The sequence below is a fragment of the Pseudoalteromonas thalassia genome (genome assembly GCF_049257215.1).
GTDB classification, from domain to species: domain Bacteria; phylum Pseudomonadota; class Gammaproteobacteria; order Enterobacterales; family Alteromonadaceae; genus Pseudoalteromonas; species Pseudoalteromonas lipolytica_C.
Genome location: NZ_JBMMUE010000017.1, coordinates 1 through 93,264, shown reverse-complemented (window position 1 = coordinate 93,264; position 93,264 = coordinate 1). Strand labels below are relative to the sequence as shown.

78 protein-coding genes, 1 tRNA gene and 2 pseudogenes are annotated in these 93,264 nt (G+C 38.0%); 71 read left to right on the top strand and 10 right to left on the bottom strand.

From position 1 onward, the window contains the following. Positions 1 to 211: 211 nt before the first annotated feature. Together AAEU31_RS17455 and AAEU31_RS17450 are read right to left on the bottom strand one after the other, a co-directional pair. Entirely contained in the window at positions 212 to 1,720 is a 1,509-nt protein-coding gene (locus tag AAEU31_RS17455; RefSeq protein WP_421967886.1) for a mannitol dehydrogenase family protein, read from the bottom strand. Between the two features lie 3 nt (positions 1,721 to 1,723). Continuing rightward, positions 1,724 to 3,448: a purine-cytosine permease family protein gene (locus tag AAEU31_RS17450; protein WP_421967885.1), complete on the bottom strand. Its 1,725-nt coding sequence runs from the start codon at positions 3,446 to 3,448 to the stop codon at positions 1,724 to 1,726. A gap of 499 nt (positions 3,449 to 3,947) precedes the next feature. Between AAEU31_RS17450 and AAEU31_RS17445 the strand changes: the two genes are divergently transcribed. From AAEU31_RS17445 to AAEU31_RS17425, 5 genes are all read left to right on the top strand, one after another. Beyond that, positions 3,948 to 5,303 carry a carbohydrate porin gene (locus AAEU31_RS17445; protein WP_421967884.1) on the top strand — a complete coding sequence of 452 codons (1,356 nt, stop codon included), beginning with the start codon at positions 3,948 to 3,950 and terminating at the stop codon, positions 5,301 to 5,303. A gap of 488 nt (positions 5,304 to 5,791) precedes the next feature. Beyond that, complete coding sequence (locus AAEU31_RS17440) at positions 5,792 to 6,748, top strand: sugar-binding transcriptional regulator (protein WP_421967883.1); 957 nt, start codon at positions 5,792 to 5,794, stop codon at positions 6,746 to 6,748. 115 nt (positions 6,749 to 6,863) lie between these two features. Next, on the top strand, positions 6,864 to 7,412 hold the full coding sequence (locus AAEU31_RS17435) for a hypothetical protein (protein ID WP_421967882.1): 549 nt from the start codon (positions 6,864 to 6,866) through the stop codon (positions 7,410 to 7,412). An 87-nt stretch (positions 7,413 to 7,499) separates the two neighbouring features. Then, positions 7,500 to 9,290 carry a GGDEF domain-containing protein gene (locus AAEU31_RS17430; protein ID WP_421967881.1) on the top strand — a complete coding sequence of 597 codons (1,791 nt, stop codon included), beginning with the start codon at positions 7,500 to 7,502 and terminating at the stop codon, positions 9,288 to 9,290. A gap of 82 nt (positions 9,291 to 9,372) precedes the next feature. After that, the gene (locus AAEU31_RS17425) at positions 9,373 to 10,203 is read left to right on the top strand and encodes a substrate-binding periplasmic protein (RefSeq protein ID WP_135923325.1); all 831 of its coding nucleotides are present in this window, start codon (positions 9,373 to 9,375) and stop codon (positions 10,201 to 10,203) included. A gap of 65 nt (positions 10,204 to 10,268) precedes the next feature. Here AAEU31_RS17425 and suhB read toward each other — a convergent pair whose 3' ends face one another. Continuing rightward, positions 10,269 to 11,072 carry an inositol-1-monophosphatase gene (gene suhB / locus AAEU31_RS17420; protein WP_135923326.1) on the bottom strand — a complete coding sequence of 268 codons (804 nt, stop codon included), beginning with the start codon at positions 11,070 to 11,072 and terminating at the stop codon, positions 10,269 to 10,271. 612 nt (positions 11,073 to 11,684) lie between these two features. On the opposite strand from suhB, the gene trmJ reads away from it, so the two are divergent. From trmJ to nagP, 11 genes are all read left to right on the top strand, one after another. Continuing rightward, the gene (gene trmJ, locus AAEU31_RS17415) at positions 11,685 to 12,407 is read left to right on the top strand and encodes a tRNA (cytosine(32)/uridine(32)-2'-O)-methyltransferase TrmJ (protein ID WP_135923327.1); all 723 of its coding nucleotides are present in this window, start codon (positions 11,685 to 11,687) and stop codon (positions 12,405 to 12,407) included. Positions 12,408 to 12,599: 192 nt separating this feature from the next. Further along, complete coding sequence (gene iscR, locus AAEU31_RS17410; RefSeq protein ID WP_063701779.1) at positions 12,600 to 13,091, top strand: Fe-S cluster assembly transcriptional regulator IscR; 492 nt, start codon at positions 12,600 to 12,602, stop codon at positions 13,089 to 13,091. 22 nt (positions 13,092 to 13,113) lie between these two features. After that, complete coding sequence (locus AAEU31_RS17405) at positions 13,114 to 14,331, top strand: IscS subfamily cysteine desulfurase (protein WP_135923328.1); 1,218 nt, start codon at positions 13,114 to 13,116, stop codon at positions 14,329 to 14,331. Between the two features lie 40 nt (positions 14,332 to 14,371). Continuing rightward, a complete protein-coding gene (iscU, locus tag AAEU31_RS17400) occupies positions 14,372 to 14,755 on the top strand; it encodes a Fe-S cluster assembly scaffold IscU (RefSeq protein ID WP_054552501.1) in 384 nt (127 codons plus the stop codon). Positions 14,756 to 14,766: 11 nt separating this feature from the next. Then, a complete protein-coding gene (iscA, locus tag AAEU31_RS17395; RefSeq protein ID WP_054552502.1) occupies positions 14,767 to 15,090 on the top strand; it encodes an iron-sulfur cluster assembly protein IscA in 324 nt (107 codons plus the stop codon). Positions 15,091 to 15,166: 76 nt separating this feature from the next. Next, on the top strand, positions 15,167 to 15,694 hold the full coding sequence (hscB, locus tag AAEU31_RS17390) for a co-chaperone HscB (RefSeq protein WP_135923329.1): 528 nt from the start codon (positions 15,167 to 15,169) through the stop codon (positions 15,692 to 15,694). Positions 15,695 to 15,740: 46 nt separating this feature from the next. Further along, positions 15,741 to 17,603 (top strand): Fe-S protein assembly chaperone HscA, encoded by a 1,863-nt coding sequence (gene hscA / locus AAEU31_RS17385; protein ID WP_421967880.1) that lies wholly within the window; start codon positions 15,741 to 15,743, stop codon positions 17,601 to 17,603. Between the two features lie 11 nt (positions 17,604 to 17,614). Continuing rightward, positions 17,615 to 17,953, top strand: coding sequence for an ISC system 2Fe-2S type ferredoxin (gene fdx / locus AAEU31_RS17380; RefSeq protein WP_135923331.1), 339 nt, complete (start codon positions 17,615 to 17,617; stop codon positions 17,951 to 17,953). A 189-nt stretch (positions 17,954 to 18,142) separates the two neighbouring features. Continuing rightward, the gene (locus tag AAEU31_RS17375) at positions 18,143 to 19,570 is read left to right on the top strand and encodes an NAD-dependent succinate-semialdehyde dehydrogenase (RefSeq protein WP_421967879.1); all 1,428 of its coding nucleotides are present in this window, start codon (positions 18,143 to 18,145) and stop codon (positions 19,568 to 19,570) included. Positions 19,571 to 20,347: 777 nt separating this feature from the next. After that, positions 20,348 to 22,996, top strand: a complete 2,649-nt coding sequence (locus AAEU31_RS17370; RefSeq protein WP_421967878.1) for a family 20 glycosylhydrolase — start codon at positions 20,348 to 20,350, stop codon at positions 22,994 to 22,996. Between the two features lie 1,014 nt (positions 22,997 to 24,010). Then, complete coding sequence (gene nagP, locus AAEU31_RS17365) at positions 24,011 to 25,294, top strand: N-acetylglucosamine MFS transporter NagP (RefSeq protein ID WP_295510238.1); 1,284 nt, start codon at positions 24,011 to 24,013, stop codon at positions 25,292 to 25,294. 809 nt (positions 25,295 to 26,103) lie between these two features. Here the strand turns inward: nagP and AAEU31_RS17360 are convergent. After that, positions 26,104 to 26,179 (bottom strand) — tRNA-His (locus tag AAEU31_RS17360). Between the two features lie 279 nt (positions 26,180 to 26,458). Here AAEU31_RS17360 and AAEU31_RS17355 point away from each other — a divergent pair. The 17 genes from AAEU31_RS17355 (at position 26,459) to AAEU31_RS17275 (ending at position 44,562) form a co-directional block, all read left to right on the top strand. After that, positions 26,459 to 27,277 (top strand): mechanosensitive ion channel family protein, encoded by an 819-nt coding sequence (locus AAEU31_RS17355; RefSeq protein ID WP_054563554.1) that lies wholly within the window; start codon positions 26,459 to 26,461, stop codon positions 27,275 to 27,277. Between the two features lie 35 nt (positions 27,278 to 27,312). After that, positions 27,313 to 28,092: a DUF481 domain-containing protein gene (locus AAEU31_RS17350; protein WP_421967877.1), complete on the top strand. Its 780-nt coding sequence runs from the start codon at positions 27,313 to 27,315 to the stop codon at positions 28,090 to 28,092. A 105-nt stretch (positions 28,093 to 28,197) separates the two neighbouring features. Next, entirely contained in the window at positions 28,198 to 30,879 is a 2,682-nt protein-coding gene (locus AAEU31_RS17345) for an SLBB domain-containing protein (RefSeq protein ID WP_421967876.1), read from the top strand. A 14-nt stretch (positions 30,880 to 30,893) separates the two neighbouring features. Further along, positions 30,894 to 31,928: a nitroreductase family protein gene (locus AAEU31_RS17340; RefSeq protein WP_421967875.1), complete on the top strand. Its 1,035-nt coding sequence runs from the start codon at positions 30,894 to 30,896 to the stop codon at positions 31,926 to 31,928. A gap of 75 nt (positions 31,929 to 32,003) precedes the next feature. Then, complete coding sequence (gspG, locus tag AAEU31_RS17335; RefSeq protein WP_135923337.1) at positions 32,004 to 32,399, top strand: type II secretion system major pseudopilin GspG; 396 nt, start codon at positions 32,004 to 32,006, stop codon at positions 32,397 to 32,399. After that, positions 32,399 to 34,054, top strand: a complete 1,656-nt coding sequence (locus AAEU31_RS17330; protein WP_135926223.1) for a GspE/PulE family protein — start codon at positions 32,399 to 32,401, stop codon at positions 34,052 to 34,054. Before gspG ends, AAEU31_RS17330 begins: the two co-directional genes overlap by 1 nt. After that, positions 34,054 to 35,253, top strand: a complete 1,200-nt coding sequence (locus AAEU31_RS17325) for a type II secretion system F family protein (RefSeq protein ID WP_135923338.1) — start codon at positions 34,054 to 34,056, stop codon at positions 35,251 to 35,253. Before AAEU31_RS17330 ends, AAEU31_RS17325 begins: the two co-directional genes overlap by 1 nt. Next, on the top strand, positions 35,237 to 35,638 hold the full coding sequence (locus AAEU31_RS17320; protein ID WP_135923339.1) for a type II secretion system protein: 402 nt from the start codon (positions 35,237 to 35,239) through the stop codon (positions 35,636 to 35,638). Before AAEU31_RS17325 ends, AAEU31_RS17320 begins: the two co-directional genes overlap by 17 nt. Continuing rightward, positions 35,631 to 36,038 carry a type II secretion system protein gene (locus AAEU31_RS17315; RefSeq protein ID WP_135923340.1) on the top strand — a complete coding sequence of 136 codons (408 nt, stop codon included), beginning with the start codon at positions 35,631 to 35,633 and terminating at the stop codon, positions 36,036 to 36,038. Before AAEU31_RS17320 ends, AAEU31_RS17315 begins: the two co-directional genes overlap by 8 nt. Continuing rightward, on the top strand, positions 36,032 to 36,736 hold the full coding sequence (locus tag AAEU31_RS17310; RefSeq protein WP_421967874.1) for a prepilin-type N-terminal cleavage/methylation domain-containing protein: 705 nt from the start codon (positions 36,032 to 36,034) through the stop codon (positions 36,734 to 36,736). The genes AAEU31_RS17315 and AAEU31_RS17310 overlap by 7 nt, the downstream gene beginning before the upstream one ends. Further along, complete coding sequence (locus AAEU31_RS17305; protein WP_421967873.1) at positions 36,736 to 37,635, top strand: type II secretion system minor pseudopilin; 900 nt, start codon at positions 36,736 to 36,738, stop codon at positions 37,633 to 37,635. The genes AAEU31_RS17310 and AAEU31_RS17305 overlap by 1 nt, the downstream gene beginning before the upstream one ends. Then, the gene (locus AAEU31_RS17300) at positions 37,622 to 38,728 is read left to right on the top strand and encodes a hypothetical protein (protein ID WP_135923343.1); all 1,107 of its coding nucleotides are present in this window, start codon (positions 37,622 to 37,624) and stop codon (positions 38,726 to 38,728) included. The genes AAEU31_RS17305 and AAEU31_RS17300 overlap by 14 nt, the downstream gene beginning before the upstream one ends. Further along, positions 38,718 to 39,281, top strand: coding sequence for a hypothetical protein (locus tag AAEU31_RS17295; protein WP_421967872.1), 564 nt, complete (start codon positions 38,718 to 38,720; stop codon positions 39,279 to 39,281). Before AAEU31_RS17300 ends, AAEU31_RS17295 begins: the two co-directional genes overlap by 11 nt. After that, entirely contained in the window at positions 39,278 to 39,745 is a 468-nt protein-coding gene (locus tag AAEU31_RS17290; RefSeq protein WP_135923345.1) for a hypothetical protein, read from the top strand. Before AAEU31_RS17295 ends, AAEU31_RS17290 begins: the two co-directional genes overlap by 4 nt. Next, the gene (locus tag AAEU31_RS17285; RefSeq protein WP_421967871.1) at positions 39,738 to 41,819 is read left to right on the top strand and encodes a secretin GspD/PilQ domain-containing protein; all 2,082 of its coding nucleotides are present in this window, start codon (positions 39,738 to 39,740) and stop codon (positions 41,817 to 41,819) included. The genes AAEU31_RS17290 and AAEU31_RS17285 overlap by 8 nt, the downstream gene beginning before the upstream one ends. Positions 41,820 to 42,293: 474 nt before the next feature. Next, positions 42,294 to 43,724, top strand: a complete 1,431-nt coding sequence (locus tag AAEU31_RS17280; protein ID WP_421967870.1) for a Slr4 family S-layer protein — start codon at positions 42,294 to 42,296, stop codon at positions 43,722 to 43,724. A gap of 253 nt (positions 43,725 to 43,977) precedes the next feature. Beyond that, positions 43,978 to 44,562 (top strand): hypothetical protein, encoded by a 585-nt coding sequence (locus tag AAEU31_RS17275; protein ID WP_421967869.1) that lies wholly within the window; start codon positions 43,978 to 43,980, stop codon positions 44,560 to 44,562. Positions 44,563 to 44,624: 62 nt separating this feature from the next. Here AAEU31_RS17275 and AAEU31_RS17270 read toward each other — a convergent pair whose 3' ends face one another. Both AAEU31_RS17270 and AAEU31_RS17265 read right to left on the bottom strand, forming a co-directional pair. Further along, positions 44,625 to 45,512, bottom strand: a complete 888-nt coding sequence (locus tag AAEU31_RS17270) for a hypothetical protein (protein WP_421967868.1) — start codon at positions 45,510 to 45,512, stop codon at positions 44,625 to 44,627. After that, a complete protein-coding gene (locus AAEU31_RS17265) occupies positions 45,484 to 46,815 on the bottom strand; it encodes a flippase (RefSeq protein WP_421967867.1) in 1,332 nt (443 codons plus the stop codon). The genes AAEU31_RS17270 and AAEU31_RS17265 overlap by 29 nt, the downstream gene beginning before the upstream one ends. A gap of 129 nt (positions 46,816 to 46,944) precedes the next feature. Here AAEU31_RS17265 and AAEU31_RS17260 point away from each other — a divergent pair, with 129 nt between their 5' ends. The 8 genes from AAEU31_RS17260 (at position 46,945) to wzx (ending at position 57,040) form a co-directional block, all read left to right on the top strand. Continuing rightward, positions 46,945 to 48,093, top strand: coding sequence for a polysaccharide pyruvyl transferase family protein (locus tag AAEU31_RS17260; protein WP_138558745.1), 1,149 nt, complete (start codon positions 46,945 to 46,947; stop codon positions 48,091 to 48,093). Positions 48,094 to 48,238: 145 nt separating this feature from the next. Next, positions 48,239 to 49,711: a hypothetical protein gene (locus AAEU31_RS17255; protein WP_421967866.1), complete on the top strand. Its 1,473-nt coding sequence runs from the start codon at positions 48,239 to 48,241 to the stop codon at positions 49,709 to 49,711. Between the two features lie 452 nt (positions 49,712 to 50,163). Next, complete coding sequence (gene wecA, locus AAEU31_RS17250) at positions 50,164 to 51,228, top strand: UDP-N-acetylglucosamine--undecaprenyl-phosphate N-acetylglucosaminephosphotransferase (RefSeq protein ID WP_253039898.1); 1,065 nt, start codon at positions 50,164 to 50,166, stop codon at positions 51,226 to 51,228. Positions 51,229 to 51,278: 50 nt separating this feature from the next. Further along, a complete protein-coding gene (locus AAEU31_RS17245) occupies positions 51,279 to 52,226 on the top strand; it encodes a Wzz/FepE/Etk N-terminal domain-containing protein (RefSeq protein ID WP_421967865.1) in 948 nt (315 codons plus the stop codon). A 3-nt stretch (positions 52,227 to 52,229) separates the two neighbouring features. Then, positions 52,230 to 53,495 (top strand): O-antigen ligase family protein, encoded by a 1,266-nt coding sequence (locus tag AAEU31_RS17240; protein WP_138558741.1) that lies wholly within the window; start codon positions 52,230 to 52,232, stop codon positions 53,493 to 53,495. Positions 53,496 to 53,638: 143 nt separating this feature from the next. Then, on the top strand, positions 53,639 to 54,778 hold the full coding sequence (locus AAEU31_RS17235; RefSeq protein ID WP_235383145.1) for a glycosyltransferase family 4 protein: 1,140 nt from the start codon (positions 53,639 to 53,641) through the stop codon (positions 54,776 to 54,778). A gap of 4 nt (positions 54,779 to 54,782) precedes the next feature. Beyond that, a complete protein-coding gene (locus AAEU31_RS17230) occupies positions 54,783 to 55,709 on the top strand; it encodes a glycosyltransferase family 2 protein (RefSeq protein WP_421967864.1) in 927 nt (308 codons plus the stop codon). Next, positions 55,709 to 57,040 (top strand): O-unit flippase-like protein, encoded by a 1,332-nt coding sequence (wzx, locus tag AAEU31_RS17225; RefSeq protein WP_421967863.1) that lies wholly within the window; start codon positions 55,709 to 55,711, stop codon positions 57,038 to 57,040. The genes AAEU31_RS17230 and wzx overlap by 1 nt, the downstream gene beginning before the upstream one ends. 29 nt (positions 57,041 to 57,069) lie before the next feature. Here the strand turns inward: wzx and pssE are convergent, their stop codons facing one another. The 4 genes from pssE to AAEU31_RS17205 all read right to left on the bottom strand — a co-directional run bounded on the left by pssE (position 57,070) and on the right by AAEU31_RS17205 (position 59,999). After that, positions 57,070 to 57,519 (bottom strand): PssE/Cps14G family polysaccharide biosynthesis glycosyltransferase, encoded by a 450-nt coding sequence (gene pssE, locus AAEU31_RS17220; protein ID WP_135923358.1) that lies wholly within the window; start codon positions 57,517 to 57,519, stop codon positions 57,070 to 57,072. Further along, positions 57,516 to 57,998, bottom strand: coding sequence for a PssD/Cps14F family polysaccharide biosynthesis glycosyltransferase (gene pssD / locus AAEU31_RS17215; protein WP_205994291.1), 483 nt, complete (start codon positions 57,996 to 57,998; stop codon positions 57,516 to 57,518). The genes pssE and pssD overlap by 4 nt, the downstream gene beginning before the upstream one ends. Before the next feature lie 76 nt (positions 57,999 to 58,074). Continuing rightward, on the bottom strand, positions 58,075 to 59,127 hold the full coding sequence (locus AAEU31_RS17210) for a glycosyltransferase family 4 protein (RefSeq protein ID WP_138558737.1): 1,053 nt from the start codon (positions 59,125 to 59,127) through the stop codon (positions 58,075 to 58,077). After that, positions 59,124 to 59,999, bottom strand: coding sequence for a glycosyltransferase (locus AAEU31_RS17205; RefSeq protein WP_276605827.1), 876 nt, complete (start codon positions 59,997 to 59,999; stop codon positions 59,124 to 59,126). Before AAEU31_RS17205 ends, AAEU31_RS17210 begins: the two co-directional genes overlap by 4 nt. A 240-nt stretch (positions 60,000 to 60,239) precedes the next feature. On the opposite strand from AAEU31_RS17205, the gene wecB reads away from it, so the two are divergent. From wecB to galU, 30 genes and pseudogenes are all read left to right on the top strand, one after another. Next, the gene (gene wecB / locus AAEU31_RS17200) at positions 60,240 to 61,355 is read left to right on the top strand and encodes a non-hydrolyzing UDP-N-acetylglucosamine 2-epimerase (RefSeq protein ID WP_421967862.1); all 1,116 of its coding nucleotides are present in this window, start codon (positions 60,240 to 60,242) and stop codon (positions 61,353 to 61,355) included. 501 nt (positions 61,356 to 61,856) lie between these two features. Beyond that, complete coding sequence (locus AAEU31_RS17195; protein WP_421967861.1) at positions 61,857 to 62,972, top strand: polysaccharide export protein; 1,116 nt, start codon at positions 61,857 to 61,859, stop codon at positions 62,970 to 62,972. Between the two features lie 8 nt (positions 62,973 to 62,980). Next, positions 62,981 to 63,415: a low molecular weight protein-tyrosine-phosphatase gene (locus AAEU31_RS17190; protein WP_421967860.1), complete on the top strand. Its 435-nt coding sequence runs from the start codon at positions 62,981 to 62,983 to the stop codon at positions 63,413 to 63,415. Positions 63,416 to 63,428: 13 nt separating this feature from the next. Beyond that, positions 63,429 to 65,672 (top strand): polysaccharide biosynthesis tyrosine autokinase, encoded by a 2,244-nt coding sequence (locus tag AAEU31_RS17185; RefSeq protein ID WP_421967859.1) that lies wholly within the window; start codon positions 63,429 to 63,431, stop codon positions 65,670 to 65,672. A gap of 191 nt (positions 65,673 to 65,863) precedes the next feature. Further along, complete coding sequence (gene rfbB, locus AAEU31_RS17180) at positions 65,864 to 66,949, top strand: dTDP-glucose 4,6-dehydratase (protein ID WP_421967858.1); 1,086 nt, start codon at positions 65,864 to 65,866, stop codon at positions 66,947 to 66,949. Positions 66,950 to 66,967: 18 nt separating this feature from the next. After that, positions 66,968 to 67,843 carry a glucose-1-phosphate thymidylyltransferase RfbA gene (rfbA, locus tag AAEU31_RS17175; protein ID WP_421967857.1) on the top strand — a complete coding sequence of 292 codons (876 nt, stop codon included), beginning with the start codon at positions 66,968 to 66,970 and terminating at the stop codon, positions 67,841 to 67,843. 2 nt (positions 67,844 to 67,845) lie between these two features. Further along, complete coding sequence (locus AAEU31_RS17170) at positions 67,846 to 68,958, top strand: DegT/DnrJ/EryC1/StrS aminotransferase family protein (RefSeq protein WP_421967856.1); 1,113 nt, start codon at positions 67,846 to 67,848, stop codon at positions 68,956 to 68,958. Beyond that, positions 68,955 to 69,881: a DapH/DapD/GlmU-related protein gene (locus AAEU31_RS17165; RefSeq protein ID WP_421967855.1), complete on the top strand. Its 927-nt coding sequence runs from the start codon at positions 68,955 to 68,957 to the stop codon at positions 69,879 to 69,881. The genes AAEU31_RS17170 and AAEU31_RS17165 overlap by 4 nt, the downstream gene beginning before the upstream one ends. Next, positions 69,878 to 70,423, top strand: a complete 546-nt coding sequence (locus tag AAEU31_RS17160) for a hypothetical protein (protein WP_421967854.1) — start codon at positions 69,878 to 69,880, stop codon at positions 70,421 to 70,423. Before AAEU31_RS17165 ends, AAEU31_RS17160 begins: the two co-directional genes overlap by 4 nt. Continuing rightward, entirely contained in the window at positions 70,420 to 71,346 is a 927-nt protein-coding gene (locus tag AAEU31_RS17155; RefSeq protein WP_421967853.1) for a ketoacyl-ACP synthase III, read from the top strand. The genes AAEU31_RS17160 and AAEU31_RS17155 overlap by 4 nt, the downstream gene beginning before the upstream one ends. Then, positions 71,340 to 71,564, top strand: coding sequence for a phosphopantetheine-binding protein (locus tag AAEU31_RS17150; protein WP_421967852.1), 225 nt, complete (start codon positions 71,340 to 71,342; stop codon positions 71,562 to 71,564). Before AAEU31_RS17155 ends, AAEU31_RS17150 begins: the two co-directional genes overlap by 7 nt. 10 nt (positions 71,565 to 71,574) lie before the next feature. Next, positions 71,575 to 72,324 carry a phosphoadenylyl-sulfate reductase gene (locus tag AAEU31_RS17145; protein WP_421967851.1) on the top strand — a complete coding sequence of 250 codons (750 nt, stop codon included), beginning with the start codon at positions 71,575 to 71,577 and terminating at the stop codon, positions 72,322 to 72,324. Continuing rightward, positions 72,324 to 73,778 carry a lipopolysaccharide biosynthesis protein gene (locus tag AAEU31_RS17140; RefSeq protein WP_421967850.1) on the top strand — a complete coding sequence of 485 codons (1,455 nt, stop codon included), beginning with the start codon at positions 72,324 to 72,326 and terminating at the stop codon, positions 73,776 to 73,778. Before AAEU31_RS17145 ends, AAEU31_RS17140 begins: the two co-directional genes overlap by 1 nt. An 87-nt stretch (positions 73,779 to 73,865) precedes the next feature. After that, positions 73,866 to 74,927: a glycosyltransferase gene (locus tag AAEU31_RS17135; protein WP_421967849.1), complete on the top strand. Its 1,062-nt coding sequence runs from the start codon at positions 73,866 to 73,868 to the stop codon at positions 74,925 to 74,927. A gap of 4 nt (positions 74,928 to 74,931) precedes the next feature. Continuing rightward, entirely contained in the window at positions 74,932 to 76,254 is a 1,323-nt protein-coding gene (locus AAEU31_RS17130) for an O-antigen polymerase (RefSeq protein ID WP_421967848.1), read from the top strand. Positions 76,255 to 76,302: 48 nt separating this feature from the next. Next, the gene (locus tag AAEU31_RS17125; protein WP_421967847.1) at positions 76,303 to 76,869 is read left to right on the top strand and encodes an acyltransferase; all 567 of its coding nucleotides are present in this window, start codon (positions 76,303 to 76,305) and stop codon (positions 76,867 to 76,869) included. Next, positions 76,866 to 78,005, top strand: coding sequence for a glycosyltransferase family 4 protein (locus AAEU31_RS17120; protein ID WP_421967846.1), 1,140 nt, complete (start codon positions 76,866 to 76,868; stop codon positions 78,003 to 78,005). Before AAEU31_RS17125 ends, AAEU31_RS17120 begins: the two co-directional genes overlap by 4 nt. After that, positions 78,005 to 79,144, top strand: coding sequence for a glycosyltransferase family 4 protein (locus AAEU31_RS17115; protein WP_421967845.1), 1,140 nt, complete (start codon positions 78,005 to 78,007; stop codon positions 79,142 to 79,144). The genes AAEU31_RS17120 and AAEU31_RS17115 overlap by 1 nt, the downstream gene beginning before the upstream one ends. After that, positions 79,144 to 80,070, top strand: coding sequence for a UDP-glucose 4-epimerase family protein (locus AAEU31_RS17110; protein ID WP_421967844.1), 927 nt, complete (start codon positions 79,144 to 79,146; stop codon positions 80,068 to 80,070). The genes AAEU31_RS17115 and AAEU31_RS17110 overlap by 1 nt, the downstream gene beginning before the upstream one ends. Before the next feature lie 15 nt (positions 80,071 to 80,085). Beyond that, a complete protein-coding gene (locus tag AAEU31_RS17105) occupies positions 80,086 to 80,640 on the top strand; it encodes a sugar transferase (RefSeq protein ID WP_421967843.1) in 555 nt (184 codons plus the stop codon). 105 nt (positions 80,641 to 80,745) lie between these two features. Beyond that, positions 80,746 to 81,651 (top strand): sulfate adenylyltransferase subunit CysD, encoded by a 906-nt coding sequence (gene cysD, locus AAEU31_RS17100; RefSeq protein WP_421967842.1) that lies wholly within the window; start codon positions 80,746 to 80,748, stop codon positions 81,649 to 81,651. Further along, on the top strand, positions 81,651 to 83,066 hold the full coding sequence (cysN, locus tag AAEU31_RS17095; RefSeq protein WP_421967841.1) for a sulfate adenylyltransferase subunit CysN: 1,416 nt from the start codon (positions 81,651 to 81,653) through the stop codon (positions 83,064 to 83,066). Before cysD ends, cysN begins: the two co-directional genes overlap by 1 nt. A 21-nt stretch (positions 83,067 to 83,087) precedes the next feature. Further along, entirely contained in the window at positions 83,088 to 84,815 is a 1,728-nt protein-coding gene (locus tag AAEU31_RS17090; RefSeq protein WP_421967840.1) for an SLC13 family permease, read from the top strand. A gap of 54 nt (positions 84,816 to 84,869) precedes the next feature. Then, a pseudogene (locus AAEU31_RS17085) lies at positions 84,870 to 85,218 on the top strand (four helix bundle protein). A 54-nt stretch (positions 85,219 to 85,272) separates the two neighbouring features. Then, the gene (gene cysC, locus AAEU31_RS17080; RefSeq protein ID WP_421967839.1) at positions 85,273 to 85,866 is read left to right on the top strand and encodes an adenylyl-sulfate kinase; all 594 of its coding nucleotides are present in this window, start codon (positions 85,273 to 85,275) and stop codon (positions 85,864 to 85,866) included. A 112-nt stretch (positions 85,867 to 85,978) separates the two neighbouring features. Continuing rightward, positions 85,979 to 86,881 (top strand): annotated as a pseudogene (locus AAEU31_RS17075) (DHH family phosphoesterase). 192 nt (positions 86,882 to 87,073) lie between these two features. After that, positions 87,074 to 89,038: a polysaccharide biosynthesis protein gene (locus AAEU31_RS17070; protein ID WP_421967838.1), complete on the top strand. Its 1,965-nt coding sequence runs from the start codon at positions 87,074 to 87,076 to the stop codon at positions 89,036 to 89,038. A gap of 130 nt (positions 89,039 to 89,168) precedes the next feature. Continuing rightward, positions 89,169 to 90,335, top strand: coding sequence for a nucleotide sugar dehydrogenase (locus AAEU31_RS17065; RefSeq protein ID WP_421967837.1), 1,167 nt, complete (start codon positions 89,169 to 89,171; stop codon positions 90,333 to 90,335). A gap of 167 nt (positions 90,336 to 90,502) precedes the next feature. Further along, a complete protein-coding gene (locus AAEU31_RS17060; protein WP_421967836.1) occupies positions 90,503 to 91,513 on the top strand; it encodes an NAD-dependent epimerase in 1,011 nt (336 codons plus the stop codon). A 520-nt stretch (positions 91,514 to 92,033) separates the two neighbouring features. Further along, entirely contained in the window at positions 92,034 to 92,942 is a 909-nt protein-coding gene (gene galU / locus AAEU31_RS17055; protein WP_421967835.1) for a UTP--glucose-1-phosphate uridylyltransferase GalU, read from the top strand. Positions 92,943 to 93,264: the final 322 nt, after the last annotated feature.

Sequence of the window (93,264 nt, the reverse complement as noted above, 5' to 3'; positions counted from 1 at the left end):
TTACCGCCGAAGAGCTTTCAGACAAAGCGAGTTCAGCTATTTTGAGCTTGAATGCTCGGTGATGTTTGGACATAAAAAGACCCCCAGTAATTGGAATGTCCAACTATTGGGGGTCACTTCAAATTTAGGGCGGTTTTTTGTTTTTATATACACTGGTAATGATATTTAATCATTCAAGTGACAAAACTAGTCACTAATTGCGTTTTATCGTCTAATTATAAACTTGCTTCGCCTGAGCCTGATCTAATAGTGATACTATAATGTGCTCAATAGCCACACCTGCATAGAGCTTACTAATGTAAGATTTATATTCATTACAAAATGACGTGTTTTCAACAAGTGCGCCAAAAATGCTCGGTTGCTCCAGAAAAGCGAGCGGGGAAATTCGCGATGCATGAGCTGCCTGTTGTAATGTTTCAGCCATATCATCGATGATCTCTAAAGGCTCTCCTTGTTGGGTTAAATGCGTATCACTATATAAACACCATCCAGCAATAACTAAACTCGCAATAGCAGTATTACCGTTGCTTTTGAGGTTTTCCATAATTGTTGGTACCAAAAAAGTAGATACTTTGGCTGAGCTTTGCGAGCAAATTCTTGTAAGGCTATCTTTGATATTTGGATTTGCAAAACGGGCAATTAGTGTTTTTTTATAGTCACTAAGGTCAATACCCGGTACGGCATCTAAAATAGGTGTGACCTCTTTATCCATAAACTCGGTTATAAGCTTAGTGAACAAAGGATCGCAGATTGCTTGTTCAATAGTTTGATAGCCGCGTAAAGAACCTAAAATGCCAAGCACTGAATGGCTAGCATTAAGTAGACGAATCTTCATCGTTTCGTAAGGTGTTACATCATCTACAATCTGGGCACCAACAAGTTCCCATGCTGGGCGTTGTTGACTAAACTTGTCTTCAATCACCCATTGATGAAATGGTTCACAAGTAACAGGCCATTTATCAATAATGCCCAAATTCTTAGCAAGTGCTAAGTCGCTTTGATCCGTTGCTGGAGTAATTCTATCTACCATGGCATTGGGGAAACAAACATGGCTTTCGACCCAATCGGCAAGTTCGTGATCGAATGCTCGAATATAAGTAACAAGCATTTTTCGAGTAATGTCGCCATTGTGTTGGATATTGTCGCATGACTGAATGGTAAATGGCGGCCTATCGGTTTTTCGTCGACGTGCTAATGCAGCAGCCAAATAACCAAAGATAAGCTTAGGTTTATCTGGGTTAGTTAAATCATGCTGAATATCAGGGTTAGTAAAGTCAAATTCACCGCTAGATGGATCGTAGTTATATCCTCCCTCGGTAATTGTTAATGATACAATATACGTTTCGTCAGCAGCCATTTTACTAATGACTGCTTCAGGGTCGTCAGGGGCCATTAGAAAATCCGTCATGCAGCCAATAACTTGCACTTGCGTATGTCCATCAGGGTGCTTCGTCAAAATTGAGTAAAGGTAGTCTTGTGATTCTAGATGTTGTTTTACTAAGCGGTCTGCTTCACGTAAACCAACACCACATATACCCCAGCGTAAATCATCACTACCGTTAATATAGTTATCAGTGTAGAAAGCTTGGTGTGAGCGATGAAATCCACCCACCCCTACGTGAACGATACCTGATTGCAATGCTTGGCGGTCATATTCTGGGACTGCCACTGTGGTCGGTAATGAGCTCAACGTAGATTGCTGTAGTGAAATTACGTCCATATCTTAGCTCCTTAAACTTGCTGGCTGAAAATGGTTTCTACGATGCATCGCCCAGTAAGCTGTAGCAAAATAGATAATTGTGCAGGCAAATCCAATGTTAAAAAATAATGTTCGGTTAGCCTCGTATGAACTGATATCAGGTGAAAAGAACATGGTTTTAGTAGCCAGTGCTATCGTTACACCTAAGCTTAACCACGCAAGTGTTGACAATAGTTTGGTAAATCCACGCTGATCAATGGCGAAATGAGGCTCTTTAGCTGCTTGCTCTGCATGAAATTCTTTTACACGTGTATCAAACGCAGCAAGTTCAGCTTCTTGTTCTGGGTATGAATCAGCAGCTCCGTATTTTTTAGCTAACTGGATATAAACGATGATGCTAAATATCCATGTTGGGATGAATAAGTAGTAAAAAGGCATAATGTCTATCGTATTCAACGTAAAGCCAAAGACGAGTCCCAGAGCCCATGATAAAACAGCCGCAGAGCTGTGCTGAAGCTGTTTGTAAGTTACCCAATAGCGAGTTAACCCAAGTTTTGGAAATAAGAAGTGCTCAGCAAATACAATAGCGCCCACAGGTACAACTAAGAGACCTGCATAGGTTAATAATGGCAATAGTTTGGTAAATACAAACGGAAAACATGCAATGATGACTGTAACTATACCTACTAAAAATGTGGTTCTAGTTCGAGATTGATTACTAAAAATAGCTTGAGCAGCAAGGCCTGCACGATATAAGTTGGCATTTGCAGTTGTCCATCCTGCGACAATAACGATTACTAACCCAGATAAGCCTAGTGCGTGAAATGCAACATCGCCCGGATCCAATTCAACAATAGACTTCTTCACTAAAACTGCAGTCCCCGCGCCCATAATACCTGCAGAGATCCAAGCTATATAGTGCCCAAATAACATGCCTGCAGAGGTACATAGCCCATAACTTTTTTTCTTTGCATAGCGCAGAAGAGCCATGTCTATTAAGCCAAAATGGGTAATTGTATTTGCAGCCCAAGAAAAGCCTATAACTTCGAGTAAACCAATTCCGGGTTCCCCATTGGCATCAAGACCCGTCCAAACAGAGATGCTGCCAATATGCATAAAGTCTCCCCAGCTAGAGACGACTGTTTGGCCAATAACAGCATTTGCAAGCTCTGGCATAAGCACTAATGGACCACTTATAAACATCACGAATAACCAAGGAGCGCAAATACCTGAAAAGCGTGATACGGCGTTAAAACCATACATGGCAACAAGTACAACAATGATCCCTACAGCCAGTACAACCATGACAAATAAAGAGTTAGTTGGATACCAGTTAAGTTGAGCCGGAATATTTAAAGCAAAGCGGACTGCGGTCGCAGAAACTGTAATCATGGCTGCAGAAATAACAGTAAATATAATTACATTCGCCCAGTTGTATAGCCGGGTCATCGAGTCACCAGCAATTTTTTGTAGGTAGGTATATAAACTTAAACGTGTTTCTACAGCTATGGGGGTTGTTATGAGCGTCCAACTCAATACAGCAAGAATATTACCGATCAGTAATCCAAGGAGGATATCTGTCATGGTTGCGCCAAGTGCGACAAATGTTGCACCAAATACAAACTCCGTTGCAGCTACGTGTTCACCTGCATATAGACCTAAAAAGTGCTTCCATCCTTTGAGTTTGTGTTGTGCAATCGGTAATTGTTCCTCTTCTAATCCTTTTAAATCGACCTGATTACTTTTCATAAGTACTTGTCCCTGTTAGTCATATGACGTGCTGCTCTTTAATGTTCTTTAAAGGGATTCTTTTTTATTAAAACTTCCTAAAAATATGAAAACCTCGACTCAAACAAGGTGTGTGTTATGGATCAACGCGTCTAATTCAACTGTAATAAATTACCTACTCCATGGTAAATAATTTGTTTGGGCATTGTTGTTGCCTTTGGGCATAATCCTACTGGTGTATTGTTTTGTCAATAATAAGTTAATGAGTAGATAAAGAGGGAGGTTCATCATTCATCATAACTCTAGTGATATTTAACTGACTTAATGTTGTTTTTTAGTGGTTTTATACTGTTATTTGTCACTTCGATGTTTGGCAAGCTCTTGCTGTTTTTATTGACAAATATTATATGTGTTGGGAATATGCTCAATCAGTGTTCGTTTGCTCTAAATAAAAGGTGCTAGTAACAATTTGGCGATGAGTTTAGAGCACTCGAGCGTAATTAAAATGGAGAACACATACATGGATAACAATCAATCGATTGCAGTAACACAGAAATCAAAAATGTTGTTTTTTCGTTGTTCAGTGAAAAAGCGACGTTTAATTCCTTCAATGTCAGCGATTTTGGTTTTAAGTTCTTTTACAAGTCATGGGGCTGAAACGTTTGATGCACAAAAACATATAACAGGTGACTGGAGCGGGGCACGATCTGAATTGTCGCAGCGAGGTATGGATTTTCGTTTAGGCTATTTCAATCAGGTTGCTCATAATTTGAAAGGCGGTCTTGATAATGAGGTGGCTTATGCTGACCAATTTTTTGTTGGTGGATATATTGATCTTGAAAAGCTTTTTGGTTGGTCTGGGGCTGAGTTTAAAGTAGAAATTACAAATCGAAATGGTGAGCTAATAAACAATAAGGCAGGTATTCCATCATTACTTCAATCACAGCAAATTTATGGTCGAGGAAATGTAACTCGTCTCACACAATTTTCATTAACTCAACAGCTGTTCGATGATCAGCTCAGTATTAAAATTGGTCGAATTTATCCAAGCGCTGATTTTTTTGCTATGAGCTGCGCTTTTCAACATTTAACATTTTGTAGTGGTGGTTCATCTAATTATTTGAGTAGTAGTTGGTATGGTGATCCATTGAGTACTTTAGGGGCGCAATTAACGTATAAGTTATCGGATAACTTATTATTTAAAATAGGTAGCTACGATGCAAACCCACAAGTAATGTCGTTGAACCAAGGGTTGAAGCTGCATACATCAGGTGGTATTGACGGCACCACCGTGGTGGGAGAGTTAGAATATAAAGTGAACTATGGGCATGGCTTGCAAGGGGATTACCGAGTTGGTGTCGTGCGTAGCAGCCTAGATAAAGCCAAGCTTGTAAATGAAGCTGGCTTTCCGGCCGGTTCGACTATTGATGCTGTTGCGATTGAAGATACGGATAACGCATTCTATTTTAACCTTGAACAGCAAATAACACGCAATCCATCAGGTGGTGGATTACGGGTATTTGCGAGTATGATTCATGCAGATAGTAGTATTAGCGCAGTGGGTGAAGTGATCGCGATAGGAGGGTTTATTACAGCGCCATATGCTAGTCGCCCTAATGACCGTATTGGATTAGCTATTGGGCGAAACAGCGTCAGTAAAGAGTTAACTGATGCACAGCATAAATATAATGTAAATCATATAAATAGTGATTTTAATGTGCGTAGTCATGAATACCCGATTGAGCTTAACTACAATTATGCAATTACGCCTGCGATTGAGTTGATGCCAAGTGTTCAATTCATTATTCATCCAAATGGTGATCGCGATGAAGAGAATGCCATCATTGCGGGTTTACAGCTGAGTTTTAACTTCTAATCTCTAGTTTTATATTGCGTGCCAATAGATGACTGTAAAAACCAATAGATGGCTGTAAAAAATAGTTAAGAAATATCCCGCTAGTTTTTTGCAAAACCAATAAAAAAACAGCACGATTCATAAGTGAACGTGCTGTTTTTTAAGTTTTACTCGCACTGTGTTTGTTGTTCAGTAAGGCTTTATTTAATCGTTGCTTGGTGGTTACTCTGTAAAAAATAGGGTAGAAATCATGTCTAATACTTCCTTGAACCCTGAATTTTGTTTTAGAGTAGTAATACTATTAAGTTTAAAACAGGCTATGTTATTAAAATTTATGGTATCTTTTAAATCAGTAGCCAGAACTCAATAATAGCTGGCGCATAGTTGGGTTTGATACCAATAAGCCTGATTCTGTATGTTAATCTGCAAAAATAGCAAAAACGAATAGATTGGTGCAGTGAATCATTTTACTGTTAATTTTTTCATTAATGGTCAAACAGGTATAAATAATGGCTTTGCCCCCTATTACTGAAAACCAAAAATTAGAGGAAGCAGCCAGAGCTGGTTGGCTTTATTATGTTGCAGGAAAAACACAAGACGAGATCGCTAAACAGCTCAATACATCTCGACAATCTGCGCAAAGATTAGTGGCAATGGCCGTATCAAAAGGGTTAATAAAAGTCCGACTTGAACACCCAATTAAACGTTGCATGGAACTGGCTGATTTACTTCAACAACGCTTCGGCTTACTCAAGTGTGAGGTGGTTCCGAGTGTGCCGGGTGATGCTGATTCTGTCGTGGGTCTTTCACAAGCCGGTGCGGCTGAAATTGAACGGTACGCAAAAAGCCGACAAGCTAAGACGATTGCTTTTGGGACCGGACGAGCCTTACGTGCTTGCACTAATGAACTTACAAATATGCAGTGCCCTCAGCACCGTATTGTCTCGTTGGTTGGAAACATAGCGCAGGATGGTTCTGCTAGTCGTTATGATGTTGCTATTCATGTTGCAGAGCGTTTAGGGGCAAGACATTTTCCTATGCCTGTTCCTGTTATTGCTAGTACGCAAGCAGATAAAGCTCAATGGCAACAGCTGACGCATGTAAAAAATGTTCATGAGCTCGCCCTACAAGCAGATGTATATTTTGTCGGGGTTGGTGACTTGGGGATAAACTCCCCTTTACATTTAGATGGGTTTATTACACAACATGAGCTTGCGGCACTTGAGGCTATGGGTGCCACAGGTGAAGTAATAAGTTGGATATTTGATAGTAATGGCAAACTCGTTCAATCTGATATAAACCAGTGTGTAACGAGCGTTGCTTTGTCTACTCGTCGAGATAAACATGTAATAGGAATTGCTGCAGGGCAGAACAAGGTTCCAGCTATTGCCGGGGCAATAGAGTCTGGTATGATCAATTCCCTCATTACAAATGAGTCTACTGCTGAAGCGTTATTGCATTTATAAATGCTATTAGCGAGAAGCCTTGCTTAGTTAGTTTGCGCTGCTTTTACTTGAAGGCATCTCATTCACTCACTTGCAAAGATAAATTAAATAACGAGGCGGTAATATACTGTTATTTATGAGAAAACTTATTAAAAAGCTAATGCTGAGCGCGTGTTCACTTTGTTTGCTTGTTGCATGTACAGAAGAGCCATCACCCCAGCAGCCTGAAAGCAGTAGCAATACAAGTGGTGATGTACGACAGCAATTAGATATGTATCAAAACCTAGCTTGGCATGTAGTCAGTTTATTACAAAGCCAATCTACGCCAACGCAGATAAGTGACTCAGTAACAACTTTAATCGGCTCATCAAAGCAGTTGTTTGTAAATCTTAAAGAGCAACTGCCTGAATGCGAAGAAAGTCTAAACGTTATGGCGCAAATTGCCATGATTAAACAGCAACATATAGAGATAGAAAATGGCGGGTCTCAAGAAGAGCTCCCCAAACTACCTGAATTCTCAGCGCCGAGTTGCTACCACGCACAAAAGCTATTACTTAATCCACTTGCGGTCTATACACTAACTCAACAAGCAGATTTAGCACAGAGTGATTACCAACACGCAAAGTTAAAAATGATTGATAGTTTTGCACGCATCAAGCAGATAGAAATGATTGCTGCTGAGTAGTCATTGCTAGTCATAGCCTTGCCATAAAATTGTCATACAAGGTTGCTAATTTAGTCGCCTATTTGTATTACTGATGCTAGGTGTAAGGTGAGCGCACAACTACAGCAGATCTTAGATAACAGTGCAATTGAAACCTTGTTTCAACCTATCTTTGATATTTCTAATCAACATATTTTGGGCTATGAGGCGTTAAGTCGTGGGCCTAAAGATTCTCAGTTAGAAATGCCCAGTGCATTGTTCAGCGAAGCCATTGCTTGTCATAAAATCTCTGAGTTAGAGTTACTTTGCCGCAGTAAAGCGATTGAGAACTTTGTTAAGCTTAACCTACAAGGTAAGTTATTCTTAAATGTAAGCCCTAAAACTTTACTCGATCCGTGTCATCCAAAAGGTGAAACTTTGCACCTTGTTGAGCAGTTCGGTTTAGCTGCTAATCGTGTAGTTATCGAGGTTACAGAGCAAGAAAAAGTCGATGATGGCTTTTTATTGTTAAAGACTATTGCACATTATCGTGAGCTAGGTTTTTCGATTGCAATTGATGATTTAGGCGCCGGCTATTCGGGCTTAAAACAATGGTCTGAGTTATGTCCTGAATTTGTAAAAATAGACCGCTATTTTATTGATCATTGCGACCAGAGTGTGGTTAAAAAAGAGTTTTTAAAGTCTATTATTGAGCTTGCTAAAGCAACCAATACGCAAGTAATAGCAGAAGGCATTGAGCGTGTAGAGGAGCTTCGCTTACTCGAAAGTTTAGGGGTACAGCATGCACAAGGCTTTTTGTTAGAAAGGCCAAGTTTACAGCCCAGTTACGAAATTAATATTCACTGCCTAAAGCATTTAGAATCATCAGATACTGAAAGTAATTTTGAACAGTCTATGGCGATTGGCTGGTTAGCAGTTGAACATGCAAGTATTGAATCAACAACCCGCTGTAAAGATGCTCATAAAATTTTTGAGCAAGATAAAACCTTAACGAGCCTTGCGGTACTAGAGCATAATATTCCTGTTGGTTTATTACACCGAGATCAACTTACCGAAGTATTTGCTGCCCCGTATGGGCATGCGCTTTATGATAAGCAACCCGTTACTTCTTTAATGGATAAACAGCCGTTAGTGGTAGACGAAAACGAGTTACTCGATACGGTGAGTCAGCAAATTACCGAATTTGAGTTTGATATTCGACGCCACATTGTGATCACCCGAAGTGGTGAATACTTAGGATTGGCACCCCTACGTAATATTTTAAAGCACATTACTGAAGAAAAAATCCGCCATGCACAACATGCCAACCCGCTTACAATGCTGCCGGGTAATGTCGCGATTAACGAAGCAATTGAGCTAAGGCTTCGCAATAATTATCCGTTCTCGCTAGCCTATGTTGATTTAAACCACTTTAAACAATTCAATGATCTGTACGGATACGCCAGTGGTGATAGCGTAATAAAGCTGCTAGCTGAGGTTATTGTTGAGGCGTGCAGCACGAGTAAAGGCTTTGTGGGGCACATTGGCGGGGATGATTTTATGGTCGTGTTTGATAAAAATGATGCAGAGCAAGTGTGCCATGACATCATTAATAAATTTGAGCACCAATCTCGCGCATTTTTTACGCCTGAGCATATTGAGCAAGGGGGTTATTGGGCAAGTAATCGAGAAGGTAAAAAGCAGTTTGTGCCTTTACTCACACTATCGATAGGGTTAGTTAAGCCAGATTTAGAGCTGTGTATTAATAGTCATCAGGTAGCTGCGCTGGCGACAGATGCAAAAAAAGAGGCTAAGCGTTATCAAAGTAGCCATTTATTTGTTTGCCAAAGAAGGCGACCAGCACCTGCTGTTGTGCGCCTTAGTTGTGCGAAAGATGACAGTGCATCTGTTGGACTATGAAGAAAATTTAAGTTTAGTAAGTTTTGCTTGTGTCTACATTTGAGTAGGTGTAGCTTAAAAAAAACACTATCAAAAAATAACAATGAAGCGACTATGTAGCGCAATTTTAGTATTGCTTAGCCTAGGATACAGCCTTACCACAGAAGCAAAAAATGTGGTGAATTTAGCGATTGAACAGCGCCCGCTCTACAAGCGTGATTATTATCTTCATGAATTACTGGCAGCGGCTTTACGTGCTGGTAATTACCAAGCAGAAATTAATGAGGTATTAGTACACCCTCATCAACAACGTACCTTACTGATGCTTGATGCAAAGCAAGCAGATATATTTTGGAGCATGACAAGCCCTGAGCGAGAACACCTTGCCATTGCAGTACCTGTGCCTTTGTTCAAGGGTTATATTGGTAAGCGAGCTCTACTAACGAAACGTGCATTTTTACCACTTTTCGAATCAGTAAAAACTAAACAAGACTTAGCGCCTTTAACAGCAATTCAAGGGCATGATTGGCCGGACACAAAAATTCTTGCGCAAAATGGCCTAACAGTCAGGCCGTTGGCAAATTATCAAGCGATGTTTAGTTTAGTGATCAGAGGACGAGTTGATTATTTTCCGCGTTCGTTCATTGAAGTGATCTCTGAACTAGAGCAAGTGAAAAGTGATGAGCTGGTTATAGTGCCAAACTTATATATCAGTTATCCAACAGCATTTTACTTTTTTGTTAGTAATCACAGGCCTGAACTAGCTGAAGTGTTAATGAAAGGACTGACAACGATGAAGAGCACGGGTGAGTTTGAACAGTTATTTGCTAGCTACTTCGCTGAAGACTTAGCTAAATTGCCGTTTAAAGAAAGTGAAGCCATAGAAATAAAACTCGATAACGATTATTTTCAGCCACAAAAAAAGGAGCCTTAGCTCCTTTTTAGATACCAATTCGCTTAATTAAGTAATATTGCGGCTTGGTATAATTACAACCGCTATTAGCGAAGTAGTGACTCAGTTAACACTGGGCGAATTTCACGAATGATCGCTTGAGTTAACTTAGGTGCACCACAAATGATGTTGCCGCTTTGGTTGTAGTTAATACCACCTGCGAAATCAACAACCATACCGCCCGCTTCTTTAACTAAAAGCTCGCCTGCTGCTGTGTCCCATGGCTTAAGGCCAATTTCAAAGAAACCATCAACACGACCTGCTGCAACATAAGCCATATCTAATGCCGCAGAACCTGCACGGCGGATATCAGCAGTGTGTACGAAAAGCGCTTTAAACGCTTCAGAGTATGCGTCTAAGTGGTGCTTTTGTTTGAATGGGAAACCAGTTGCAAGTACAGAACCTGCTAACTCGTTAGTTTTAGTTACGCGTAAACGTTTGCTGTTAAGCTGTGCGCCTTGACCACGTGATGCTGTGAATAATTCACCGCGAATTGGATCATAGATAACAGCTTGATCTAAACGACCTTTAACTTTAAGTGCAATAGATACTGCGAAATGAGGGATACCCTTGATGAAGTTAGTTGTGCCATCAAGTGGGTCAACAATCCATTGGTAATCTGCATCTTTACCTTTGTGCTCACCAAGCTCTTCACCAACGATACAATGATCAGGGTAAGATTTTAAAATAGTGTCACGAATTGCGGCTTCAGCTTCTTTGTCGATGTTAGTCACTAAGTCGTTAGTGCCTTTTTGTTGTACATCAACTTTTGATAAATCTTCACTTGCGCGAAGTAAAATTTTGCCTGCGTTACGCGCAGCGCGAACCGCAATGTTTAACATTGGATGCATAGCATTACCTTTGGGTTGTAAAAGAACGAATATATTTAAGCCGGCGTATTCTAGCGATTTCTAGCGTAAAGTAAACAATAAACTCGAATAAATCAGGTTGTTTTTTGTACAAGGTTGAAATGCAAGGGGATCCTATTGCACTACAAGCGGTAAGCTATCAGTTTGATGTTGAATGGTGTTGCGGGTTGAGCATTTTGTTTAAGGCCTACCTCGTAGGAAGTGCTTTAATGTCAAATATATTTGCGCAAAGAGAAGTGAACGAGAAGACAAAGAGGAAACCACAGATTTTTTTCTTCCTCTAAAGCGCAGCGTCTCTTATCCTCTTTGTGAACATTTGGTTTCTCTGTGTAGCGCGAAGCGCCTCTGTGTTCTCTGTGGTTCAAATATGTTTTTGTAAAATATGCACAAAGAGAAGTGACCGAGAAGACAAAGAGGAAACCACAGATTTTTTCTTTCTCTAAAGCGCAGCGTCTCTTATCCTCTTTGTGAGTCATAGGATTATTGCGCGATGTAAAATCGCGCCTTACCGCTTACCGTTCAAAGCATATCGCCTAGTGCTTGCAGCCATGTTATAATCCCCGCAATTTTTGACTTTCAGTAAGTAACAACGCAATGACACTTGATGATATTCGTATCGTATTAGTTAACACATCACATTCTGGTAATATTGGCTCAGCGGCACGTGCTATGAAAACGATGGGCTTATCAAATTTATATCTTGTTGATCCTGCTTGTGAAATTGATAGTCATGCCAGTGCGCTTGCAGCCGGTGCAACTGATGTTTTAGGTAAAACAGTGGTTGTAGATACGCTGGCAGATGCAATTGCCGATTGTAGTTTAACAATTGGTACCAGTGCACGCTCACGTACATTATCTTGGCCTATGGTTGAGCCGCGTGAATGTGGTGAAAAGTTAGTAGCTGAAGCTGAGCATGGGCCTGTTGCACTGGTATTTGGTCGTGAAAATAGTGGTTTAACGAACGAAGAACTACAACAATGTAATTACCACGTATGTATTCCTGCCAACCCTGAATATAGCTCGCTAAATCTAGCGATGGCGGTGCAAACATTGTGTTATGAAACACGTATGGCTTATTTAAATAAACAGCCAAAAGTACAAGAAGAAGACGAAGCAACCTATCCAAATGCGAAGCAAACTGAGCTGTTCTACGAGCACTTAGAGCAAACGCTAAACGACACGGGTTTTATTATCAAACAACACCCTGGCATGGTAATGACTAAATTACGTCGTTTATTTAACCGCGCGCGTCCAGAAGAAGCTGAGATGAACATCTTACGCGGTATTCTTACCTCCATTAATAAGTCTATAAAATAATCACAGGTTATAAGTATAATACTTGACTAAATTACTCAGGTAATTACAATATACCCAGTACTTGACTATTTTTGTCAAGTATTCGGTTTTATCAATGGCAAGTATCAATTTTTATCAAGTGATAATACTTGACTATTTTGGTCTGGTAATTAAAATTTGCACACCTTAGCGTGCAGTAACATCGGGGGCTCCATGAAGTTAACATCAAAAGGCAGATACGCAGTAACCGCCATGTTGGATGTTGCACTACATACAAATGTGGGTGCAGTGCCTCTTGCCGATATTTCTGAACGCCAAGAGATTTCGTTATCTTACCTTGAGCAATTATTCGCCCGTTTACGTAAAAATGGCCTTGTGACCTCTGTGCGTGGCCCGGGTGGCGGATATTTATTAGGTAGAGAAGCAAACGAAATTTCTGTCGGCGATGTGATTAATGCCGTTGATGAGTCTGTTGATGCAACACGTTGCCACAACGCAACGGGTGGCTGCCAAAGCGGCATGCGTTGTTTGACTCACACTTTATGGTCGGACTTAAGCGCACGTATCGAAGAGTTTTTAAATAGTATTACCCTTGCTGAATTGGTTGAAAAGTCAGATGTGAAAGAAGTCGCATCACGCCAAGATAACAGCATCAACACTGCAATTAAGCAACTGGAAAACATTCAAGTAAGCTGTCAACTGTAGCTTGACGAAAGCGGAGAGAGAAATGAAGTTACCGATTTATTTAGATTACGCAGCAACCACGCCTGTTGATGAACGTGTGGCAAAAGAAATGATGCAATGCCTGACTATGGACGGTAATTTTGGTAACCCTGCATCACGCTCACACCGTTTTGGTTGGCAAGCAGAAGAAGCGGTTGATCAAGCACGTACAGATATCGCTGATCTGATCAACGCTGACCCGCGTGAAATTGTTTTCACTTCAGGTGCTACAGAATCAAATAACCTAGCAATTAAAGGTGCTGCGCAGTTCTATAAAAAGAAAGGCAAGCACGTTATCACTGTTAAAACAGAGCACAAAGCAGTACTTGATACGTGTCGTGAACTAGAGCGTCAAGGTTTCGAAGTAACCTATATGGACGTTGAAGAAAACGGTTTACTTGACCTTAAAAAGCTTGAAGCTGCAATGCGTGACGACACAGTACTTGTGAGCGTAATGCACGTAAATAACGAGCTAGGTGTTATCCAAGATATCGCGACAATCGGCGAAATGTGCCGTGAGCGCAAAATTATGTTCCACGTAGATGCTGCACAAAGCGCAGGTAAAGTACTTATCGACGTGCAACAGTTAAAAGTAGATTTCATGTCGTTCTCAGGCCACAAAGTATATGGCCCGAAAGGTGTAGGCGCACTTTATGTTCGTCGTAAGCCACGTGCTCGCTTAGAAGCACAAATGCACGGTGGTGGTCATGAGCGTGGTATGCGTTCAGGCACATTGGCTACTCACCAGTTAGTTGGTATGGGCGCGGCATTTAGAATCGCTAAAGAAGATTTCGAAAAAGACCATGCACACATCAGCGCACTTCGTAAGCGTTTGGTTGATGGCATCATGGCTGATATGGAAGAAGTTTACTTCAATGGTGAACCAAGCCAGTCAGTTCCAGGTATTGTAAATATCAGCTTCAACTTTGTTGAAGGTGAGTCGTTATTAATGGCTGTTAAAGACATTGCTGTTTCATCAGGTTCAGCCTGTACCTCAGCAAGCTTAGAGCCTTCTTATGTACTACGTGCATTAGGCCGTAATGACGAGTTAGCACACAGCTCAATTCGTTTCAGCATTGGCCGCTTTACGACTGAAGAAGAGATTGATTACACCGTTGAACTAATCAAAAACTCGATCGGCCGTTTACGTGAGATGTCTCCTCTATGGGAAATGCATCAAGAAGGTATTGATTTAGATTCAGTTGAGTGGGCGCATCACTAATTAGTGATCGCCGCCGCTAGCAGGTAGTGAGGATAGTATTATGGCTTATAGTGATAAAGTAATCGATCATGTTGAAAATCCACGTAACGTGGGTGCTTTAGACAAAAATGATCCGTCGGTTGCAACAGGTATGGTGGGTGCACCAGCGTGTGGTGACGTAATGAAATTGCAAATCAAAGTATCACCAGAAGGTGTAATTGAAGATGCAAAATTCAAAACATATGGTTGTGGTAGCGCAATCGCTTCTTCTTCACTTGTAACTGAGTGGGTAAAAGGCAAAACATTAGACGAAGCTGCAACAATCAAAAATACTGATATCAGTGCTGAGCTTGAGTTACCGCCAGTGAAAATTCACTGTTCAATTTTAGCAGAAGACGCGATTCAAGCAGCAATTGCTGATTACAAAAGCAAACAAGCGAAGTAAGAGATAAATTCATGGCAGTGACATTGACAGATGCGGCAGCAAACCGCGTAGAATCATTTTTAGCAAATCGCGGCAAAGGCATTGGCCTACGCGTTGGCATTAAAACGACGGGCTGTTCAGGTCTTGCTTATGTTCTTGAATTTGTTGATGAGTTAGCTGACGGCGATGAAATTTTTGAAAGCCGTGGTGTGAAAGTGATCGTTGATGCCAAAAGCTTAGTCTACATTGATGGTACTGAGCTTGATTACACCAAAGAAGGTTTGAATGAAGGGTTTAAGTTTAATAACCCGAACCAAGCCGATGAGTGTGGTTGCGGCGAAAGCTTCACCGTTTAAGCTTAAAAAATTCTTTGCTTGAAGCCCTGCCTATGTAGGGCTTTGTTCTTTCCTGTTTACCGAGTTGGATTATGTAATGCGTTACTTTGAGTTATTTGCAATTCCAGTAGATTACAACATTGATTTAGCGACTATTAATAAACACTACCTTGAGCTACAACGCGCAGTTCATCCAGATCGCCACGCAAGCTCTAGCAGCCGTGATAAATTACTTGCTGTGCAAAATGCAGCAGAAATCAATGATGCATTACAAACCTTAAAACATCCGGTAAAACGCGCTGAGTACATGCTAAGCGAGTTAGGTGTTGATATTCGCGCCGAGCAACAAACATTGCAAGACCCGCTATTCTTAATGCAGCAAATGGAACTGCGTGAAGAATTAGAAGAACTTGAAAATGCCGCAGATCCTGATGCAGCAATTGCCCAGTTTGAAGCGCAAATTAAACAACTCGATAAGCAATACAGCAGCGAATTAGCCGAACAGCTCGCAAGTAATGATGAGCAACAATGGCAAGCTGCCGCTGATAATATTCGTAAATTAAAGTTTGTTTATAAGTTACGCGATGAACTAGAGCGTATTGAAGACAGTTTATTTGATGATTAATCGTTAGTTGTTTTAAAGCAGCTATTTAAGAGTTTAAAAGAGCATTATGGCATTATTGCAAATTGCTGAGCCGGGGCAGAGCGCGGCACCACATGAGCACAAATTAGCAGTCGGTATTGACCTTGGTACAACTAACTCGTTAGTTGCAACAGTGCAAAGCGGCGAAGCACGCACACTGACTGATTTAGCAGGTAATGCGATGCTACCATCGGTTGTACAATACCAAGCTGATAGCATAGTGGTCGGTGAACGAGCGGCAGCAGCTGCCACTCAAGACCCTGCTAACACCTTAATTTCGGTGAAACGTTTTTTAGGTAAAACTCAGGCCGAAATCGAAAAAAGCTATGGTCAACTACCGTATGAATTCTGTGAGCATGATGGCTCGTTAGCAATCAGCACGGTTGCAGGTGCAATTAGCCCTGTAACTGCATCGAGTGAAATTTTAAAAGCATTAAAACTGCGTGCAGAAGATAGCTTTGCAGGCCAAGACATTATGGGTGCAGTTATTACTGTACCAGCCTATTTTGATGATGCACAGCGTCAAAGCACCAAAGACGCTGCCGAGCTTGCTGGTATCAAGGTATTACGTTTATTAAACGAGCCAACGGCTGCGGCTGTTGCTTATGGCCTTGATTCAGGCCAAGAAGGCATTATCGCCGTATACGATTTAGGTGGCGGTACCTTCGATATTTCTATTTTACGTTTACACCAAGGCGTGTTCGAAGTAATGGCAACTGGCGGTGACTCAAGCCTTGGCGGTGATGATTTTGACTCGCTATTAGTTGATTACTTCAAAAAGCAAACAGGTGTGAGCGAGCTTTCTGCATCGGTATTGCGTTTATTCATCAATAAAGCAAAAGCGTGTAAAGAAGCACTAAGCCAATACCAAACTGTGAATGTAGGCTTAGAGTTTGATGGTCAAAGCCACAAAGTTGAAGTTACTCGCGAAACGTTTGATGAGTTAGCTCTTGGCCTTGTGAAGAAAACACTGCGTTCTTGTCGCCGTGCGGTTAAAGATGCGGGTATCGAAAACGAAGAAGTACTGCAAGTTGTAATGGTTGGCGGCTCGACTCGTATGCCAATTGTACGCTCTCAAGTTGCTGAATTTTTCGATAAAGAGCCACTGACTTCTATCGACCCAGATCGTGTAGTTGCACTCGGTGCGGCATTACAAGCAGACGTACTGGTTGGCAATAAGCCAGATTCAGACATGTTGCTACTAGACGTATTACCACTATCGCTAGGTCTTGAAACCATGGGTGGCTTGGTTGAGAAAATCATTCCACGTAACACCACGATCCCTGTTGCACGTGCACAAGAGTTCACCACTTTTAAAGATGGTCAAACGGCTATGTCACTGCATGTATTACAAGGTGAGCGTGAGCTGGTTGATGATTGTCGTTCGCTGGCTAAATTCAGCTTAAAAGGTATTCCGGCAATGGCAGCAGGTGCTGCGCACATCCGCGTAACCTTTAAAGTAGATGCTGATGGCCTATTAAGTGTATCGGCAATGGAAAAATCAACCGGTGTACAAGCTGAAATCCAAGTGAAACCATCATTTGGCTTATCGGATGATCAAGTTGCAAACATGCTCAAAGAATCAATGACTAACGCAAAAGACGATATGCAAGCGCGGATGCTTAAAGAGCAGCAAGTTGAAGCGTTACGTGTTGTAGAAGCGCTTGAAGCATCACTCGCAACCGACAGCGCATTACTTGATGAACAAGAATTAGGTGCGTTAAAAGCAGAAATTGCTAAACTTGTTGCCGTACGCGAAACTGCAACAACACCTGCAGAAATTAAAGCAGCGATTGAAGCTGTAGACAATGCAAGTAGCGAATTTGCTGCTCGCAGAATGGATGCATCAATCAAAAAAGCGCTGCAAGGGCAGTCAGTAGACGAAGTTTAACGAGGTAAGGTATGCCACAAATTATTTTTCTTCCCCATGCAGAATTATGCCCAGAAGGCGCAGCAATTGAAGCACCTGCAGGTGAAACAGTATTAGATGTTGCACTAAAAAACGGTATTAGCATTCCACATGCTTGTGAAAAGTCATGTGCGTGTACAACATGCCATTTAATCATCCGTGAAGGCTTTGATTCTTTAGATGAGAGCGATGAGCTTGAAGACGACATGCTAGATAAAGCATGGGGTCTAGAGCCTGAATCACGCCTAGGTTGCCAAGCAATCATTAAAGATGAAGATTTAGTGGTTGAAATTCCAAAGTATAATCTCAATATCGTTAATGAAGAGCATTAATTTTTAACGGCTTTGATTTCGTAAAAACCGCTGTAGTTGCTTAGTCTCTACAGCGGTTTTTTGTTTTTTAGAGCTTTAAATTGTAAGTCTTATGCCTTAAGTTGCTATTTTTACTCCCTGTAAAGCAGGTGCACGTTCAATTTACTTATCGCTTAAAGCTTGTGACTTAAAGCTGATTTTGGAGGTTCTATGTCTGATTTAGTTTTTTCTGATTCGTTTATCGACGGTGACTTTTATTCTACGAGCCAGCGTTTTAGTGTAGATAACCCTGCAACCGCAGAGGCGATTACTCAGGTCTCTAATATTGATGAAGCAGGGGTTGAACTGGCTATAAAAAGTGCTGACGAGGCATTTAGTAAGCTAAAGCAAACAACAGCAACCGAGCGCAGTGAAACGTTGCGCCGTTGGTACGACTTAGTCATTGAGCACAAGCAACAACTTGCTGAATTGATGACTAAAGAGCAAGGCAAGCCTTTAAAAGAATCCTTGGGGGAAGTTGAATACGGTGCAGGCTTTATTAAATGGTTTAGTGAGGAGGCAAAGCGCAGTTATGGCGACACAATACCTGCCACTGACAGCAAGCATCGTTTAACAACGATAAAGCAACCCATTGGTGTGGTGGCTGGTATTACACCTTGGAATTTCCCGATTGCTATGATCACTCGTAAAGTGGCACCTGCCTATGCAGCGGGTTGTAGTTTTGTGATTAAACCTTCGGAGCATACGCCATTATGTGCTATTGCCTTAGCCTACCTTGCAGATAAAGCAGGTTTTGTAAAAGGAGCGCTGAACGTAGTGGTCTCTGAAAACGCAAAAATGGTGGGTGAGATCATGACTGAATCTGAGCGTGTGCGTAAGTTCACATTCACAGGGTCAACCGGTGTAGGTAAGCAGTTACTATCGCAGTGCGCTTCAACAATTAAACAAACGTCTATGGAACTTGGCGGTAATGCTCCGTTTATTATTTTCGAAAATGCTGACTTAGATGAAGCGGTTGCTGGCTTAATGGGGGCTAAATTCAGAAACGCAGGGCAAACTTGTGTTGCCGCTAACCGAATTTTTGTTCAGCGCTCAGTGCTTGAAACGGTGCTTGAAAAACTCACTGACAAAGTAGCTGAGTTAAAGGTTGGCAATGGTCTTGATGACGGGGTAGATATTGGCCCATTAATTTACCCTAAAGCAAAAGAAAAAGTGCAAACACTTGTGCAAGATGCAGTTGATAAAGGGGCATCGTTAATCGGTGATAACAGCGAGCTTGAAGGTAGCTTCCAAGCGCCATTAATTTTAACTGATGTTACTCCAGAGATGGATATTTATCATGATGAAGTGTTTGGCCCAGTTGTGAGCATAATCACCTTTGATGACGAGCAAGAAGTACTTCAACTTGCTAACGACGTACCTTACGGTTTAGCCGCATATTTTTATAGTGAAAACATCAAGCAAGTTTATCGCGTAAGCGAAGCACTTGAATACGGCATGATAGGTATTAACGAAGGTCTCATCTCAAACCCAGTAGCGCCATTTGGCGGTGTTAAACAGTCAGGCTTAGGCCGAGAAGGCGGTCACCAAGGTCTAGATGAGTACCTAGAAGAGAAGTATCTTTGTATTAAAATTTAAGCTATCAGACTGATAACTAAGTCCTTGCGCGCGAAATAAATTTCACGCCTACATTAAAGAGAACTATTCGCACAAAGAGGATAAGAGGGCGCTGCGCTTTAGAGGAAGTAAACAATGATCTTTTGGTTTCCTCGTTCTTTTCTCATTCTCTCCTCTTTGTGCAATTACTTTCGCGCGAAATAAATTTCACGCCTACATTCAAGAGAACTAATCGCACAAAGAGGCTAAGAGGCGCTACGCTTTAGAGGAAGTAAAAAGATGATCTTTTGGTTTTCTCATTCAATTCTCTTTGTGCAAAATAAATTGAACCACAGAGGGCACAGAGGCGCTGCGCGCTACACAGAGAAAACCAAATTATCACAAAGAGATTATGAGACGCTTCGCTTAAGAGGTAATATTCTTTTGGTTTCCTCGTTCTTTTCTCATTCTCTCCTCTTTGTGCAATTACTTTCGCGCGAAATAAATTTCACGCCTACATTAAAGAGAACTAATCACACAAAGAGGCTAAGAGGCGCTACGCTTTAGAGGAAGTAAAAAAATGATCTTTTGGTTTCCTCATTCACTTCTCTTTGTGCAAAAACATTTAAACTTCAAACAACACAGTTCCCCTTCAAACTTGCCAGCTTACGTCCTAAAGCTATCAACTCCTCACCTTTATTTTCATAAAATGATAGCGCTGTCATTTTAGTTTTTATATGATAGGAACGAATTATTAACAAAAATGAAAAATAGTACGCAGAAATACCGTACACTCAGGGCATAAACGAGGAGAAAGTAATGGATTTTAAGAAGTCACTATTCGCGGTAATGCTAGCGACTGCGCCTTTAATGGCAAGTGCAGCATTAACTCAATCGCAAGTTGATCAGTTTGCGAAAGGTACCGAACTGCTGTTTTCGGTTGAAGATAACTTTCGTAATAAAGATGCGGGCTTTTTAGGAAAAATTACCCTTAATAATGGCTCTAATGTGGCGTTGCCTGCGGGCGAAAGTGACTGGCAGCTTTATATTCACTCAGTTCGTAAAATCTCAACTGAGCATGTCGCGGGCCTAAATATTGAACATGTTAATGGCGATTTACATCGCATCGTACCAACGAGCTCATTTAAAGGTTTAGCCGCAGGTGAAAGCTTGGAGCTGCCATTTGATGCACAAGTTTGGATTGTTGCTTACAGTGACTTTATGCCACGGGCATTTTTTGTTTCAGGTAAGAATAAACCTGCCGTATTTGCCAACACCGACACTGAAGACTTTAAACAGTTTGTTACGCCATTTACCCGCGAAAACCAGTTACGTCGTTACAATGAGCCAAAAGATTTATCTGTTTTAGCAACGGCAAAAGTACGCTACGAACGAAATAACGCTGATAAGGTGTCGGTTAGTAAAGACGATGCCTTAAAGCGTATTATTCCGAAGCCTCGTAAAGTTGAGTTTAATCGTGGTAGCGCAACACTTAATAATAATTGGCAAATCAGTTATCAAGGTCAGCTTAAACACGAAGTTATGGTGTTTATGCAAGACTTACAGGATGACTACGGCATTAGCCTTAAAGCACAGCCTGATCACATCAATATTGGCAAAGACAAAGTTATTCGCTTAAAAGTTGACCCTAAACTCAATAATGCAAAAGCTGAAAGCTATACCCTTGAGATTGACGATGAAGTTATTATCATCATAGGTAGCGATAACGCCGGTGTGTTTTATGCTATGCAAAGCTTATTAAACCTCATTCCTGCAAACAGCCAAGGCAGTGCCAGTTTACCGCAGTTGGAACTTGAAGACTCACCACGCTATGGCTGGCGTGGCATGCATTACGATAATGGCCGTAACTATCATGGCAAAGAGGCAATGTTCAAGTTAGTTGAGCAAATGGCTCGCTATAAAATGAATAAGCTACACTGGCACTTTTCAGAAGATGAAGGCTGGCGACTTGAGATCCCAGGCTTACCAGAGCTCACTGATGTTGGCGGTTATCGCTGCTTTGATTTAGAAGAGCGCGAGTGTTTATTAACTCAGCTTGGCACTGGGCCATTTAAATCGGGCTCAGGTAATGGTTATTTGAAACGTGATGAGTTTGTTGAGCTATTAAAATTTGCTAAAGACCGCCATATTCAAATTATCCCTGAAGTTGAAGGCCCTGGCCATGCGCGTGCCTCAATCAAAGCGATGGAAGCGCGTTATCACAATATGTTAGAGCAAGCTGAGCAATCGGCTAAAAACAATATTAAAACTCGCTCAGCAAACAAAGAGATTCAACACATAGATATGGGGCCAGCTACGCAATACTTGCTTACCGACCCTAAAGATACCTCTGTGTACATGACGGTACAAAACTACAAAGATAACTCAATGAATGTGTGTATGGACTCAACCTACGCATTTTTAGATAAAGTAACCTATGAACTTCAGCAGATGTATCGCGAAGCAGGTGTTCAGCTAAAGAACCTGCATATTGGTGGTGATGAAGTCGGTGCTGGTTCGTGGATAGGCTCGCCAATCTGTCAGGCGCTATTTGCCGATCCTAATAACGGTGTATCTGGCCCAGCTGATTTAAAACCTTACTTCACACAACGTGTTGCAACCTTACTTGAAAAGCGCGGTATTTCTCCGGGTATTTGGGAAGATGGCATCATGTATGACCGTGAAAACCCATTTAAACGAGATGAATTTCCTAATAAAACCTTTACCGTTAATACTTGGGATAACATTTGGGAATGGGGCGTTGCCGATAGAGCATACCGCCTAGCAAATGCTGGTTACCAAGTGGTGTTATCACACGGTACGCATTTGTACTTTGACCACCCATACGAAGCAAGCCCACAAGAGCGTGGTTATTACTGGGCTACTCGTTACACAGATACTAAAAAAGCCTTTAATTACATGCCTGATGACGTGTACGCCAATGCCGATTACACCCGCACTCGTGAGCCAATCGTTAATTTAGAAGCGTTGGTTGGTCGCCCGTTACCTAAACTTGAAAAGCCTGAGAATATTCTGGGTATGCAAGGTCAGGTATGGTCAGAAACAATCCGTACTGAAGATCAAGTATTAGCAATGATCTTCCCGCGTATTCTATCAGTAGCAGAGCGCGCATGGCATAAAGCCGATTGGGAAGGCGAAAACGTCGATAGTAAAAATCAAGCAAAAGACTGGGCTGAGTTCTCAAGTGCAGTCGGTTTAAAAGAGCTTGATAAGTTAGCTAAAGACGGCATCAACCTGCATTTACCAGTACCTGGCGGTGTGATTGAATATGGTAAATTATATGCCAACAGCGCGTTTGCTTATTTGACTATTGAGTACAGTCTAGATAACGGCCAAAGCTGGCAAACTTACGTTGAGCCAGTAAAGGTTGATAATAATGCAAAAGTTGCGTTACGCACCCGCTTGAACGCACAGCAAACCAGCCGCGTAACAGTTGTTGGTGAATAATGTTTTTTCGATAAGTAAATGTGACGCTTACAGAAAAACGTAGGCGTCATTTTTTGTTTTCCTCATTCTTTTCTAATTCACTTCTCTTTGTGGAAAAATTATTGAACCACAGAGTGCACATAGGCGCTGTGCGCTACACAGAGAAAACCAAATGATCACAAAGAGGATAAGAGAGCGCTGCGCTTAAGAGAAAGTAATGTTTAGGTTTACTCATTCTCTTCTCATTTACTTCTCTTTGTGCAAAAAATTATTGAACCAAAGAGTGCACAGAGGCGCTGCGCGCTACACAGAGAAAACCAAATGATTACAAAGAGGATGAGAGGGCGCTACGCTTAAGAGAAAGTAATGTTTTGGCTTTCTCATTCTCTTCTCATTCACTTCTCTTTGTGCAAAAAATTATTGAACCACTGATTGGACAGAGGCGCTGCGCGCTACACGGAGAAAACCAAATGATTACAAAGAGGATAAGAGGGCGCTGCGCTTAAGAGAAAGTAATGTTTTGGCTCTCTCATTCTCTTCTCATTCTCTTCTCATTCACTTCTCTTTGTGGAAAAAATTATTGAATCACAGAGTGCACAGAGGCGCTGCGCGCTACACCGAGAAAACCAAATGATCACAAAGAGGATAAGAGAGCGCTACGCTTAAGAGAAAGTAATGTTTTGGCTCTCTCATTCTCTTCTCATTCACTTCTCTTTGTGCAAAAAAATTATTGAACCACAGAGTGCACAGAGGCGCTGCGCGCTACACAAAGAAAACCAAATGCTCACAAAGAGGATAAGAGGGCGCTACGCTTAAGAGAAAGTAATGTTTTGGCTTTCTCATTATCTTCTCATTCACTTCTCTTTGTGAATAAACCTTCGAGCGAAATAAATTTCATGGGTACGGTATCTAAATAAGTATGTCAGCGCTGTCATTTTTGTTGCGATAGTGTTATAAATATTTAATATCTCTTTTATATAATCATCTGAATGAACAGTATTGCAGAATCGCTGTGTGCTGTGAGTGGGAAATGTTATGTCAGAAACGAATAAACAGAGCAGTATTGTGCCTATGGCGATTGTGGCCACGCTGTTTTTTATACTGGGTTTTGCTACGTGGTTAAATGGTTCATTGATGCCGTTTTTACAGCAAGTTTTGCAGCTTTCACCGTTTCAGGCATCGCTGATTATTTTCTCGTTTTATATCGCCGTGACTTTTACGGCTCTACCTTCAGCAATGATCATCAGAAAGGTAGGCTATAAAAACGGTATGGCGCTAGGTATGGCGACCATGATGGTGGCTGGTTTACTATTTATTCCTGCTGCAAAAACGCAGGTGTTTGCACTATTTTTATTTGCACAGCTTGTGATGGGAGCTGGGCAAACATTGCTACAAACAGCGGTTAATCCATACGTCGTAAGAATTGGCCCAGAAGAATCAGCTGCGGCTCGCGTCAGTATTATGGGTATATTAAATAAAACGGCCGGTGTTGTAGCACCAATCGTGTTTACCGCACTGATACTCAGTGATTTTAAAGGCTTTGTAGGTAAAGAGCTTAGCCAAACTGATATTGATGCTATGGCAAATGGTTTAATATTACCGTATTTAGGGATGGCAATTTTTATTGGTATACTCGGTTTTGCGGTTACTAAAATGCCATTGCCAGAGTTGATCGATGATTCTGATGAACAAAAACCGGGGCAAGTAAAAGAAGCGCTGAGCCATCCAAGTCTTGCATTAGGCATTGTGGCACTTTTTGTTTATGTGGCCGTTGAAGTAATTGCCGGTGATACGATTGGTAGCTTTGCGTTGTCATTAGGTGTTGAAAAATATAGTGTAATGACGTCATACACTATGGGTTGTATGGTGCTAGGTTACTTTTTAGGGGTGTTACTTATCCCACGCGTGTTATCACAGCAAGCAGCGTTGACTATTTCTGCTGTATTAGGTTGTGTGTTAACTCTAGCGATAGTTACTGGTAATAATGAAACTGTATTTATATCAACACTGTTTGGCTTAAAATCAGTACTGCCTGATACACTATTGCTCATTGCTGTGCTAGGCTTTGCTAACGCCATTGTATGGCCTGCAGTTTGGCCGCTAGCATTATCTGGTTTAGGTAAGCTAACTAGTGTAGGCTCAGGTCTACTTATAATGGGTATAGCTGGTGGCGCATTCGGCCCGTTATTTTGGGGTTTGGCAAGTGGCGGCGTAAAAAGCGCAGAAGCACAACAAATGGCTTATATTGTAATGTTGCCTTGTTATTTATTCATACTTTTCTATGCTGTTAAAGGTCACAAGATGAAAAGTTGGAAGTAATTATGGGTTTGAGGTTAGGTATAAAATGCACAGCCTTGAACTTTGAAAAGCATTTCTAGTAAATAGAAATAATCCCGTGTGTAATGCCACCGAAAGGTGGCATTTTTTTGACAGCCGCGCTACACAGAGAAACCAAATGTTCACAAAGAGAATAAGAGGGCGCTGCGCTTAGAGGAAGTAAATGAAAGTATTTCTTGGGTCTTCTCTTTTACTCACTTTTTTCTCTTTGTGAAAAAATAAATTGAGCCACAGAGGGCATAGAGGCGCTGCGCGCTTCACAGAGAAACCAAATGTTCACAAAGAGAATATGAGGCGTTTCGCTTAAGAGAAAGTACTGTTGTGGTTTCCTCATTCACTTCTCTTTGTGCAAAAGAAATATTGAACCACAGAGAACACAGAGGCGCTGCGCGCTGCACAGAGAAGAGCAAATGATCACAAAGAGATTATGAGACGCTTCGCTTAAGAGAAAGTAATATTGTGGTTTCCTCATTCACTTCTCTTTGTGCAAAAGAAATATTGAACCACAGAGAACACAGAGGCGCTGCGCGCTACACAGAGAAAACCAAATGTTCACAAAGAGGATAAGAGGGCACTTCGCTTAGAGGAAAACAAAAAAGCATTATTATTACTTCCTCATTTTCTTCTCATTCACTTCTCTTTGTGCAAAAGAAATATTGAACCACAAACAACCCCGAACAGCCAAAGCTGACGGCTTTTAGAATTGAAAACAGTCGGTGAAGATAAAACTAAATCTTTAGATTAAAATAGAAAATATTAATGAAATATAGGGATTTACAAAGGGGGAGAAGTGGGGCGACTGATGGGGCTTGAACCCACGACAACCGGAATCACAATCCGGGGCTCTACCAACTGAGCTACAGCCGCCACTGAGATACACCTCGTTTGGTGTGGCGCGCATATTACATAATTAAGTTTAGCTTGTGAAGCCCTAAATTGAAAAAAGTAGAAAAAACTTACTTACCTCAGAAAATTCAGAATTGTCACCTTGGTCAGCGGGCGTTCAGTTTTGCAGATTAGACTTGCGTTTTTTGTAATTAGGCAAATACTCATTTCTTAGTTTTGTGCGTAATTTAATGATTTTTTAACCAAAGATCATATATAATTTGTACAGCGTTATGCTAAAAATGAACTTCAGGAGAGAACATGGATACAATAATGAACTGGATCAACGAGAATTCAGGTTTAATCATACATTACGCCGTTCAGGCGGTTCTAGCGCTAATCATTTTCTTCATCGGTGGTCGCATCGCTAAATTCTGCGAAGGCTTAACCGAAAAAGCATTTGATAAAAAGAAAGTAGATAAAGCTGTAGGTTCATTTGTTGCTAGCATTGTCTATGCAATTGTATTTGCTGCAACAATCTTAATGGCACTATCTCAATTAGGTATTGAGACAACGTCATTCATTGCTATCTTAGGTGCGGCTGGTTTAGCAGTAGGTTTAGCATTGCAAGGTTCACTGTCTAACTTTGCATCAGGTGTTTTAATCATCTTACTTCGCCCATTCAAATCAGGTGACTATGTAGAAGCTGGCGGTAAAGCTGGCACAGTTAAGAAAATCGAAATTTTCTCTACAGAATTGCGTACACCTGATAACAAAGTAATTATCATGCCTAACTCATCAATTATGGGCAGCCCAATTACCAATTTCTCTCGTGAATCAACTCGTCGTATCGATTTAGTAATCGGTGTTGGTTACGATGCAGACTTAAAAGAAGCAAAAGCAGTTCTTAAATCAGTGTTAGATAAAGAAGAGCGCTTATTAAAAGACCCTGCATACACAGTAGCTGTATCTGAACTAGCAGATTCAAGCGTAAACTTTGTCGTTCGCCCATGGGTTAACTCAGCTGATTACTGGCCAACGTATTTCGATCTAATGGAAAACATTAAGATCGCATTAGATGATGCCAATATCACCATCCCATTCCCGCAAATGGATGTTCATTTGCATAAAGAAGACTAATAAGTCGAACTTAAAGTAGTAAAGGTTATTTTTTAATGAAATTAAAAGCTTTATCAATTCTAGTTGCAGCCTCAGCTGCAACTAGCGCATTCGCAGCAGATGAAACTAAAACTTGGGATGTAACCAGTGAGTTAGGTGCTATTGTAACAAGCGGTAACACTGAAACAACCACACTAAAAGGTGGTATCAAGGTTTTACATAACCTAGAAAACTGGAATAACGAGTACAAGTTAGACGGTCTTTATAAAGAAGATGAGATCGAAAACGACCAAGGTGGTAAAGAAACACAACGTACTAACGAAAAGTACTCAATCTCAGCGCAAGGTAACTACAAGTTAAACGAAAAGCACTCACATTTATTCATCTACGGCTCGCACGTATCTGATTACTTTGGTGCATACCGTAACGAGTCAGTTATCTCAGCGGGTTATGGTTTACGTTTAATCGACCGTTCTGACATGTGGCTTAATGCTGAAGTCGGTCCGGGTTATAAGTACTTCCAATACCCAGATGACAGCACTGAAGTTGATGACAACGGTAATTCGCGTGCTGGTGAGCGCGAAGGCGAAGTAATCGCACTAGGTAAAGTTGATTACAACTGGCAAATTTCAGACAGTGCACGTTTTACTCAGTTAGTATCAGTTGAATACGGTGATACCAACACCAAAACACGTTCAGAGTCTGCAATCCTTGCTAAAATCAACGGCTCACTGCAAATGAAAGTGGCATATAACATCACCCACAACTCAGATGTTGCCGATGACAAAGAAAACACAGATACAGAAACGTCATTGACGCTTGTGTATAGTTTCTAATTTTTAAGTTAATAATAAATGGGTAAACTTGTTTACCCATTTTTTTTGCTTATAAAATGATGTAGTATGCCGCGGCTATCTTTATTTTCTTAGAAGGGAAACTTTGTGAAGTTTTTTAGACTTGTAATCGCTCTTTTTATCTCGCTTATATTCATAACGGAGGCTCATTCAGTCACTCCAACTAAGCAACAAATAGAACAATTTAAAAAGCTACCTAAGTCGCAACAAGAAGCGCTCGCTAAGAAATATGGCTTAGATCTTAGTATGTTGGATTCAACAGGTCAAAACGCGAATCAGTTAGAAAATGAAAATACTGATACTGTTTTGTCTCGAGGGATGTTTGACGATAATAAAGATAACAAAGAAATTACAGAAGAAGATAAGTTTAAACCTGAAGAAGATAAGCTTAAACCATTCGGTTATGAACTTTTTTCTGGTGAACCAACCACGTTTGCACCGTCAGAAAGTGCTCTAGTGCCTGATTCTTATATTGTTGGTCCAGGTGATACTTTCTCAGTTAGCTTATTTGGTAAAGAATCTTCTACAGAAGAAGTTGTAATAGACCGTGAAGGCCGCTTAACAATTAATAAACTTAAGCCAGTCACAGTTAGTGGTATGCAATACAGTGATGTAGTTGAACTTATTAAAGCTAAAGTTAAACAAGAGGTTATTGGTACTGAAGCTTTTGTATCAATGGGCAAAACACGCTCAATCCGTATTATGGTTTTAGGTGAGGCATACAAGCCTGGTGCTTATACTGTTCCTTCATTAGCTTCAATTACCCATGCGTTATTCGTGAGTGGTGGTGTATCAGAGATTGGTTCTCTTCGAAATATACAACTAAAGCGTGCAGGAAAGACAGTAACAACTCTCGACTTATATAACCTGTTGATAAAAGGTGATAGTAGTAATGATGTCATTTTAAAGCCGGGTGATGTTGTGTTTATTCCACCTGTTGGTATGCAGGTGAGCGTTAAAGGTGAGGTACGTAGGCCCGCCATTTTTGAGCTTAAAAAAGATGAGTCTAGTCAAGATTTAATAGCTATGGCTGGCGGTTTTAATGCCGCTGCATATCCGCAGAAAACAGTTGTAGAGCGCTATACTGGTAATAGCTCGAGAACAGTTCTGCAACTTAACTTATCTAATAAAAATGCGTATAAACCAAATGATGGTGATGTAATTCGTGTTCCATCTTCTAGCCAAGAGCTTGATAACGCTGTGACCCTACTTGGTGCTGTTGCTCATCCTGGCAATTATGCTTGGCATGAAGGAAAAAAAGTGAGCCAACTATTTGGTTCACTTAAAACTGATTTATTGCCAATTGCTGATTATGACTATTCTTTAATTGTCCGAGAAATTAATCTTCGTGGTGATATAGAGGTACATCAATTTTCACTTCTAAAAGCGATAAGTGGAGAAGAAGACCTAGAATTAAAACCTCGAGATATTGTGGTTGTATTTAGCCGCTTCCAATCTTTAAAAAATGAAGAAAATGCGCTTACCGGTATGGCGTTGACTCAAGAGCAGTTAAAGCAACAAGAAAAAATTAAGCTTTGGGATGAGTACGAAGAGCGCAAATTCTATGAGTTTATTGATCTTGGTACAGCCTTGGATAAAGAGCTTGCAGAGTCTTTAGTTGAAGAAACTAAGCAGGAAGTGCTATCAATAACTGAGCTGTTGACTAACAAAGAAGAGTTGAAAGAAGATGAATACGCAGTATTTAGCCGTAAAAAGCTATTAAAGCCTATCCTTTCTAAGTTGAATCAGCAAGCTACAAAAGATGGTGGACTTCAAATTATTGGCGTGCGTGGCGAAGTATTCTATGAAGGAGTTTATCCTCGCCCTGTAAATGCTAATGTGGGTGATGCAATTATTGCGGCTGGCGGCTTAAAAGAGTCAGCGTATCTTCAAAATGCAGAAATTACGCGCTATAAAGAAAATTCTGTACTTGAGCACATCGGTGTTGATTTATCCAGCTTAAAAGATAAAAGCTCAATCAGTAAATATGAGTTAAAGAGCAAAGACACGATCAATATTTATCCAATTCCGAATTGGCAGCAAGATCGAAAAATCAACATTATTGGTGAGGTAAAGTTCCCTGGTGTGTACAGTATAGCTAAAGGTGAAACGCTATCTAGTGTTATTGAGCGTGCAGGGGGCTTCACTGAGTTTTCATTCCCTGAAGGTGCTATTTTTACTCGAGAATCTATTCGTTTACAACAGCAGCAGCAATTAAATAAAATATCTGAAGACTTGAGAAGAGATATTGCCTCTAAGAGTTTTAACAGCTCAATAACTGATGCTTCTTTATCATATCAAGATATGAATAGCTTACTTACAGATCTTGCTAAAGTTAAAGCCGTTGGCCGACTAGTTATTGACTTACCTTCGATCGTTAATGGAAAGCGCCGTTTAGAAGTAGAAGATAGTGATGTTTTATATGTTCCTTCTAAGCGTAATAGCATTAATGTTGTTGGTGAGGTTAATTTCTCAGGTTCTCATCTATTTCAAGATGAGCTATCACTTGATGATTATTTAAATCGAAGTGGTGGTCTTAAACAGCGCGCTGATGAAGAGCGTATTTATATCATCAAAGCAAGCGGTTTAATTGAAGTTCCTGATGCAGGCTCTTGGTTTGCAGTTAACAATGACTTCCAGCTGTCACCAGGCGACACAATTGTTGTTCCACTCGATACGGATTACATTGATAATTTGACCCTTTGGAGTTCTGCAACACAAATTATGTATCAAATGGGTGTAGCTGTTGCAGCAATAAGCTCACTGTAATTAGTTAGAATTTGATGAAAACAACGGTAATCAAATTATTAAAAAAGGTAATAGAGCAACTTCAAGCTGCTCTTTTACCTTTGTGTAGCAAATCTGCAATTCTTTCTGGACTGTATTTCACTTTCTTCTCACGAGATTTTTTCTATGAGCATCAAGCTATACTGAAAGCGCGTTTAGCGTATAAAAGACAGCAAGGCATGCATGGGAAATCAAGTGCATTATTGCGTAGAAATATACATCGCTTAGAGAAAGGCTTAATTATGCAGCCTAGGAGAAGTATTTATGCACTTGATTATATAAGTGAAACCATTGCTGCTTATCGTGTTGCGCTAAGTAACTCTGAGGTAGACCAATCAGAACTGCAGTGGGCGTCAGATGTAATAACGGAGTACTTTTCTGTAGTAGATAAAAATAACCCTGTTATTAATGAAAGCTTTTTAGCTTTTAACCAGCTATCAACTTTGTGTTCAACCTCGAAAAAACCATACTCTTACCATCAAAAAGCTCCTCACAAAGTAGAGTATGAGGATTTCTTAGCCTTAACAAAGTTTCGTACGTCGGTACGCTGGTTTCAATCAAAAAGCGTAGAAATAGAAAAAATAAAGAAAGCGATCGATGCTGCTTTACAAGCTCCAAGCGCATGTAATAGGCAGCCTTTTCAATTTTATTCTATTTCAAATCAGCCATTACTTAAAAAGCTAGCTAATCTCCCTGGAGGAACAGCTGGATTTGCAGACAACATTCCACATTTAATTGCGGTTGTGGGTGATTTATCTTATTACCCACTTTCACGCGACCGTCATGTAATATATATCGACAGTTCGCTTGCATCAATGCAGTTTATGTTAGCACTTGAAACTTTAGGGTTAAGCAGTTGTCCTATTAACTGGCCTGAATTAATTAATCAAGATAAGGCTGTCGCTAGTTTACTCAACTTACCACAATATAAGCGTGTTGTTATGTTCATTGCTGTAGGTTACCCATCCAATTCAGGAATGATACCTTATTCTGATAAAAAACAAGCTAAAGACATTCTAAAACATGTTTAAGACATATTAATTCGTTATATCGACAGCTTTTTTCCCGCTTGATATACTCGAAAAAGTTAAATTTAAGGAGTTCTCATGAAAAAAAATAAAGGTTTCAGTTTAATGGAACTAATGATAGTTCTTATCATACTTGGGCTGTTAGGTTCACTAGTCGCTCCTAAATTATTTTCAAAGGTAAGTTCATCTAAAGTTAAAACCGCGATTGCTCAAATGCAAATGTTTGAAACAGCAATTGATACATACCGTCTAGACATGGGGACTGTACCTCCATCTCTTCAAGCATTACGAAAAAGTGACTCAGCAAATTGGGATGGACCATATTTGCCAAAAGACATTCCTCTAGACCCGTGGGGTAAAGAGTACATCTATAAGGTGCCTGGTGAAAATGGCTCTCCTTACAGCATTATGAGTTATGGACTTGACGGCCAACCTGGTGGTGAAGGTGAAAACGAGGATGTAGTTCATAAATGATGGAGCTAAGCCAATTACTTGCTGAACAATTTAAAATATCTGCGGCTGACATAGATAAAGCTAAGTCATATCAAAGTCGCTATGATGGCAGGCTAGAACAAATTTTAGTTAATATGGGCTGCTTGACAGAAGAGGACTTAGCACCACTTTACAGCAAGTTATTAGGCTACCCTCTTTTTAATGCTGAAGATTATCCAAATTGGCAACTACCTGAAGACATCAATGTCGAAATACTTCGAGCGTTAAAAGAGCTTGATTGTGTTTTACTCGAGGCCAATGAGGTATGGACTATAGCATGTAAAGATCCATTATCTTTGTCACTTGCACAATTTATACAGCAACATAATGTTGATGTTATTATTTTGGTTGCAACAGAAGCTCAGCTTCAAACTTTCTTTTATGAAATTCAAAGTTCATCAGAGAATAGTGTTGAAGAAGATGAGTTAACAGGTGACGAGGAGGCAAGATTAAGAGAGTTAGCTTCAGAAGCTCCTACGGTTAACCTTTTAAACTCACTGATAACTAAAGCATTAGCTAGAGGTGCTTCTGATATGCATCTTGAGCCGCATCAAGGGCGATTTCGCGTTAGATATCGAATTGATGGGGTCTTACATGAGGTTGATAAGTTAGCTCCAAAAATGCAGCTTCCTATCACAACTCGACTTAAAATACTTTCTGGAATGGACATTGCTGAAAAGCGCCGACCTCAGGATGGAAAAATAGAACTACGTATAGCCAATCAAGAGCTTGATATTCGTGTTTCTGCTTTGCCATTGAACGATGGTGAAAGTATTGTTTTGCGTTTCCTGCTTAAAGACTCGATTCGTTATGATATGTCTGTTCTTGGGCTTTCCAATGATACACAAAGTCTAATTCAGCAAGACTTACGTAAAACAACAGGTGTAATCTTGTTAACTGGGCCTACAGGCTCAGGTAAAACAACAACACTTTATACATTCTTGAATGAGCTTAATCGTCCAGACGTAAAAATCATTACATTAGAAGACCCAGTTGAATATCAGTTAGAGGGTGTTAACCAAGTACAAGTTAATAACGATATCGGTTTTAACTTTGCCGCAGGTTTGCGCTCTATAGTACGACAAGATCCAGATATTATCATGGTGGGTGAGATACGTGATGCAGAAACAGCACGTATCGCTTTGCAGTCGGCACTAACTGGGCATTTAGTATTCAGTACTGTGCATACAAATGATGCTGCAAGTGCTTATACGCGTTTACTTGACTTAGGTGTCGAAGAATTTTTACTAAATGCGGCTTTAGTTTCTGTTGTCGCGCAACGTTTGGCTAGACGTTTATGCCAACACTGTGCTGAGCCCTTAGAAGATACTAGCGAATTGCTTTCTCAGTATCCATTAGAGCAGGTAGCTAAAAACGCAGCAATTAGTGAATTAAATATTAAACAGGCTGTAGGCTGTGAGCATTGCAATCATACTGGGTTCAAAGGCCGAATCGCTATAAATGAATATCTTCGTTGTGATGATGAAATTAAGCAATTACCTAAAAACGATCAATTTATATCTCGTGCGCAAGCCCATAATGCACAGCTAAAGCGACGTAATTTAATGCAAGATGGTTTGTATAAAGTAATTACTGGCGTAACCACCATTGATGAAGTTCTACGAGTAGCTGGCTAATGGAGTTTGAATATAAAGCGATTGATAATCAAGGCACGCGTCATCAAGGTGTTGTTAGTGCAACTAACCAAGCAGATGCACAAAAAAAGCTCTTAACAGAAGGGCTCAATGCATTATCGATTAAGCCCATTGATAATACAAAAAGTATTAGCAGTCTGTTCTCGCAAAAAGTAACCCTTGATCAACTCGAGTTTTTTACGAGTGAGCTAGCTCTACTTTTAGAAAGTGGAATTCGCGTAGATCGCGGAATTGATATTATTAAAAAAGCAAATGGTCATCCTGCATTGACACGTTTGTTAAGCCAAATTTCTGCATCTTTAAAAAAAGGTGCCTCGTTAAGCGAAGCGTTCTCACAGCATGAGCAGCTGTTTGGTCCTTTGTATATTAGCCTACTTAAAATAGGTGAAACGTCAGGAAATCTACCAGAAGTTTTACAGCGCTTATCAAACGACTTAAAGTTTCAAAAAGATTTACGTTCTCAAATAAGCACCGCATTAACTTATCCTAGCGTTATATTCTTTGTTTGTATCATGGCGGTTTATTTTGTGCTTACATTCATTGTCCCCAAAATGTCAGGTATTTTTACTGACCTTAGCCAAGCTCCCTGGTACACACAAATGATTATTAATGTCAGTAATTTTTTTGTGGATTATCAAGTGATTATTATCAGTGGGATTGTTGCGGCAATTACAGGTTTGACATATGGCTTAAAGCAACCTGAAGTGAAAAACTGGTTTTATGTCAAAGTATCGCATTTACCAGGTATCGGAAGTGTAATTTTAACGGCTGAGCGTATCCGTTTTTCCCAATCAATGGCAATGATGTTAGAAGCTGGTTTACAGCTAGATACAACACTGGAGCTGACAGCCAACACTTTAAAACATCCAGAATTAAAACGAGATGCCAAACTAGCACTTAAGCAGCTAAAAACCGGTAAACAGTTGAGTCATGTGTTAGAAAAAACACGCATATTTCCAGACTTTTTTCTATCGATAATCAAAGTTGGCGAAGAAACAGGGCGTTTACCAAGAGTTTTTTCAGAAGTTGCTCAGCGTAGTAAATCTGAATTGGAAGGAATTATTAAAAAGCTGACCACTATGCTAGAACCTATAATGCTTATTTTTATGGGTGGTTTTGTTGGTGGTATCGTAATCACTATGTTGATGAGTATGGTATCAATTAATGATGTCCCCTTTTAAAATCAAAGGATTCTCTCTCATTGAGCTAATGGTCGTTATGGCAATAATGGCTGTTTTAATGGGGTTGACGGGCGGTGTTATTGTTAAGAATGTTGCTCAACAGACTCGTTTAGTTGAGCTTGAAAAAACCCAAAATTACTTCAAAATGCTGAGTTATAAGGCATATTATGGCGGCTATCCTATAAAGGTTGATCTTGATGGCAGCATGTTCAAAATCAGTATTGCCGATCAAGTCACGAATCTTGAATTTGAAGAACTTGAGTTTGAAAAGTCAAGTTATACCATAAACACAAAATCAGCCATTATGCCGAACTCCTTCACTGTAAAGTGGAATGAAACTAGTCGTGAATTTCCAATAAATACAATGTTCAAGCCTTATGAATAAAAATAAAGGGTTTACGCTGCTTGAAGTATTAATCGCGGCGATTATTTTGTTTACAGCATTAGCTTTAGCGAGTGAAATTTTTAAAAGTGCTACATTATCAACTGATATTGCAGTTAAAAATGCCAAGTACTTCCAAATCACCCCTTCAGCTATCACTGCTATAAAATTCGATCTGCGAAGTAAAGTAAAAAATCGCGACATACCAGAAGCAGATGGTGAATTGGAGTTATTTGGTATTTATTACTCTTGGCAAGCAAATCGAGAAACTTTTAATAGCCCGCCGACAGATGAGTTATCTGATTTTTCAGAGCGAAACCGTTTCTCAATTTATAATGTAGATATACTTGCTAAAAGTGCAGGCCGAGAAAGAGAGTTCTCTTTTAAGGTTGCAACATGGTGAGAATACAAAGTAAACAAACTGGCTTTACATTAATCGAGCTTTTGTTAGCTACAAGTGTATTGATGCTAGTGTTATATGCAGGATATTTTGGCTATGGTTTGTACACTCAAAAATGGCAGACAAGAACCAACTACTTTTGGCAGCAAAGCCAACAAGCACTTGCATTCGATGCAATTACTCGAGTCTTTGAATCAGCAAGCACTTACGTTGTTGAATCGGATAAAAACGAGCCTGCGCAATATTTTTCAGGTGACAAAGAAAGAGTCATATTTATAAGCACTTCACCTTTATTTAACCATGAAGCTTCTGTCGTAGAATTTAAGATACTACAAAATGATGGAGTTTATTCACTCGTATATAATGAGGCTTCAATGAGAAGTAACTTACTGTTAAAACAATCTGATGTTATTGAGTGGGAACATCAAGTTACGTTGCTTGAGAACTTAAAAAGAATCTCATTTGTTTATTATGGGTGGTCTGGCTTAGATGAGGTTTCTAGAAACTACAAAGAAGATAATGTAAATAGTCAAACTAAGCCACAGCTTTATGCCAAACATGTTATGGAAGATATTCGTATATTACCAATTAGCTTAACACTCGAAATAGAAGGGCATGAGGGAGAGCGAAGTCATTTTCCTGTAGCTCTACCAGAAGAAGCTTTCTCTGTTCTGATCGATTACTTAAGGTTAGAAATATAATGCAGTTCCAAAGAGGTATTGCTCTGGTGCAGGTACTGATAATTACTCTTGTCCTAAGTACCCTTGGGTTATATATAATAAAATCCTCGAGAGAACAGGTCGCTACAACGTTCGAAATTAAGGAAGCGTTGTCTTTGCGTATAAAAATTGAAAATACCGAGGCTCGAGTTATTAATGCGCTATTAAGTCAGTTTCGGATTCAAAACGTAACAAATGAATCTGACATCGCCAAAAACTGGAATTTTTATAATAAACCTTTTGAAGTAGAGGGGGTTTCAGTCCAACTTCAAGACTTAAACGGCTTAATTAGCTTGAATGTTGCAGATTTACAGCTACTTAAAGATGTTCTGATGAAGTTAAATGTTTCGCCATCTGAGAGTGATATATTTATTGATTCGCTAGCTGATTGGAAAGATGAAAATGACCTTAAAAGATTGAATGGAGCTGAAAGGGCATATTATGAATCGCAAGATATGCCAGGTCCTAGGAATGGTTACTTGCAATCATTGGCTGAAGTTAGTCACATTAGAAATAGCGATATATTAACCCCTCAGCAATGGAGTGAGTATTTTACCGTTGAACATATCACAGGCTTTAACCCGGCAAACGCTCCGGAGCCAATTTTGCAGGCATTTATTAAAAATGATACAACGGTAGCTAATTTAGTTGGACTGCGCGATAATGCAAGATTAAATGGTAATACCTTTTACAGGGAATCAGGCATTGAGCCTGACGAGTTTATTAACTTTCTCCCTGGCGATAGTGTAAAAGTTACTCTAACAGCAAAAAAATCTAATCAACGAGTGTCAAAAAGCTTTACGGCGAAAATAAGAACGCGTTCTTTAACTCGCCCTATTGTTATTACTAATGTTATCTGGAATCAAAATGAAGTTGAGTGAGTTACTTCAAAACGTTAAAAATAAAAAATGGTTGCTCAATAGCATTGCTTACTACCACGAAAATTTATTTTTACTGGCAGCAAGTGAATTCAAGGTAACTGACAAAAGTAAAAAAGTAATCATAGTCTCTCGCCGTAATTATAACGAAAAATGGCAGACTTACCCTTCAGTAAGCTTAAAAGAGTTGAAAGACATTTTAAAGCTTCAAAAAGAGACTTCGAATAGCCTTATAATTGAAAGCTTTTCTAAAAATGAACAGCAAGAGGGCTACGATGTAAAGACGATTACTTTTTCAGAAAAGCTTACCGATGAGTTTTCTAAGCATATACTCATCCCCGAGACTGAATTAATTAATCACTACTATAAAGATCAAAAGGTTGTTATCGAAGCACAGACACCTGCCGGTAATCTATTTTATAGTAAAGTGGAAGGTAAAACGAAAAGTGCATACAAACAAGGTTTAGTATCATCATTAGAATCGTTCTGTTTAAGTATTGGCGTACATAGTGATGTAGCTAAGGTATCGCTTACACAGGACGATTATGCATCTTTGTTAAATGAAGCTATTTTGAATACACCTTTCTTAAGCCTTTATAAAACTGCTGCTTTTGATTTTAAATCGAGCGTAGATTACAAGCTCTTACATAGTCTTTATTATGGGCCGTTAATTTCTGCAGGGATATTCATTGCAGGAGTAAATGCCTTTTATATGTATAAAGCTAACTCTCTAGAAACAACACTATTAAGCTATCAAGGCGGGGTCTCTGAGCTTCTGGAGCAAAAGCAAAAAATTGATCTAGATAAACTATATGTTGAACAGGTATTACAAGAGTTTGAACTCTACCCTAATGTTCATAGCCATTGGGATATTGCATATAAAGCGATTTCAGAAGGAATGGACATACAGGAGTTTTCTGGTTCTAAATCGAATGTTACACTCAGGGGTTTTGCAGATTCAGCTTCAAGTATTCTTGCGGTCATAAGTGAATTGCCAATGGTTGAAAGTGCCCAATTTAGTGGTCCCGTCAGGAAATCAGGCAAGAGGGATTACTTTATCATGGAGCTAAAGGTAGTGGGTGAAAATGAAAAGTAACCTTTTAAAATATAAAAATTATCTTTTTGTCTTGTCGGCTTTGATTGTTGCAAATTTTGTATTGGATCCTATGTGGAAAAATATTGAAACGTTGCAGCAAAAAGTTTATTTGGATGAATCCAAAGTAGTTAAGGTTGAAAATTTAATAGCTAATAAAAAGCAAATAGAAAAACAAAGTGGTTTATTATCTATTAATAAGTTGAAGTTACAGCCGTATCTATTTACTGCAAGTACAGAGTCCGAGTTCAAATTAACAGCTCAAGGAAAAATAGAAAAACTGCTGCAAATCAATAATTGCAATGTTGAGCGAATAGGTTGGGCAGGCAAAAATAATATTGATGAGCAATTAGTACGCTGGACATTAGAGGCCCGATTTAGAGGTAATCCGGAATGTGTATTGAATGTATCTAGACAATTAGAAAGCTTAGAGCCAATGGTTAAAATTGCTGATTATTCTTATGCAGGTAAAGAAGTATCAGGGGATAAACAAAATTATATGGTTGTCGCCCTTACTTTGATAATGTGGCAAAACGCAAATGAGGTTGCATTATGAAGTGGCTCATAGCGTTTTTATCTGCTTTAACAGTTGTTGTTCTTTTAAATTCATTAGATATGCCTGAGGATGTGGCTTCTGGGAAAGGTAATGAACTAAAAGAAGTTGGTAAAATTAATTTACGTAATAAACAACCTGAATTAGAAGTAGAAAAACAGTGGTTAAAAAAAGAAATTGAAAAACCTAAAGTAGAAGAAAAGGTAAGTGCACCACAGGAGAAAAAAACAGCATTTCCTGTTTTAGAAATAGAAGGGCAGAAGTACCAACTACTGGGTATATTTAAGCAAAAAATGAAACCTTTTGTGTTATTGAAAAATACTGAAAATAACTTGGTTAAATTACAAGTTGGAGATGAGCTTACTAAAGGTATTTTCTTAGAGAAAGTTACCGCATCAGCGATAATCATCAAAAAAGGTAGCGACACAATTAAATTTAAACTTTTTGAACGTAGTGACAATGGCTAATAAACTTTACAATTTAACCCTTTCAACCTGCTTGGTGTTAGGGGCGACAAGCTGTGCATCGCTTGTAGATCCAAATTCAAGTGTTGAAACAGAAAAAGTAACTGTTTCAGAATCTTATCTTGATTTACCACAAGGTGAACAACGTGAAGAGGCTGTTGAATTAGAGCAAGCAGAGCAGGTAAACGGTAAAACTGAGCGATTGAATCGACTATCAGATTCAAGACAGGCAACAACATTAGAAATCGATTTATCAAAGTCTTTTTCTCAAAACCCTCAGTTTCAAGTGTCTGTGAATGCATTGCCACTTAATGACTTTATTCATTATGTATTCGGAGAATTGCTTGATACATCCTATATTTTAGAAGCGAGTGTAAAAAGCAACACTACGCCTGTCACTTTAGATTTAAAAGAACAGTTAAGCGCTAAAAAGTTATTTTTACTAGTTCAGCAAATTCTGTCACAGAACAATGTCAGTATTGTTAAAAATGACGGGATTTTTTATCTACATACTAATAATGCAAATACTAAAACTGACAAAGCATTTGGGTTTGGTCGCAATGAAGAAGCGGTACCAAATGTGTCGGGTCAGATAGTTCAACTTGTACCAATTCAGTATGGTATGCAACCTGGCTTACGTAACCTCATTAGTCAATTAGTTGATACTAATAATAGTTATGACGCGTCACAAGCTCTATTAACGATTGAAGGCAAAAGAGAGCAAGTACTCAGAGCGCTTTCGTTAATATCGCTGTTAGATAGCCCTGCAATATATAACAAAGCAACAGCCCTTATTGGGTTTGATTATTTGAGCTCAGAAACTTTCATCAAAAAAGTAACCGAAATACTCAAAGAAGAAGGAATTACAGTTGCCGATGGTGGCCCATATGCAGCGAGTGTGAAGTTTGTTCCTCTAGAGCACTTGGGTAAAGTGGTGGTTTTTGCTAGCAGTGATGAAATTATTGACCGCGTAGCGTTTTGGCGCAAAGAGCTTGATAAACCTGCTGCTGGTGCTGAACAAAGCTTTTACATCTATCATCCTAAATATGCGCGCGCCTCGGATTTAGGGGCAAGTTTAGCTCCTCTTGTTGGTGGTAGCCTTTCTGGTGGAAGTAATCGTTCAAAACAAACTACAAATGAACGAACTTCTTCAGCGAGTACGCGCAATACCGATTCTCAATCACAAAGTGGTAATGAAGTACAGACAGTTGAAGGCGACAACATGCGCCTAGTGGTTGATGAAAGAGCGAATGCACTGATTTTTTACTCTACAGGTCAATATTATCAAGAGCTGCAACCTATTATTAGACAGCTTGATATCATGCCTAAACAGGTCATGATGGAAGTCGTTATTGCTGAAGTTAAATTAACGGGTAGCTTCTCTAAAGGGGTTCAGTATGCAATTCAAAATGGACCATCTACAGGACGTAATGAAAATATTAGTTTCAATACTGAAGGAAAAGGCGGGTTTAGCTATTCAGTAGTTGGGCTTCCGGGTAATGTAAGTATTAACTTATCTCAGACAGATGGTTTGGTAAATGTATTATCTCGCCCTACATTATTGGTGCGTGATGGCGTTTCTGCCAATATTAACGTAGGTGACGATATACCTACCATAGGTAGTACTACAGATGACCCGCTTGACAGTACTGGAAGACAAACAACAACGATTGAATACCGCCAAACAGGTGTTAATTTAACAGTAACGCCAACAATCAATGCTCAAGGCACTGTGATAATGACTATTGATCAGAGTATTTCAAATGTATCTGATACAGATGGCTCAAGCAGCACCCCTGCATTTTTTGAGCGAACATTAAAAACAGAAGTTGTAGCTGGTAATGGGCAGACTGTGATGTTAGGTGGTTTGATCAGCGAAACTAAATCTAACGGGGCTTCATCAGTGCCATTCTTTGGTACTATCCCTGTGTTAGGGCACCTTTTTAGAACGGACAGTAGCTCAACGGATAAAACAGAATTAGTGATTTTAGTTACGCCAAAAATAGTACAAAATACCGAAGACTGGCAGCGTGTTAAAGAAAGCTTTATTAAAGGTCTAGAAAATCTTAAGTTTTAATGTTTTTTTTAACGAATAATTACTTGAAAAATGACCAGTTAAACGATAATTTAGCTATGTTCAGTGAAAGTTAACTTACGTATTTAAAAAAGCGGTAATAAAACTATAACTGTACGTGCTTTAACAGGCTTACTTAAAATTTCTTAAGTAACTTTTGTCATAAAAATGTTGGTATTGCATGTTACAATACTCAGAAGCTTAAAAACTGAGCCATCAGCATGCAAACGAACAAATTAAATTAAGAGGGTTGGCTAATAATAAATGCCTATTTTAGTTTCTATATTGTACTAAAATGTGTGAAAATACTTTACTTGTTCATAAAGTGTGCATGTAAGGTTAATTACTTGACAAGTTTATTGTTAACCCTTAAATTTAGCTTGATCTGGCAAAACTCCAGCCAGAACAATAAAAAATCTTGGTGTATTGCCTTCATTAACAATACATCAGTTTCATGAAACTAGGAGAATGGAAATAATGAAACTATTCAAAAAAGCGCTTTTAGCTACTGCTGTAGTAGGTGCAATGGGTGCACAAGCGGCAACTATCTCAAGCACGCCACTTAAACTTTCTGCTGAAGGTGTTGCTTTAAAAGTTACTCCAACAGCTGGTAAGCTTACTTTTGACATCGTTGTAGATAAAGATCACCCATCTTCATCAGTTATCACGCTTAAATTCGACAAAAATGTTGAGTTAGGCACGTTAACTGGCGGTGCAGTAACTCAAGGTGTTGGTTCAGGTACGGCTTATGCTGGCGATGTAGGTTTTGACTACGGTACTGGTAGCTTCACATTTGATGACGTTAAAGTTACAAATGGTGATGCTTCTAAAGGTGAACTAGATTCAATCTCTTTCAAAGTTAACCTTGGTAACCCACTTACAGCTAACTCTGCGTTCCGCGTTGTTTTAGGTAATCACCAATATGATGCAACTCCAGGCGCTGGCGTAAACAAAGTTATCGTTAAAGGTGCATCAACGCTTAGCTATGTTTCTAACAAAGCTGACAAGACTCAAATCGAAACAGGTACTGGTGTAATTGCAACTGAGCAAACTCAGTTCGGTTTCTCTGTTGACACTAAACTTGACGGTTTAATCAAGCGTGACCAACTTTCTCGTTTTGTAGGTGCTAACGGTACTGCAGTAGATACAGACACTGTTAAATACACATTTGAAAACGATGAGTCTTTAGGTCTTGCATTAACAGGTGTTGAAGCAAACATCCGTTTCAACGGTAACTTCAAAGGTGTTGTATCACCAATCGCTGCTGGTGATTTAGGTACTGACGCTGATTCAGTAGTAATGAGCACTGGTACTACTCCAGTTGCTATTGCTGTAAACGATGCATACGCTTACCAAGATGGTTCTGCAACTGCTGCAGGTGAGAAAGATAAGTATGTAAATACTATCACTTTCCAAAATCAAAGCACTACTGATATCCCAGTAACTGGTGATGTTGATGCTTCTGTAACAGTTACTAGCGTAACTAACGCAGGTGTTACACTACCTACTGGTGGTTACAGCGCGTTTTCTAAAGTAGCTGCTGGTGAGTGGGCTGTTGACGCAACTATCATCAATGTTCCTTACCTTCCGGTAAATGCTCCTAACACTGATACTTTCATCCACTTCGCTAACGAAACGGATAAAGAAGTAGATGTTATCGTTACTGCTATCGATAACAACGGTAAAGAGTACGGCCCAATGAACCTTGGTGCTAAACTAGCTGCTAACACTGTAACTAAGATCTCTGAGCCAGCAATGGATACTCTATTTGGTCTTAAAGGTGTTGCTACTAAACTAAGCGTTACTTTCAACATCGACGCAGATAAAGGCGACGTAAACGCTTACGCAGTTAGCCAAAACGACAAAGGTCGTACAGAAGTTTCTACTTCACAACAACGTGGTAACTAATATTAGTTAGTAAACTACTTTGTAAAAACCCGGCTTAGGCCGGGTTTTTTTATAATTAAATTTATATAAAGACAACGATTAAAAAATTATTAGGAACAAAAGTTGTAAAATTGTGTCCATTTAAGACACTTAAATTTTTCTAGGATCTAATTGAGCATTGCAGCAAACGGTGAAGGTAACTAAAATATCTTGAAGCTGTAATTTCAGTTGACAGAAAAGTTGTTGTCTTAAGTAAATTAAATAAAGGTAAAGCATGAAATTTAAAACAGTATTTTTAGCATCAAGCTTATTTTTTGCAGGGATCCACTCAAGCTTTTTACAAGCATCAACGCCATTAATTCAGTCACAGCAAGGAAGTGAAGCTTGTAACTTTGATATTAAGTTTTCATCAGAGCCAAAAGAAAAACAGCAAACATTAAATATCAGTACCGGTGTAGACTTAAACTTAAAACAGTTTGTTTCGATTAAACAAATTAAAGCTGCGAACATTGCGAGTAATGTAACCTGTCAGCAACTCGTAGGTCAAAAGTACACAGGTTCAAAAGAAGAATGGCAAGGCTTTGTGAAAAATGCCTTACAAGGCTTAATTAACTCAGGCTTTAAAGACTTACAATTTACTCGTGTGGGTCAGGATGATGCTGTCTACGAAGGTGACCTTGAAAATATGGAATATAGCTTCACTGGAACTATAAATAAGAATAAACAAATTATCCATAACTTAGCGGTGTTAGATAAAAGTAACAATCAGGTTGTTATTATTTCAGTGAGTGGAAATGAAAGAGTGGCGGATGAAATTAAAGAAGAGTACACCAATTTAGTTAAATCATTCAGCTTATAAAGTGAATCTTTTTATAGGTAGACGTGATAAAGCTAAGCGTCTACCTTAATTTTATACCTAATCTAACTGTAGATCTCTTTTGCTCGTAAGTAATTCTCTGTTTCAAAGCGACATAGATGTTTAATTCTTTGTTCAATATGTGGCTCATTTAAATAATTTTGAAGAGTGCTTTTTACTATTTGTTTATTGCTTTCTAAATGACTTTCAGTGGTGTTGTGGTTACCAATATGTATTGCTTTACCTGTAAGCGATTTAACTCCTTGGCTAAATTTATCTAGCTCATCAAGAAAACCGACCAAATTATAGCTTGCCAGGTTTGCAATAAATTCAGCTTGAATAGCTTTCGCATCTGCTTCATCTGAAGCAAATCGGCCTGTTACACACATGCTCGTTACATTAGCCATTTGCCACCCGCGTCGGTGAGATAATATAGCATCTACTTCTTGAGTAAGGTTATCAGTAGAAAGGTTGTTAGGCGACATGATAGGTAAAGAGTTAGTCAATTTATTATAAACATAGTTAGATTTAAAACGGCTTACAGGTTCACGTAATACGGTAAGAAAATGATATTGTTTTGCAAACTGATCCAACAATTGTTTGTTGGTGGTTACATGCCCACTTATGTATTGCCAGTTCTGCGCTAGGTGGTAAGCAAGTAAACCAGATAATTGCTTCGCATGGTGGTCGCTAAATTCACTAATACTATCTAGATCGTTTATTTCACGGTTCATGCCTGCTAGGCTCATCGCAATAGCACCCTCGCGGCTAAATCTTGGTTGGCCAGCTACAGCAAACTGTTCTCGAAGGGCTAAATCAATCGATATACCACCTGACTTAGGAATATGTATAAAGCAAATTGACTTTGACTGAGTATCGGAACTTTTTGCAATGCGTCTCAAAGTAAGGTCATAACCAAATTGGTTAATTAGTTTTTTTATAGTGCTTTTCATAATGTACTTTTAAATTTTGGGCTAACTTTATTAAGATAAAGGGTGAATTTAGCATCGATTGGTGAAGTATTTTGGCATAACTGCGGGTTTTGTTATTTATAAACAAAAAGCCATAGCTTGCTACCATATAAGAGATAAGTGTTGCCCAAGCAGCACCTATTCCATGGTATTTTGGAATTAAAACCAAATTGAGTAACACATTAATTACAGCGCCAGCAACATTTGACACCAAACTATATTTATAAAGTTTTTCTATAATGAGCCATTTGGAAAGAACAGCCCTCTGAAAAATAAAGACGCTAGCAAATATATGGATACTCAGAATAGCTGCACTAGCACGATATGATTCGCCATAAATTAGTGTTATTAATTGTTTGGAAAAGAACCAAAGAAAAATGCTCAATGTTAGTGCTATTAATGTAAGTACAACAATCAATTGTTGTAGAGTGACTTCGTAGGCATGGTAAGCCTTAAATCTCGTGTGACTTAACTGAGCTGTATATACGTTTGCAATTAATACAGGGAAAACATACCAAAACTCCGATAGTTTAGCGGCCGCAGCATAATAAGCGACAGCTTCTGTGTTAACCAACTGCGCGAGCATTATTTGATCGACTTTTAAATAAAGTGCAGCAGCAATTCCAGAAAATAGAAGCCATTGACCTTTTTTATATAGAGCGAGGTGAGCACTTAACCTTGCTTTTCGTTTTATTTCTTTGTGGTGCCCTTGAGAAATATAAATAAAGTAATAGCAACAGCCAATAAAAACACTTTCTAAACCTTGAAGAAGAACTAAGCCTTGCAGGCTGGCAGAGTTAAGTATAGCGACAAGTTTCGCGACATTGATGAAAGTAATTATGATTAAGCGGACTCGGACAAGTGTAGTAACTTGTTTTTTTGCAATATAAAAAAATTCTAGTACGTATAAAAAAGTAAAACCTTGCATAGCAACAAGAAGGATAATGAGCTTTGATTGCTCATTAGCGATATCTAAAAAGTGCAGGCAAATGAGAGTAGTCACTAAAACAGAAAAGCAAGCGCCGAGTAAGCGTATACGCAATGCTGATTTTATGTAGTAATGACTATTTTTGGGGTGCTTCACCACATACTTAGTAACAACATTATTTAAACCCATAATACAAAGAGGGCTAAAAAGACCTGCAAATGAAATAATATACGAAAAGTCGCCAAAAAAAGTAGGTCCTGCTATACGGGCTAGCAGTACACTATTAAAAAAGCTGAGTCCTAGTAAAACTACCTTTTCTAAGATCAAAAATAGCGAATTTTTAACGTTTGAACTCATCACACGCTTTCATCGTTAAGTTAAACGCGTATCTTATCGTAAAATATAGAAATTGCACAGAACGCTTGAATGCATATTCATTGATGTATATGCTAACTGACTTTTCTTTTATATGGCTGGAAACCAATAGTGTTGATAGAGATTAAAGGTGTTCAATTTGTCAATAAAGGGGCAGAATTAATGCTTGCCTCAATTATTTCTCAGCTTGCAAAAGAATTGCCTAGTGCTGATATTTGCCTAGCACATAATAAAAATTCGCCTTATAAAAATCGAGCTAGAGTTGGCGCTTATCAAAAGATTAACTTAAGAAAAAATATCATTGATCTAAATGGTGTTTTTTATTTTTTTCCTCGTTTTATTCTTAATTATTTTAAAAACCGTTTTGGTATTGTGACAGAAGCGGATGTTGATGTTGTATTAGATGCATCAGGATTTAGTTATGGTGACCAATGGTCTGATGTAATTATTAAGCAAGTCGCAAATGAAGTATCGAGATTTAAAAAAAAGCGTAAACATTACATATTCATGCCGCAATCATTAGGGCCCTTTACACGAAAGAGCAATAGGCTTAGCGCAAAAAAAGCTTTCAAAAATGCCAGCTTGGTATTTGCTAGAGAGGAGCCTTCTTATAAGCATGTAATGGACCTTGTTAGCGAGTCTAGCCACATAGCTCAAGCACCTGATTTTACAAATTTACTTATTCCAACTGAGCTGAGCGAATATACAAAATATAAAGATCATATAATTATCATTCCAAACTCGAAAATGCAGAGTAATAAAAATAAAGATGACTGGTGGCGTGAGCATTACGTAGAGACGCTGGCATTTTTAGTTAATAAAGCTCAAGAAGCTAACGAAAAAGTTATAATCGTCAATCATAGTGGTTTTGAAGATGCCATCCTGTGCGATGAAATTAATCAATTAATTGCTAAGCCATGCGAAGTGATTGAGCCTAAAGATGCAAAAGGAGTAAAATATTTAATATCAAATGGGAAGTTAGTAATTTCCTCAAGGTTTCATGGCTGTGTAAGCTCTTTATCGCAAGGAGTTCCATGTATTGCAACCGGTTGGAGTCATAAATATCAAGAGCTTTTTAATGAGTATGAAGTTTCGGATATGCTAATAGCCTCAGGCATTACAAATGAGCAGCTAAGTACTTTACTTAACATAACTTTAAAGCAATTAGAACAGAAAAAAAGTGGCCTAGAAAAGTACATTATTTCATATAAGCAAAAAAGTGAAAAAATGTGGTTGCAAGTATTTGATATTTTAAAGTAATTGCTTACTTACTACTTCAAGAGCTAGTTAAGTTGTCATATGGAAATTAGTCAATCTTGAGCATTTACTGTTAAATTAGATGCTATGCATTCTTTTTACCTGTTTGTGTAGCTTTGTTCCTTACTTAAATTTTTAGGATTAATAAATGAAAGGGTTTTATATAAATACTTGCCCTCCAAATATTCCACAAGTATTCCAAGAGTCACTATCTTCAAAACAAATAAGTGACCAATGTATTGCCGTATATAAGCAAGACTTTGAGTTATCAGCTAACAACTTAAATATGGTAGGTTGGTTTATATATGATGGAAAACTAAATAACATAGAAGATCTTTCAAATGATCTTGAAAAAGTTGGTTTTCAAGCTCTAGATAATATTGAATTTGGTGTGTATTCAGGTGTTTTCTATTCAAGTGACGAAAGCTACTTCTTTCAAGACAATTTTGGCTTAAATTTTCACTACTTACATATAAATGAAAGCGAAATTATTATCGCTCCAACAATAAAAGCAATTGAAGATAGTGCTCAGTTAAAAGTATCAACTTTACATGAGTCCTTTTTAAGTAAAAGAGGGCATTTGTTTGGGTCTTGCACTAAATATCAAAAAGTAACCTGCTTACCTCTTGGAGCTATCGTTGCATTAAGTAGTGGTGAGATTGTTAAACAAAAAAAAATATCAGAAATAATTAGAACAACTCAAAGTAGCCTTGAATGCATACCAAGCATGACAAGAAGTTTAATTGATAAAATACCAGAAGAAAGTAGAAGTTTGGCTTTATCAGGTGGTTTTGACTCACGGTTAATTCTTAGTCAAAGTAAAATGAAAAGTGGATACTGTTATGGTCCCGAGAGTAGTGCGGATAGACCAATTGCAAGGCAGTTTAAAGGTGATTTTGATAATTTTCATGAATTTGAATTTGATCTGAACCCAGCATCTGAAACAGAGGCTCAGGTTTTTTCAGATTTAGTGGAGTCACCAGAGCAGTATAATGACGCACAATTTATAAATGCATATCATACAGCATTCAAACTAACCAAAGAATCTGATTTCTTCTTTGATGGCTATCTAGGGGATGTATTTCAACGAGGGACTTATCTTTATTTCCCCGGAGTTTTAGGAGAGCTGTACCGCTTTTTTCCTTCGTTATATAAAATTTTACCATTCAATGCGAAGCAATTGCTTAAAAGACGTTACTCTAACTTGAACAAAGAAGAGTTTACAGCTTTATATGAAAGTTTTTGTTGCGAAACACAAGATCTTAATCTTTCAGATTATAACAAAGTAATTTTGTATGAGGCATTTTTCGCTAGGGGACGCAGGTATATATCAAGAGGTGCATTAAGTATAAATGGTTGTTTTAAAGAAGTAATACCAGTTTTTATGCATCCTTCACTTCAATCTATTTTTGCAGCACAGAACTATCATGATGCGGTTTCTTTTAAAAATATAAAAAAGATATGGAAAGAAGTTGACTTGAACTATAAAACAAAGAAATTTGAAAATGGATATAGTCTTAATACTCCCAGTTTTATGATGCCCAAGCTTGCCTTGTTATATCGTTTACTAATTCATTTTGTTCCAGGCTTCCAAAATTATTCAACTTCTAATAAAAAGTAACTTTAACTAAGTGCATAATGCACAAATTTGTTATTCCCAATTGTTACAATATTACAGTGCCGCTACATGTTTTAAGATAAGTGCTATTATACTAACTGTAGCGGCAGGTCAGGTTGTGTTTTGGCTCATTTTATTTAAAGAAAATGTTTAGCAACAATGAGTAGATAGGCAAATCGTTGAATGTTGAGCATTAATACTCTCCGTTTTAATTTGTTACAATAGCTGTTTGTAAACCAATTGTTATTGTAATCAAATGTAAGGAATTTGGTGGTAAATGTAATTTTTATGTTCATTATTTGATTTTTCTATATATATCAGTATGTTATTTTTTTTGAAGATATGCTTTTTATTCTTTTTTAATTTTTCTTTTTGTGCAAACCGCGTATAATCAACACGTTTTGGATCGTCGTTGGGCGTATTAAGTTTATTTATGTTTAATAAGGCTAATTTTTGTGATACTTGATATCTTAGGACTATTTTTGTGTTCATTCATGAGCCTTTTCGTTTTTAGAAAGTTTGCAATCTACATAAACTTAGTTGACCAGCCTAATGAAAGAAAACATCATACTGGTGCGGTTCCATTAGTTGGTGGACTTGCTATTTTCATTGTTGTATTCAGTTATTTAATTGTTTTTTCTGAAACAATCTCTTCATCAGCTTTATACCTATTCTGTGCCGGAACACTGTTAATTGTTGGTGTTCTTGATGATTTATTCGATATTAGCTTTCGAGTTCGACTTGTAATTCAAGTAGTCATTTCATGTTTAATGATGTTTGTTGGTGAGCTAACGTTGAATAATGCAGGACAGTTAATAGGTCCATTTGATTTAGAGTTTTCTTACTTCTGTTATCTTTTTACAGTTGTTGCGGTTGTAGGAGCAATAAATGCTTTTAATATGGTAGATGGCATTGACGGGCTTTTGGGGGCGTTGGCAACCGTTACTTTCACATCTTTGGCAATCCTATTTTATTTGAATAATCAAAAGTCTCTGGCTGTTTTTAGCACAGTGATTGTTGTTACAACAATTCCTTATATTTTAATGAATCTAGGCTTCCCTCTAGGGCAACGATTTAAAGTTTTTATGGGTGATGCAGGTAGTACCGTTATAGGTTTTACTGTTATTTGGCTTTTATTGGAAGGTTCTCAGCCAGAACAAAATTCAGCTTTTAGTGCTGTAACAGCATTGTGGCTTGCTGCTGTGCCAATTATCGATGCGGTATCTACTATTGCAAGACGAGTTAGAAAAGGACAGTCACCATTTCAACCTGATCGTGAGCACCTTCATCATATATTGCTAAGGTTGGGTTTTTCGAGTCGACAAGCGCTGTTTGTGATATGTACAGCTTCTGCTTTGTTAGCTGCGGTTGGTATTATTGCACATATATACCAAGTGCCTGATTATATAATGTTTTATTTATTCATAGCCTTAACGCTGGCATATTATTTTTGTATGTTAAGAATATGGCGCATCAGTGTTCACGTTAGAAAATTTATAAAAAAAATAAATAGTAAATAAAGTGGCACTTCACTTCATTAATAACCTTTTGAACTAAATGGAAGTAAATTTTGAGCTCAGTAAAACACGAAACGAATCAAAACGATGAAATTAAGCTTTCTCACCTTTTTGAGATCTTGTGGAACTACAAAATCTTTATCGTTTTGTTTACTCTGTTATGTTCAGTAGCCACTGTCTTTTACGCAATTAATAAACCTAATGTATATACTGCCAGAGGAATTTACATGCCTAAATCTGATGGCGGTGCGGGTGGTTTAGCAAAGTTAGCTGGTCAATTTGGTGGTTTAGCAAGCTTAGCAGGTGTTAACCTTGGCGGCAGTGGCGAAAGTAAAACGGATGTTGCGATAGAGCTATTATCCTCGCGTTACTTTTTGCAGTCTTTCATTGAAAAGCATGACTTAGTTGTGCCTTTGTTAGCAGTGACTAAGTGGGATGAACAGTCAGACAAGCTTGTTTATAATCATGAGCTCTATGACCCACAACAAAAAAAGTGGGTTAGAGAAGCACCTCCGGGAAAAAACGTAATTCCTACCTCATGGGAAGCATACGAATATCTTAAAAAAAGCATCAATGTAGAATATGAGTCAAAAAAGGGATTAGTGAAAATCTCTTTAGTTTATTATTCTCCTAAACTTGCTGCTGAATGGTTAGAGCTTTTAGTTAAAGATATGAACGAGTTTTGGAAGCAAAAAAAGCTAGATGAAACTAAGCGCCATATTGATTTACTAACGAGTAAGGCCGATAAAACTCAAGTGGCAGAAATCAAAGAGGTCTTTTTTACTTTGATTGCTGAACAAACGAAATCTAACTTATTAGCTCAAGCAACAGACGAATCTATGTTTGAGACTGTCGCAGAGGTTATTGTACCAGAAGAGAAATCTGCACCGAGTCGCGCATTATTATGCATTATAGGCTTTATTTTTAGTGGTTTTTTTGCCTGTGTTGTGTCACTTATTATGGGATTTTCGAAAAAGCGTCAGCAACAGCTAAACGGTTAGAAAATGAAGGATATAACACTCGGAAGCTATCATAACTTTTTGTCAGAACTGGCAGTTATGATGATGTCTTTTTATATTTTAGCTGATATGCTTTCTGGTTTTTCAATCATTTATCTTGGTGTAGATATTAAAGCATCATTAATTTATAAAATGCCTCTGCTAATTTTGATATTAGCTTTAATTGCCCGAAGTAATATTAACCTATTCAATTTATTGCTATTATTTATTCTTATCATGTTTGTCGGTCCATTCTTTCAGTTTCTGGACCATGCACGTGCAGATTTTTTTATAGCTGATTTCTCAACTGCGATAAAAATACTAATGCCAATCTGCATTTTCTTCTTATACCGAGAGTGGTACAAGAAGCAGCCCAAGTTTGCTATTGAAAGTACTCATAAAATTTTAACTTGCTGTTTTTTCATCCTAAGCATGAACTTCATGCTTGGGGTGCTTGGTTTTGGTAAAAGCACTTACGATTTTGGTAATGGGACTACCGCAGGTACAACAGGGGTGATAATGGCGGGTAATGAGCTAGGTGGGGCCTTTCTTGTAGCTTATACCTATATGCTTCATAGATTCTGGAATGAGCGAGGTATCTTTTGGTATGTATTGCTATCATTTTTTACAATCTTTTGTGGTGTTACTGTATCTACCAAAACCACAATTCTTGCAGCAATAATTATTGTATTTCTAGTGCCAATTGTTAATGAGCGAGAGAGGCTTTATCGCTTAACCCTATTAAAGTTAAAAATTTTTGCACCGATCATAATATTAATAATAGCAATTGTAATTATGATCATTGATCTTCTGCAAACTTTAGGACTATATGACCGCTTTATTTGGCTTTATAACAAGGGTGGCTTGCTTGGAATGTTACTGTCTGGTCGTGAAGTTATGGTTGCACAAAATTTTGAAATAGTTCAACAAAATAGCAACCTCTTTGAGCAGCTATTTGGTCAAGGTGAGGCTATTTCATTGAAACGAGTCGATGGTTCAGCTACGACTGAGGTTGATGGGGTAGATGTATTTATTTTCTTTGGCATATTTAGCTTCTTATTTGTATTAAGCTTTTATGTTTATACTTTTTACAAGGCTCATCAACAGACATTATCCAGGACTAATTATTTCGCTCCCTTTGTTTTTTTAGCAAGCTTCATTTTGTTAATTCTTTCGCAGCTAAGTGGGCATATTTGGGGCTCTGGAACGGTAGGAATTTTAATGGGAGTCATGCTTGGCTCTATTAATAACACTGAAAAGCAAAAGTTATGAAACCAAGTTTCTAATTTTATTTTCTTAAGGTGTTATAATTCATTTTTGCTATCACAACCATTAAAGTAACAGTGATGGATATGATTATTTTTGAAGTAGGTAACGTTACTTCAATTAGATATAAATAAGTTTAGGATTAAAAGATGAATCTAGTTGTTCTGACTGGGCGTTATCCATCAACAGATAGCCCTTACAGCCATATGTTTGTACATACTCGCTCAAAACAATATATTGCTCAAGGACACACCGTAACAGCGCTTGTGCCAAGTGAAAAAGAAGAAAAATACACAATAGATGGTGTAAATGTAATTCTTGGCCCTGTAAACAAGTTAATAAAATATCTTGCGAACGTTGATCGCGTCATGATTCACTTATTATTGCATCGCTTTTCAAAGGCAATTGATGCAAGTGTGCTTTATCGATACGTGCTTGATCATAAGCTACCTACTTTGTTCTTCATACATGGTGTTGAAGTGCAAACAATCTGGAATGATAGACGTGATGATATATCTTGGTTAGCTCCTAAGAGTATAGCTCGCTGGCTATATCGTGATTGTTATTTGATCAAAAAGATGCAAAAAACCTTAGCAGAATTTGTTGAGTCAGATATACCAGCAAAATTTATAACGCCTTCAGATTGGATGCTACAAGAAGCAATAAATAATACCGGAGTAGACTTACGCCAAAAGTCATTGGTTATAGCAAATGGTATTGATACTGAAAACTTCAAATTTACTGAGCGTTGGGCTGATAGAGAAAAGCTTCTTAGTATTAGACCTCTAAATTACCGAGGAAAATATGCAGTTGATTTAGTGTTAGAAACAGCACGTCGTATGCCTGGAAATATTCAAACCGCACTTTACGGCAAAGGCCCAGATGAGGATAAAATTAAGTCAGTAATTTCAGAGCAAAATTTATCAGACAGACTTACATTAAACTCTCGTTTTTTACAACCTGTAGAAATTCCATCTGTGCATCAACAGGCTGGTATATATTTAGGTGTTACTAGAATGGATGCCCAAGGGGTATCTATGTGTGAAGCTATGTCTTCAGGATTACCTACAGTATCTTTTTCTACTTGTGCTATCCCTGAGTTTATAGAGCACAATAAAACGGGCTTACTAGCCAAACCATATGATATGGATGAATATTGTTCTCTAGTTAATGAACTTATAGAAAATAGAGAACTATTTGAAAAAATTGCATGGAGTGCTCATCAGTCAATGGTTGCGATCGATATTCGCAAAACCTCAGAACAAGAGCTTAGCGCTAAGCTAGATTAATACCATGTCTTTAGATTTTTCAATTTGTACACCTGTATACAACAGAGCCCATCTATTACCAAGGTTATATGAGAGCCTAAAATCGAGCTGTTCAGAGGGAATTTCGTTTGAATGGCTCATTGTCGATGACGGCAGTATTGATGATATTCAAAGCTTCATAAAAGAAGTTGAGTCTGAGGGGCTTTTAGATTATCGATATATCAGAAAAGAAAACCAGGGGAAGCATTCATGTATGAATGTGTTCTTTAAAGAGGCCAAAGGTGAACTTACATTAATTCTTGACTCTGATGACTTGTTAGCTCCAAACGCGCTTAAAGAAGCTAATAAAATATGGAAACAGATCGGTAAACAAGAGAAGTTTGCTGGGATTGTAGGTTTGTGTATTGATTTAGCTACGCAAAAGCCTAGCGCGCAAGAGTTTCCTAAAGACCCTATGGAATCGACGATCTTAGAGAATGCATATAAATATAATATGAAAGGGGATCGTTGTGATTTCATCAGAACATCTTTATTGAAGGGCAAAGCTTTCCCTGTATACAGTGACGAAAAATTTATGCCCGAAGCTGTAATAACAACAGCGTTTGATGCAGATAAAAAGTATTATTGCACAAATTCAGCTTTTAAAATTATTGAGTATCAAGCAGATGGCTTAACCAATAGCTATGATAAGCTTGCGATGAGAAATCCTAAAGGCATGTGTTTACGGTTTCAGCTAATCCTCGAAAATATCAACTTAATAAAGCTGCCATCGGGCAAGAATAAGCTAAAGTTTTACGGTAATTATATGCGTTATTTATGCCACCGCGACGGGGTAGTAAAAGCGTTAGTTGAATACTGTAAGATACCCAAGTTTTTCTTGTTGAATTGGTTTATAGGTGCGCCTGTCGGAAGCGTTATGTACGTGAAAGATAAATTAATGAAGGGCAGTTAATGGCACTGTTTTGGGGGTACTTCTCTCGCTTTTCTAGCCTAGCGAGTAGCTTAATTATTATGCCATTTGCTTTAGCAAATTTTACTGAAGCAGAGTTTTCTCTTTGGATGATTTTTGTTGCCTTCTATGGGCTAATTGTTGTTTTTGACTTTGGCTTAAGTAGTACCTTTTCACGCCAAATGAACTATGTGCTATGTGGTGCGCAAACACTAGAAAAGCAAGGCGTTAGCGGTGAGTTTGACATGTCAAATATCAACTATGCTCTTTTCTCTACGGTTATTGACAGCGCAAAGTTCATCTTTTTAATTATTGCTGTATTAACCACACTCATATTAGCGATTGCGTATTTCTTCTATCTAGAAACCGTGGCATCTAACTCAGGTTTAAATATTCAATATGAGTGGTTACTTTATAGTGCTGCGGTTGTTATTAATATATTTTGCCTTTTGTACAATGCACTGTTTTTTGGAACTAACAACGTTGCCAGCATTTATAAAGTAACAAGCTACAATAATATTGCATTTTTTATTGTGGCCATTTCGATGATCTTAAATGGTTACACCTTAATAGCAATTGCAGTAGCAAGGGTTGTATCCGCATTTGTTTACTTTGTAGCTTCTAAGTATGAAATCAATAAATATAAGATGCTGCAAGGGTACCAATCAGTTAACTTTGATCAAGTAAAACCAACACTGTTTAAAATTTTACCTAATGCTAGCCGTATAGGCATAGTATCGTTAGGTAACTTTATGCTTACTAAAATATCAATATTAATTATTGCTTACTATTTCAGTGCATCAGACTCGGCAACATATTCATTGGCATTAAACCTATTCACCATATTAAGTGCCGTAAGTTTATTGTATATGACCGTTGTTACGCCTTCTTTAAACCGTGCTATGCAAGAGAAGAGCTATCAAACAGTTAAACGCTTACAGGGTCGTGTTAGGCTAGTATCAATGTTAATGGTTATGTTGGGGTGTATAGGTATTAGTATTATTGGACCACTTTTACTAAAGTTGATTGGTTCAGAAACAAGTTTACCAGAGCTACCATCATTACTATTTTTTAGTTTAATGATCTTATTAGATGTTAATAGACAGATTTCAATGAACTTTATTGCGGCTAATAACCATGTGCCATTCTCAAAAGCTATCGTGCTTTCGGGGTGTATCACTTTATTAGCAACCATTGCACTGTTTGAACTAGGGTATCAGCACTTCATACTACCAATAATTATTCAAATAATTGTTCAGTCAGCTTTTAATAATTGGTATTGGACTGTTGTAGAAAAGCGCACTCTAAAGGAAATGGCTGTAAATGCAGCATAATGGCATAGGTTTTAATCTTTTGTGAAAGCTTAAAGTAACTTTAAGCTTTCACAAATTTGCTTTGCTTTTGTAAACTCGCATTTTTTATATGGAGTAGGTGTAAAAGTTTTAGCTTGTTTAATTTTATCTATCACTTCACAAGGGTTATAACAGCCAAGGCCATAGCCGTTAGTGTCAACAAAGCGGACTAAATCTTGCTGATGAGGATCAAGGCGTTCAGTGTTTTGAACTACAATTATTTTTTTACCCATTTCCAGTAAGTTATAAACGCTTCCTGCACCAGCATGAGTAATTACTAAGTCAGCTTGTTCATAATATTTATGAATATCACTGACAAACTCGATTGTTGTCACTGATGGGTTTTTATATTCGCCATCAGCAATTTGAAAAATAGCATCATCTTCATCAGTCAACGCTTTTTCTATTTCAAAAAATAGCGAGTCGTAGCGGGTACTACCGACGGTTGCAAATATTTTCATAAACGGCCTGAATAAATTGCGTTAGGGTAAAGCGCGAGTAAGTCTTCGTTTTGTACAAAGAAAGTATCGGCAATCCGATACATCACTTTTCCAGTTAAAGAACGGCTATAGAAGCGCGACCACGATTCTAAAAAGATGACTTTTTTACCTAATAGCTTAAATATTAAAGCGGGCAAAATAACCATTCCTGGCCCTGTAGAAACAAGCCCAGTTACCTTGTAATTACGAGTGATTTGTATGCATTGCTTTGATGTTGTAAAAGCATTCTTTAGCAACTGAAATGGGGCTTTCCACTTGCTAAATTTATCTCTAGGCTCATTACACTCAAAGTGTTTTAGAGAATTAAAATTATCTTTTGTATCAGATATTGATACAAAATCGAATTCAGCATGCGTTTTCATTAAGGCTAAAAGCCTTTTCATTTGTTCTTTGTGACCACCACTTCCATAAATGATGAGCGTTACAGGTTTTTTTTCCAAAAAAGTCACCGTTGTAATTTAATTGGGGCGATTATAATAAAGGCCTGCCAGTATTTCTATTATTTATAAAAAGTAGCTACTTCAGTATGTAGTCAATGATGACTTTGGTTAGTCTTGTAGGATCATAGTTTTCTATGACCTCTTTTTTACCGGCAGAATCAAATTGCTCAATATTGTTTGCCATAGTTTGAATCGCCGAGCACAAATGTTCTTTGTTGTGAGTATCGATAGTGATTCCAACATGGGGTTTAACAATATCGGCAACAGGACCGTTATTAAAAGCAACAATAGGTAAGCCCAAACTCATCGCTTCAATAAATACAACACCAAAAGAATCATAGATAGAAGGCAAACAAAAAATATCAGCACTCTGTAAAGCCTTAGTTTTATTTGAGTCAGCCAACCAACCTAAAAACTCAACACGGTCAGCAACCCCTAAGTTTTCAGACAGAGAAACAAGTTGGTTCTTAAGTGGTCCATCGCCAATCACCTTTAGTTTTACATTAGGTAAATCTGGCAGTGTTTTAATAACTAAATCAAGCCCTTTCCCTTCAATGAAACGAGCCATTGATACAAGAGTTACATTGTTTTTATCAAATTGTTTTTGAGGAGCCGGTTCGTGTGCATGTTCAAAAAGCTTATAAGCTAAAGGGTTAGCAACAACAAGAGTGTCTTTTACAAGCCCTTTTTCTTCTAAAAGAGTTTTCCACCAAGGAGTAACAACTACTACTTTATTGGCAGGTAAAAGAAAAACCTTAAGCGCCCACATACCAAACTTGCTGTTAGTATATTGGTATAGAGTAGGTGAGTGAAAGTGAATAATCACTTCGCCGCCAAGTGCTTTTACAGTCAGTGCTACAATAAACTTACGAGTCATTGAAAACCATGGGCCACAATGAAGCCAATAAATCCGGCGGCGCTTAATATTTTTTAGTGAACTAAAAATAAGCTTAAACCAAGCATTAACAAAATAAAGTATGGTGCCTTTACTATCGTTGTGAGTATTGATCCGTTCGAAAGGTTGCCCTAACTTTAAAAAAGCTTCTTCAAAAGCTTTTAAAACTGTACTTATACCGCCTTTTGTTTCTGTTGAATGCGTACCGACGATATATATTAAAGGGTTTCTCATTTTAAAAGCCTGTTACGAAAATGAGCAAGAATAGGTAAATTGCTGGATAAAAAATAACGCATTTTCTTTACCTGAAGGCCACAAAAAAGCTGTTTAACAAATAAACTTAAAGGGTAGCGTTTCTTTTGTGCTACCAAAATCAAAAAAGAGAGGTTTTCTTTGTTACAGCGTGACATGTCTTGATGATGCTTTTTAATATACTGGTTGTAACCAGTCACTTTATTTTTAACAGTTGTGATACGGGTTTCTTCGTGGCCTTGATGCTGTATGTAAGAATAGCCTTTTAACATTTTTGCAGGGCCAAATTGCTTTATTAGTCGCGTCCATGTGTCGTAATCCTGGCAAGCTTTGAAAGAAGTATCAAAACCTTTTATCAATTTAAGTTTGTAAGTTTCAGTAAAAACTTGGTTTGTTGCATAGTTATAACTCAAGATTTTAGCGAGCGAGATTTCACCTCCGCCAGCATCAATCACTTTACCTTTTTTGCCATAAAACCATAACACGCCATGGGATAAAAAGGCGTAGTTTGGATCATAGTTACTAACAAGCGACTCTAACCGGTGAGGTAAAAACTCATCGTCGTCATCAAGGCCTGTAATGTATTTACCTTCAGCTATATTAATCGCTTTATTTCTGGCTGCACACGCCCCAATGCTTGTTTGTTGATGAATTACTCGCACACGAGGTTCAATACTACTTAATTCGTCTAACCAGCTTTTTGTTTGCGCACTGTCAGTAGAACCATCATTAACTATTATTAGCTCAAAGTTAGTAAAGGTTTGATTTAAAACAGATTCAACTGCTCGCTTTAATAATGGCAAACGGTTCTTAGTGGGAAGGTATATTGATACTATTACATTTTTCTCTTCCACTATACTGCATGCCCATATTAATCAATTATTTTTCTACGCTTATGGTATCTGTATCAACTGTAAATATCAAAACACAGAACCATAAACAGATCGTTTTATATTAACATTATTCCGTAGTAGAATGCTGGAGTTTTTGCAGTAAAAAGTTAGATGACACGTTCAAGCACAAACAAAAGGCAAGCATTAATAATTTAGTCTCTTAAACCGATCGCAACTTTTGAATCGATCTTAAGGAAAACAATGAAAGTATTAACAGTATTTGGTACCCGCCCCGAAGCAATTAAAATGGCGCCGCTAGTTCTTGCGCTTGAAAACGATGCAAGAATTGAAGCAAAAGTGTGTGTAACAGCGCAACACCGAGAAATGCTTGACCAAGTATTGGATCTTTTTCAAATTACGCCTGATTATGATTTAAACATAATGAAAGCAGGCCAAGACCTATACGACATCACCAGTAAAATTTTACTCGGTTTACGTGATGTGCTTGATGAGTTTAAACCAGATTGGGTGCTTGTTCATGGTGATACAACCACTACATTTGCAGCATCAATGGCCGCTTTTTACAAGCAAATTAAAGTAGGGCACGTAGAAGCAGGTTTACGTACAGGTAATTTATATAGCCCATGGCCAGAAGAAGCAAACCGCACATTAACGGGCGTATTAACAGCAAAGCATTTTGCCCCTACGCAAGCATCTGCCGATAATTTATTACGTGAACACGTATCAAAAAACGCTATTTTTGTAACGGGTAACACGGTAATAGATGCATTACTACAAGTTAAAAATAACGTATTGCCAAAAGACGATGTACAGCAGCAGCTAACTGACAAGTTCGCCGAAATTTTAGATAAACCTTATGTACTCATCACAGGTCATCGTCGCGAAAGCTTTGGAGGTGGGTTTGAGCGAATTTGCCAATCAATTTCGTCGCTGGCCTCAAAATACCCTGACTATAACTTTGTATATCCTGTGCACTTAAACCCAAATGTACAAGAACCGGTTAAACGCTTGCTGGCAGATAAAAGCAATGTAAAGCTTATCGATCCGCAAGACTACTTACCTTTTGTATTTTTAATGAATCAAGCGTATTTAATTTTAACAGACTCAGGTGGCGTACAAGAAGAAGCGCCAAGTTTAGGCAAACCTGTGTTAGTGATGCGTGATACAACAGAACGGCCAGAAGCGGTAGTTGCAGGTACCGTTAAGTTAGTAGGCACAGACATCGATAAAATTATAAACGCGGTGAGTGAGCTGATTGAAAATAAAGAAACATACAAAGAAATGAGCTTTGCACATAACCCTTATGGCGATGGAAAAGCATGCGAGCGCATTATTGAAGGGCTATTTACTAATTAAATAACCTACACCTACCTACAATAGGTTAAGAGCTTAGCTATTTCCTATGTAAGACAAGGCTTGCTTGTGAGCATAACTATTTATGCTTACAAGCATTTTCTAATACTCTTTTATTTAAACCGCTTTTAGAAACAACCCCAAGCTTGAAATATACAGACTTGCCTGTATAATGCGCCCTACTTAAGGATGTTCCAATGTAAATGGATAGTAATGCAAAGTTGCTAAATTACGAATAATCAAGTCAGTTATGTCATCGACTTTAATTACTTCTTAAAAGAACTCCATAGAAATTTTAAAAGCTTTACTACTAAAGTGCTTTAAAAAGCTGCCTTAGCTGCATTTTTCAAGTGAATAGTACTGTCATGCTTTTGTATATAAATAGATGTGTTTAGCCTTGATTCAAGGCCTTGTTAACTTGCGTATAACAAGCCGTCATGCTTTAATTGATCAGCTTTAAAATAAGTAAGTGTAAACTTATATAATAATCTTTTAGGAAGAAGAATGGCGTTCAAATTTAAACTCCTTGCAGCAACTTTATCTCTCCTCTCTGTAAGTGCATGTACAATCATACCGGGTAGTCATTACGAAGGTATTGATTCAGGCGCTCAAGTAGAAAACTTAGAAAAAGACCTCGAAAAAGTCAATATTCAAGTTATTGATTCTTCTTTAATAAACATTCAAAAACGCGAAGTTAAACAGGTTAATACAACCAACCGAAAAGGCATTGATACATCTGATTATCAATACCGCTTAGGGGTGGGTGATGTACTAACCATTGGTGTATGGGATCATCCAGAGTTAACTATTCCTGCAGCTGTACAACGTACAGCCGAGTTTGATGGTTTTCGTGTAGCAGAAGATGGCACAATAACTTACGCATACGCACCTAAAATACCAGCAGCAGGCCGCACTGTTGCAGAAGTACGCGCTGACTTGGTAAAGCGCTTAAGCCGCGTAATCGAAAACCCGCAAGTTGACATAAAAATAGTTGGCTTTAGAAGTCAAAAAACTTATGTAACAGGCGAAGTAGAAAACCCAGGTGTATACCCAATTACAGAAATTCCACTCACAATTATAGACGTATTAAACAACGCAGGTGGTATTACTGATCGTGCTGACTGGCGAGAAGTAACTTATACGTCGGGTAACAAAACAGAAATAATCCGCCTTGATGACTTTTACAGCCATGGTGATATTTCGCAAAACCGTTTATTAAAACATGGCGATATTGTGCATGTTAGCCGTAACGACAAACACCAAGTGTATGTATTGGGTGATGTAATTAAAGCAGGCACGGTAGATATTGACCGCTATGGCTTAAACCTAGCTCAAGCATTAAGCGATACGGGCGGTATTAGAGAAGCAACCGCTGACGCAAACGGTATTTTTGTATTACGTAAGCGCGATTTAGCCAAAGATGGCGTAATTGCAGACGTATACCAATTACACGCTAAAAATGTAGCAGCACTGGTATTAGCAGAGCAATTTGAGTTAAAGCCGCACGATATCGTGTACGTAACTTCTGCACCGCTTGCACGCTGGAACCGCGTAATAAGCTTATTGTTACCGTCTATTTCTACGGTTGACAGAATTAATGACGTAGCCAATACAAACTAAGGATAAGTATGTTTGACTCAGTATTAGTAGTGTGTGCTGGCAATATTTGCCGTAGCCCAACTGCCGAGTATGTACTTAAAAGTAAGTTAGAAAACAAAGGGATTACTGTTACTTCGGCTGGTTTAACTGCATTAGAAGGTAAGCCAGCCGATGCCACTGCTCAGCAAATTGCTGAGCAGTATGGTATTAACATGGCAGAGCACCGTGGCCAACAAATAAATTCAGCATTAGTACAGCACAACAGCGTTATTTTGGTGATGGAACAGCGTCATTTAACTGACTTGTGCACACGTTACCCTCAAGCAAGAGGTAAAACGTTTTTGTTAGGCAAATGGCTAAACGACACCGAGATCCCCGACCCATATCGTCAGAGCTTAGAAGCATTTACCCATGTTTATGAGCTAATCGACAGCGCTTGTAGCGCTTGGCAAAAGTATTTATAAGGAAACTGCATTAATGAATGCTCAGCCTTCAACGCTAAATAATAGTAACCGAACAACACAAACTAGCCAGCAAGAGTCGCAAGAAATAGATTTAATATCGCTACTGGGCGCTTTGCTCGACCGTAAATTTTTTATTATGGCCATTACTGGCGTGTTTATGGTACTGGGTGTTATTTATGCTTTGTATGCAGCGCCTGTTTACCAAGCCACTGCCATGATACAGGTAGAAGACAACAGCGCCACAGTACCGGGCTTTGATGACATGAGCGGTATGTTCGAAAGTACCTCGGCCGCAGTAACCGAAATAGAGCTTTTAAAATCGCGCTCTGTTATTGGCGAGGCAGTCGATAAACTAAACCTAGATACGGTAGTTAAACCTAAACTATTCCCACTAATAGGTAACCGCGCATACCGTAGCTTTAAACCAAGCTCACCGGGTGAGCTAGCTAAGCCGAGTTTTGGTGCAAGTTCGTATGCATGGGGTGGTGAGAGCATTGATGTATTTAGGTTTGATGTACCTAGCTTTAATATTGGTACTGAATTTGTTGTGGTAGCACAACAAAATAACCAATTGGCACTATTAAACGAAGCTGGCGAAACAGTATTAACTGGGCAAGTAGGGCAAGAGCTTTCTAACGGTATTATTGAGCTAACTGTACGTAGCTTAAATGCACGCCCAGGTACCGAGTTTATTATTACTAAACGTGATCGTTTAAATACCATTTTAGATTTACAAGCAACTATAGGTGCCAGTGAAAAGGGTAAAGATTCTGGCATTATTAACTTAACCTTACAAGATACCGATTTTAGTTATGCTGAAAGAGTGCTTGAGCAGGTGGCTGGGATATATGTGCGCCGCAATGTTGAGCGTAATAGTGCAGAGGCACAAAAGTCACTTGAGTTTTTAGAAGTGCAATTACCTGAGGTTAAAAAACAACTTGAGTATGCCGAAAAGCGCTTTAACGATTACCAAATTAAACAGCAATCAGTAAACATAACGCTAGAAACGCAAGGCGTGCTTGATCAAATTGTTCAGCTAGAAACAAAACTACAAGAGCTAGAATTACAACGCTTAGAGCTGAGTCGTAAATTTAAAAAAGGCCACCCTGCATACCAAGGCATACTTGAGCAAATTAAAGCAGTAAAAAAACAAAAAGATGACCTAACAAGCGAAGTAACTAACTTACCTTCTACACAGCAAGAGTTATTGCGATTAACCCGTGATGTAGAAGTAAGCAACCAAATTTACACTATGCTACTGGCTAAAACTCAAGAGCTCGATATTGTGCGTGCCGGTACTGTAGGTAATGTTCGTATTATTGACCACGCAGAAGTAAATACATCAAAACCGGTTAAGCCTAAAAAAGCGCTAATAGCGGTTATGGCCACTATGTTGGGTGGTATACTTGCAGTGGCGATTGTATTGGTACAAAAAGCGTTACATAAAGGTATTGAAGACCCAAGCGAAATTGAAAGTTTAGGGCTGCCAGTTTATGCCAGTGTGCCGTATTCAGACCACCAAGATCAGTTAGTATCGTTTGGTAAACTTAAAAACCGAAAAGCCACCCAAGCCAATACCATATTGGCGGTTGAAAACCCTGCTGACTTAGCAATAGAGGCACTACGTAGCCTTCGTACCAGCTTGCATTTTGCGATGATGGAGGCAAAAAACAACGTCATTGCAATATCGGGCCCAAGCCCTGGCGTGGGTAAGTCATTTATATCGGTTAATCTAGCAACCGTGTTGGCACAGAGTGATAAGAAGGTACTAATAATTGATGCCGATATGCGTAAAGGTTACTTACAAAAAGCCTTTAACGAAAAATGGGAAAACGGCTTAAGTGACTTTTTATCTGGCAGGTTAGAGCTTAAAAATGTAATTAAGCAAACCAAAGTACCAAATTTACATTTAATAACTCGTGGCCAAGTACCACCAAACCCATCTGAGCTATTAATGCATGAGCGCTTCTCAAAGCTGGTTGAGACTATTAAAGAGCATTATGACTTAATAATTATAGATACACCGCCTATTTTAGCAGTAACAGACCCAGCAATAGTGAGTGCACATGCTGGTAGCACTCTACTTGTTACCCGTTTTGGGCAAAACCATGTACGTGAGTTAGAGCTAACCCGCAACCGATTTGAGCAAAATGGTATTGATGTTAAAGGTGTTGTATTTAACGGTATACTCAAAAAAGCCAGTAATGCGTATGGATATTATGGTTACTACAATTACGAGTATAAATCGGCAAAATAATATTGTTAAGAGTGTTTTTATTCTGTAAAAAGCATTATAAATTTAATAGTTAAAATAGATTATTTCAAAATAGGTAAAGTATCTGAGCTAATTTTAAAAAGGCAGAGATACTTCAATATAGAAATTACAAGTTGTAAGGCTTTGCAAAATAGCCTTCACACGGAAAATACAAAGTACAAAAGGCTTTTATTGTGAAAATTTTAGTAACCGGTGGTGCTGGTTTTATTGGTAGTGCTGTTGTCAGGCATATCCTTTCAAATACTGAAGATAGCGTAATTAATGTCGATGCCTTAACCTACGCAGGCAATCTTCAATCACTTCCTGGTGCAGACAATTCTGAACGATATTTTTTTGAGCACGTGAATATATGTGATCGTGCTGAACTTGACCGTGTTTTTTCAATTCATAAACCTGATGCAGTAATGCACTTAGCAGCTGAGAGCCATGTAGATCGCTCAATTACAGGGCCTGCTGAGTTTATCCAAACAAATATTGTGGGAACTTACAATCTATTAGAAGCAGCACGTGAATATTGGAATTCATTAAATGGTGGCTCTAAAAAAATGTTTAGGTTTCATCATATTTCTACAGATGAAGTATATGGTGACTTACCACATCCTGATGAACTAGAAAGTGGTGCTTTAGGTGAGTGTTTACCTCTATTTACAGAGCAAACCTCATACGCTCCAAGCAGCCCTTATTCAGCAAGTAAAGCATCAAGTGATCACCTAGTTCGTGCTTGGTTACGCACTTATGGTTTCCCAACCATAGTGACTAATTGCTCTAACAACTATGGGCCGTACCATTTCCCAGAGAAGCTGATTCCACTAGTGATTTTAAACGCTTTGGAAGGTAAATCTCTACCTATATATGGTAAAGGTGATCAAATTCGTGATTGGCTTTATGTAGAAGATCATGCTCGAGCATTATACAAAGTTTTGACTGAAGGTAAGGTGGGTGAAACCTACAATATCGGCGGCCACAATGAAAAACAAAACTTAGAGGTTGTGCAAGCAATCTGCTCTATCTTAGATACTTTAGTACCCAAAGAAAATAAATACGCTGAGCTAATTACTTATGTAGCAGACCGACCAGGCCATGATAGGCGTTATGCTATTGACTCATCTAAAATACAAAGAGAACTTGGTTGGACACCTAACGAGACATTTGAAACTGGTTTAAAGAAAACTGTTCAGTGGTTCTTAGAAAATCAAAAGTGGTGTGAAAATGTTCAAAATGGTTCTTATCAGCGAGAGCGCTTAGGCGAAATCGAATAATTAAAGGAGGAGTACCTTGTGAAAGGAATAATCTTAGCAGGCGGATCAGGCTCACGCTTGTACCCAATTACTCTTGGTGTGTCTAAGCAGTTACTACCTATTTACGATAAGCCTATGATTTATTATCCATTATCGGTATTAATGCTAGCGGGTATACGTGAAGTTTTAATTATTACTACCCCAGAAGATAGCGATTCTTTCAAACGCTTATTAGGTGATGGTTCTCAATTTGGTATTGAAATAACTTATACGGTACAGCCTAGCCCCGATGGTTTAGCTCAAGCCTTTGTACTAGGTGAAGAATTTATTGGTAACGATGATGTATGTTTAGTCCTTGGTGATAATATATTTTATGGTCAAAGTTTTACACCTAAACTTAAACATGCGGTTGAAAATGCTAAAAATGGTAATGGTGCTACTGTTTTTGGATATCAAGTAAAAGATCCTGAACGTTTTGGTGTAGTCGAATTTGACCAAAATAAAAAAGCACTTTCAATCGAAGAAAAACCCAATAAACCTAAATCCAGCTATGCAGTTACCGGGCTCTATTTCTATGATAACAGTGTTGTTGGTATTGCTAAATCAATAAAACCTTCAGCGAGGGGGGAGATTGAAATTACTTGTGTTAACAATGCTTACCTTGAAAAACAACAACTAAATGTAGAAATGTTAGGACGTGGCTTTGCGTGGTTAGATACTGGTACACACGAAAGCTTATTAGAAGCGGCTCAATTTGTTGAGACTATTGAAAAACGCCAGGGTTATAAAATAGCGTGTTTAGAAGAAATTGCTTTTAATCAAGGTTGGATAACACAAGAACAAGTAGAAAAATTAATTAAACCATTGGCTAAAAATGGTTATGGGCAATATTTAATGGATTTAATTAGAGATTAATTATGGCAATTTCATTAAACAGTCCTTTAACGCCCGATCTAAATAAACTAACTAATTATCTATCGCAGGTAAATGAAAGTGGTTGGTATACAAATTTTGGGCCGTTGCATCAGTTGTTAACTGAGCGTCTAGAAGAGTATTTAGGTGTTGAAAACTTATTACTTGTGTCAAATGGCACTTTAGCTATTCAGGTAGCTTGTAAAGCTTTAAATATCAACTCTGCTATTACTACCCCTTTTAGTTTTGTCGCAACAACTAGCTCTTTGTTGTGGCAAGGTATTGAAACTGCGTTTAGTGATATTGATGCAAAGAGTTATAACCTGTGCCCTAAAACGCTTGATAAAGCGCTGATGCAAGTTGATCATTATGATGGCATTGTAGCAACCCATGTTTATGGTAACCCTTGTGATGTAGAGTCACTTGCAAAAGTAGCTCACAAGTATAATAAAAAAATAGTATACGATGCAGCACATGCCTTTGCTGTAAATATTAAAAACAAATCTGTTTTAAACTTTGGTGATGCGAGTACGTTAAGTTTTCATGCCACTAAAGTGTTTCATACGGTAGAAGGTGGAGCTATTGTTTTTAAACATAAAGCTGATTATGAAAAAGCTAAAAAGCTGATTAATTTTGGTATTCAAGCTGGCGGTAAGTTAGGTGAACCTGGTATTAATGCTAAGCTTAATGAATACCAATGTGCCGTAGGCCTAACATTATTAGAGCAAATAGATTCAGTGCTTGAACATAGAGCATATTTATTTGAACTGTATCGCAATAAGCTAAAAGATATAGTAGAGCTACCTAAATGGCATATGGATGCTAGTGTAAATGGCGCTTATATGCCAATTTTTATTGGATGCGAAAAACAACAAACCGCAGTTTTAAACGCGTTAGCAGAACATAAGATTCAAAGTCGACGATATTTTACACCATCATTAGATTTGGCTTATCCACAACTAAAAAGTGATGGATGTAATAATAGCCAAAAGTTAGCAGGTGGGGTTATATGCTTGCCTTTGCATGGTTATATGGAAGCTAGTGATATAAACAGTGTAGTCAATGTTATTGAAATGACGCTGAAACAGAAAAACGATGAGAAAGTGACTACTATATGAGTGCTTGGATTAATTTAATTGATATTGTTGGTTACTTAGAATCACAAGGCTATGATTTCGAAGTGGAAGGTGAGATTGATAAGGTTAGAAATTTTGCCAGCATAAAATGTGTAGAACCAAATTGTATGTATTTTTTTACTGGAAAAAATCTACCTAGTAACATATCTCTTTCTATTGTGTTTGTATTAAAGTCTTACGCTAACCCGAGCCCAAATAATACTTTAATTAAAGTGGAACACCCTCAGTTGCTGTTTTATAAACTGATGAATGCTTACTATCCTAAGGTTTTAAAAGGGATTTCTAAAACAGCGGTTATATCTGAAAAAAGTATCTTACCAAACAATTTAGAAGTAGGTAATTTCGTCACTATTGGTAGTGCCAAGATTGGTGAAAATTCCATTATTGGCAGTAATGTAGTGATTCATGACAATGTTACCATTGGCGAGAATGTAGTGATTTCTGATAATACCGTCATAGGTGCTCCTGGTGTAGCATGGGTATGGGATCCTGCAACTGGAGAGCGTATTAGACAGCCTCAGATTGGGCACGTTTATATTGCTGATAATGTGTTTATTGGTAGTAATGTTACCATTGCAAGAGGCTCGGTGAATGAAACAACTAAGTTATTGTCAGGTACCGTGTTATCTCACGGTACGCAAGTGGGGCATGGTGTTCAGATTCACGAAAATGTTCATGTTGCAAACAATTGTGCTCTTGCTGGAAATGCAACTTTAGGGTTTGAATGCTTTTTAGGTGCAGGCGCTGTTGTATCTTCTCAAGTATCGATTGCTGCAAAAGTAATTGTTGGTGCTGGTGCAATAGTTTCAAAGAATATAGATGTTGAGGGTGTAACCTATATTGGGATGCCAGCACGTGCCATACCGAAACAAAATAGCTTAAATGGAGTACCGAATAGAAAATGATTCTCTTTCAATTTAAAGGTGATAGAAATTACCTTCACGGGACAGATACTTTCGATAAGATTAGTGAGTTGTTAACTAATGAGTTTATTACAGACATATCATTTCGGAAGACCACAGTTAAACAGTGTGTGATATCTGATCTGAAAATTAGCAATGTAGTCTCTGTTATAAAAACTAACATCAGGACATATTATCTTTGCGAATCGGATGAAAATATAACAGAGCGATACGATTTTGACGAGGATGCTCTGGTATCTAACGCTATTATAGATGATAAGGTAGTTTCAATGAATATGGATTCCAACTATTCATTCATTGAAAATATAGTTGCTTTAACCAAGTTACTTAATAATAATCTTGATAAACCCAAGTATGGTAAGTGGTTGTTTGGGCAATATAGGTCTCAAATAGACAATCGTAATTTTAGCGGGAAAATTGAAATTGAATCGGTAAAGCGCATTGCCGGAAAGTTTAGTGAAAACTTGATTTATTTAGATGGTAAGTTAGCTGGGAAAATCATGTTCATTGTGGGGCAAGTATGATCTATATAAAGGAAATTGGTACGTATATACCAAAACAAAAAATAAACAACTATACTAACGCTGAGCGCTTCTCAGAAACTAAAGAGTTTGTTGATTCAAAAATTGGTTCCGAAGAGCTACCACAAATTGCCGAGAATGAAAATACATCAGATATGGTTGTTAAAGCAGTTGAGGCGTTGTTAGAAAAGAGTCAACTCGGTAAAAATGAGATTGAAGCACTTGTTGTTGTTACCCAAAATGCTGATTTCGGTGGTTTGCCGCATTGTTCTGCGATTGCACATGGAAAACTTTTATTAAAGCCTAACGTATCTTGTTTTGATATCTCGTTGGGTTGCTCTGGTTACGTTTACGGCCTAAGTATCCTAAAAGCGCATATGATTGAAATGGGATTTAAAAACGCTATTTTAGTCACCGCCGACCCTTATTCAAAAATCATAAACAGAGAAGATAGAGTTACTTCACTTTTGTTTGGTGATGCAGCAACAGCTACTTTACTATCTACAGAGGGGGTTTTTTCAATTGAACGACCATTATTAAATACTGAAGGGAGTGGTGGAGAAGCACTCGTGAAAAAAGAACATCTTTTTATGAATGGACGACAAGTATTTAATTTTGCCGCTACTAAAGTACCAGCTCACATCACTGAGTATCTCACCCAATATTCATTAAATAAAGAAGATATTGATGCATTTATACTGCACCAAGGAAGTGCTTCTATTGTTGAAGTAATTTCAAGAAAACTGGGGCTAGAAAGTAAAAAAGCACCTCTAGATATAAGAAAGACAGGCAACACTGTCTCTTCGTCGATACCAATTCTGCTCGAACGATACATCCATGATAAAGAGGGTAATAATATTATTATTTCTGGTTTTGGCGTTGGTTTATCATGGGCAACAAATTTATTAAGGAGAAAAACATGTTAGATTTAAATGTATTAAACGATTCTTTAAAAGCAGCAGGTGTAACGTTAGAGGTTGACGTTAGTAATGCCCTAGAACAACCGTTCGAGGATGTGGGTGTAGACAGCTTAGATATGTTCAATCTGTTGTTAGAATTAGAAACAGCGACAGGAATTACTATTCCGGACGATGAACTTGATAAAATCACTAACTTCAAGCAACTTATGGATTTTTACAAATAAAGGGGCAATAATGTTACAAAAACTTGATGTTAATAAATTTCTTAGATTGGAGTCAGAGCGCCAAAAAGAAATTTTGTCGGGGATCAATGAGCTTTTAATGGATATAAGTGCTGAAGAGCGTGTAATTTGGGCGTTTGAAAACCTCGCTGGAAACCATGCACTGACATCAAGTTTTGGTATACAGGCAGCGGTTTGTCTGCATATGTATACAAGAGTAGAACCGAGCATTCCGGTTATATTTATTGATACTGGATATTTGTTTCCTGAAACATATCGATTTGCTGATGAGTTAAAGAAAAAATTAGGCCTAAATTTAAAAGTTTATCGTTCTGAGCTTTCCCCCAGTTGGCAGGAAGCATTACATGGTAAGCTTTGGGAGGCAGGCCTTGAGGGAATAACCAAGTTTAATCGACTGAATAAAGTTATTCCAATGGCTATGGCACTTAATGACTTGGAGCTGTCTGCATGGCATTCTGGGCTTCGTAGAGAGCAATCCGATACTAGAAAAAAATTGGACTTTTTATCTATCCAAGGTGAACAATTTAAGTTTTTACCAATTTTAGATTGGACTAAAGATGATGTAGATGCTTATTTAAGAGAGAATAACCTTGAATATCACCCTCTTTATTACAAAGGTTATTCTTCAGTTGGCGATATACACACGTCTTCTCCGGTTGAAGACGGACAAGAGGATCAGCAAACACGGTTTTTGGGGCTTAAGCGTGAGTGCGGTTTGCATGAAGATTATTTTAAGCGCTGATGTCAAATATAAAAACTAGTTTCTTATGGAGTGCGATAGAGCGCTTAGCTACTCAAATAATACAGCTAATAGTCATGTTATATTTAGCAAGGCTATTAGGGCCAGAAGCTTTTGGGTTGGTTGGCATGTTAGCTGTATTTATTGCGATAAGTCAGACCTTTGTTGATAGCGGTTTTTCTTCTGCGTTAATTAGGAATACAGAGCGAACTGAGGAAGATTTTTCAACAACATTCTATTTTAATATAGGTGTTGGTGTATTTTGTTATGCCATTTTATTTATTGTAGCGCCTTTTATCGCAAGATTTTTTGACCAGATTGAGTTAATTAGCTTACTGCGAGTTTTGGGTTTGACTGTAATTGTTAATAGCTTTGCAATTGTGCAACGAGTGAAGCTTACTATAGAAATGGACTTTAAAACCCAAGCTAAAGCTTCATTAATTAGTGTTTTTGTGAGTTGTGGGGCGGGAATATGGTTAGCTAACACAGGGTATGGTGTATGGGCACTGGTCGGGCAAACTATATCTAATGCATTGTGTAATGTGGTCTTACTCAATATTTATCTCAGATGGCTACCTACTACAGGATTTAGTAAAAGTTCATTCAATTATTTATTCGGTTTCGGCTCTAAGTTATTAGCTGCTGGCTTACTTGATACAATATTTAAAAATATCTATCAAATTGTGATAGGTAAACAGTTTAGTGCCAATCAAGTGGGGTTATTTTCGCAAGCTAACCAATTAGCAAGTGTGCCTGCAATCACACTTACTTCGGTGATACAACGAGTTACTTACCCTATGTTAAGTAATATGCAAAATGATATTGAGAAATTTGATAAAACATATTTGCTAACACTACGTATGGCTGCGGTATTTGTCTTTCCATTGATGGTTGGGTTAGGGCTTATTGCAACACCCTTAATTATTATTTTGTTAGGTGAAAAATGGTTACAAGCAGCTGAGTTATTGACCATCATCAGTGTGGCTGTGATGCTGTATCCTGTACATGCGATAAATTTGAATTTATTGAATGTAAAAGGGCGTTCAGATATATTTTTAAAGCTTGAAGTGATTAAAAAAACGCTATTGTTCTGTATTTTATGTATAACTATACCACTAGGTATTAAAGCTATTTGTATAGGTATGGTAATACAAACTTATATTGCATTTTTTATTAACTCTTTCTATGCGGGACAGTTTAGTAAACTCAATACAAGCAAGCAATTAAAAGCATTGTTACCTATTTGGATTGGAGTTTTTGCCTGTGCAGTAGTAACGCATGGTGTTTATCTTGTCATTTCATATAATATTGGCCAGGTTTTTTATATGCAACTGGTAGTAAATTTAAGTGTGCTGCCTTTGTTATATATATTTTTTATTCGATTAACACAGCGGGACTTATATAATATTACTGTGGCAACAATGTTTGGTAGAAATGTTGTTATTAAAAAGAATTGACTTAACTACGTGTTGATAACACATTTTATTTTTGTAAATAAATACGAGCCTTATTTCATTGCATGGAATAACTTTGGAGTAAATTAAGTGGCAAAACAGTTGTTTGATATTAATGCATTTAGAGCACAGCCATTACCAACAGAAGATGAAATAATAGCAAACTGGCAAGGTGATATTGATAAGCCAGTCGTAAGTGTATTATGCAACACATTTAATCAAAAAATGTACATTGAAGATGCATTCCGTGGCTTTTTAATACAAAAAACTGACTTTTCGTTTGAGGTGATCGTGCATGATGACGCTTCAACAGACGGTACTAGTGATATTGTTAAAAAATACGCTAGGCGTTACCCTAAAATTTTCAAACCAGTTATCCAAACAGTAAACCAATATTCGCAAGGTAAAAAGCCAAGCTTGCTAAGCTCTAAACATGCAAAAGGCGAATATTTTGCATTATGTGAAGGAGATGATTTTTGGGTAGATGATTCTAAGTTACAAAAACAACTACTAACTTTGATTAGTTCAAATGAAGTTGAGCTATGTTTTGGTTCGGCAATCGGACTAAATGGTAATGGTGAGTGTATAAAAATTGCTAATTATAGTGATAGCAGAAAGCATTTCAGCCTAGCCGAAGTTATACGTGGAGGAGGGGGGATGATGCCCACAGCCTCACTGCTTTTAAAAAGAACTGTATTTGATAATATACCTGGTTGGTTTAAGTTAGCACCTGTCGGTGATTATTACTTGCAAGTTTTAGCAAGTAAAAATGCAGGGGCTATATTTTTACCTGATACATTAATTGTATATAGAGTTGCAGCAAGTAATTCTTGGTCAGTCAATAGGTTTAAAAATCTAACCGCTGATAGTATTCTTCGTGAATACCAACAAAGGCTGTGGGCTATTGAAGCACTTTCAAACGAAGTGAATGATGTGTATCGCAACGATTTTGAGTATAAGATATCAATGTACCTATATGAGGGTTTAACTCTAAGCCTACGTATATCTAACAGGAATAATGTCGAATATTTTAGAAGTGAGATAAATGTTAATTCTCTTAGCTTTAAGAGGAAACTTATTCTTCTATTAACTAGGTTTCCGTTCTTTATTGACTTCTTTCCTTTTTTATATAAAAAGTTAATGCTAAGGTAATTCTATGGGGAACTTTAAAATAGCTAGCTCTTCGATTGTTATTTTTTGGACTTGTCTCACTCTGTGTATAATGCTGATAGAGCAGAGCGTTTTTTTTAAAATTATACTTTTTTATCTTAATTATTTTATGGTTCTTGCTTTTAATAAAAAAAATGCGCTTGATCCTAGGGTTTTTTTTCTTGGTTTCTTTGTTATATATTCAACATTCTATCCAATAAAAGTTATTCTTCTTGATTATTCATTAATCCCTATTAATTATTACTCTTTAAGTCTGTCTTTGAATTACTCCTTTTTCTTTTTTTTCTCGTGTTTGTTAGTTTTTGAACTGTTCTTAAAGCCTCATAATGGGGAACACTTTTATGATAGTGTATACAGCCTAAAACCTCCAGGCAATGAGACCCTGTTAAGGTACATAGCAATTTTTATTATACTTTTGCTATCATTCTCCATTTATAGCTCTGGTGCAACATCTAAGAGAGATGTACAGTCAGAAATTGGGGTTTTAGCATCGCTCGGTAATTTTTGTGCACTAATGTTGTTAGTGTTATTTTATCTAAATTTAGTTAGAAGTATTAAGTTTAAATTTTTCAATCAAGTAACAGTGTCTACATTCTTTATTTTACTTTTTTACATGTTGCTTACAGGGGAAAGAGATGTATTTTTCAGACTTTGCTTTTCACTTTTAGTGGTTTACTTTGCATATTCAAAAACATTAAACTTAAAAAAAATATTTTTAATATTTTTAGCTGTCGTAGTCTTAGTACCAATGTCTCAAGCTTTAAAGGCTATTTTAATTAACTCTGATGAATTGAGTGTAGGGACTGTCTCAACGGCTTTAATCTTCTCAAATGAATTTGTTTCAGCATCCAGGAATTTATATGCTTTGGTATATTTTGGGGTTGATTTTGGAGCATCTTACCTGCTAAATGATGTTGTTAGAGCTTTTATACCATCCTTGTTCTTTTCGGATGTTAATATCCATAGTACTGTATCATGGTTTCATAATGTCTACAGGCCTTCCAATGGTTTTGATGGCCAGTCAGGATGGGGCTTTACTATAGTAGGTAGTGGTTATCTATTAGGTGGTTACTTCGGTGTATTTCTTATTGCTATGTTGGTTAGCTTATCTCTTGTTTTTTTTTATAACCGCAAATACAAAAGCATACTCTGGTTTGTCTTTTACTTAATGTTGTTGATGACATCAATTTATACAATTAGAACTGATGTTGCAAATTTCTTATCACAATCTTACAAGTTGGGTGGAATATATATGTTATTTGTTCTTATTTCATCTTACCTTTATAGGCTGATAGGTGTATCTAAATAAAAAATCTAGATTTAAGTATCTATTAAGAATGATTAAAAGAGTTTTATTATGACTGGTCGTGATGTTTTTAGGTTGTTTGGTGTTGTATTTACATTTTTAAGTTTTATTATTAAGATTTTGCCAAGGTTCTTCCGCGTTTTTTTACTTAATTTATTTTCTTCTTTCCCAACGAATATTGGAGTTCTTATTAGGTTTTTACTTTTTAAAAGCCTAGCTAATAAGTGTGGTGATAACCTTTATATCGGTAGGTGGGTCATATTCAAAAACTTAGATAGAATAACTGTTGGTAGCAACGTAAGTATTCATGATTATTGCTATATTGATGCTAAAGGTGGTGTTGAAATAGGTAATGATGTTGCAATTGCTCACAATTGTAGTTTTATTTCTTTTGAACATAGTTTTAATAAAGTTAACATTCCAATTAAATACCAACCCCTAAAATTTAAAAAAATTTATATCGCCGATAATGTTTGGATTGGTTGTGGCGTTAGGGTCCTAGCAGGTACAATAATTGGAGAAAAAACTGTCATTGCAGCAAATTCAGTGACTAAGGGGGAATTGGAGGGGGAACGTATATATGCAGGTATACCAGCGAGGGTAATTAAAGATATATGAAAAAATTAGCTTTTATACATGACCATGAATTTATTTTTGATGGAAAGGATGCTTATTCTCCAGGTAAATTATCTACAAATTCTTTTGATAGATACTTAGATGTATTTGACCACATCACTATAGTTTCTAGGTATAAATTTTCAAGTAGGATTGACACACTATCAACCTATAATAAAGTGACAAACTCTAACATTGACTTTCGATGCTTTGAAAATCAATCAAAGTTTGTCAATCGCTTTATTTTGAGAGCTAAATTTAAAAATATGTTAAGGCAAATAATTAGGCATTTTGATGCTCTAGTTATCCGAGTCCCTAGCGAAATAGGTTTTCTTGCAAGTGAAATAGCTTTGGAGCTTGAGATCCCTTATGTATGTGAAGTAGTTGCTTGCCCATCTGATGCAATGGACGGTTTCAATTCTATTAAAGCAAAGTTATATAAAAGAATAATTGTTCAATCAATGAGGAAAGCTGTTCTGTTTTCTAGTGGGGCTCTATATGTGACACGTTACTTTCTCCAAGAGAGATATCCTACTAAAGGGTTTACATGTATTGCATCAAACGTTGAAATTAATGAACTTGGTCGTTGCAGAGAATACTCACAGAAAAGTCTGTATAAAATAGTTTTAACTGGAAACTTGGATAGTTTCCATAAAGGTTACAATATACTTTACCTAGCCTTAGAAGAACTTACTAAAAAGTTACCATTTAGTATTGAATTACACCTTGTTGGAAAAGGTAGCACTTTTATAAAAGATTTTAACTACACCAATATAAATGTTTTTTATCCTGGTGTTTTAGGACGAGTTAAACTTTTTGATTTACTCGATTTCTCTGATTTATATATACAGCCCAGTAATCAAGAAGGCTTACCTAGAGCAACCATTGAGGCTATGAGTCGCGGTTTACCTTGTATAGTAAGTAATGCAGGTGGGTTACCAGAGTTAGTTGACCCAAAATTTGTTCACTCAAAAAACTCACATATTGAGTTAGCAAGTAAAATATTGAGCATACTATCAAGTAAAGAAGACTACGAGTTAGCGTCTGCCTGTAATATTGAATTAGCTAAACAGTTTTTAACAAAAGATCTCAAAGCTCGAAGGTTAGATTTCTATAAAAAACTACGAGATATATGTTAATGAAGCGTCTTCTCTTTTTTGTAAATGTGGACTGGTTTTTTATATCTCACAGATTACCTATAGCTGAAAAAGCTCTCTGTGAAGGATATGAAGTTATAATTGCATGTCGGTTCACTATCCACAAGGCTGAATTAGAATCTATGGGCTTTAAGGTCATCCATGTATCATTTAATCGAAGTGGTGGTGGAATAACCTCTGAGGTAAAAACAGTTCGAGAAATTAAACAGATACTTGAAAAAGTTAAACCAGATGTTGTACATGCAATTACTATAAAGCCTGTGCTGTATACAGGTTTAGCTCTAAAAGCCATTAGTGCTAATGTACCATTTGTAGCGGCAATTTCTGGGCTTGGTTATGTTTTTACTGCTAATACTTTAAGAGCCAAAGTAACGAAAGTTATTGCCTCAGTTTTTTATAAAGTTGCTTTATCGCAAAAGATTAAGATAGTTATATTTCAAAATACTTCTGACGAAGCAATATTAACTGAAGTAACTAAATTGAAAATTGCTGATAAAGTTTTAATTAAGGGTTCTGGAGCTGATTTATCAGTCTACGACTTTAAACCTGAAAATGTAGGCCAAAGCCCCAAGGTTGTAATGGCTTGTCGTTTATTAAAGGAGAAAGGTGTTTATCAATTTATTGAGGCTGCGAGAATTGTTAAAGCAACTTACCCCAATATTGAATTTTTATTGGTAGGCACGCCAGATTTAGAAAACCCAAATACAGTAAAACAAGCTGAAATTGATAATTGGGTAAAAGAAGGCATAGTAAATTACCTTGGCCATAGAAATGACATTCCAGATGTTTTTTCAAGTTCTAATATTGTTTGCTTACCCTCTTTTTATGGTGAAGGGGTGCCAAAAGTTTTAATTGAAGCCGCTGCTTGCGGGAGGGCGATTGTGACAACCGATAATCCAGGTTGTAGAGATGCTGTTATCGAAGGTAAAACAGGGTTAACGGTGCCGGTGCGTGACTCCAGTAAGTTAGCTGAAGCAATCACTCAATTAATAGAAAATACTAATGTAAGATTAAATATGGGACAACAAGCTCGTAAATTTGCAGAGCAAGAGTTTGATGTGAATAGTGTTGTTGATAAACATTTAGAAATTTATAGCTCATTACTAGCAAGGATTGACTAATGATTGCTATAACAGGCTATACGGGTTTTGTTGGTAGTGCTTTATTGAAAGTGCTTGAATCGGACAATGTTTTGCTTTTAGGCCGCAAGGTTTTACCTGAATACCCTAACTTTAGCTATTTTGATTTGACTGATACTAAAAATCTTGAACTGCAAGATAGTTTGAGCGCAGTTGATGTGCTAATACACAGTGCTGCAAGAGTTCATATAATGAATGATAGTGCACTTGACCCGCACGCTGATTTTAAAGCTACAAATACACTTGGAACTATTAATTTAGCTAAACAAGCAGCTCAAGCTGGAGTTAAGCGTTTTATTTTTTTAAGCTCTATCAAAGTGAATGGCGAGAGCACAACGGATAAACAACCTTTTTCAGCTACTGACCAGTCTGCACCAGAAGATCCTTACGGTACATCAAAAGCAGAAGCTGAGCAGCAATTGTTAGAGCTAGGTAAAAAAACCGGTATGGAGATTGTTATAATCCGCCCGCCACTTGTATATGGTAAAGGTGTTAAAGCTAATTTTGCCTCATTAATGAATTTAGTTGGAAAAGGTTTTCCGCTACCATTTAGGCTGATAAAAAATAATAAACGAAGTTTAGTATCGGTTTATAATTTAGTTGATTTGATTCAAATTTGTATTGAGCACCCTAATGCAGCTAACCAGACTTTCTTAGTAAGTGATGATCTCGATTTATCTACAGCAGAAATGGTAGCGCTAATGGCAAAAGTACATAATAAGCGTAATCTAGCATTACCTGTACCTGTTTGGTGTTTTAAGTTAACTGGGAAACTTTTGGGTAAGCAGGCGGTGATTGATAGATTAACAGGTTCACTACAACTAGACATTACCCATACGAAAAAAACTTTAAACTGGACGCCACCATACTCTGTTGAACATGGTTTTAAATTAGCTGCCAAAAAATAAAATATGGAACTTTTTATGATACGTTTACTCGACTTTTTATTTGCCTTATTTGGTTTATTTTTTGCCCTGCCATTTTTAGTTGTTTTATACATTATTGGCTTGTTTGATACCGGCTCTCCTATTTTTATTCAAGAGCGTGTTGGCCGAAATAAAAAGCCTTTCACTTTGGTTAAGTTTAGAACAATGAAGGTTAATACTGCATCGGTAGCTAGCCATTTAGCAAGTACCGCATCTATCACGCCATTTGGTGGCTTTTTACGTAAAACAAAGTTAGACGAGCTACCACAACTGTGGAATGTTTTAAAAGGCGAAATGAGCTTGGTTGGCCCTCGCCCTGGGTTATTTAACCAAGAAGAGCTTACAGCGGCACGAGATGCTAAAAACGTTTTTGCAGTGCGACCAGGTATCACAGGCCTTGCTCAAGTAAACGAGATTGATATGTCGACTCCTGAATTACTGGCAAAAACTGACCGGGAGATGATAGATACACTTAACTTGAGTAACTACTTTAAGTACATACTCATGACTGTTACAGGTAGTGGCAGTGGTGATCGAGTTATTAAAAAGTAATGAGTTGAAATTGGATTAATTTAAGTTAAGGTTGCGTACATCATCTAAACTTCATTTTTTGTATGTACCTTATTTACGTATGGAACACATTGTTAAGACAATATTATGAATAAAAAAATCACTCACCTTAAAGCTTTAGAAGCTGAGGCTATACATATTATCAGGGAAGTGGCTGCTGAGTTTGACAACCCTGTTATGCTTTACTCAATAGGTAAAGATTCATCTGTTCTATTGCATTTAGCTCGTAAAGCATTTGCTCCAGGAAAAATCCCTTTCCCTCTACTTCATGTGGATTCTCACTGGAAATTTAAAGAGATGATTGAGTTTAGAGATCGCATTGCCAATGAGTATGGTTTTGATCTTATCGTCCACAAAAATATGGAAGGTGTCGAGGCCGGTGTAGGCCCGTTCACACATGGTAGCTCGAAGCATACAGATATAATGAAAACTCAAAGCTTAAAACAAGCTCTAAATAAAGGTAAATATGATGCTGCCTTTGGGGGAGCGCGCCGCGATGAAGAAAAGTCGCGAGCAAAGGAGCGAGTGTATTCATTTCGTGATAAAAATCACCGCTGGGATCCAAAAAATCAACGACCAGAGTTATGGAATATTTATAACTCAAAAGTTGAGAAAGGCGAGAGTATACGTGTTTTTCCTTTGAGTAATTGGACTGAGCTTGATATATGGCAATATATTTACTTAGAGAGTATTGAGATTGTACCTCTTTATTTAGCTAAAGAGCGCCCTATAGTTGAGCGTGATGGTATGCTAATTATGGTTGATGATGAACGCATGCCAATTAAAGATAAAAGCGAAATACAACATAAAATGGTTCGTTTTAGAACGCTTGGTTGTTATCCGCTTACAGGCGCTGTTGAGTCAGCAGCAACAACACTTCCAGAAATCATACAAGAGATGCTGTTAACCAAAACGTCAGAAAGACAGGGGCGTTTAATAGACCATGACTCGTCAGGCAGCATGGAAAAGAAAAAAATGGAAGGGTATTTTTAATGAGTCACGCATCTACGCTAATTGAATCGAATATTTTAGATTATCTTGATCAACACGAAAATAAAGAGTTGTTACGTTTTATTACTTGTGGCTCGGTTGATGATGGTAAAAGTACGCTAATTGGTCGCTTGTTACATGATTCAAAAATGATTTTTGAGGACCAACTAGCCGCTATAGAGAAAGACAGTAAAAAAAGCGGTACTACAGGTGATAAAGTAGATTTAGCATTATTGGTTGACGGATTACAGTCTGAACGCGAACAAGGCATCACTATAGACGTTGCTTATCGTTATTTTTCGACAGATAAACGTAAATTTATAATTGCAGATACTCCTGGACATGAGCAATATACAAGAAATATGGCCACAGGCGCATCGACTGCTGATTTAGCTATAATTTTAATTGATGCTCGATATGGTGTTCAAACACAGACTAAGCGACATAGCTTTATTGTATCATTGTTAGGAATAAAGCACGTTATTGTAGCAATCAATAAAATGGACCTTGTTGACTTCTCTGAACAAACATATAACGCTATTTGTGAAGATTATAAAAAACTAGCTGAATCTTTAAATATCCCAGATATCCACTTTGCACCAATTTCTGCTCTTAATGGTGATAATGTTGTAAATCAAAGCTCAAATATACCTTGGTATAAAGGTGGAACACTGATGTCTTTGTTAGAAGAAATATCTATTGAGTCAGCTGAAACCTTAGATGAATTTCGTTTTCCCGTGCAGTATGTGAACCGTCCAAATCTTAATTATCGTGGTTTTGCAGGAACAATTGCTTCGGGTAGTGTTTCTGTGGGTGATGAAATTAAAGTTTTACCATCTGGCAAGCAAAGTAAAATAAAAAGTATTGATACATTTGAAGGTTCAATTACTGAGGCTTGCGCTCCATTTGCAGTAACAATTACTACAGAAGACGAAATAGACATCAGCCGTGGTGATATGCTAGTTCACTTAAATAGCTCCGCTACACTAGCTGACCAAGTATCTGCACATATTGTATGGATGGACGAAAAAGTATTAGCGCCTAACAAAGAATACTTAATGAAGTTTGCAACAAAAGAAGTATCGGGTTTCGTTTCATCTATCAGCAATAAAATTGATGTTAATACTCTTGAGAAGGAAAGTGCAGAATCTTTAGAGCTTAATGAAATAGCCCTGTGTGAACTAAAATTAAATAACCAAGTTACTGTAGATCCATATGGCTTAAATCGTCAAACAGGTTCATTTATTATTATTGACCGTTTAACTAACGGAACTGTTGGTGCTGGCATGGTTGTAAATGCCACAAATAGTTTTAATACAAAACATCTTTTGAAAAAGCAATATACAGACGCAGAAATCCAGTTAAATAAATATATTAGAACTCATTACCCTGAGTGGAATGCAAAAGAAATAGGCTAGTAATATAAGTAAAGGGAACTTATGAATATTGAGCAATGCTTAATAGTTGCTATTTTCATAGCAACTATTATTTTTTTAGTTAAGTTTCAAAAGTTTCCTGAACGTGTTTTTGCCGCATCATGTTTGGCGTGCTTTGCGGCTAACTTAGTTTCAACTGAACAATTACTTACAAATGCTGTTAATCCAGGTTTAGTAACACTATTGCTCTTAGTTGTATGCGCATTTTCCTTTGAGCGTACCAGTTTTTTGCGAAAACTGGCTAATGTTTTATTTAATGGCTCTGTGTTTAAGTCTTACATTAGAACTTTGTTGGCAACAATTATAGCGTCAGGTTTTTTGAATAATACTGCGGTAGTTGCTACTTTAATTAGCCCAGTAAAAAACAATAAACTGATTGCTCCAACCAAACTTTTATTACCCCTTTCTTATGCCGCTATTTTGGGCGGCACTCTTACTTTAATTGGTACCTCAACTAACTTAATTGTTAACTCTATGTTGATTGAACGCGGTGCTGTGGGGTTTGATTTTTTTGACTTTTTACCAATAGGATTAGCTGCAGTTGGAGCTTGTGTAATAGTTATGGCGCTAACTATTAACCGATTAAAAGGCAAAGTAAGTAAAGTTGAGAGCACTAGCGATTACTTTGTAGAAGCTAAAGTAAGTGCAGGTTCACCATTAATAGGTAAAACAGTAGAGCAGAATGGCTTACGAAGTTTAGAAGCTCTGTTTTTGGTTGAGATAGTACGTGAAAAGCGCTTAATTTCGCCAATAGCACCCACACAAATTATCCGAGAAGGCGATAAGCTAATTTTTTCTGGCGATGTAACTAAGGTATTGGTGTTGCAACAATTTGAAGGTTTGAGCTTATTTGCTGAACAAGATGGCTTATTGCGTGATAACTTAACCGAAGTAGTTATTAAACCCGGTGCTGCGGTAGTTGGTAAAACATTAAAAACCGCTGGTTTTCGTGCTCGCTTTGATGCTGCGGTTGTTGCTGTGCGCCGTGAAGGTGAAAAGCTCTCGGGTAAGCTGGGTGATATCACTATTCAAAGTGGTGACTTTTTGATTCTCGCAGTCGGCCCCGACTTTGCTAAACGTACTAACTTAACTAAAAACTTTTATATACTTAGTGGTGTTAAAGCCGATAACATGCTTAAAGGGGCAAAAGAGCGTATTGTTACTTGGGGGTTTGTTACCACCATTGTGAGCTCTCTAATTTTTGATATTAGCTTATTAAAGAGCTTTATTTTTTATCTTGCCGTTCTGGTGGGATGCCGTTGTTTATCAATAAACGAAATTAAGCGGCGTTTTCCGCTAGAGCTTTGGCTTATTGTGATGAGTGCTTTAACTCTAGCTACAGCTCTAGATAACTCAGGGGTATCAACGTTAATAGCAGAGCAAGCCAAAGACTTACTTGCTGGGCAAAGTGTTTATATCGCCTTTGCTGGTGTATTTTTACTTACTCTATTATTTACTGAGTTAATAACCAATAACGCTGCTGCAGCGCTGACCTTTCCAATTGCATTTACCATTGCTCAAGGTTTAGGTGTTAGCTATTTGCCATTTGTACTAGCGGTTGCATTTGCCGCTAGTGGTAGCTTTATTAGCCCTTACGGTTATCAAACCAACTTAATGGTTTATAATGCCGGTAACTACAAGTTAAGCGATTTCATAAAGTTTGGCCTACCGATATCTATCACTTATAGTGTGGTCGTATTGGCCTTGATACCCGTATTTTTTCCGTTTTAAAAACGAGCACTATAGAGGTAAGATATCAGAGAAAAGAAGTCAGAAGGAACTGCGATGAATTTTGAAAAGTTAGATGTTTGGAAAAGAGCTGTTAAATTAAGTGCAGAAACTTATAAAACCACTTCTGAAATAAATGATTATGCTTTCAGGAGTCAATTAACACGTTCAGGCACTTTCAGTGCCAAGCAATATTGCTGAGGGTGTTTGTAGAGATAGCTTTAAAGAAAAGAGTCGCTTTATTGATATTGCTAGAGCTTCTTTAGCTGAAGCTAGAACTTAAATTTACATAGGTTTAGAGGTTGGTTATATAGGGCGTGAAGTCGCTTTAAGCTGGATTGCAGAGTCAAATGAGTTAGCTGCTATGTTGACAAGTTTAAAGATTCGCTTTGACTCTGAAATCTGAAATCTGAAATCTGAAATCTGAAATCAACCCTGAACCTCAAGAGGCAATATTACCATGAATATTGTATGGCACACTCAAACCGTTTCGCGTGCTGAAAAAGAACAACATAAAGGGCATAAGCCAGTATTACTTTGGTACACTGGGTTAAGTGGCTCAGGTAAGTCGACAATTGCTAACGCGGTTGAGGCAAAGTTATTTGAATTAGGTTGCCATACTTACCTGCTTGATGGTGACAATGTACGCATGGGCTTAAACAGAGGTCTTACTTTTACAGACGAAGACCGCATCGAGAATATTCGCCGTATTAGCGAAGTTGCCAAGCTGTTCGTTGATGCCGGTTTAATTGTATCAACCGCCTTTATTTCACCTTTTAAAGAAGACCGTGCCCGCTCTCGAAGTATGATGAAGCACGGTGAGTTTGTTGAGGTATTTATCGATACGCCATTAGAGGTTTGCGAACGCCGCGACCCGAAAGGTTTATACAAGAAAGCCCGTGCGGGGGAGATCCCTAATTTTACAGGTATTAGCTCAGCCTTTGATGTACCTGAGCAACCAGAGATTCATGTAAAAACAGCAGAACAAAGCCTTGAGCAAAGCGTTGAGCAAATTATTGGTTATTTATACGAAGCCGGAGTTATAGAAATTTAGAGGCTGAAATTTGACATCTAAGGTTTGATATCTAGCGTCTGTTTTCTGATATCTAACCTCTGAAGTTTAAAGCTCTAACATCTCTTACCTACTTTTTATTTTTTGAGATTTTATGAATTACGATATTTTTAACGGCGATGCAGATGGCATAATCGCACTTTTACAGTTACAGCTAGCGAACCCTGTTGATAGTGTAAAAGTAACCGGTGTTAAACGCGATATTCAATTATTAAAAAATCACTCCTAAAGCTGGCGACAATATTCGAGTGCTTGATATATCGATGGAAAAAAACATGCCAGAGCTGCGCTATGTGTTGGGGCGCGCGTTTTGTATGTTGACCATCATAAAACGGGAGATATTCCAAAACACGTTAACCTATTTGCACATATTAATTTATATGCGAATATGTGCACTAGTTTAATAGTAAGCGACCTTATCGATAAGCGATACCACTTATGGGCCATTACAGCAGCTTATGGTGATAACTTATTTGCTAAAGCTGTCCGTGAGGCTGATAAATTAAACCTTACAGAGCTTGAAAAGTCGCAGTTAAAAGCATTTGGCACTTACATTAATTACAATGGCTACGGCAGTGAAATTGCCGATTTACACTTTACTACAGAAGACTTGTTTAATGAGTTACTTAAATATGAGTCTCCTTTTGACTCAATTAACGATCTTGGGTTGGTTTATTATGTATTAGAAAGAGCCTACAAAGCAGATATGCAAAAAGCAGCATGTGCTGAAGTTATACATAATTGCGAGACAGCTAAAGTTATTTTACTTGAAGATGCGCCATGGGCTCGCCGTGTAAGTGGTGTATTAGTCAACGACCTTGCAAACAAATCACCAGATAAAACCCACGCAGTACTTATCTACAAAAATAAAGGGAGTTACACTGTGAGTGTTAGGGCGCCGCTAAATAACAAGCAAAATGCAGTTAATGTATGCAGCCATTTTGCTACTGGAGGTGGCCGGGTAGCTGCTGAAGCTATTAATAAACTACCAAAATAGTCAGTAAGTGAGCTGGTAAAGCTTTAACTTATTTCTATAAAAAAGCCGACGAAATCAATAGTTAATAAAAATGTATTGGTTTTTGGTGATTTTTACGTTCACTAGCTATATTATATGGATGTTTAATAATTATTAAGCTTTTGCTCAGTTAGGACAATTGATAATTCAAGCTTAATACAAAAGGGATTTCAAGTGGACAAAATAATAGACTCTATCTTTAACGCGCCTCGTTCTAAAAAGCGCGCTATAACACTCGTTTTTGACTCTTTTTTTATTTTTTCAGCCTTTTGGCTTGCCTTAGTTGTTCGGCTTGACAGCTTCGCCCCCTTGTATGTTCTTGAGTACTGGTTTGTACTTGGCTTATTGTTGCCTACCTCATTAATTGCTTTTGTTAACCTAGGTTTATACCGTGCGGTGCTGCGTTATATGAACGCCCAAGCATTGTGGGCGATTGTTATAGGTACTTTAATTGCTACAGTAGCACTGGTTATATTTTCGTTTTTTTTAGGGGTGATGATGCCCCGTTCGATGCCTTTTATTTTTGCTTGGCTTTGTTTATTAACAGTGGGTGGCTCTCGTATTGTAGTGCGCGCCATGATCGGCAAAATGGCCACATCAAATAAAGAGCAAGTTATTATTTATGGTGCAGGTTCATCAGGTAGACAATTAGCAACGGCGCTAGAGGCAGGCCCAGAGTACCATGTACGCGCTTTTATAGACGACGATGTAACAAAGCAAGGTTCAATAATTCAAGGTGTGCCTGTATATGCATTTAACGACATACATACTTTAATTGATAAGCGGAGTATTAGTAAAATATTGCTGGCTATGCCAAGTGAGAGTCGATCACGTCGTAAAGAGGTACTTGCGCAATTAGAACCCTTAGCAATACAAATACTGTCGATCCCGGGTATGGCCGATATTGTAGGTGGTAAAGCTAAACTATCTGAATTTAGAGAAGTCGAAATAGAAGACCTATTAGGCCGCGATTCGGTAGAGCCAAAACCTGAGCTAATGGCTGCTAATATAACAAATAAAGTTGTAATGGTAACAGGGGCTGGTGGTTCTATAGGCTCTGAGTTATGTAGGCAAATTATTAAGCAGCAACCTAAAAAGCTTATTTTGTTTGAGGTAAACGAGTTTGGCTTATACTCAATCGAAAAAGAGTTGTGTGAATATATTCAAGCGAATGAGCTTAATATTGAGCTTGTGCCAATTATGGGCTCTGTGCAGCGTATAAACCGCATTGAGACAGTAATGATCACCTTTGGTGTGCAAACTGTTTACCATGCTGCCGCTTATAAACATGTGCCTTTAGTTGAGCACAATGTGGTTGAAGGTGTACGTAATAACGTATTTGGTACCTATTACGCAGCTAAAGCAGCAATGAATGCTAAAGTTGAAACCTTTGTGCTTATATCTACCGATAAAGCTGTACGCCCAACCAATGTTATGGGGGCTACTAAGCGCATGGCTGAGTTATGTTTACAAGGGTTAGCGCAGAATAAAGGTAAGCAACATAATACCCGTTTTTGTATGGTGCGGTTTGGAAATGTACTTGGCTCTAGCGGCTCTGTAGTGCCATTGTTCCGTAGGCAAATTAAAGAGGGCGGGCCAATAACCTTAACTCATCAAGACATAACGCGCTTTTTTATGACCATTCCAGAGGCTGCTCAGTTAGTTATACAAGCTGGCGCTATGGGTAAAGGTGGCGATGTATTTGTGCTCGACATGGGCGAACCTGTAAAAATTAAAGATCTTGCTACAAAAATGATTCGCCTATCGGGTTTTGAGGTTAAAAACAGTGCCAACCCACATGGCGATATTGCAATAGAGTGCACAGGCTTACGCCCGGGCGAAAAGCTCTACGAAGAGCTGTTAATAGGCGATAACGTAGGCGAAACTTGTCACGAACGAATTATGACTGCCAACGAAGTAATGCTGCCTCTTGCCGAAATTAACGTATTTTTAGAAGCGTTTGACATTGCTTGCCATAATTTTGATCACGAAACAATTCGCCAGCTGTTATTAGATGCGCCTACTGGTTTTAACCCAACCGATGGTATTTGCGATTTAGTATGGACTGCTAAACAAAATAAAGAACAATCTACCACAAACGAGCCTCTAGAAAATAAAGTTGTTAACTTTAAAGGCTAGGCTTTGTGTAACGGATTAGTTTTGAATATTTATAACAAATGATAGTATTTATTGTTTATGCTTGGCTTTACTTATCTTAAGTTAGTGGCTTTGAGCTAAGCTATAAAGTTTTTGGAAGGATGATTTATAAATGAAAATAGCAGTAGTGGGTACTGGTTATGTTGGCCTGTCGAACGCAATGTTGCTTGCGCAGCATAACGAAGTAGTCGCCCTAGACATAGACGAACAAAAAGTTAGTTTATTACAAGACAAGCAATCACCGATTGTTGATAGCGAAATTAGCGATTTTTTAGTAAATAAACCGCTTAACTTCACTGCTACCACCAACAAAGAGTCAGCCCTTTTAAATGCTGAGTTTGTTGTAATTGCCACTCCGACAGACTACGACCCAGACACAAATTATTTTAACACTCGCTCTGTTGAGTCGGTAATTAGTGATGTATTAGCAACTAACCCAACAGCAACAATGGTGATTAAATCAACCGTACCAGTTGGTTACACTAAATCGGTTAAAGAGCAGTTTGGCACAGATAACATTATTTTCTCGCCTGAATTTTTGCGTGAAGGTAAAGCACTTTACGACAACTTGCACCCATCACGTATCATTGTGGGTGAACAAAGTGAGCGTGCAAAAACATTTGCAAATTTACTTGCTGAGGGTGCCGAAAAAACTGATATTGAGATTTTATTTACTGACTCAACAGAGGCTGAAGCTATTAAGTTATTTTCGAATACTTATTTAGCAATGCGTGTAGCTTACTTTAACGAGCTAGACAGCTACGCCGAAAGCCATGGCCTTGATGCAAAGCAAATCATTGAGGGCGTAGGGTTAGACCCACGCATAGGTAAGCACTATAACAACCCATCGTTTGGCTATGGCGGTTACTGTTTGCCTAAAGATACTAAGCAACTATTAGCTAACTACCAAGATGTACCCAACAATATGATCCGCGCGATTGTAGATGCCAACACGACCCGCAAAGATTTTATTGCCAACTCAATTATTAATCGCAAACCTAAGGTGGTTGGCATTTACCGTTTAGTGATGAAGTCGGGCTCTGATAACTTTAGAGCGTCTGCCATTCAAGGCATTATGAAACGCATTAAAGCTAAAGGTATTGAGGTAGTCGTTTACGAACCAACCTTTGAGGGCGAAGCATTTTTTAATTCGCGTGTAATTAAAAATCTTGATGAACTTAAAAAAATATCTGATGTAATTGTATCGAACCGTATGGCCGAAGAGTTACAAGATGTAGCTGACAGGGTTTATACCCGCGATTTGTTTGGTAGTGATTAAGGAAAAGGCGGTATCGTAGACGTGAAATTTATTTCGCGCGAAAATATTTGCGCACAGAGAAGTGACGAGAAGAGAATGAGGGTTTATAGATAAGCCTTCATCAGGTAGATATTCTAAAATAGCCAAATGAATTGGCGGCCGTAAGGTTGATCGTTTATAGGAATAAAATGAAATATTTAGTAACCGGAGCTGCGGGTTTTATTGGCGCAGCTACTTGCCAAAAATTATTAGCGCAAGGGCATACAGTAGTTGGTATTGATAACCTAAATGACTATTACGATGTAAATTTAAAACTAGCTCGCCTTGATCTTATTAAAAACAGCAGCAACTTTAGCTTTATCAAGCTTGATATTGCAGAGCGAACTGCAATGGCTGAACTATTTAAAAATGAGCAGTTTGAGCGTGTAATTCATTTAGCAGCACAAGCAGGCGTGCGTTACTCAATTGAAAACCCAGATGCTTATGCAGACTCAAACCTTGTTGGTCATTTAAATGTACTAGAAGGGTGTCGTCACAATAAGGTTGCGCATTTAGTTTATGCTTCGTCTAGTTCGGTATATGGCTTAAACGAAAAAACACCATTTGAAACAACCGACAGTGTTGACCACCCAGTTTCGTTTTATGCTGCGACTAAAAAAGCCAATGAGCTTATGGCTCATAGTTATTCGCACTTGTATAACTTGCCTACAACAGGCTTACGCTTTTTTACAGTTTATGGCCCATGGGGTCGTCCAGATATGGCGCCTTATATTTTTACTAAAAAAATTCTCGATGGCGATACTATCGATATTAATAACAATGGTGATATGTGGCGTGACTTTACTTATATCGACGATATTGTCGAAGGCGTAGTTCGCGCAGCAGAGGTAGTGCCGGAACGTGATGATAGCTGGAAAGTTGAAACAGGCTCACCGGCAACAAGCTCTGCCCCATTTAAGGTGTATAACATTGGCCACGGCAGCCCAATTAACTTAATGGACTTTATTAGTGCTATTGAAAGTGAGTTAGGCATAGAAGCTAAAAAGAACTTTCGTGAAATGCAAGCTGGTGACGTTTATAAAACCTATGCAGATACCCAAGACTTATTTGAAGCTACAGGTTACAAACCTGCTGTAGGTGTTGAGCAAGGTGTAGCAGAACTTATCAGTTGGTATAAAGAGTTTTATAACAAACAATAACCTCTTTTGGGCTGTAAATAGATTGGTTGAACCACAGAGGTCAAAGAGAGCACAGAGGAAGAACATTTAAGCTTTCAGCCGTCAGATATTAGCCGAATTGTGTTGTTTGTGGGTCATACAATGGTTGATGGAATGGTGTTGTATGTAAGACGCGCCAAGCAAGCATGGCGCCTACAGTTTAATATTTTATTTCTCTATGTAGCGCGAAGCGCCTCGGTGTACTCAGTGGTTCAAAGTGTTTTCCCGAAGAGATAAGTTTTTAGCTGAATGTGCATATTCGCTGCTGAGGTGATAGGCGACACTGTAGGCGTGAAATTTATTTCGCGTGAAGCTCTTGCTTGAACCACAGAAGTCACTGAGGAAAAGAAGGAGAGATTCAATATAGTGTTTCTGCCTCATAACCTCTTTATAAACATCAGTATTAACGAGTATTAAAATTAAAAATCATTCAGCTTGTATCTACTTTAGTACTGTTAGTTTGGTGTTATTGTAGATTAAATTATTAAATAAGGGACTAATTATGAAAGCAGTGATTCCAGTTGCGGGCCTTGGTACCCGTATGCTCCCAATGACTAAAGCAATCCCCAAGGAAATGTTACCTTTAGTTGATAAACCGCTTATTCAGTACATTGTTAATGAATGTGTTTTAGCTGGCATAAAAGAAATTGTGCTAGTTACGCACAGCTCTAAAAACGCTATTGAAAATCACTTTGATACTAGCTTTGAGTTAGAAGCAACGCTTGAAAAGCGTGTAAAGCGTACATTGCTAGAAGAAGTGCGCTCAATTTGCCCAGCAGATGTAACAATTATGCATGTTCGCCAAGGTGAAGCGAAAGGCTTGGGCCATGCGGTATTATGCGCAAAACCAATTGTAGGTGATGACGACTTTGTAGTGGTACTGCCAGATGTTATTTTAGATGGTTACACCGCAGACCAAAAAACTGAAAACATTGCCGCGATGATCGAGCGTTTTAACGATGTAAAAGCAAGCCAGATTATGCTTGAACCTGTACCGCAAGAAAGTGTTCATAAGTACGGTATTGCTGATATTGGCGGCGTTAAAATTAAAGCCGGCGAAAGCGCACCAATTAAAACTATGGTTGAAAAGCCAAAAGCGGAAGAAGCACCATCTAACTTAGCGGTAGTTGGCCGTTATGTTTTATCAAAAGCTATTTGGCCATTACTAGCTAAAACACCTGCTGGTGCGGGTGGCGAAATTCAGTTAACAGATGCGATTGACGAGCTTATGAAAACTGAGGTTGTTGAGGCGTTCCACATGAGTGGTCGCGCTCACGACTGTGGCGACAAACTAGGTTATTTAAAAGCGATTATAGAGTATGGTATCCGTGACGAAAAATTAGGCGGTGAGTTCTCTGAGTTTTTAAACGATATTGTTGCGCCTAAAGTGAGTCACTTAAAAGCGGTTTAACTAGTTTTTGAGTTTCTGAAATATTCAAACGCCTACACATTGTGTAGGCGTTTTTGTTTATTAGATAGAATTTTAAACACAAAGAGGACGAGGATTACAGATTGAGATAATTAATAGACTTAAGGTGAATGTTTAGACTCTTTACTAAAGTGATATTTGATACCGTAGGTCTGAAATTTATTATGCACGTAAGATCTCTTTTGAACCACAGAGATGTATGGACTCCCCTCCCACAGGGGGGTAACGTAATAAGCGACAAAACTTTTACAAAAGGAGTCCATACATGGTGAATCTTAACGTTATTGCGATTGATTTAGCAAAA

Bases quoted from the DNA above. Each gene is read 5' to 3' on its own strand.
- AAEU31_RS17315 (WP_135923340.1), top strand. From the start codon at position 35,631: ATGAATAAAAATAAAGGGTTTACGCTGCTTGAAGTATTAATCGCGGCG.
- AAEU31_RS17145 (WP_421967851.1), top strand. From the start codon at position 71,575: ATGTTACAAAAACTTGATGTTAATAAATTTCTTAGATTGGAGTCAGAG.
- AAEU31_RS17405 (WP_135923328.1), top strand. From the start codon at position 13,114: ATGAAGTTACCGATTTATTTAGATTACGCAGCAACCACGCCTGTTGAT.
- AAEU31_RS17435 (WP_421967882.1), top strand. From the start codon at position 6,864: ATGAGAAAACTTATTAAAAAGCTAATGCTGAGCGCGTGTTCACTTTGT.
- fdx (WP_135923331.1), top strand. From the start codon at position 17,615: ATGCCACAAATTATTTTTCTTCCCCATGCAGAATTATGCCCAGAAGGC.
- AAEU31_RS17275 (WP_421967869.1), top strand. From the start codon at position 43,978: ATGAAATTTAAAACAGTATTTTTAGCATCAAGCTTATTTTTTGCAGGG.
- AAEU31_RS17375 (WP_421967879.1), top strand. From the start codon at position 18,143: ATGTCTGATTTAGTTTTTTCTGATTCGTTTATCGACGGTGACTTTTAT.
- AAEU31_RS17090 (WP_421967840.1), top strand. From the start codon at position 83,088: ATGAATATTGAGCAATGCTTAATAGTTGCTATTTTCATAGCAACTATT.
- AAEU31_RS17130 (WP_421967848.1), top strand. From the start codon at position 74,932: ATGGGGAACTTTAAAATAGCTAGCTCTTCGATTGTTATTTTTTGGACT.
- suhB (WP_135923326.1), bottom strand. From the start codon at position 11,072: ATGCATCCAATGTTAAACATTGCGGTTCGCGCTGCGCGTAACGCAGGC.
- AAEU31_RS17455 (WP_421967886.1), bottom strand. From the start codon at position 1,720: ATGGACGTAATTTCACTACAGCAATCTACGTTGAGCTCATTACCGACC.
- AAEU31_RS17370 (WP_421967878.1), top strand. From the start codon at position 20,348: ATGGATTTTAAGAAGTCACTATTCGCGGTAATGCTAGCGACTGCGCCT.
- AAEU31_RS17240 (WP_138558741.1), top strand. From the start codon at position 52,230: ATGAAGGATATAACACTCGGAAGCTATCATAACTTTTTGTCAGAACTG.
- AAEU31_RS17295 (WP_421967872.1), top strand. From the start codon at position 38,718: ATGAAAAGTAACCTTTTAAAATATAAAAATTATCTTTTTGTCTTGTCG.
- iscR (WP_063701779.1), top strand. From the start codon at position 12,600: ATGAAGTTAACATCAAAAGGCAGATACGCAGTAACCGCCATGTTGGAT.
- nagP (WP_295510238.1), top strand. From the start codon at position 24,011: ATGTCAGAAACGAATAAACAGAGCAGTATTGTGCCTATGGCGATTGTG.
- pssE (WP_135923358.1), bottom strand. From the start codon at position 57,519: ATGAAAATATTTGCAACCGTCGGTAGTACCCGCTACGACTCGCTATTT.
- hscB (WP_135923329.1), top strand. From the start codon at position 15,167: ATGCGTTACTTTGAGTTATTTGCAATTCCAGTAGATTACAACATTGAT.
- AAEU31_RS17185 (WP_421967859.1), top strand. From the start codon at position 63,429: ATGAATGCTCAGCCTTCAACGCTAAATAATAGTAACCGAACAACACAA.
- AAEU31_RS17150 (WP_421967852.1), top strand. From the start codon at position 71,340: ATGTTAGATTTAAATGTATTAAACGATTCTTTAAAAGCAGCAGGTGTA.
- AAEU31_RS17065 (WP_421967837.1), top strand. From the start codon at position 89,169: ATGAAAATAGCAGTAGTGGGTACTGGTTATGTTGGCCTGTCGAACGCA.
- AAEU31_RS17280 (WP_421967870.1), top strand. From the start codon at position 42,294: ATGAAACTATTCAAAAAAGCGCTTTTAGCTACTGCTGTAGTAGGTGCA.
- AAEU31_RS17330 (WP_135926223.1), top strand. From the start codon at position 32,399: ATGGAGCTAAGCCAATTACTTGCTGAACAATTTAAAATATCTGCGGCT.
- AAEU31_RS17140 (WP_421967850.1), top strand. From the start codon at position 72,324: ATGTCAAATATAAAAACTAGTTTCTTATGGAGTGCGATAGAGCGCTTA.
- iscA (WP_054552502.1), top strand. From the start codon at position 14,767: ATGGCAGTGACATTGACAGATGCGGCAGCAAACCGCGTAGAATCATTT.
- AAEU31_RS17310 (WP_421967874.1), top strand. From the start codon at position 36,032: ATGGTGAGAATACAAAGTAAACAAACTGGCTTTACATTAATCGAGCTT.
- AAEU31_RS17425 (WP_135923325.1), top strand. From the start codon at position 9,373: ATGAAGCGACTATGTAGCGCAATTTTAGTATTGCTTAGCCTAGGATAC.
- AAEU31_RS17440 (WP_421967883.1), top strand. From the start codon at position 5,792: ATGGCTTTGCCCCCTATTACTGAAAACCAAAAATTAGAGGAAGCAGCC.
- AAEU31_RS17255 (WP_421967866.1), top strand. From the start codon at position 48,239: ATGAAAGGGTTTTATATAAATACTTGCCCTCCAAATATTCCACAAGTA.
- AAEU31_RS17320 (WP_135923339.1), top strand. From the start codon at position 35,237: ATGATGTCCCCTTTTAAAATCAAAGGATTCTCTCTCATTGAGCTAATG.
- galU (WP_421967835.1), top strand. From the start codon at position 92,034: ATGAAAGCAGTGATTCCAGTTGCGGGCCTTGGTACCCGTATGCTCCCA.
- AAEU31_RS17110 (WP_421967844.1), top strand. From the start codon at position 79,144: ATGATTGCTATAACAGGCTATACGGGTTTTGTTGGTAGTGCTTTATTG.
- AAEU31_RS17235 (WP_235383145.1), top strand. From the start codon at position 53,639: ATGAATCTAGTTGTTCTGACTGGGCGTTATCCATCAACAGATAGCCCT.
- AAEU31_RS17195 (WP_421967861.1), top strand. From the start codon at position 61,857: ATGGCGTTCAAATTTAAACTCCTTGCAGCAACTTTATCTCTCCTCTCT.
- wecB (WP_421967862.1), top strand. From the start codon at position 60,240: ATGAAAGTATTAACAGTATTTGGTACCCGCCCCGAAGCAATTAAAATG.
- AAEU31_RS17125 (WP_421967847.1), top strand. From the start codon at position 76,303: ATGACTGGTCGTGATGTTTTTAGGTTGTTTGGTGTTGTATTTACATTT.
- AAEU31_RS17350 (WP_421967877.1), top strand. From the start codon at position 27,313: ATGAAATTAAAAGCTTTATCAATTCTAGTTGCAGCCTCAGCTGCAACT.
- AAEU31_RS17305 (WP_421967873.1), top strand. From the start codon at position 36,736: ATGCAGTTCCAAAGAGGTATTGCTCTGGTGCAGGTACTGATAATTACT.
- AAEU31_RS17120 (WP_421967846.1), top strand. From the start codon at position 76,866: ATGAAAAAATTAGCTTTTATACATGACCATGAATTTATTTTTGATGGA.
- AAEU31_RS17115 (WP_421967845.1), top strand. From the start codon at position 78,005: ATGAAGCGTCTTCTCTTTTTTGTAAATGTGGACTGGTTTTTTATATCT.
- AAEU31_RS17155 (WP_421967853.1), top strand. From the start codon at position 70,420: ATGATCTATATAAAGGAAATTGGTACGTATATACCAAAACAAAAAATA.
- AAEU31_RS17445 (WP_421967884.1), top strand. From the start codon at position 3,948: ATGGATAACAATCAATCGATTGCAGTAACACAGAAATCAAAAATGTTG.
- AAEU31_RS17190 (WP_421967860.1), top strand. From the start codon at position 62,981: ATGTTTGACTCAGTATTAGTAGTGTGTGCTGGCAATATTTGCCGTAGC.
- AAEU31_RS17165 (WP_421967855.1), top strand. From the start codon at position 68,955: ATGAGTGCTTGGATTAATTTAATTGATATTGTTGGTTACTTAGAATCA.
- AAEU31_RS17060 (WP_421967836.1), top strand. From the start codon at position 90,503: ATGAAATATTTAGTAACCGGAGCTGCGGGTTTTATTGGCGCAGCTACT.
- AAEU31_RS17325 (WP_135923338.1), top strand. From the start codon at position 34,054: ATGGAGTTTGAATATAAAGCGATTGATAATCAAGGCACGCGTCATCAA.
- hscA (WP_421967880.1), top strand. From the start codon at position 15,741: ATGGCATTATTGCAAATTGCTGAGCCGGGGCAGAGCGCGGCACCACAT.
- AAEU31_RS17450 (WP_421967885.1), bottom strand. From the start codon at position 3,448: ATGAAAAGTAATCAGGTCGATTTAAAAGGATTAGAAGAGGAACAATTA.
- AAEU31_RS17230 (WP_421967864.1), top strand. From the start codon at position 54,783: ATGTCTTTAGATTTTTCAATTTGTACACCTGTATACAACAGAGCCCAT.
- AAEU31_RS17210 (WP_138558737.1), bottom strand. From the start codon at position 59,127: ATGAGAAACCCTTTAATATATATCGTCGGTACGCATTCAACAGAAACA.
- cysD (WP_421967842.1), top strand. From the start codon at position 80,746: ATGAATAAAAAAATCACTCACCTTAAAGCTTTAGAAGCTGAGGCTATA.
- gspG (WP_135923337.1), top strand. From the start codon at position 32,004: ATGAAAAAAAATAAAGGTTTCAGTTTAATGGAACTAATGATAGTTCTT.
- trmJ (WP_135923327.1), top strand. From the start codon at position 11,685: ATGACACTTGATGATATTCGTATCGTATTAGTTAACACATCACATTCT.
- AAEU31_RS17105 (WP_421967843.1), top strand. From the start codon at position 80,086: ATGATACGTTTACTCGACTTTTTATTTGCCTTATTTGGTTTATTTTTT.
- AAEU31_RS17290 (WP_135923345.1), top strand. From the start codon at position 39,278: ATGAAGTGGCTCATAGCGTTTTTATCTGCTTTAACAGTTGTTGTTCTT.
- AAEU31_RS17355 (WP_054563554.1), top strand. From the start codon at position 26,459: ATGGATACAATAATGAACTGGATCAACGAGAATTCAGGTTTAATCATA.
- AAEU31_RS17270 (WP_421967868.1), bottom strand. From the start codon at position 45,512: ATGAAAAGCACTATAAAAAAACTAATTAACCAATTTGGTTATGACCTT.
- AAEU31_RS17265 (WP_421967867.1), bottom strand. From the start codon at position 46,815: ATGAGTTCAAACGTTAAAAATTCGCTATTTTTGATCTTAGAAAAGGTA.
- AAEU31_RS17300 (WP_135923343.1), top strand. From the start codon at position 37,622: ATGAAGTTGAGTGAGTTACTTCAAAACGTTAAAAATAAAAAATGGTTG.
- cysN (WP_421967841.1), top strand. From the start codon at position 81,651: ATGAGTCACGCATCTACGCTAATTGAATCGAATATTTTAGATTATCTT.
- AAEU31_RS17170 (WP_421967856.1), top strand. From the start codon at position 67,846: ATGGCAATTTCATTAAACAGTCCTTTAACGCCCGATCTAAATAAACTA.
- AAEU31_RS17285 (WP_421967871.1), top strand. From the start codon at position 39,738: ATGGCTAATAAACTTTACAATTTAACCCTTTCAACCTGCTTGGTGTTA.
- cysC (WP_421967839.1), top strand. From the start codon at position 85,273: ATGAATATTGTATGGCACACTCAAACCGTTTCGCGTGCTGAAAAAGAA.
- AAEU31_RS17160 (WP_421967854.1), top strand. From the start codon at position 69,878: ATGATTCTCTTTCAATTTAAAGGTGATAGAAATTACCTTCACGGGACA.
- wzx (WP_421967863.1), top strand. From the start codon at position 55,709: ATGGCACTGTTTTGGGGGTACTTCTCTCGCTTTTCTAGCCTAGCGAGT.
- iscU (WP_054552501.1), top strand. From the start codon at position 14,372: ATGGCTTATAGTGATAAAGTAATCGATCATGTTGAAAATCCACGTAAC.
- AAEU31_RS17340 (WP_421967875.1), top strand. From the start codon at position 30,894: ATGAAAACAACGGTAATCAAATTATTAAAAAAGGTAATAGAGCAACTT.